Here is a 115,343-nt window from a genome sequence, read left to right as displayed (position 1 = left end):
TTCAATATTTAGTTTCTGAAGGATGTAAAACCGCTTTTGGTAAAGATCATGATTTTGTGTCTATCAATTCTTATGAAGATTTTAAAAAACGTGTTCCTGTTAATGATTATGAAGGATTACGTTCTTATGTAGATCGTATTGTTGAAGGAGAAGAAAATGTGTTGTGGAAAGGAAAACCAATTTACTTCGCTAAAACCTCGGGAACTACATCAGGAGCTAAATACATACCCATTACAAAAGAATCGATGCCTACACACATTAAATCGGCTCGAAATGCTTTATTGTTTTATATTAACGAGACAAAAGATGCTTCTTTTGTAAATGGAAAAATGATTTTCCTACAAGGTAGTCCAGTTTTAAATGATAAAAACGGAATTAAATTAGGACGATTAAGTGGTATTGTTGCGCATTATGTTCCGAATTATTTATTAAAAAACAGATTGCCAAGCTGGGAAACCAACTGTATTGAAGATTGGGATACAAAAGTTGATAAAATTGTAGAGGAAACCTTACCAGAAAACATGACTGTGATTAGCGGGATTCCCTCTTGGGTTCAAATGTATTTTGAAAAACTGATTGAGAAGACTGGCAAAACTGTTTCAGAACTGTTTCCTAACTTTAACTTCTTTATTTATGGTGGCGTTAATTTTGAGCCATACAAAAACAAGTTCGAAGCTTTAATTGGTAAAAAAATAGATTACATCGAATTGTATCCTGCATCTGAAGGATTTATTGCTTTTCAAGATTCACAACAAGAAAAAGGAATGCTACTACAATTAGATTCTGGAATCTTTTACGAGTTTATTCCTGCTACAGAATTCTTTGATGAAAATCCAACACGTATTTCTTTAAAAGATGTTAAACTTGGTGTAAATTATGTAATCATTTTAAATACTACTGCCGGACTTTGGGGTTATAATATTGGTGATACCGTTGAATTTACTTCTTTACAACCATATCGTATAAAAGTTACCGGAAGAATTAAGCATTTTATTTCTGCTTTTGGAGAACATGTAATTGGTAAAGAAGTAGAAAAAGCATTAAATGACGCCATTGTTGGAACTGATGTAAATGTGAGTGAATTTACAGTAGCACCACAAGTAAATCCAGAAAGTGGATTACCTTATCACGAATGGTTTATTGAGTTTGAAAACGAACCAGAAAACCTAGAAGAAATGGCAGCAAAAATGGATGCTTCTATGCAAGCTCAAAACATTTACTATCAAGATTTAATTGAAGGAAAAGTGTTGCGCCCATTAGTTATTCGAAAGGTGAAAAAAGGTGGCTTTCATGAGTATATGAAATCGATTGGTAAGTTTGGTGGACAAAATAAAATTCCGCAATTATCCGATAATCGTAAAATTGCTGATGTGTTGGAAGGGTTTTTACTACATTAACTAAATCAAACGATATACAGCCTCAATAAGTATTACGGTTTGCTAAAACAGATTGTTTATTATTACATACTATCTATATTTTAGCTGGAAAATCATGTTGAAAAAAATATCTTTCTATTGTGCTTAATAAAAATTAATACTATGAAATATAAAATTTTAACTTTTTTATTCTTTACTACTTTATCTGTAATTAGCCAGAAGAAAACTATTAACAAATCAGACATATACGGCTGCTGGACAGACTCTTTTGAAGAATATAGTAATGAATCTAATTTTAAAGTATTTAGACCTTGCAATTATGACAAAATTCCACCTGCACGATTTCGCTATAGATTTGAAATAAAGAAAAATGGTGAATTTCAATGGCTAGAAATGGCCGAAAACGACGGGCATTATATGAGAAAAGGTACTTGGACATATGATTCAAAATCAAAAACTCTTTCGGTTTTTAATAAAAAGAAAAATAAAGTCAAAGATTTGGTTATTATTAATATGATCAAAGGGATGTTGACTTTAGAAAAAAACTAGGTACAAATACATTTTAAGTATTAAATATTAGAAAGACTAAATTTCTTCCTCTCCAAATACTCTTTTTCTAATTGATTGGTTACTTTTTCTAAAGCTACATCTATAAATTCAATAGCTTTATTAGTATCGCCTATTTGATGATAATAATCTGATTTTGCCGCGTAGTATAAATAAGCTCTTTGCTCTAACTCATGCGGATTAACTTTATCAAAATAGAAACTAGCCTTTACATAATTATACATTTGCAAACAAACTACTGCCATAGTCAACAAATGAGATGGCATTGGTTGTAATTCGTATAGCGACTCGTACCAATACAAAATCTGTTCCCAATTAGTATCGTCAAATGTTGCTGCTTTTAAATGCTCTGCTATAATAGCTGCTTCGTAATGATAGCTAGAAAATTCATTGTTTTCAACAGCTTTATTCATCATAGTATTTCCTAGTTGAATCAACGGGAAATACCATTTAGAACGATCTTGACTTTTTAAATCTAACACTTCATTTTCGGTAGTTACTTTAGTATCTAATCTAGCTGAATGAAAACACATTAACGCAAACAACGCATAAGTTGCTGAAATCGATGTATGTTTATTTTTAATAACCAACTTACATAATCGCATTGCTTCTCCACAAAGCTCTTTTCTTATGAGTTGCTCTTTGTTATTAGAATGAAATCCTTCATTAAAAATGAGATATAAAACCTCTAATACACTTTCTATTCTTTTAGGTAATTCTAATCCTTGTGGAATGGAAAAAGAAATGTTTGATTGTTGAATTACTTTCCTTGCTCTTACTAATCGTTTTTTTACGGTTTCTTCTTTTAGCAGAAGTGCTGAAGCAATTTCTTTTCCACTAAAACCCGACACCGTTTTTAAGGCAAAAGCAATTCTATCTTTAGGATCTAATTTAGGATGACAAGCAGTAAAAATCATTCGTAATTGCGCGTCTTCTATTTCCGCATCTAAAAAGAGTTCATTAATAGCTACTGCGTCAATTCCTTTAGAAAATTCAGGTACATTTTTCTTTTCAGATTGCAACTTTCTGAAAATATCTAACACTCGATTTTTAGAGGCCTTAATGAGCCAAGCTTCAGGATTATCGGGAAGTTGATTTCGCCAACTTAATGTAGCTTTTATAAAGGTATCTTGAACAGCATCTTCAATAATTTCAAGATTTGAAAGTCCGAAAATTCGTGTTAAAACAGCAACCATCTTTCCACTATGATGGCGAAAAAGATGGTCAATAAGTTGAGTTTCCATTATTCATCGAAAACCATTATCTCTCTAATTTCTACAGTACTTCCTAAATCATAATCAGGAAAATCTTGTGCGATTTCTTCCACAGCATCAAAATCTTTCGCCGTAATAATGTAATAACCTCCAACAATTTCTTTAACTTCAGCAGAATTGACATCAGAAACCGTTCGATCTTTACCAACAATTCTTCTAATGTCGGCAGTTAAAGCATTTCCGCCTCTAACAATACCTTGCGCTTCCATTTTTTGACTCCAAGCAAACCATTTGCCCATTCTTCCTTGAATTTCTTCTGGAGATAGTCCTAAATCGCCGTAATCGGCACCGATAAAAATCATCATAAATTCTTTCATAATGTATAAGATTTAAAGTTATTTATCTGTAAGACGTTTTAGAAGCTACACATGGGGACAAATTTTTTAAAAAAATTAAAAAATTATTCCTTTTCTAATTCTAATACTTTTAAAATCATTTTATCATCTAGATGATTCATTCGATACAATCCTTGATCATTAAATAATTCTCTTGCAATTGTAGCTTTTAGAAACTTGCGTAATTTTTCTTGGGTTAATGCCGAAGGCTTTAAGTCTTTAATTTTATCAAAAAACATATTTGACACTTCATTATCTGCATCAAAACTTTTGATATACTCATCTATTTTTAAATCAGATAATTTTGTGCGGTTATTATCTACATACTTAAATGCAAAGTCATTCAAGTACGCATAATAGTAAGGAGAAATATATGCGGAAGTATCTATAGGAACAAAAACGTCAGGTATAATTCCTCCGCCTCCATAAACTACTTTTCCTTTTGGTGTAGTATACTTTAAACTATCAACTATTTTGATGCTATCTCTATTTAATAATTCTCCGTTTCTATACCTGCTTTCAACTTCATCTCCATAACTTAATTCAACTGAGTTTGGGTTATCAGGCGATTCGCTTTCTTCTCCATTTGGATTTCTCTTGTATGGCTTTTGAATAGATCTACCTGTTGGAGTATAATAACGAGCAGTAGTTAAACGTACAGCAGAACCATCTCCTAACTCCATTTCTTCTTGTACCAATCCTTTTCCAAAAGAACGTCTACCTACTATAATTCCTTTGTCATTATCTTGTAAGGCACCAGCCACAATTTCTGAAGCTGAAGCTGAATTTTCATCAATAAGAACATACAATCCACCTTGCTCAAAATCTCCTTGATCTGTTGCATAAGATTCGGAGATTTCACCTCCATTATTTTTGGTGAAAACAATAAGTTTGTCTTCCTCTAAAAATTCATCTACAATACTATTCGCTATATCAATAAATCCACCACCATTTCCTCTTAAGTCTAAAATCAAATCTTTCATTCCTAAACCTTTAAGAATAGTTAACGACTCTTTAAACTCTTTGTACGTATTTCTAGCAAAACGATCTAGTTTTATGTAGCCAATACTATCATTCAGCATATAAGCAATATCAACACTTTTAATATTTACCTTTCCTCTTTTTACCGTTACATTAAATGTGCTGTCATTAGATTTTCTGTATACTTGAAGTTCTACCTCTGTATTCGGAGCTCCCTTTAGTTTTTCTAAAACCTGTTCATTTTGAATTCCTTTTCCATATAAAGTATCAGCATCAGCAATCAAAATTCGATCTCCTGCTTTAATACCTTTTTTAATACTTGGACCTCCTGTCATTGGATGTACTACAGTAATACTGTCTTCAATTATTCTAAACTGAACACCAATTCCTACAAAATTACCCTGCATATTTTCAGTTACTGCTTGTAAGTTTTCTTTTGGAATATATACTGAATGAGGATCTAATTTTGTTAACATTTGAGCAATGGCTCCATCTAATAATTCATCCGTATCTACATCATCAACATAATCTTGTTGAATAAAATTGATTAGTCGTTTTATTTTTTGCTCTTTCAACGAAGTTTTACTTAAAGAAGTTGACTGCCCTGTAAAAAAAGCGCCAATTAAAACTCCAAACGCCATAGCAATGGCAAAAAATATAGGTAAATTATTCTTGTTCATCGGGTAAATAAATCAGTTCAACTCCTGCCTTTTCTAAAAACTCAAGACCACTTTTATCTTTATACTCGTTTGAATACACAACTCTTGTTATCCCTGACTGATGAATAAGTTTACTACATTGCTGACAAGGAGATAATGTAATATACAATGTTGCTCCCATACAAGATTGGGTAGATGCTGCTACTTTTAAAATTGCATTAGCCTCTGCATGCAACACATACCATTTTGTATCACCTTCTTTATCTTCGCAGATATTTTCAAAACCAGTTGGAGTTCCATTATAACCGTCAGAAATAATCATTCTGCCTTTTACAATTAAGGCTCCTACTTGTTTGCGCTTACAATATGATAGTTTCGCCCATTCTTTTGCCATTTTTAAATAAGCACGAGCGTAAGTTAATTCTTTTGTTGTTAAAGACATAGAATAGCTAAAATAACTAGAAATTAATGTTAAAGAAGTTAATTTTTACCAAAAAACACGATTTATCATCATTTGAACAGCAAATCCTATAACAATTGATGATGCTACCAAAATCCAATCACGTCTATTAACTCCAAATACAGATTGTACTAATCCTCCTATTAATAAGATTAATCCCACAATAATTATTTGAGCTACTTCAACACCTAAAGCAAATTCTATAAGCGGGAACAACTTGTCTTCCGATCTACCAATCATAGCTTTAAAGTAGTTAGAAAAACCTAATCCGTGAATCAATCCAAAAAACAAGGCAAAAAATAAATTCTGATTTTCTTTACCTACTGATGCCTTTCTTGCTGTTAACACATTCATTAATCCTGTGATGAAAATTGTCAACGGAATTAAAAACTCAACTAAATCTGCTCTAACTTTTAAAATATTATAAGCAGATAACGCTAATGTAATCGAATGTCCAATAGTAAATAACGTAATCAACCAAACAACTTTTTTCCATTGTTTAAATTGATATACAACAGCTAAAACAATTAAAAATAAAATATGGTCATAGGCTTTAATATCCAATACATGAAATAAGCCCATTTTAAAATACAATATAAAATCGTTCATAAGAGGTTTAAATTTTTATCTGTCTGTCTATTTGTTGATCCAAAGATATGAATGTTTCTGTTCTTGAAACTCCTTTTATACTCTGGATATCTTTATTTAACAAATGCATTAAGTCCTCGTTGTTTTTACACATAATTTTAATGAAAATTGCATAGTTTCCAGTAGTATAATGACTTTCAACTACTTCTGGTATATCTTTTAATCTTTTAATGGCTGAAGAATACAAGCTAGCAGAATCTAAAAACACCCCAACAAAGGCTGTAGTAGTGTATCCTAGGGCTTTGGGGTTTAACACCATTTTATAACCTTCAATAAGGCTCGATTCGTCTAATTTTCGTAATCGTTGGTGTATTGCAGCACCTGAAATTCCAACTTCTCTAGCGATACTTAAAATGGGGGTACGCGCATCATTTACCAATCGTTTGATGATAATCTTATCAATTCCATCAATTTTTAATTTTTTTGACATAGGGATTAAGGTAAGTATTGGGTTGTCTCTCTTACGGTAGCACAATATAATCAAAAAATAAAAGAGATTAAGTAACTTTACAGCCATGTATGCTTTAGTAGATTGTAATAACTTTTATGCCTCTTGCGAACGGGTTTTTAATCCGAATTTGCGCAATAAACCTGTTGCTATTCTTAGTAATAATGATGGCTGTGTTATTTCTAGAAGTGATGAAGCTAAAAACATAGGATTGCCAATGGGAGCTCCTATATTTAAATGGGACAACTATTGCAAACAGCACAACATTAAGGTTATTTCTTCAAATTATCCATTGTACGGAGATATGAGTGATCGGGTAATGAAAATTTTATCTCAATTTACTCCTGATATTGAAATTTACTCAATAGACGAGGCTTTTCTCCAGTTTAAAGGTTTTGAAAATTACGAACTCAATTCTTATGGTAAGGATATTAAAAATCGTATTTTACAGTGGACAGGTATTCCTACTTGTGTAGGCATAGCACCTACTAAGGCGTTGAGTAAAGTAGCTAATAAAATTGCCAGGAAATTTTTAGACGAAACTAATGGCGTATATGTTATCGATTCTGAAGAGAAAAGAATTAAAGCGCTTAAGTGGATGCCTCTTGATAACGTGTGGGGAATTGGTCGTGGACTTCACAAAAAACTAACTGCAGAAGGTTGTGTTAAAGCCTATGATTTTACGCAATTAAACAGTGAAATGGTTCGTAAAAAATATTCGATTACAGCATGGAGACTTCAACAAGATTTATTGGGGAAACCTACTATGGAACTCGATGAAGAAAAAGATAAAAAAGCCATTGCTACTACGCGTAGTTTTGAATATACCTATTCGGATATTGAAAACATTAAGGAACGAATCTCAACATTTGCGACAAACTGTGCTGAAAAACTAAGAAAACAAAAAAGTAGTTGCCACATGATTATTGTACTCCTTAGGAGCGATCGACATAAAAAAGATCTTGAGCAACATCGAGTGAGTAAAACAGTAATTCTTCCTTATCCAACTAACTCGTCTTTAGTAATTAGCAAATGTGCCGTTGAAGCAGTAAAAACGATTTTTAAACCTGGAATACGTTATAAAAAAGCCGGCGTTATAGTAACTGGATTGGTTCCTGAAAATAATTTTCAACTAGATCTATTTTCTAAGGAAAACCCAAAGCACAAACCTTTAATGTTGGCTATCGATCAAATTAATAAAAAATATAGATCAAATAGTATTAAATTAGCTAATCAAGATTTAGAACGAACTTGGAAAATGCGTCAAGAACGTTTAACCCCGAAATACACGACAAACATTAATGATATTATTGTTGTAAAATGAGTTTGAAGTTAACATTTTTTAGTCCGAAAAATACAAATAGTGAAGGCGCTATTTTTATCGATACAGGTATTTCTGCTGGATTTCCTTCTCCTGCTGATGATTTTAAAGAATCAAGAATTTCATTAGATGAAGAGTTAATCAAAAATAAAGAAGCAACTTTTTTTGCTCGTGTAAGCGGGCAGTCGATGATTGGTGCTGGTTTGGATGATAATGATTTATTAGTGATTGATAGAAGTATCGCTCCAACAAACAATAAAATTGCGGTGTGTTTTTTAGACGGCGAATTTACCGTAAAACGACTTCGTGTAGATGGCAACGATGTGTGGTTGCAACCTGAAAACCCTGATTATCCTATTATTAGGATTACTGAAGAAAATGATTTTGTTATTTGGGGAATTGTAACAAATGTTATTAAACGTTTGTAATGAGTTTTCCAGATAAATTACATCAAAAATTACTCCTTAGAAAAGAATCGAATGCTTTACGAAGTTTAAATTCTCAGACGAATTTAATCGATTTTTATTCGAATGACTATCTTGGTTTTGCACAATCTGAAGTTGTTTTTAATCAAGCTCATCAACTTCTTGTTGATAAAAACCTCAAAATGAATGGTGCTACGGGTTCTCGATTAATTTCTGGAAATCACCAATTATATCAAGAAACTGAAGATGTTATAGCTGTATTTCACAACTCAGAAAAAGCATTACTTTTTAACTCTGGTTATGATGCAAATGTTGGTTTTTTCTCTTCAATTCCTCAACGAGGAGATGTTATTGTGTATGATGAATTGATTCACGCATCTATTCGCGATGGAATTCAACTTTCAAATGCTAAAGCCTACAAGTTTAAGCACAACGATTTAGAAAACCTTAACGAGATACTACAACGAATTCAGCATGACACTATTTATGTAGTTACCGAATCTGTATTTTCTATGGACGGTGATTCACCAAACTTAAAAAATCTTGTTGCTGTTTGTAAACAAAACAACGCCTATTTAATTGTTGACGAAGCGCATGCATTAGGTGTTTTTGGTGAAAATGGTGCCGGAATGGTTCAACAATTAGGAGTAGAGAAAGATGTTTTTGCTAGGATTATGACTTATGGAAAAGGATTGGGTTGTCACGGAGCAGCGATCTTAGGAAGTGAAAATCTTTATAAGTATCTCGTTAATTTCTCAAGAAGTTTTATTTATACTACAGGATTACCTCCTCATGCTATTGCAACCATCAATGTAGCCTATCAACATTTAAACTCAACAACAATAACTGTTCTCTCTGAAAGAATACAACATTTTAAATCTGAACTTGTACGATTAGACCTTACTGCTAAATTTATCAAAAGTGATTCTGCAATTCATTGTTGCGTAATTTCAGGAACAGAAAAAACAAAAGAAACAGCTAAACAATTACAACAAAAAGGATTTAATATAAAACCAATCCTCTCTCCTACTGTTCCTATCGGACAGGAACGTTTACGTATTTGTTTGCACAGCTTTAATTCTAACGAAGAAATTACTGCTATTTTAGAGCATCTCACTACCTTTGTTTAAAAAATTTAAATGAGGGACGATTATACAATTTTAGCAGTTTTTGAATATTCAACTGAAGCTTTGGTGTTTAAATCTAAATTAGACGCAGAAGACATTAAAACTATGTTGATGGATGAAAAAACAATCGATACTGACCCTATGATAAGTCAGGCAATTGGAGGTGTAAAACTACTAGTTCATAATGAAGATTTAGAGAAAGCATCAGCAATATATAACGAAATAAGAACCTACGAAAAAGATCGTGACGGGAATGATATTAGCTGTCCACAATGCAGTTCTAATCGTATTTTAGTAGCAGATGCCCAACGAAAAAACTTCTTTTTCATGCTTTTTCCCTTTTTTGAATCAAGAAAATTAATTTGTAACGATTGCAAAACAATCTTTAAATGAAAAAATATTTTATCACAGGAATCTCAACTGAAGTAGGTAAAACAGTTGCTTCAGCAATTATTACCGAAGCTTTAGAGGCAGATTATTGGAAACCTATTCAATCTGGTGATTTAGAATACTCTGATACCCATAAAGTAAAAAACTTGATTAGTAATAAAAAGTCTGTTTTTCACGAAAATAGCTATGCTTTACAAACACCAATGAGTCCACATGCTTCTGCTACTATCGACGGAATTACCATTGATATTAATAAAGTAATAGAACCTGCTACCAAAAACAATTTAGTGATTGAAGGTGCTGGTGGATTATTAGTTCCACTAAATGATAAACACACTATTTTAGATCTTATAAAGCCCGATTATAAAGTAATTGTTGTTTCTCGTCATTACTTAGGAAGTATTAACCATACTTTATTGACTATAAACTTTTTAAAAGAAAAAGGATTTGATGTTTCGTTAGTCTATAGTGGAAACGAACACAAAACTACTGAGGAAATTATTGAAAAAATGAGTGGTGTAAATGTAATTGGAAGAATTGAAGAGGAGCCTTATTTTGATCAAAATGTGATTAAAGAGTATGCCGAGAAATTCAGAGATAAATTATAAGCATGACACTACAAGAACGCGATAAGAAACACATTTGGCATCCGTTAAAGCAACATCAAACACATCCAAATAGTTTAGGAATTGTAAAAGCTAAAGGATGTATTCTTACCGATGAACATGGCTACGAATATATCGATGCTATTTCTTCTTGGTACACTTGCATGTTTGGTCACTGTAATGATTATATCAATAATCGAGTTTATGAACAAATGCAACAGTTAGATCAAATAATGTTTAGTGATTTTACACATCCTGCTGCTGTGGAATTATCTGAAAAGTTGATTGCTATTTTACCTGAAAATCAGGCTAAAATATTTTTTAATGATAATGGTTCAACTGCGGTTGAGTCTGCCATAAAAATGGCGCTGCAATATTATTTTAATAAAGAAGATCAACGAACCACTTTAATCGCTTTTGAAAATGGTTTTCATGGAGACACGTTCGGTGCAATGTCTGCTTCAGGATTATCTGTTTACAACGGGCCATTTGAAGATTTTTTGATTAATATTCATAGAATTCCGGTTCCAGACGGAACTAATCATTCAGCAATTCTAGCACAATTAGAAACTATTATTTCTAATCATAAAGTGGCTGCATTTGTGTACGAACCTATTGTTCAAGGAGCCGCTGGAATGAAAATTCATGACATGAATGGATTAAACGAAATCATCGGATTTTGTAAATCTAAAAATGTGTTGACTATTGCAGATGAAGTAATGACTGGCTTTGGTAAAACTGGAAAAAACTTTGCTTCAGATCATATACAAAATAAACCAGATATTATTTGTTTGAGTAAAGCTTTAACAGGTGGTTTAGTTCCCATGGCTATTACCTCTTGTACACAAGAAATTTACGATGCTTTTTTAAGTAATGATATTACCAAAGGATATTTCCACTGTCATACCTACTCTGCTAATCCAATTGGTTGTGCGGCTGCCATTGCAAGTATTGATTTACTAACATCAGATAAAATTCAGGGGAGTATTCAAAAAATAGCGAAACGTCACGAACAGTTTTCAGAAAAAATCAAGAAACATCCGAAAGTGAAATCTACACGAAACATCGGAGTTATCTTTGCTTTAGATCTAGATACAAATATGGAACGATACGGTACTTTAAGAGATTTATTATTATCTTCTTTTATGAAAGAAGGTGTATTTTTAAGACCTCTTGGAAACACCATTTACATACAAGTTCCTTATGTAATTACTGATACGCAACTAGAAAAAATATATACTACTATTGAAAAGGTTTTAGATACTCTCTAAGACCTTTTCTTTTTCTAATAAATTGATTCGTTCGTTAGTTTCTTTAATGGTAACATATAAATCCTCATAAATCCACTTTTTATCTTTTCGGATTCCCTTAACAACTAATAATCCTTCTCCTTTATCTCCTTTAATTGGAATGGTAAAATCAACTTCTCCATCAGCATCTGAAATAGAAATAGTACCGTTAGGAAAACCATCAGATTCAATATCTTCACCTAAAAGTTGAACTACACGCTCGTTCTTTTCTGCTCTCTCAATAGCTTCCTCAATTGGCGACAATCCCCCTAAACTATCTACTACACTTAAAACAGTAGCGCCAAAACCAACAATTAAAATGATGATGAAAATAAGGCAACCTGAACAACAACCAACTGGTAATGCCCAAGGCCAATTTCTTCCTAGCCAACTTTTTTGATTTTCAATATTCATTTGGTTCAAAAATTTAATACTATTTGTGCCTCTTACAAATATATGAAGCATTAACCGCTATACTGTTTCAATCAAGAAAAAAAATTATAATTCTTTAGCTTCCCAATACTTATTTAGTTTAAAGATTTAGCCTTAATTTTGCTGAAATTTTTCTGTTTTGAAACCAATATCAATATCAGCCTTTGCATCAATATCTCCATTAGGAAAAACTTCTGAAGAAGTTTGGAATAGCTATTTAGATAATGAGCATAGAATTACAAAAAGAGACTTTAAAAATTTTTCTGAATGGACTGCTAATATTTCTGATGAAGATAAAAAACATATTGAGGACATTCGAAATTCAGACAATAAATACAAGAATTTAGACGACACTGTATTGTTTGCTATTTACGCTTCTAGAAAAGCTATGTTAGATGCTAACTGGAAAGAAGGTGATGATTTTGGAATCAACATTGGTTCATCGAGAGGAGCTACAGCTCTTTTTGAAAAATATCATCAAGAATTTTTACAAACAGGAATCTCTTCTACCTTAAGTTCTCCAACAACAACTTTAGGAAATATTTCTTCTTGGATTGCGCATGATTTAAAAAGTTCTGGACCCGAAATTTCTCATTCTATAACCTGTTCTACAGCATTACACTCGTTATTAAATGGTGTTGCATGGATTCAAGCTGGAATGTGTGATAAGTTTTTAGTTGGAGGAAGTGAAGCACCTCTTACTGATTTTACAATAGCTCAAATGAAAGCCTTAAAAGTGTACTCAAAAGAAACAGAAGGTAATCCATGTAAAGCTTTTGATTTAGAAAAAACTAAAAACACCATGGTTTTAGGTGAAGGAGCTGCCGTTGTTTGCTTAGAAAAAGATATTTCTGAAAGAACCATAGCAAAAGTGGAAGGTATTGGGTATGCTACAGAAGTTTTAAAACATAATACATCGGTTACAGCAGATGCTGAATGCTTTCAAAAGTCAATGAAGATGGCCTGTAAGCATATCAATCTAGAAGATGTTGATGCTGTTGTAATGCATGCTCCCGGAACTATAAAAGGTGATTCATCAGAAGTAAACGCTATAAAAAAAGTCTTTGGTGAAAAAACTCCATTTTTGACTACCAATAAATGGAAAATAGGACACACTTTTGGTGCTTCTGGATTGCTAAATTTAGAACTTGGTCTGTTAATGTTACAACATCAAAAAGCCATTGAAGTTCCTTTTGCAGAGAAACAAAATCAACCGAAACAACTTAATAAAATACTTGTAAATGCTGTAGGATTTGGAGGAAACGCCGTATCAGTTTTAATTTCAAAATAATATAATAATACAATTACTTTTCCTACTTTTGGTAATGCAAACAATGACGACTATATGAGTGAGACTAGACACAATTGGAGTAAAGAAGAAATTTTAGAGATTTATAATAAGCCGATGATGGAACTGTTATATGATGCAGCTACAATTCATCGTAAACACCATGATCCAAATACGGTTCAAGTATCAACCTTATTATCTATAAAAACCGGAGGATGTCCAGAAGACTGTGGATATTGTCCGCAAGCGGCAAGATATCACACCAATGTTGAAGGAAATGATTTAATGACAGTAAATCAGGTGAAAGCTCAAGCTTTACGTGCAAAAGCTTCGGGAAGCTCAAGAGTTTGTATGGGAGCTGCATGGAGAAATGTAAAAGACGGACCTGAGTTTGATCAAGTTTTAGAGATGGTGCGTACTATTAATAAACTTGACATGGAAGTTTGCTGTACATTAGGTATGATTACCGAAAATCAAGCTCATCGTTTAGCAGAAGCAGGTTTATATGCGTACAATCATAATTTAGATTCTTCAGAAGAATATTACAAAGAAGTAATTTCTACAAGAGGATTTGAAGACCGTTTAGAAACAATCGATAATGTTCGTAAAACAAACGTTACAGTTTGTTCTGGAGGAATTATTGGTATGGGAGAAGCAATTGAAGATAGAGCAGGAATGTTAGTAGCTTTATCTACACTAAACCCACAACCAGAATCGGTACCAATTAATGCTTTGGTAGCTGTTGATGGAACTCCATTAGAAGACCAACAACCAGTTTCTATATGGGAAATGGTGAGAATGGTAGCTACAACAAGAATTGTAATGCCTGAAACGCAAGTTCGTTTATCGGCAGGTAGAACTCAAATGACTCAAGAGGGACAAGCAATGTGTTTCTTTGCTGGTGCAAATTCAATTTTTGCTGGAGATAAGTTATTAACAACTCCAAATCCAGATGTAAATGAAGATATGAAGTTGTTTGAATTATTAGGTTTAAATCCGCAAAAGCCATTTATAAAGAAAATGCAACCTAAAACTGTAGAAGCAGAAGATTCTCAATATCAAGATTTAGGAGAAAAACCAAAGTGGAGCAGACCTAGTCATAAAATCGAAAGAAACGAGGAAAAAAAGCAAGAAGCAAAGGAGTTGAAAGCCTAAATAGATTGTATTAATAGATTAATTTATTTTTTCAATTTCATTAAAAAAAGATTTTGTAACGTTTTCTTAACTTTGCGTTTATCAAATTTTTATTCATGGGGTTACAGTTGGAACAAATAGATAGAGTCGAAACCATTACGAAAGAAGACTTTATCAAGAATTATTTTAAACCACAAAAGCCAGTGGTAATTGAGAAATTCATAGAAGATTGGCCTGCTTACAACAAGTGGTCATTAGAATATATGAAGGAAGTTGCTGGAGATAAAATAGTTCCTCTTTATGATGATAGACCTGTAGATTATAAAGACGGTTTTAATGAGCCACATGCTAAAATGAAAATGAGCGAGTATGTTGATTTATTAAAAAGAGAACCTACAAAGTTTAGAATATTTTTATGGAACATCTTAAAAGAAGTTCCTATGCTTCAAAAAGATTTCTCTTATCCAGACTTTGGTTTGAGTTTAATGAAAGGATTACCAATGCTTTTCTTTGGCGGTAGAGATTCTTACACTTTTATGCACTATGATATTGATTTAGCCAATATTTTTCATTTCCATTTTGAAGGAAAAAAGAAATGTATTTTGTTTGACCAAAAACAGAATAAATACTTATATAAAATACCTCATTCTTTAATTACGAGAGAGGATATCGATTTTAATGATCCTGATTTTGAAAAATGGCCAGCACTTAAAAACGCTAAAGGTCATATAGCTGAATTAGAACACGGAAATGTTTTATACATGCCAGAAGGTTATTGGCATTATATGCGCTATGTAACTCCAGGTTTTTCTATGAGTTTACGCGCTATTGCTAGAAATCCTAAGAACTTAGGAAAAGCTATTTATAATGTTTTTATTATGCGTTCTATTGATAATTTAATGCGAAGAATAAAAGGTCAAAAATGGATTGACTGGAAAAACGAGCAAGCTATTGTTCGAACTAATAAAACTAATCGTGTTTCTTAACGAAAAAATAAAATAAAGGGGAATTTTCCCCTTATTTTTTTTACATAAAGTACGTTTTTAATCTTTACTTTTAATACTCTAACCAAAGAAGAAAGAAAAGAAAGATGAAAACATGTCCACACTGTGGCTCTTCTAATAGAGTACGCAGAAAAAGAAGGGGATTTGTAAAGTTTATTAACTTTATTAAATTTTACAATTGTCTCGATTGCCGACAACATTATTATTGGGTAAGTTTATTTAACTTCCCTTTAAAAGTAAAAGCTACTTCTTAAAAAAGAAGTAGCTTTTACTTTATTACTTATATTGTTTATTTCAGTACTTATTTAAAGCCTTCTTATTAAGCATAAAATCAATACTAAAATGCTTAATGGCAAGAATATATTCCAATTAATAAATATTAATACACCACCTATCTCAAAGATTAAATCTTCTATAACATCTATAAAATTATTAGACTTTTTGTATTGACTAATCTCCCATATCAACCATAAAGCCCCAATACTAATAGGAGCATATAAATCTCCAATTAGCAAGCTTAAATACAAAGTTAATACAAAACTTAAGGATAAATGACCAACCTGATTAGTCAACCATCCGTAAGGATTATCTTTAAAATCATTAGGCTCAGAAAGCAGGTTAAATATTTTGGTAATTAAATTCATTCTAAATAAGGTTAGATTCTCCTTATCATCTAAATCTACAATAAGGCACTTCCAAAATAATGAATTTTTTCTTTACATAATAGACCAATATCAATAATGAATCCTAAGAGTTAGAATTACTTGCAAATACAGTTTTTATCCTCTATCCTCTTACAAGCTTATTTAAATAGCTTCACTACATCATTACCGTTGGCGAATATTAATAATGCTAATAACAATACAAATCCAACTACCTGTGCATATTCTAAGAATTTATCACTTGGCTTCTTACCTGTAATCATTTCCCATAAAGTAAACACAACATGTCCTCCATCTAAAGCTGGAATTGGTAACAAGTTCATAAAACCTAGCATAATTGATAAAAACGCTGTGATACTCCAGAAACTATATGCACTCCATTCTGAAGGGAAAATACTTCCGATAGAAATAAATCCTCCTAATCCTTTATAAGCACCAGTACTCGGATTAAATATCTTTTTTAATTGCTTTACGTAATTGGTTAAGGTTGTCCAAGATTTATTAAGACCCGCAGGAATTGATTCCATAAAGGTATATTTCTTATCCGCCAAGGTATAATATCCTAACTTTTCTAAATCAAGTAAGTTTAAAAAAGCAGGTTGAACCATTAATTTTCCTTCTTCATTTACTTTCACATTAATTCCTTTAGTTTCGTCGCCTCTTTTTACGACTAGTTCTGTGCTTTTATTTTTTAATGTTTCTAAAATCGAAGCTACTTCATCAAAATATTTTACTTCTTTTCCAGCAACACTCATTACAATATCTTTAGATTGTAAACCTGAAGCTAAATTTATAGATGTCTCTGGAACTTTTCCAACCACAAAAGGATAACGATATTGAATAAAATTTCCTGCATCCTTATCTCTATCAACTAATTTTGAAATAAAATCAACTGGAATTTCTTTTGCTATTTGCTCTCCATTTCTTTCAATTACAAAATTATTACCATTGATAAACTCTACAGGAATCTCATTAAATTTTTCAATAACTTTACCATCCACAGAAATAATCTTATCTCCAGTTTCTAACCCTAAAGTTTGTGCCAATTCATCTTGAGCCCAAATACCATCTTTTACATTCTCATTTGGCAAATATTTCTCACCATATCCCCACATTAAAGCAATGTAAATTAGAATACCTAAAACAAAGTTTACAATTACTCCTCCTAACATGATTATTAAACGTTGCCATGCTGGTTTAGAACGAAACTCCCATGGTTTTGGTTCTTCTTTCATCTGTTCAGTATCCATACTTTCATCAATCATTCCGGCAATTTTTACATAGCCTCCTAACGGTATCCAACCAATTCCATATACCGTTTCTCCAATCTTCTTTTTAAATAATGAGAACTTATAATCGAAGAATAAGTAGAATTTTTCAACCTTAGTTTTAAATAATTTAGCAGGTATAAAATGTCCTAATTCGTGTAAAACAATTAGTAACGATAAACTTAAAATGAATTGTGATGCCTTTATTAAAATTTCCATAAATGGTATTTAGTGTCTTTTTTGAATTCAGCAAATGTACGTTTTTATAAAGAGTTGTAAAAACGCAGTCTTAACACTTATTTCTGTTTTAACAAAGATTTTAGGAAACTGCCTTTTTAAGCTGTATTTTTGCATTAGAATCTTGCTAAAAATGAACGTACAGTTTTTCAAAAAATCGAAGTATACTTTTCTTTTTTTAATCTTATTTACTCTTATTGCGTTACCTGCATACTATTTTTTAGTGAAAGTAGATCAAAAGCTACCTATTTATAATCCTGCAGATGTAAATCCGAAATTAGTAGACCGTTCGATAAGAATGTTTACTAAAAACCATACTATTGCCGATTTTGAATTGATTAATCAAGATGGAAAAAAGATTACACAAAAAGATTATGAAGGGAAAATTTATGTGGCAGATTTCTTTTTTGTTACCTGTAAAGGAATTTGCGTTCCTATGTCTAACAACATGCTTGAATTACAAGAACGTTTTAAAGATGATAATGATGTTATGTTCTTATCACATTCTGTAACTCCAGAGTTAGACAGCGTACCTGTTTTAAAAGCTTATGCTGAAAGAAAAGGAATTATTAATGGAAAATGGAATGTTACTACTGGAGATAAAAAACATATTTACGAATTAGCTCGTAAGAGTTATTTTGCCGTTTTAGATGAAGGAGATGGTGGTGCGCAAGATTTTATTCATACCGAAAACTTTATCCTAATTGATAAAGACAAACGAATTCGTGGAATGTACGACGGTACAAAGTTTGAAAATATGCAGAAAATAATTGATGATATTTTACTACTAAAAGAAGAGTATAAATAAGCTATTTCTTCAGTTTATTTCCTTCCTTATCAAAGTGTTTATTCAATTCTTGTTCTGTTTTAACAACACACACACCAAGCGTTAATACCATAATTGCAATCGGTTGCCAAGAAGTGTCTTTAGCAATAAAAGCAAACACTAATGCAGCTGCTAAAGCTATTGCAGAATACTGAAGTAAAAACTTATTAAAAAGCGAATTTGCTACCTCCCAAACGTTTTGATTCGCCATAGATCTTGGGGTTCTATACCCATAAAAATTATTAACTTTTTTAGGCGGATAGAAATAAAAAACAAGGCTTAGTAAAAAAACCAATCCGTTAACAGAAAGTACGTAATAAAATGGACTCATAATTCTTTATTTTGATGAAGGTCTCATTAATCCTTCTTGGGCTACTGAAGCTACTAATTTACCATCTCTTGTATAAATGTTTCCGCAAGCAAAACCTCTTGCTCCAAATGTATTTGGACTTTCAATTGAAAACAGCATCCAATCTGAAAAGTCAAAATCTCTGTAAAACCACATCGAATGATCTAAACTTGCCATTTGTGTGTTTCCAAAATGTGCTTTACTTGCATTTGGATATAAACACGCTGTTAAAATATTATAATCAGAAATGTAGGTTAAAATTTGCTGCTTCATTTGCAAGTTTACATCGGTACTATCTCCTTTTAATTTAAACCAAACATCAACAATTGGCGGTAAATTTTTTTGTTCAAATGGATTTATAACTTGTACTGGTTTAAAACTGATAGGACGTTCAATACTTAAAAATTCTTTCATTTTTTTAGGCAGAAAATCCCCGAACTGATCAAGAACATCATTCCAACTTAACAAATCCTCTGGTGGAGTTAAGTCTTTTTTCATTGGCATTTGATGTTCATATCCTTCTTCTTCTTTATGAAAAGAACACGCCAAAATAAAAATAGTTTTATCGTTTTGATGAGCTGTTACTCTCCTTGTAGAAAAACTACCTCCATCTCTAATTGTTTGTACATTATAAATTATTGGCAACTCTAAATCTCCAGCTTCTAAAAAATAAGAATGTAGTGAATGTAAAATTCTTTTGTTGCTTATTGTCTTGTAAGCCGCGTGTAATGCCTGGGCTAATACTTGTCCGCCAAAAACATTTGGGCTTCCTATATCTCTGCTAATTCCGCTAAAATTGTTATTTCCTTCGTCGGTGAGACTAAGAATATTTAGCAAGTCATTAGTATCTTTCATTTGGTTAAAATTTACAAAATAAAAGTACTCTTTTTAGTTTTGAGCAACAAGTGTTTTAACTTTAAAAGGGAATTTTTGACTGAAAGGCGTAGGCTGAATTTTATTAATAAAGAACCTTAAAATCTTATTTGGTATATGATTTTTATGCCTAAAATAAATTGTTAAGTTTTGTGGCTCTGCTCCTACTGAACTTTTAATTTCACTTGCAGTTCTTCCAAAATTAATTTGCTTTAATTTGTTTTCAATGGCAATCTGAATATAATCGTATAACATTCGTTGATATACAGCATACTCTCTATTATATTCATAATCAATACCCACAAAATGAGCATCTAAATTAGCTTCGTTTATCATTGCTGATAAAAACCCGACTAATCTACCATTTAAAACATATCCTTTTATAAGGTAGTTTTCTCCTAAATTTTTCTTTAAATCTCCGTAAGATTCTAAATTAAAAGAACCTAAATTAAATTCAGCTTTAGAAGAAACACTTTTATAAAGCACTTCCATTTCTGGTAAATACTTTTGCAGATTACTTTCATCTATCTCTACTATGTCAAGAGGAAAACTTAGTTCCATAGCTTTTTTAGCTTTTACACGAAACTTAGTTTTCATAGCCCCTAAATAATCGGAAAAATTATGCCAATCTTTGTCGATTTGCATTAGCATATTAGGCTCTACATTAAACGAATGATAATTGTATTCTAGCAATTCGTCAGATACAAAAAGTGATTCATGTATAAAATCTTTTAACATGAAACCACTTATTTTATAACTAAACTGTTTTTCGTCATTAACTAACTGAACAACAGATTTTGCTAACTCTTTAATTACCTGCTGTTTGTTTTGATTACTTTTAATAAAGATTCCATGTTCACCACTTACAAAAGTATTACCACAAGTAAGAATCTTAAAAGGTTTTCTGTTTGTAATTAACCCTAAACGTCTTCCAATTTTTTGAATTTTTTCAGCAATACCCTTTAAATCATTCTGCACATTCTCAAGAAAAAAATCGACTATCTGAATAGTAGCAAAAGCAATTGGACTATCATGTACATCGTACAAAATTACATACCAAAAATCTATGTTTGGGTGATTCTCAGCTAGCGATATTAGATACTTTGGATTAAAATACAGGTTATCAGTACAGTGTAATTCTTGGAAAATTTTGGCAGGAATAGCTTCTACAGCTCTAAAAAACTGAGCTTTATAATCTGAATTTTTAACCTTACACTGATGAAGTATCATTTTCCAAAATAATAAATTAAACTAAAAGAGACAATTAAACCACGCCGTGGTTCCAAACTGGTACTTTAAAAAACTGACTAACCTTCATCATATCACTTAACATATACTCCTTATCACCATGATTTAACAAATTTATTCTATCTCCAGAATTTGTCACTAAATTTAACTCATAACATACATATCCACCACTATTATTACTAGAAACATACTTTTGTAATAATTGTAACGCGTATATATTTTGAAAAGGAATTAAAGTTCCGTTAATAATAACACTTCGTTTATATTTGTGCAATTGTGTGGTAGAAGAAAACACAAAAGTCAAGATTATTCCTACTAACATAAATACACCTCCTGAAGTAAAAAATAAATTACCCGCTTTCATAAATGTAAGTGGAATATTTGATAATTGAAAGTACTCAATAAAACTCCAGACAACATAATTAAGTCCTATAAAAAAGAAAGCTAACGGTACTGCTTTTAGCGTTGTAGTATTACTAATTTTATATCCAAAATTTGTTTTTTTTAATTGTTGACTATAAAAATTACTTCCTGAATTTTTAGTAGCTTCCCAAGAAACAGATTGTCCAATTGCATCTTGAGCAGGGTCTTCAAAGACAAAATCAATACGCTTATTAGTAGGCGCGTTTTTTTTCTTACTTGCTAAATAACTAGAACCAAAAATAGCCACAAATAATACTGCTAGCATAAACAACATTCCTCCTGTTTTGTAATAGGTATATTGTTCCTTCAAAATAACTTTCTCTGTTATTGGAACAGTTATTTCTAAAGTCTTTAATCGATGATTTGCCTTTGCTGAAGGTTGGTTTATATTACGTAAAGAATCTAATTCTATTTTTTCTTTCTCATATTTTTGAACTCTATTCTCGTAAAGACCATACGATTTTTTGAGTTGTGGATATCCAACAAAAATAAACATGCATAGCGGAACAAGCCAAAATAACCAAACATGGTTAATAGATATCTTTTTCATAGAGCTATTTAATAGATGCTATTTGATTTGTAATAGAAATGGGGAAAATGTTACAAAAAAAATATTCAACCACTTCTATTATTTATACTTTAACTTCATTAGTATAAGTGAAAATGCACTAACTCCTGTAATGGTATTTGCTAAAATTATAGGCAAACTATTTAAGAAGATACCGTAAATCAACCAACAAACAATTCCTAAAAAAAATACGGTGTACATGGTTAATGATAATCCTTCCGTAGACTTTGTTTTCCAAGATTTATATACTTGTGGTAAAAAGGAAGCCGTTGTTAAAAAGGCTGCTAAATATCCTAAAACTTCTTGAAATTCCATCTTTAAATCTTATTTAATTCTTATTGTCATTCCGTCCCGATGCTTTGAAACAGATTAACGTCGTTAAAATTTTTATCTGAAATAAATTCAGGTTGAAAAATAAAAAAAGGTTGCTTTGATTAGTAGTATCAAAACAACCTTATCTACTATAATTTTATCGTTATCCTACGATGTTAATAATCTTACCTGGCACAATAATTACTTTCTTTGGTGAACGACCTTGTAATTGTTCTTGTGTTTTCTCATGCGCCATTACCACCTTTTCAATCTCATCTTTGTTCATATCTAAAGGCAAGTTTAATTTGAAACGCATTTTACCGTTAAAAGAAACTGGATATTCTTTCTCTGATTCTACTAAATACTTCTCCTCAAATTTAGGGAAAGGTGCAGTTGAGATAGAATCTGAATTTCCTAATTTACTCCACAACTCTTCTGTGATATGCGGCGCATAGGGAGAAATTAAGATTAATAACTGCTCTAAAACTGATTTGTTATTACATTTCTGAGTGGTTAACTCATTTACAGCAATCATAAAGGTAGAAACCGACGTGTTGAACGAGAAATTCTCGATATCTTCTTCTACTTTTTTGATGGTTTTATGCAATGTTTTTAAACTGTCTTTACTTGGTTCTCCTTCAGAAACTTCAAAATTTTCTCCGTTATAGAATAACTTCCATAATTTTTTTAAGAAAGAATATACACCAGAAATACCAGAAGTTTTCCAAGGTTTAAATTGCTCTAACGGACCTAAGAACATTTCGAATAAACGTAAACTATCTGCTCCATATTCTGCACAAATATCATCAGGATTAACAACGTTAAACCAACGCTTAGACATTTTTTCTACTTCACGACCAACGATATACTTTCCATTCTCTAATTCAAACTCTGCGTCTGTAAATTGTGGTTGCCAATTTTTTAAACTTTCAATATCTAATTCATCCGAAGAATTAATCAACTTAACATCTACACGTAATTCTTCTGTTTCATATTGATCTTTTAAACCTAGAGAGACATATTTATTCGTTCCAGAAACTCTGTAAACAATTGCAGAAGTACCTAAAATCATTCCTTGGTTGATTAACTTCTTAACAAATTCATCTACAGGTAAATATCCTCTATCAAATAAGAATTTTTGCCAAAAACGTGCATATAGTAAGTGTCCTGTTGCATGCTCAGAACCACCAATATATAAATCAACTTCTTTCCAATACTCAACCGCTTCTTTACTTACAAACTCACCTTCGTTATCTGCATCCATGTAACGGTTAAAATACCAAGAACTTCCTGCCCAACCTGGCATTGTGTTTAGTTCTAATGGGAAAACACTAGTGTGATTTATTTTTTCATTACTAACCACTGAATTTGTTTCAGTACACCACGCCCAAACATCAGCATTTCCTAACGGAGGTTTTCCATCTTCTGTTGGTAAATACTTTTCTACTTCTGGTAACACAATTGGTAAATGTTCTGAAGCAATCATTTGCGGCATTCCGTCTTTGTAATATACTGGGAATGGTTCTCCCCAATAACGTTGACGACTAAATACAGCATCACGTAAACGATAATTGATTTTTCCGTAACCGAAACCACGTTGCTCCATTTCATAAATAACCGTTTTCATCGCTTTTTTATACGATAAACCGTTTAAGAAATCAGAATTTGCGATTACTGTTTTTTCTTTATCAGCAAACGCCTCCTCAGAAATATCTACACCTTCAAAAATATTTGGAATTTCTAATCCGAAATGCTTAGCGAAATCATAATCACGTTGATCTCCACAAGGAACTGCCATAACAGCTCCCGTTCCATAGCTCGCTAACACATAATCTCCAATCCAAATTGGAACTTGTTTTCCTGAGAATGGGTGAATTGCATAGGCTCCTGTAAACACACCCGAAATTGTTTTTACATCGGCCATTCTATCGCGCTCAGAGCGTTTTGCTGTGGCTTCAACATAAGCTTCTACTGCTTCCTTTTGATCAGCAGTTGTAATTTTTGCTACTAATTCATGTTCCGGAGCTAATGTCATAAAACTTACTCCGTAAATAGTATCAGGACGTGTTGTGAATACATCAATCTTTGCATCATGTCCATCAACATTAAAAGAAACCATTGCTCCCTGAGATCTTCCAATCCAGTTCGTTTGAATATCTTTTAACGGTTGTGGCCAGTCAATTCCATTTAAACCATCTAACAAACGTTGCGCGTAGGCAGAAATTCGCATAGACCATTGTGTCATTTTTTTACGAACAACAGTATGTCCACCTCGTTCTGAAACTCCGTTTACAATTTCATCATTTGCTAAAACTGTTCCTAAAGCTGGACACCAGTTTACTTCTGTATCTGATAAAAAAGTTAAACGATATTGTAATAATATTTCTTGTTGTTTTGTTGATGAAAATCCTTTCCACTCATCCGCAGTAAATGTTACGATATCTTCATCACAAACTGCATTTACAGTTGTGTTTCCTTCCGCTTCAAATTTTGCAACTAACGTGCTAACATCTTCTGCTTTATCGGTATCTTTATTATACCAAGAATTGAACAATTGAATAAAAATCCACTGTGTCCATTTATAATACTCGGGATTCGAAGTACGAACTTCACGAGACCAATCAAATGAAAACCCGATTTTATCTAACTGTTTACGATATGTTTGAATATTCGTTTCGGTTGTAATAGCTGGATGCTGACCAGTTTGAATTGCATATTGCTCTGCTGGTAATCCAAAACTATCATATCCTTGAGGATGCAATACATTAAATCCTTTGTGACGCTTGTAACGAGCATAAATATCACTAGCAATATAACCTAACGGATGTCCAACATGTAATCCTGCTCCAGATGGATAAGGAAACATATCTAACACATAATACTTAGGTTTATCTGAACTCCCTTCGACTCCGCTCAGGACAGGATTATCTGCTTTAAAAGTTTGGTTTTTTGCCCAATACTCTTGCCACTTCTTCTCTATTTCTTGGTGATTGTATTGCATCTTTTATAATTGTTCGGTCGTTACGATAACTAAAATTACATGTGAATCTTTTAAAAAGGTTCCTGTTGTTCGTAACGGCGTGATTTTAAAGCTGCAAATTTACAGTTATTTCAGGATTAAAAAAGTCAAACACCATAATTGATTGTATAAATAAAAAGGATGATACCGAGCAAAGTATCATCCTTTAGAGCAAAAATTGTTTACTTGGTTCAATTTAAACAATCCTTATAATTAGAATCTTTTCTGTATAAAGTACTAATTAGGTTGTCATCTTCATACATTTCTATAATATTTTTATTACAAGTTACTTTTAACTCGTATGATTTTGTATTTCCATGGTTGAAATCAATCATTAGTTTTGAATCAATAATTTTATAGCTATGTTTTCCTGGAATTGGTTCTGTAAATTTACCTTCTGTTCCGTAATATGTTGATCGTTCTCCGTTTTTAAAGGTGTACATAACCGCATCTTCAAAATCTTTTAACAACCACTCTCCATTTTCTAGAATTGCTACTTTATCTTCTATGGTTAACTCTTGTGGTAATTCATCCTCAGATTTGGCGCAACTAACAACAAAAGTTAGTGTTAAAATTGCTAATCCTCTTAAAATTTGATTTTTTAAATTTTTCATAATTGTTAGGTATTTTTGATTTCTGTACAAACATCCTTATAACCTTTAGATTTTATACTAATAAACTAAGCGAAACAGTTAAAAAAAGGGTTAAAAAGGAAAAAAACCACTTGAAGTTTTAACGCTGTCTTGCATAACTGGCAGCTCTTGCGCAATCTATCAAGATGGTATAACTTAATTTTGCTAATGCTTTTAACCGGTATAATAGTCTCTTTGTCATTGTTTTCAAGTTTTGTGTTATAGTAATTATTGTTATTACAGCAAATAACTATAACACAACTAGTTTATCAATCATAAACCTTTATGAAACATTCAAAAAAGTGGTTAAAAAGGAAAAAATGATGTTTAAAAAAAGACCGTTTTAATTTTTAAGCTTTTACATATTTAGCCATTGCTTAAATTCTGCAGCTTTGTTTTTACTAATAATTATTTCTTCGTTTACCTTAGAGTTTAAAACAATTTTAAGCTGACTTTTACCATACTTTATAATTTTATCTATGGCTGAAATACTGATAATATATTGTCTGTTCGCTCTAAAGAACAACGTAGGATCAAAATTAGAATACATATCATCTAAGCTAGCATTTGAAGTAGATTTTTTACCATCAAAACTCATAACATAGGTAATTGTGTTTTCTGTATAAATATAAGCAATATCACTAATTAATACAGGAACCAATTCATTACGCATGTATGTTAATATTCTTTTTCTGTTAAACTCATTCGTTTCTGTAATTATTTCAATTTCTTCTTCTTTAGGTAACGCTTCTATTGGTTCCTCATTTTTTTGAAGTTCTTCTACTGCTTTCTTTCTAAGTTCAATCAACTCTTTTTCTTTTCTCTCTTTATAATTCACCAAATCGGTATTTAATTTTGATAAATTAATCACTTCAGATTCTAAGGAAGTATACTTCAGTTCAAGATGTTTTTCATAGTTACTTCCAATAATTCTAACAGCTAAAGAAGAAAGTATGATTACTAAAATTCCCATGATTAGAAAAATCATGTAGAAATTTCTTTTTAGTTGTTGAAGTTGCTTATCAATGCTACTTATATTAACATTTGCTGCTACCAATAAATCTGTACTCTTAACTGGCGCTGTATGAATTACCTCAACATTCTCACCTTTCGAAGACTTATTTGCCACTAAAAGATCATATAAATCTTCAGAATTATTCTTTTCTTTTAATGATTCTAACAGTGCTGCATTTGAACTTTCAATTTCACCCAACTTAGTTTTATCAGGATAGCAAACTTTCTTTCCCGACCAATCTAAAACAGAAATAAACCAAGCATTTGTATTGGTTCCTAAAATAGTTTCCTGAAGATTCTTTAGCACTTCTTCTTTATCTGAATCTTTTGAAAGTTGAAAATTTATGATACTTGCTATTTCATTAGCTTCTCTTTTACTAGTTTCAACCTGAACCTCTATTAATTGATTAGCACTTGCTTTGATAAAATAATTTGCACTAAATAATGAAATTACTAAGAAAACTAGTGTTATTGACAACACTGTAAATAAGTATAAAGCATCTTTTCTCATTGGATAAAACTACAAATAATTAAACCAGGTTTTTTTCCTTTTTATTCTTTTATTTTCCTTTTCAGCATAAATTGTACTTCGATTATAAAAATAAATAGTTTACTTTGAATCATTGTAAATATACCACTATGATAAAAAAACATTCTTTTTTTAAGGGATGTATGTTGGTTTTTTCTATAGTTTGTATCAACTATTTTATAGTTGCCTGTTCCAACCAAAATAACATCAAAGAAACAGTACCAAAATACATTGTTTCCGCTGATACTATTTTACTTGAATTTACAACAAATGAAGAAACAGCCAATACAAAATATATTCATAAGGTAATTGAAGTGGTTGGCAAAATCAAAGAAGTAACCTCTTTAAACAATAGAAAAACTATTATTTTACAAACAAATACCAATTCAGGAATTATTTGTGATGTAAACGATAGTGATCTAAAACTGGTAAATGATTTAAAGAAAAATCAACTTATACATATAAAAGGAATTTGTAAAGGATATTTAAAAGATGTAATTCTTTTGAACTGTTTTATAGATATAACGAATCAACATGAATAAACTACGACTTTTACTACTCTTATTGTTTTTAAAACTCGGAACTGTATTTGGACAGCAATTTATTGCGAGACAAGGACAAGTTACTTTTTTCTCATATGCAACGGTAGAAGATATTGAAGCAAAAAATAATCAAGTATTGAGTATTCTTGATTTTGATAAAAAGGAAATTGCAGCAAGTATGCTAATGCGTGCTTTTGTTTTTAAAAAGAATTTAATGCACGAGCACTTTAATGAAAGCTATATTGAGTCGGATTTATACCCAAAAGCCACATTTGAAGGTTTTTTGTTAGAAGGTTTAGAAAATGCTGGTCCACAAGTTCAATTCATTAAAGGGAAAGTAACCATTCATGGAATTACGAAAGAAATAGAAATAAAAACAACCATTCAAAAAACTAATGATAGGTATACAATGTCTGGAGAATTTAATTTAACTGTAAAAGATTTTAACATTAAAATACCTCCAATACTCTCAAACAACATTGCAAAAGTTGTACTTGTAAAATTTAATTTCCAATATGAGCCTTATGAAAATGAATAAAATAGTATACATATTAGCAGCTATCGCTTTTTTCCCTTTTACAAGTAAAGGACAAAATTTGTTGGATAAATTAAATAATGAGTTTCCAGATAAACCTATTTATGAAATGGCGACTTTTAAAACTACACGACTTGGTTTGGGACATTCTGTTGAAACTAGAAAAAAAGGTGCTTTAGAAATTTCATGGTACAACAGGTATTGGAATAGACCATATGGTGAGACACAGTTTTTTTTAGCAGACGAAGTAAATATGCGTTTTGGATTAGATTATGCGCTTTCTAATAATTTCGCAATTGGTGTTGGTTATAGTACTTGGGATGAAGTTACTGATGGATATCTTAAATATAAATTTCTAAAACAGACAAAAAACAAAAAAGGAAATATAGTTAGCATGGTAGCTTTACAAACTTTATCTATGACTAAAAATGATATTTCAACTGGATTGTACGGCGGAAATCCTGATGTTACTAATTATAGTTTTACCACACAACTTTTAATTGCTAGAAAATTTAATCCAAAATTTTCTGCGCAAATAAGTCCATTTTTTATTTCTAGGAGTAACGGCTCAATGAATGTTGAAGATCCAAAAAATCAATATGGTTTAGGGTTTGGTGCACGATATAAAGTAGGTGGACACGTTTCTATTGTTTCTGAATATTTTTCTGTTTTCAACCCGTTGAAATCAGTTAAAACCTATAATCCGTTTATGATAGGGGTAAATTGGGAATTAAGTCATTTAATGCTTCAATTCCAAATGACAAATGCTAGAACTTTTGCTGAGGATTCATTTATTACACAAACTGCCAATAATTTTAATTTCCATGATGGAAATTTCCATTTCGGATTTAATGCAACGTTTGTACTTCATACTAATAAAAACAAACTGTAAAATAGAATTATATCACAATAAAAAAAGCCTGAGCAAATAAAATACTCAGGCTTTTTTTATGTTTAATAGTTTTTTATCCTTTTACAGGAAGAGAAACTACTACATCTCCCCATCCCATGTACATTGTTGCTTCATTATCTTTTCCTTCAAAAACGATTGAAAAAGCTTCTACAGAATTTTTCCCTTTTGAAACTTTCGCAGTAGCTCTAGCCACATCTTCGCTTTCGTTGTAAAAATAAGCTCCCCAAACATTTTTAGCAGTACTTAAAATTACAGTCCACTCTTTATCTCCAGGAATTGTAAATAAGGTATATGTACCTGCTTTTACAGCTTTGTCACCAAAAGTAACGTCTTTATAGAAAGTAATTTCAGCTGCTTCGTTAGCACCAGTTCTCCATACTTTTCCATTTGGAGCTAATTTATCTAAACCTCTTCCTTTTAACTGAGGACGGCTATAAATAACTTTTACTAACTTATCCGAAACTCTATAACTTGCAGGATATGCAGCGGCATCCATAGGGCTTTTGTCTAAGTCAGAAAATTTCTGTGCAAAAGCATTATCAGAAAATACTAATGCAACTACAAAAACTACTATGGATAAAATTGATTTTTTCATGATTGATTGTTTTAAATTATGATATTAAGGAATTAGTCTATAAAATTAACTAACCTTACTATCAATTACTATTAAATTTTTGTGAAAAAAATAAACAGCTCGCATTTAACGAGCTGCTTAAGTATTTTTAAAACTTATACTGTAAAAAGAATGTAAAATTCCTACCAGGTTCTGTAATTGGTGCCATAGAAAAACCAGCCTGATTTCTATATGAAAAATTTAAGTGATTGGTATATGCTTTATTAAATACATTTAAACATGCCGCTCCAAAGGTTAAATTATCTAAAAACTTGAAACCTCCTTTTATATCTATGGTTTGATAACCTAGAGTTGTTGTTTCTCCAAAAGATTGCGCAATATTATTCTGTGTAGAAACAATATTATACTGTGTGTTAACCCAATATTTGTTTTTTTCTATACCAGCAGATATTCTTACAGTCAAAGGCGGATTTAAAGGTAATGACTCATTAAAGTCTTTATTGTTGGTTTTTACATAAGCCATTTCTCCTTTTATAAAATAGTTTTGTAGCATAGTAAGTCTAGCAGCAACTTCAAATCCAGTTTTTGATGCATCTTCTATATTTGTAAATACTTTTGTGAACTGAGGCATTGCCATAGGCATAAATTTTCTAGGAATTGTTGGATCTACCACAGCAGAAATATAATTTTCAAAAATTGAATGATATACAGATGTTTCGTATACTAATGACAAGTTATTATTGACATCGAAACTCCCTTTGAAACCAATTTCAAACTGATTATTTACTTCAGGATTCAATAACGGATTTCCTAAGTATTCGTATGAATCTTGTCCTACCGTAAAATGATTAATAAAACGCTCAGCCATATTAGCAGTTCTAACACCTCTTCCAAAAGCTACCTCAAGAATTGCCTTTCTTGAGAACTTATGTTTTAATGAAATTGTTCCACTTACATTAACTTCACTTGTTTTAGTAATAGGATATCTTGATGCAAAATCTGTTTCTAAATCCTTTGCATCAGCATCTATGAAATCCACACGAACTCCAGTTGTTAAGAATGTTTGTTTTCCAAAACTATAAATTGATTCCGTGAATACTCCAAAATCATTTATATAAGCATCTTGCCAAATTTTGTCTACAAAAACCATAGGCATTGGTAACATAGTTCCATTCATCATTTTTACAGTTCGTGTTCTATTTCCTTCTCTTGCAATATGCATTGCATCTGTACCGATAAAAAGATTAAGTGACTTATCTAACTGTAGATTCAATTCTAATTTACCACCAATAGTTGTTGAATTTACTGGTGAAGAAGCAAACATCATTGGGAAATTTGGGCGATTAGCATTTGTCATCAAATGATCAACGTAACTGTAATATCCTTTTGCTGTGACAGATGTTAAAATGTTTCCAATATTTTGAATATTATAATCTAACGATAAAATCGAACTGTTATCAAATTCGGTATCCATTGGTAATGCAGCATGTTTTACATCTCTACCAAAAGACTGACGCCAATGTGCTTGCAAACGTTGACTATCTGTTATGTTGTAACCAACTTTTACACCATAATCAGTACTTTTAAATGCTGATGGAATTTCGTTTCCATTTCCATCTTCATAATCATTAAAATTGCGATAGCCAACATTCCCAATAATATCATATGTATCTGTAACTTCTTTTAGTTGAAGCATGGTTACATAAGAATTTCCATTTGTTTCATAAGCACTAGAAAGCTTTCCATGAAAGCCTTTTTCTAAATTTTGATAATCTTCGGTTACCATATTAACAATTCCTCCGAATGTTGCTCCATAACGAACTGTATAGGGACCTTTTATTACTTCAATTTTCGAAACTTCTTCTGGAATTACATGTGTTGTAATTGGATCCATTCGGTTTGGACATGCATGCATAGCTTTTGTAGCTCCATCGTACATTACATTTAATTGCTCATATAAAGAGGCTCTAAAAGTTGGATCGATAGCGTAATTTCCTCTTTTTACTAGTGAAAAACCATTTATTTCTGAAAATAAATCGGCAACATTTTTAGGTTGAATTACCTTTTTTTGATACTGGTTATTTACTAAAGTGTGCACATAGTTATTCTTAGGATTACTATGAATTAGAACTTCATTAAGCTTAACTCTTTTAACTGTTGTAGTATCTTTTTGTGTTTGTGCTTGCACATTTACAAATACAATGCTAATTAGCATCATACATATTTTTTTCATCTTTTTTAGATTTGAAATTTTACATAGGTGTTGCTATAAAAGCTATTTTATATGAAAACAGCTTTAGCTTTTAAAAAAATTGATATGTAAAATTTATACTGAAGGTGGATGAAAAACGCTTTGATAAAATAGATAGCTGTAATCTACTTTGTAATGAAATTTGTTTTTTTGAATTGAAGTGGTTACAGGTTCATTTTCCAGTTTTAAAACTCGTACAAATCCTATAGGATATTCCTCCATATGAATTCGTAACGAATTGAAATCGTCTTCTTCTTGTTGTTTAAGTTTTTCCATTAATTGACATTTTCCATTACAATTCAGTTCTGGATTGTCTTTATTAATACACAAAACTTTAGCAATATAATCGTAATTAATAGCATATTCTACAAAAGGGGCTATTGGTCGCAACATTGCAATTATATACAAGAAAACAAATAGATATGAAGTAAGTTTTATTTTCAAAAAACGAAGCTACATTTACAGTTTGCAAAGATAGATTTCTTTTAACTTAATTAACTCAGAAATTGTAGATTTTATAGTGCTTGTTCAGGTAAAAAAAAGTGTTTCCTTAATTTTTTTGTTTGAAAACTTTAACAAATTGATTTCATTTTATATTAAACTTAGAACAACGCTAAAAAGTAAGATTATAGGAAGTGAAATCAGCTGTGCTTTCGTTGATTTAAATACATCTAAAATTAAATTCCAACAATATATATAGATTAAGAAAGGAATACCAAATCATAACAAAGGAAAATCATTTTCAATTGTTATTTCTACTCCTGCTAAATACCAAAATAATCTTAATAGAAACATTAAAGTCCCAAAAAGAATCCAAATAGAATTAAATTGTGCTTTTCTAATCTTTAATTTTCTTCTCTTATCTTTTACATATACTTTACTCATCCATAAATTGGTAGTAAAACAAAAAGCAAAACAAACAGAACTAAAAGCTATCAATAAGTAATAGAAAGGATTAATCTCATAATTTAAACTCCAATCATCAATATACATTCCTAAATTACATAGTCTAAGAGTAAGCCTAAAGAGATAGTTTAATGTAAAAGCATAACCTAAACCAATTAATATTCCACTATAAAACTGAAATTTTCCAATTTCACTAACTCCAAAAGTTTGTTTATACTTATTCAATTCCTTATTTAAATTTCTAACTAAAATCAGGACTATAAACTTCGTGAATAAACCCAAAGTTCTCCTCAAGAAAGGTAATTACCTTCTTGGCTAAAACCTCATCATTTAATGAAATAAGCAATTCTTTATGAGTGTGTTTATCATTTAATAAAGTGACATCATTCTTGTGATAAGACAATGATTGGTCTGGACTAGCTACAGAAAACCAAGCCATTTTTTGACGCTTACTCAGCTTTAAAACTGCTACTTTGGATTTTTGTGTTATAATAATTTTCTTTTTGAAAATCAACTTCCCAAAAATATAAGTACCTAAATATAAGTCGCTATTAACTTTTAGTACTCCAGATTTCAAAAACAGTGAAAAGACTCCCAATAGTAGTATACTAAAAAGAAAAAGAAGCTTAGGAGTAACTAATGACCACTGTTTCATTCCGTAAATTGAAAGGTGATCGTTTAGGACTGTAACGCCACGATAATAACTGGCAACCCAATTACCATAGCAACATGTGTTTTTTGATGTGCTGTTAATTTACTTTCTAATATGATTTCGTTTTGCATAGTTAATTTTTATGATTATTGGTGAACAAAATTCTGAATTAGTTACAATTACAAATTTTATTTTTATTTATTCTAAATAAATATTTATATTTGTGCAGAATTTTATACTAGATGATTGTATTTTATACCCCTAAAAAAGAAACAATTACAAAATTACACAGCTTAAACACTTGTGATAGCGCTTGTGCTGCTTCTTGTTTAAAACCGAAAAGCAAGTGTTGTAATAAGTATAAGAAAAAAGGCATCAACTGTAAGCGATGCCCTTTAACTATTGATGTAAAAATTGCTTCCTAATTTATTCTACTTTTAGTAAAAAGTAATTCTTTTTCCCTCTTTGTAGTAACACATACTTGTTAGCAATTAAATCTGAAGATGTAATGGTATAATCTTCATTTATCTTTTCTTTATTAACAGAAATAGAGTTTTCTTTTAAAGCTCTTCTTGCATCTCCGTTCGATTTTAAAAATTGTGTTTTTGCCGATAAGGCAGCAATCATATCTAAGCCAGCTTCAAATTCGGCTTTATCAACAACAGCTTTAGGAACACCTTCAAAAACGTCTAAAAAAGTTATTTCATCTAAACTCTTTAAGTCATCAGCGGTTGATTTTCCAAATAAAATATTAGAGGCAGTAATCGCTTTATCTAACTCCTCTTTAGAATGCACAAATGTTGTAACCTCTTCTGCTAACTTTTTCTGTAACAAACGAGCATGTGGTGCTTCTCTATGCTCTTCAATTAAAGTGTCTATCGTTTCTTTATCTAAAAATGTAAAAATCTTAATGTATTTTTCAGCATCTTCATCTGAAGAATTTAACCAAAACTGGTAAAATTTATATACCGAAGTTTTATCTGCATCTAACCATACATTTCCTCCTTCTGATTTTCCAAATTTAGATCCATCTGCTTTAGTTATTAAAGGACAGGTCATAGCAAATGCTTTTGCATCTACTCCAGGATTCATTCTTCTTACAAGCTCTGTACCCGTGGTAATATTTCCCCATTGATCAGAACCTCCCATTTGCAACATACAATTATGGGTTTTATGTAAATGGTAAAAATCGTACCCTTGAATTAATTGGTACGTAAATTCTGTAAACGACATTCCACTCCCAGACTCTCCAGAAATTCTCTTCTTTACAGAATCTTTTGCCATCATATAATTTACGGTAATACGCTTACCTACATCTCTAGCAAATTCAATGAAAGAAAAATCCTTCATCCAATCGTAATTATTCACTAAAATTGGGGCATTGGCTTGTTTACTATCAAAATTTAAAAAACGAGCTAATGTTCTTTTGATACCATCAACATTTTTAGCTAACGTTTCTTCATTCAATAAATTTCTCTCATCAGATTTACCTGATGGATCTCCAATCATACCCGTAGCTCCACCAACTAAAGCGATTGGCTTATGACCAGCTTTTTCTAAGTGAACCAATAAAATAATCGGAACTAAACTACCTATATGTAACGAATCCGAAGTAGGATCAAAACCAATATAAGCGCTTGTCATTTCTTTTTCTAATTGTTCTTCGGTTCCTGGCATTATATCATGAACCATTCCTCGCCATCTAAGTTCTTCTACTAAATTTTTAGCCATTTTAAATTTACTTATAGTGAATGAATCGCAAATATACTATTTAGATACTTTTTACATTCTTCTTCATTTATTAATTTTTAATGAATTACAATACGAAAACAAAAAATCTAGCTAATTAGTGACTTTAACTGAATAAGTAGTGTCTTAAATACTAAGAATGTAAAAACTTAGAAAAATGAAAAATTATTTAAAATTTCCGATCGTATTAGCGTTAATAACTAACTTATTTGTGTTAACAAGCTGTAGCGATGATGATGAAATTCCTGGGGACATAACTGATCCGGTAGCGGTTACTACATATTCAGCAAAATTATTAGCAGCTCCTTTAGCTGATGAAAGTTCGTCTACTTTTATGACTTTTTACAACAATACAATTCATAAAATTAGTGATGCATCTAATACAGGAAGTTCTTGGGATTTTGGATACTATTACGGAGCTACCAACAAAGCTTCTTTTGCTTCTGTAAAAAATTATCCGTCAGATGTTTTTAATTTAACGGCTATTTCTGATGCTAACAAAAATGAATGTTTCTTTAAAAAATCTACAAACTACTCTGTAACTGATTTTAATGCAATTACGCTAGAATCAGAATTAAACAGTATTTCAAAGCCTACATCTCAAATAGTTACTCAAATAGCTGTAAATGATATTATTGAATTTCAAGATGAATTAGGAAATAAAGGATTAATTAAAGTTACTAATATTGTTGAAGGTGATGGACAAAGTGGTCAAATTGAATTTGATGTTAAGATTCAAATTAACAATGTACCTGTAATTCAGTAATAAATAAAGATTATAAAAAAAACAAAGGTTGCTTTAAAGCAACCTTTTTTTATGACTATTTTTGAAGTATGATTTTAGTAACTGGAGGAACAGGATTAGTTGGAGCGCATTTATTATATCGCTTAAGCATTGAAAATGATGCTGTAATTGCAATTTTTAGAACCGAGGAAAAAATAGAAATAGTAAAAAAAGTGTTTTCTTACTATACAGAAGATTATGCTAATCTATTTTCTAAAATTAACTGGATTAAAGCCGACATAACTGATATTCCTTCTTTAAAAAAAGTTTTTGAAAATACTATTTCTAAAGTTTATCACTGTGCTGCCTTAGTTTCTTTTGATCCTAAAGATTACTATAAAATGCGAAAGACAAACATAGAAGGTACGGCTAATATGGTGAACTTTTCAATAGACTATAAGGTTGAAAAATTTTGTTTTGTTAGTTCCATAGCAGCAATTGGTGATGCTGTAAATGGCGAGTTTGTTAATGAAGAAAATGATTGGAATGATAATGGTAATAAACACGGGTATGCTATCACAAAATATGGTGCAGAAATGGAAGTTTGGAGAGGAAGTCAAGAAGGTTTAAATATTGTTATTGTAAATCCGGGTGTGATTTTAGGAAGCGGCTTTTTTAATGAAGGGTCAGGAAAAATGTTTAGTCAAGTTTACAACGGATTTAAATTTTATACAGAAGGTATTACTGGCTTTGTTTCTGTAAAAGACGTTGTAAAAGCAATGGTTCAATTAACAAATTCATCTATTTCTAATGAACGATTTATTTTAGTTTCTGAAAACAACTCTTTTAAAGAAGTATTATCAAATATAGCAGAATGCTTCTCTGTTACAAAACCTTCGATTAAAGCCACTCCATTGATGACTTCTATATTCTGGAGGTTAGATTGGTTTCTTACTAAGCTTACTGGTAAAAAGCCGCTAATGACAAAGAATTCTGCAAAATCTTCGCATAACAAAGAGTACTACGAAACTGATAAAATTGAAAATGCAATAGACTTTAAATTTGAACCTATTGACTCTGTAATTAGTGAAGTTTGCAATGACTTTTTAAAATAATTTATTCCTCTTCTTTAGTAGTCTGTTGAAGCTTCTTTGTACGTTTCTTTTCTACATCAGTAATTAAGGAGTCAATCTCGAGTTTAACTTCTTTTTTCTTGTCTTTGGTAATAGAATCTGAAGCATTGATCTCCTTTTGAATATCAACTCCTTTTTGTTGTAAGTGCTCTTTTACCTCATTTAAAAGTTTATCATAATTATCTATCATCGAAGTATAGTAGGTATTGCTATTCTCAAATCGGGTGCTATCAATTTTATACTTCTCATATATCAAATACATATAATTAACATCTTTACCATTAAACTTATTTTTTGTTTGTCTGGCTGCCGCCGCTATATGCATATCAGTCAATAATAAAACCATAGAGTCTCTAGGAATAAGATCTTTTGGTTTCTTATAAATAGTATTTCCTGTACAGGAAACAAACAGAATAAGTGATGCTATGATAAACTGTAACCTTTTCATTTTAGCAATTATTATCTATCAAACAATAAACGCTTTCCTTTTACTTCTTCGTTAAAAGTACCATTATCGTACATTAAAACACCATTTACAAAAGTGTGTGTAATTTTAGAAGAAAAAGTTTCTCCTTCAAAAGGAGACCAACCGCATTTGTATAAAATGTTGTCTTTAGAAACTTCCCAATTAGATTCTGAATCTACAAGAACAACGTCTGCATAATATCCTTCCTTTATAAAACCTCTTTTTGAAACTTGGAAAAGTTTTGCTGGATTATGAGCCATTTTTTCAACTACCTTTTCTACAGAAATTACTCCTTCTTTTACTTTTTCAAAAAGTGCAATTACTGCATGTTGAACTAACGGCCCTCCACTTGGAGCATTTGTATACACATTAGCTTTTTCTTCTATAGTATGTGGTGCATGGTCTGTTGCAATTACATCAATTCGATCATCTAATAAAGCTTCCCATAGTGCAGCACGATCGTTAGCCGTTTTCACCGCCGGATTCCATTTAATATGCGTACCTTTTTTATCATAATCAGCATCAGAAAACCATAAATGGTGAATACAAACCTCAGCAGTTATTTGTTTTTCTTCCAATGGAATGTCATTTCTAAACAACTCCATTTCTTTAGCAGTTGATAAATGGAAAACATGCAATCTAGCTCCAGTTTTCTTAGCTAATTCAATTGCTTTAGATGAAGATAAATAACAAGCTTCTTCACTTCTTATAATTGGGTGATATTTGATAGGGATATCTTCTCCGTACTCTTCTTTAAACTTAGCTGTATTTTCACGAATAGTTTGCTCATCTTCACAATGCACAGAAATAATCATTTTAGTCGACGAAAATATCTTCTCTAAAACCTCTTCATTATCAACTAACATATTTCCTGTTGAAGAGCCTAAAAACAATTTAATTCCAGCTACATTCTTAGGATTTGTTTTTAAAAGTTCTTCTAAATTATCATTAGTTCCTCCAAACATGAAAGAATAGTTAGCATAGGAAGTTTTACTTGCTATTTCAAATTTATCTTCTAACAATTCTTGAGTGGTAGCTTGAGGAACTGTATTTGGCATTTCTATAAAGGTAGTAATTCCTCCTGCGATAGCAGCTTTACTCTCGGTAGCAATATTTGCTTTGTGAGTTAAGCCAGGTTCTCTAAAATGAACCTGATCATCTATCATTCCTGGAATTAAATACTTTCCTTTAGCATCAATAACAACATCTTCAGGAGAAGGAGTAATCTCTGCCGCTATTTTTGCTATAAATTCATCTTTAATTAAAACATCTCCGTTAAAAACGGTATTCTCATTTACAATTTGTGCGTTTTTTATTAAATACGATGTGCTCATTTTATTTTGGTAAACCTTTTAATCTCATTTTTATAACTCCGAACAATGCTTCATAAACTATTCCTCCACTCATTTTAGACTCTCCCAAAGTTCTATCAGTAAAAATCACAGATACTTCTTTGATAGAGAAACCATGCTTCCATGCTTTGTATTTCATTTCAATTTGAAATGCATACCCAACAAATCGAATTTTATCAAGTTTAATAGTTTCTAATACTTCTCTACTCCAACAAACAAATCCTGCAGTAGTATCATTTACTGGTATTCCTGTTATAAATCGAACATACTTTGAAGCAAAATAGGAAAGTAGAACTCGATGCATAGGCCAGTTAACCACATTTACTCCCACAGAATAACGTGATCCAACAGAAACATCAGCACCTTCATTGGCACAAGCATTATACAATCGTATCAAATCATTTGGGTTATGAGAGAAATCTGCATCCATCTCAATTATGTACTCGTATTCTCTGTCAAGCCCCCATTTAAAACCATGTATATACGCGGTTCCTAATCCGTTCTTACCAGTTCTCTTCTCTAAATGTAATTGGTTGGGGAACTCTAATTGTAATTTTTCAACAATATTTGCAGTACCATCTGGAGAATTATCATCAACAATTAAAATATCAAAAGCCTTTTCTTGATCGAACGTTGCTCGAATAATGGCTTCAATATTTTCTTTTTCGTTATAGGTAGGGATAATGACTAAAGTATCAGACATTAATTTGATTTTCGTTAAAAATTAGCGCAAAGATAAACTAATTTATTCCTAATTTTGCGTTAATTGAATTATTCTCTGACTAGCAAAACCCTTCATGGAAGTAATTAGCCGTAATTTAGCTTCAAACGATTGGATTACCTTAGTTTTTGTCATCGCCTTAGTTTTAATAGCATTGATGAAACTTTATAAACCACAACTATTACTAGGGTATACTATTGCTATGTTTTCTCAGGGATTCATTGAAAATAGAGCAGAAAAAAATCCTTCTATTTTCTCTACCTTTCATGTATTGATATTTACTTTTTCAACACTTATTTTTTCTCTAGCAATTTATTTTTTTGTTGAAAGTTGGTTGTCAATTGAAAGGTTTAATTACATTGATATATTGATAAGCTTATTAGGTTTTCTAATTATAAAATTTTTATTTGTACGATTGATTGTAAACACGCTTGATCTTAAAGAGCAAACAAGATATCTTATTTTTTTACAATCGGGATATATGTATTCTATCAGTTTATGGCTTTTTCCGATATTAATTTTGTTCAATTACTGCTACACTAATAGTGTTTTTTTGCTTTTTTTTATTTGTATACTGTTGGTTTTTAGAGGTTTTTTAATTTTAAGGAATAACAAAAAGCTGATTTTTAATAACTTCTTTTATTTTATTTTGTACTTTTGCAGCCTCGAATTAGCTCCTTTGCTAATCATATATAAAACAACAACGTCGTAAAGAGAAAGTTTTATGAAAGTGAAAACCATTTTAGTGTCTCAACCAGCACCAAAAACAGAAACTTCACCTTACTTTGATTTAGCTGAAAAGCAAAAAGTAAAAGTTGATTTTAGGTCTTTTATTCATGTCGAAGGAATTCCAACAAAAGAAGTTAGAGCGCAAAAGATTGACCTAAATAATTTCTCAGCAATTATTTTAACAAGTAGAAATGCTGTAGATCATTTTTTTAGAATAGCTCAAGAAATGCGTTTTACAGTTCCAGATGACATGAAATATTTCTGTCAGTCTGAAGCTGTTGCTTATTACTTGCAAAAGTACGTAGTGTATAGAAAACGTAAAATTTATGTAGGTACTCGTACTTTTCCAGAGTTAACAAAATTGATTAAGAAACATAAAGACGAGAAGTTTTTATTGCCTTCTTCTGATAAATTAAAACCATTAATTCCTGAAGAATTAGATAAGTTAGGTGTAAATTGGAAAAGAGCCGATTTATACAGAACTGTGGTAAGTGATTTATCTGATTTAGAAAATGTTTTTTATGATGTTTTAGTTTTCTTCAGTCCTTCTGGTATTGATAGTTTATTTGAAAACTTCCCCGATTTCAAACAAAATAACACTAGAATAGCAGTATTTGGAAACTCAACAATTAAAGCTGTTGAAGAAAGAGGATTACGTGTAGATATTGCTGCACCTACTCCTGAAACTCCATCTATGACTATGGCTTTAGAAAAATACATTAAAGAAGTTAACAAGAAATAATATTTCTTATCATAAAACAAAAACCTCGCTATTTGCGAGGTTTTTGTTTTTTATAGTTTTTATCTAAATTAGCTTACCAACTTAATAGACACTAATTTCGCTTCATTTAGTATGACTGCAGAGGAAAACATCGACGAGAAAAAAGGGCAAAAAGTTTTAAAGTTTTTAGCGGCTTACCTAGTTGCAGCTTGGACTTTTTTACAATTTATAGATTGGGCATTGGTGCGTTATAACATTTCTCCTTACTGGGTAGATATGCTCCTGTGGATTTTTATAGGTATACTTCCTTCTCTTTCAATTTATTTGTACAATAAAGATAGAATCAACAAAAAGATTCTAAAACTTAGAGAGAAAATTATTTTCCCTTTAAACGGATTAATTATCGCTTTAGTTTTATTTTTTGGCTTTGGAAACAGTGATTTAGGTTCAACCACTAAAGAAATAAGCTATAAAAATGACCTTGGGGAGTTACTAACCGAGACTATTACTAAAGAAGAATTTAGAATTGGTGCTCCTGTATTTAATTTTCAACAAAAAAATAAAGACTCCATTAACTCTTGGTTAGGAAACACCATTAACAAACTTTTAGAATTAGATTTAAAACAAGATAAAAACATTTCCACTGAGGCATGTTATGCTGAAAATACCATTGATAAAATTAAATCTAGTGCTGTGTTTAACAAGTATTATGTTGACGGTTTTTATGAAGTAAATAATGGTGTATATGCTATTACTCCTATTGTGCATAATAGTAAAAATGGAAAAGAAATTTCTAAAAAAACATTTACTGGCTCAGATTTTTTTGAACTTATTGATGAAATAAGTATTTACATAAAAGATAATCTTGGTATTGTAGAAGAAATGCGAGACCGATATATAGATTTGAGCATTCGCGAAATGACTACAGAATCTATGGAAGCATTAAAAGCTTGGTCTAATAAAGATTACGATGAAGCTGTTAAAATAGACAGTGCTTTTACCTTGGCTTACTTTTATAATGCTATCCGCAGGAATAGATTTAGTCATGGCGAATTAGAAGAGAAATACCTCATCGATAAGGCATACGATTTAAAAAACAACTTACCAATTCAAAGTCAGTTTGAAATTTTAATGTACAAACATATTATTTACAATAGATGGGCTGATGCAGAAAAGCTGTTAAAATATCAATTAGAAATTGAACCTAACAACGAAGACTATAACAGACTGTTAGAAATGGTATTTAGTGAAACCCAAAATATTGAAGGGTATTACAAGCATGCTCTAAAAAGGTTTAATAAAGCTCAAAATGAAGACAATGCTCGTAGGTATTACATGTCTTTAATTTTGAATGGTAACTACGACGAAGCTATCAACTTAATAAAAGCTTACGAATTACTATCTCCAAACACAGAAGAAGTTCAAAGAATCAAAGCCTATTCATATCTAGCGGCAGGAAAACTTGATGAAGCTAAAAAAATCTATTCAAAAATCAAGTTAACTTGGCCAGAGGAATCCATCTATCAAAACATTATAGACGCTTATATACAGAAGAAAGAAAAGGAAACAGTCACCTTTGATTTTACATCTTATGCTGGAATTTATAGATCAATTGCTTCTGAGCAACAAATCAACTACTTTGAAAAGAACAAAGCATATTTTGTCCATTACAAAAACCAATTATTAAATAAAGGAATTCCTAGTGATAACAATATACTTTTATCTTTTGATGCAGGCTGGGTTTCAGGCACAAAACATGTTTTCGAAAAAGACAGCTTAAGTACTGCATCAAGAGTTGAAGTTGATCAATTTAATCGAAATAAATTATCAAAATTTTATTACTACAGAGAAACGGATGAAATAAGAGCTGCTTATAATTTATTCAAGAGTCACGAGTTTGAAAACTTAGACAAGACTTTCGAAAAGTTAATTGCTAAACATCCAGATCACTGGTTTTTAAAAGATGCTTTATCACATGTTTTATATAGGAAAAAGCAAAGTAATCAAGCTTTAATTGATCAATACAAAAAAATTACTGGTACCTATGGCAATCGAAAGTTTTGGGTAAAAGACAACCGTTTGTTTTATAAAAGAGATAATTTACCTAAAGTGGAAATTTTTCCTATATCAGAAAACAGATTTATTAGTTTATCTAATTACAGTACTCATTATGGTTTTGAGCAAACCGAAAATAATGTCATGGCTTCTTTTTCGTGGTCTTTAGATATGGAGAATAAAGAATGGATTAAGGCAGAAAACAATACGAACTATCTTTTAAAAAACTAACCTCGTTTAACTGTTGTTTTTAACAAAAGACCAGTTTGGTATTGTTTAAAGTAAAGTTCAGATTTTACAATAAGATTTAAACTCCTGAAAAACAGTTTTTTAAATATTTTTTTGAAAAAATTCCTATATTTAGAATGTTAACCTTATTAAAATAATAATCATGTTAAAAAACATTTCAAACTTAGGAACAACTCTAAGTAAAAACGAACAAAAAAACATTAATGGAGGATGGACTTACATTATGTGTAGTGAAATTCATTGCTATGAACCATTACCTCGTGGTTATATCTGCATGAATGAAATACCGTGTGGTATTCCTTATTAAAAACAAAGAAATCATTTTAAAATGAATAACTATTTTACTTTTGTATGCAATAACTGCATCGAAGTAAAATAGTTTTTTTTTATGCAAATAATGTAGCAAATGCCTCCTCAATCTTTCCTACTAAAATTAGTTTGATCGAATGTTTTTTTGAAGTAATCTTATTGTACTTTGAAGTAACAAAAGTTTTATACCCTAGTTTTTCAGCCTCTACTATTCGTTGGTCAATTTTTGGTACTGGACGGATTTCACCAGCTAAACCTACTTCTGCTGCAAAACAAACATCTGGATTAATTGCAATATCTTGATTAGAAGATAAAATAGCTGCTACCACAGCCAAATCAATTGCAGGATCGTCTATATAAATACCTCCTGTGACATTTAAAAATACATCTTTAGCTCCTAATTTAAAACCTGCTCGTTTTTCTAAAACAGCTAAAATCATGTGCAAACGTTTAAGGTTATACCCCGTTGTAGAACGCTGTGGTGTACCATACACCGCAGTACTAACTAAAGCCTGAATTTCTATCATTAACGGGCGAACACCTTCTAAAGTTGAGGCAATGGCTGTTCCACTTAAATCGGTGTCTTTCTTTGAGATTAAAATTTCTGACGGATTCGTAACTTCTCGTAAACCATCCGATAGCATTTCGTAAATTCCTAGTTCTGCTGTAGAACCAAATCTATTTTTTTGAGAACGTAATATTCTATACGTATGATTTCTATCTCCTTCAAACTGAAGCACAACATCTACCATGTGCTCTAAAATTTTCGGTCCAGCAATATTTCCTTCTTTATTGATGTGTCCAATTAATAAAACTGGTGTGTTAGTTTCTTTGGCAAATTTTATCAATTCAGCAGAAGTTTCTTTTATCTGAGAGATACTTCCAGGTGAAGCTTCTATGTTATTCGTATATAATGTTTGAATAGAATCAATCACTAAAACTTCCGGTTCAACTTCTTCAACATTTCTAAATATTTGCTGTGTATTGGTTTCTGTTAAAACCAAACAATTGGAGTTTATATTAGCTAAACGTTCTGCACGCATTTTAATTTGCGATTGACTTTCTTCTCCAGAAACATACAATACTTTCTCTGTTATTTGAAGTGCTATTTGAAGTAATAATGTTGATTTTCCAATTCCAGGTTCTCCTCCTAATAAAACAACAGAACCTTTTACCAAACCACCACCTAAAACAGTATCTAACTCGTTGTTTTTTGTTATAATTCTCTCTTCAGTGTTTAATTCAATTTCTTGAATTTTTAATGGTTTCGCTACAATTTTCTGAGCGTTAGAGGGTGATTTCCAATTTCGTTTTTCTTCTTTTTGAACAACCTCTTCCACAACGGTATTCCATTCTTTACAATTAGAACATTGACCAACCCATTTTGCATGTTGAGTTCCACAATTCTGACAGAAATACGTTGTTTTAGTTTTTGACATGAAGTACTGTTTTAGCTATCCACAAAGAAAAGAAATTTATAACTATTGACCATTTAAATCTAAGTTTCAAACTTAGTAAAATTGATTAGTCAAAAAACTCTTTCAATAAATTCGATTCCAAGGAAATACTATCTTTAATGATTTGATTTGGTGTTTTTTGCATTAACAACTTAGTGCTTTTATAAACTCCAACATATGTTTTATACGATTCTCCTTTTAATACGTTTTTCACACAAAAATCAAGTTCTTTATAAAACTCGTTTTTTTGATTTACTGTATAATCATTATAATCTCCAGCTTCAATAAGAAGTAGAATTTTGTCGTTATTGAAATGCGTGATATAACTCAAACTATACTCTTCTATAAAAGGTAATTTAGGTTCTAAACAGCTTTTTAAGTTATATGACACAGGATCTTTTACAATACTTGGTTCAGTTAGTGAAGAAAACATTATTTCTCTTAAATCTTTTTTCCACTCTGGAAAAGCTTTTACCTTTTCTCTATATACTTTTTCCTCGTCTTTATAAATTTCAATCGTCTCTGTTTTAGTAGTATCTACTTCTTTTTCATAATGAGAAGTTCTAAAAAGATTTCCAACGAAAGCAAAAAAAGCAAGAATTAGTGTTAATGCTACTAAAGTTAAAATTGTAAAACAACCCAATGAATGCCACTTAGGTGATTTCATTGTTTTTGCTCGTAGAATGGCATCAACAGTCGGTTTTAAATTGTTTGGTATTTCTTTTTCATTATACGTCTTTTTACAATGTAAACAGGTTACCTCGATAGTCCTTCCAAAAGACATTATAGGAATCCAAAAAACATGAAAATAAGAACCGAAAACACTTATCCGCAAATTGTTCTCAACATTACAGTAATTACAAGAAACATTTTCTTTAAGTAAGGCAGATCCTATAAAAGGTGACCTGATTCCGAAGAATATTAGCATAACATATTTTTAAAATCAAATATACTTATTTATTTGATTTTAAAAATTGTTTACGCTTTTAGTCACCGCTTATTAAATTATGATTTACTTCTATTGTAGATTGGTAAAAATAGAAATGACAATCCTCCAAAAATAATAATCATCGCAGTTTGAGCGGTCCACATAATCCAACCAAAAGCATTAGCTGGCTCTTCAGGAATTGAAAACAATGCAAAAGCTCCTGCGACAGCAACTGGATACAATCCGATACCTCCATTGGTAGCAGCAATACTAAATCCACCTGCAATAAAACCAACTAAAACAGCTCCAAAAGGAACATTAAAATTTTCAATTGCTGGAACCGTAGCCCAGAACATAGCAACATACATCACCCAAATAAAAACAGTATGAAATATGAATGCCCATTTATTTTTCATCTTGAAAATACTCATGGCACCTTCCACAAGACCTGTAATGAAGTTCTTTATTTTCAAGCCAAATCCGTTTGTTGCTTTTTTAACAAACCGTATAAAAATTAAAAATCCTAACCCTAAACCTACTATTAAAATTAAAATCTTGCTAGGAGAAAAGTTTTTGGTTACTAACTCATATATGAAATCAAACTGAACAAACAATGTGATAAAAATGATTAACAACATCATTATTAAATCAGCAATTCGTTCTGCTACAATAGTACCAAAACCCTTTTCAAAAGGAATATCTTCATAGCTTGTCATTACAGTAGCTCTAAAAACTTCACCAGCTCTAGGTATTGTTAAGTTCACTAAATAAGCTACTAAAACAGCCATTGTACTGTTACCGAAATCTGGTTTATAGCCTAAAGGTTCTAACAAGAATTTCCATCGATAGGCACGTGATAAATGGCTTAGAACTCCGAAAAATAATCCTAAAGCAATCCACCAATAATTGGCATTTTTAAAATATTGCAATAATGTATCTAAAGATACTTTTGATAAAGAATACCAAACTAAAAAACCTCCCAAAGCGAGAGGTAATGTTATTTTTATAATTTTCTTTAAAGACAAAATGAGTGATTTATTCTAATAAATTAGTTTCTTCATTTGGAAATACCAACTGAGGCTTAAATTTTCTTGCTTCTTCAATATCCAAAAATCCATAAACGATTAAAATCAATACATCTCCTTTTTGAACTCTTCTTGCCGCTGCTCCATTCAAGGTAATCTCCCCACTTTTTCTAGGGCCTGGAATTGCATACGTTTCTAAACGTTCTCCATTGTTGTTATTTACAATTTGAACTCGCTCTCCTTCAATAATCCCGGCTGCATCCATTAAATCTTCATCAATGGTAATACTTCCTATATAATTTAAATCTGCACCTGTAACCTTTACTCGGTGAATTTTTGATTTTACTACTTGTACTAACATTCTGCAAAAATACTGTTTTTAAAGAATCTATCTTTTATAATTTGTTAATTGTTTTAGAAACGGACATTGTCAATTAAACGAATTTCACCGGCAAATACAGCAATAAATGCTCTGTATCTTTTATATTCCTCGAACTTATCTACTGAAATTAAGGTTTTTTCTTCAGCAATTGTAAAATATTCAAGTTCTAAAAGAGGGTGGTTTTCAAATTGATTTTTTACCCATTCCGTAATCTCCTTAGCATTTTTTGTGCCAGTTTTTTTACGTGCCTTTTTTAGTATTCTATGAATAAAAGGTGCAGCTTCCCTATGTTCTTTAGTTAGTCTTGTATTACGTGAACTCATGGCCAATCCATCTTTCTCTCTAAAGATGGGCATTCCTTTAATTTTTACTGGAATATTATGCTTCTCTACTAACTTTTTTATAATTTGTAATTGCTGAAAATCCTTTTTTCCGAAATAAGCTACATCTGGCTCAACAATTTCAAACAAGGCTTTTACTATAGTTCCAACACCATCAAAATGACCATCTCTAAACTTTCCTTCCATCTGGTGTTCTAGCCCATCAAAATCGAATCTTTCAGCAACAACATTTTCATCATAAATTTCTTCAACGGAAGGAGCAAATAAAACATCACAATCAACACTTTCGAGTAATTTTATATCATTCTCTAGTGTTTTTGGATATTTATCTAAGTCTTCTTTATTATCAAACTGTGTAGGATTTACAAATATGCTAACTACTGTAATGTTTGTTTTACTTAACGCTTTTTCCACTAAAGAAAGATGTCCTTTGTGCAAAGCTCCCATGGTAGGTACAAATCCGATACTATTTCCCTTCTTTTTTTCAGCTGCCAAATAGTTTTTTAAATCAGATTTTAATGTGAATATTTTCATTAAATATATGTTACGATGTAGGCAAAATTAGCAATTTAACAGGATTTTAGCATAAAATTTCGTAGTTTTGCACTCTTTAAAAGAGTTAGATTTAATGAAGGATAAGAGAATATTGTATGTTTCATCGGAAGTAATTCCATACTTACCAGAAACAGAATTATCATCTACCGCATTTAATGTTGCTAAATTTGCACATTCAAAGGGAGTTCAAACCAGAATCTTTATGCCTCGATTTGGTGTAATTAATGAAAGAAGACATCAATTACACGAAGTTATTCGTTTGTCTGGTATGAACTTAATTATCGATGATATGGACATGCCGTTGATTATAAAAGTTGCTTCTATTCCAAAAGAGAGAATGCAAGTTTATTTTATCGATAATGATGAATACTTCAAAAGGAAAGCAATTTATACTGATGAAGATGATCAGCTTTTCCCTGACAACGACGAAAGAATGATTTTCTTTGCAAAAGGAGTTGTTGAAACAGTGAAAAAATTAAATTGGGCTCCTGATATTATTCATGTTCATGGTTGGATGGCTTCTTTATTGCCTATTTACCTTAAAGAATACTATAAAGAAGAACCTATTTTTGCTGATAGCAAAGTAGTCACTTCATTATACAACAATGAATTTGAAGGTGAATTAAACAAAGGACTTATTAACAAAGTTAAATTTGACAAAATAGATAACGATAGTGTTCCTATTTTAGAAAATCCTACTCAAGAGAATATCTTGAAAAATGCTATTTTAAATTCTGATGCAATAATTAAAGGAAGTGATAGTTATTCTGAAGATTTAGAACAATTCATAAAGGATAATAACGTTACAGTTTTAGATTACCAATCTGAGGAGTATTTAACAGAAGCATATCTAGATTTCTATAAAGAGAATGTACTAGAGCTTCAAGATTCTTAATTTTTCAAACAAATATGACTAAAAAAATTGTTTATTTAAGTGTAGCTGTTGTCTCACTTTTATTTGTGATTTCATGTGAAAAAGACTTCCGTGAAATAGAAGGAAATGTTATTAGTAATAACGTGTTCAATACAAAGCAACTTACACTAGAAGTTATTGTTAAAGATAGTATAGTAGATGCAGTAAGAGCAGACAATATTGCTATTGGAAGTTTAGGAGAATATTTACTAGGTGTTTACAACAACTCAGATTATGAAAGAATAGAGGCTTCTATTATTAGTCAACTAGGTCTTTCTATAAATCCTCAAACAGAGCAAAATACTACTAAAGCAGAAAGTGGAAAGGATGAAGATTTAGATTCTATTTACGTTTTTAATGAAGCTGTTTTAGAGATTCCTTATACTTCAACTAAACTTGATAATGAAGCAGATGGAAAGCCAAAATTTAGATTGGATTCTTTATTAGGCAACTCTTCTATACCTATGGCTTTAAAAATATATAGAAACGGTACATTTTTAAATACGTTAGACCCTGGAAATCCAACTCAACGTTTCAGTTACATGTCGGATCATGAATATGTTGAATCTGAACTGTTAAATGACGATCCTAGTTTTACGTATACACCAGACCCAACCGATACGTTATTTGTTTTTGAAAGAGAGCTAAGTACTGGTGCAAAATATAATGATACTACCAAACTTGCTAATAGTATTCCTTTTTTAACTGTTCCACTTAACAAAGCTAGAATGAAAGAGTTATTTTGGGATAAATTTGGAGATGCAGAATTTACTACTCAAAATGATTTCAATAATTATTTCAGAGGTCTAATTCTTAAAGCTGAGGGTACAGATGGATCAATGGTTCCTTTGTCTTTAGGAACTAACGCTCCGCGTGTAAAATTTTACTATACAATAACCACACTTGATGAAGGTGTTGTAAAAGACACTATTGTTGGTAATTATACTTTTAGTTTTACTGGGGTAACCAATAGTAAATACAAAATGACTGCTCCTCAAAATCCAGCACCTTCTAATAGTGTAGCTATTCAAGGAACTGCTGGTAGTATGGCTACTGTTAAAATTTTAAATGGAACTGAATTACAAGATTTGAGATCTCAAAATATCTTAATAAACGATGCATCTTTAGTTTTTAATATCGATACCTCACGTGATACTACAAAAGTTCCGTTAAGACTTTTATTGTTTAAAGATACTGGAAATGGAGACGGCGAACATATTAAGGACAGCTATGAACTACCACAATTTTTTGGCGGGTTCCTAGGTGATGATGACCAAGGAAAACCAAAAGACTACAATATAAGAATTACTGATCATGTAGCTGAATTAGTTTCAGGAGAATCAGATGAAAATGTGCCTTTAGTGCTAAAAGTATACAACCAAGGTACCGATGTTTCTGTAATAAACAATCTTGTTATACCTGTTACAAATTATAACTGGAATCCGAGGGGAGTTACGCTACTCAATCATTCATCAACGAATGGGGAACTTAGAGCAAAATTGATTATTTCCTATTCAGAAGAAAAAGATAACTAACTAAAAAACTTTTAAAAAATTATTATGTGTGGAATTACAGGCTATATTGGTGATAGAGATGCATATCCAATCGTAATCAACGGTCTTAAAAGACTTGAATATAGAGGTTACGACAGTGCTGGTATTATGATGTACGATGGAGATAAGATGAATCTTTCAAAAACCAAAGGTAAAGTTTCAGATTTAGAGGTTATTACTAACAATGAAGAAAACAGAAAGGTAGGTAAAATTGGTATTGGGCATACTAGATGGGCTACACATGGAGTTCCAAATAATGTAAATTCACATCCTCATTTTTCAGAATCAGGAGAACTAGTAATTGTACACAATGGAATTATTGAAAACTATGATACTATTAAAAAAGAATTAATAGGTCGCGGATATACTTTTCAAAGTGATACAGATACTGAAGTTCTAGTAAATCTTATAGAAGAAGTAAAAAAGCGTGAGAATTGTAAGCTAGGAAAGGCTGTTCAATTAGCTTTAACAAATGTAATCGGAGCTTATGCAATAGCTGTTTTTGATAAAACCAAACCTAATGAATTAGTAGTAGCTCGTTTAGGTAGTCCTATTGCTATTGGCGTTGGAAAAAATAATGAAGAGTTTTTTGTAGCTTCTGATGCCTCACCTTTTATAGAATATACAAAAGATGCTTTATATCTTGAAGATGGTGAATTAGCAATTATCAAAAAAGATAGAGGTATTAAAGTTAGAAAAATTGATAGTGACAAACCTGTTGACCCTCAAATACAAGAATTAAAGTTAAGTTTAGATCAAATAGAAAAAGGTGGTTACGATCACTTTATGCTAAAAGAGATTTACGAACAACCAAAAGCAATTATTGATACTTACAGAGGAAGAATGTTAGCTGATGAAGGTATTATAAGAATGGCTGGTGTTGATGATAACATGAGTAAATTCTTAAATGCTGATAGAATTATCGTAATAGCTTGTGGAACTTCATGGCATGCAGGATTAGTTGGAGAATATCTTATCGAAGATATGGCTAGAATTCCTGTAGAGGTAGAATATGCTTCTGAGTTCAGGTATAGAAACCCAATTATTACTCCAAAAGATGTTGTAATTGCTATTTCTCAATCAGGAGAAACTGCGGATACCTTAGCAGCTATTAAATTAGCTAAATCTAAAGGAGCATTCGTGTTTGGTATTTGTAATGTAGTAGGGTCTTCTATTGCAAGAGAAACTCATGCAGGAGCTTATACTCATGCTGGACCAGAAATTGGTGTTGCTTCAACTAAAGCTTTCACTACGCAAATAACAATTTTAACATTATTATCTTTAAAACTAGCTCAAGCTAAAGGAACATTATCTAAAACAGCTGTAAATAAGTATTTACAAACAATGCAGCAAATTCCTGCGCAAGTGGAACAGTTACTAAAAATTGATCCAATTGTTAAGGATATTGCGGATCATTACAAGGAAGCAACAAACTGTTTGTATTTAGGTAGAGGATTTAACTTTCCAGTAGCTTTAGAAGGAGCTTTAAAGTTAAAAGAGATTTCTTATATACATGCAGAAGGATATCCTGCAGCTGAAATGAAACATGGTCCTATTGCACTTATTGACGAGAACATGCCTGTTTTTGTAATTGCAACCAGAAAAGGACATTATGAAAAAGTTGTTAGTAACATTCAAGAAATTAAATCTAGAAGTGGAAAGATCATAGCGATTGTTACTGAAGGAGATGAAACTGTAAAAGAAATTGCGGACCACGTAATTGAAATCCCTGAAACTGAAGAGGCTTTAACTCCATTGTTGACTACTATTCCATTACAACTACTTTCTTATCATATTGCTGTTATGTTAGGGAAAAATGTAGATCAACCAAGAAACTTGGCAAAGTCTGTTACTGTAGAATAATCAAGTAAAAAATAGATGATATTAAAAAACCAGCTTTTAAAGCTGGTTTTTATTTTTTTACAAAAGAAACATACACAGGAAAATGATCCGAAAAACCTCCTTTATACCAAGGTCCAATATACGTTCTGAACGGACTCCCTTTATGCTTCCCTTTATGTGTTTTTAACCATTTTTTATTAAAAATGTTGGCTGACATAAATTGATGGTTAGTTTCTATATCTTTAAAATTATTAGACAAAATAATTTGATCAAATAAATGCCACTCTTTTTGAAATGTTGAGGTTCCTAGACCTTTTTGATATAATGGTAGCATAGGATTAAAAAAATCATGACTTACTAAATGGTTTTTTACACTCTCTGAAGTAGGATTATCATTAAAATCACCCATAATGATAATTTTAGCATTAGGGTCTTTACTCGTTATTTTATCGATGGCCTCTTTAACTACATCTGCAGCCTTTATCCGTTTTGATTTTGACTCCTCTTCTCCTTCTCTTCTTGACGGCCAATGATTCACTATAACATGAATTAATTCATCATTCATAAAACCTGAAACAAGTAATACATCTCTCGTATGATCAAAATTTCCTTCTTCATCTAAAAAACTAAACTGCATTCTTTCCGAAGAAACAGGGCTAAAATGCCTATCACGATATAACAAAGCAGTATCTATTCCTCTTTCATCATTAGATTCATAGTGAACATACCTGTAACCACATTTATGCAAACTCTTCTGATTTACTAAATCATCTAATACTTTAGTGTTTTCTACTTCAGCTAACCCAACTAAAATAGGTGTTTCAGAGGAACTTGTTTTTCCTATTTGAGAAATAACATAACTTATTCTATTAAGCTTTCTGTAATAGCGTTTATATGTCCAGTTTCTTTCACCTGTAGGTGTGTACTTATCATCATTAGTAGTTGGATCATCTATAGTGTCAAACAAATTTTCAACATTATAAAATGCTACAGTTAGAATTTCATCTCTGCTATAATTCATAAGGCTTAAATATAGGAACTAAAAACGCAACCAATGGTTGCGTTTATTTTTATATAGTTTCTCCAAGTTCCTTTAACTTTGAAGTGTTTTCTGCTAACATTAATTCATCAATAATTTTCTGAATATCACCATTCACAATATTTTGCAAATCGTATAACGTTAAACCAATTCTATGATCTGTAACACGTCCTTGTGGATAGTTATACGTTCTAATTTTTGCAGAACGATCTCCAGATGTTACCATAGAACCTCTTTTAGCTGCATCTTCAGCTTGCTTTTTAGCCAATTCTAAATCATATAATCTAGAACGTAATACTCTGAAGGCTTTTTCTTTGTTCTTGTGCTGTGATTTTTGATCTTGACACTGTGCTACTAATCCAGTTGGAATGTGAGTTAGACGTACCGCAGAATAGGTTGTGTTTACAGACTGTCCCCCTGGTCCAGACGAACAGAAATAATCAATTCTAACATCTTTTGGGTTTATTTCAACATCAAACTCTTCTGCTTCTGGAAACACCATACAAGTTGCTGCCGAAGTATGCACACGACCCTGAGTTTCTGTTTGCGGAACACGTTGAACACGATGTACTCCCGCTTCAAACTTTAGCGTACCATAAACATCTTCTCCAGTTACTTCAAATTGTATTTCTTTGAAACCTCCGTTTGTTCCTTCACTGTAATCTACAATAGAAACATTCCATCCTTTACTTTCACAATACTTAGAATACATTCTAAATAAATCTCCAGCAAAAATACTTGCTTCATCTCCTCCAGTACCCGCACGCAATTCAACAACGGCATTTTTGCCATCTTCAGGGTCTTTAGGAATCAATAAATACTTAATTTCTTCTTCTAAGGTAGGAATACGTTCTTTGGCTTCATCCATCTCCATTTTTGCCATATCAACCATTTCGGCATCACTACCATCAGCAATAATCTCTTTCGCTTCTTCTATATTATTTAATAACGTTTCGTATTCGTTCGCTTTTTTTACAACTTTACCTAAGTCTTTATACTCTTTATTAAGTTGCACGTAACGCTTTTGATCCGAAATAACATCCGGTTGAATGATTAAATCAGAAACCTCATCAAAACGTTGTTTTACTATCTGTAATTTATCTAGCATTGTTTTCTTCGTTGGTGTGCGAATTTACGACTTTTCTTTAAATTTGTTGAATTGAAAATCAGTCATTGACCTAAAATCCTTATATATGCGTTACCTTTTTCTTATTTTTTTTGCTTCTATCTGTTTCTCTTGTAATAAACAACCCAAAAACCCTGATTTCATGATTGGGAAGTGGAAACGAATTAATGAAGATTCTACGAAAACTACTTATGAAATTTGGAACGCTAATTTTTCTGGAATTGGTTACACGCTACAAAATAAAGACACGGTTTTTAAAGAGATATTGAACATAATTTCTTCGGAAGGAAAGCAATATTTTCAAGTTACTGGCGTAAATCAAGAGCCAACTTTATTTGAAATAACTAAACTAACCAAGGATATGTTAGTTTGTGAAAACAAAAAAAATGAATTTCCTAAAGAAATATCTTACTGGCTTGAAAAAGACAACTTAAAAGCTAAAGTTGCTAACGATGATTTTTCTATAGATTTTGTATTTGAGAGAATTGAATAAAAACCATAATAAATTGCTATGGTAATCAAGAGTTTTAAAATAATTTGACACTTCTTTTAAATTGATTTGACATTTTTAACCAATCACTGGAATAGTTTTACTCTGAATTCTAAAAAATATATTCATGAGAAAAATTATTACTCTTATTCTTACTGCATCTTCAATTTTAATTAGCAACTCACAAGAAAAGCTTCCTATAAATGTTGAGAAAAGTACCATTAAATGGATTGGTGAATTGACTTTTCATTTTGGAGGTCATGATGGCTTTATACAATTTAAAGAAGGTCACCTTGTAAAAACGGATGATAAAATTACAGGTGGTGAATTTACCATTGATATGAATTCTATGACCAATACAGATATTAAACAAGAGGAAGGAAAGAAGAATCTAATTGATCATTTAAAAGATCATGATTTTTTTGATGTTAAAAAGCATCCTCTAACAAAACTGGTTATAACAAAAGTTACATATTCGGACGAAACACATGCAAGAATCGAAGCCAATTTAACTCTTAAAGGAATTACCAAACCAATAAATTTTAATGCAGAATTTAACTATCAAGACAAAACAATGTTAACTCGTTTTAAAATAGATAGAAGAAAGTGGAATGTATATTATACAAGTAAAGTTAAAGACTATGCAATTTCTGATGCATTAGGTTTTGAAGTAACAGTTAAATTATAATGATGAAGCAAATTTTAGCAATAGTATTTATGCTCTTATTAACTTTAACTGCCTTTACTCAAGAAGACAAGGAGTTATCAATCTTTGAAAACTCAAAAAACTGGAAAAGAGAAGTGATAAAGTTTCCTGTTAATTGGGCACCAAAACTTGACATTAATGGTTTTGAAGAACTTCTTTTTACTCCAAAATGGTCAGATTCGAAAAGCAACGAATTTTGGTCGTTAGTTATTGGATGGAAAATAGAAACTTCAAAAACTTTAGACTTAAAAAAAATTGAAGCTAATTTCAAAGCTTATTTTGATGGACTCATGATACCCAATCATTGGGCAAAAAAATTCCCTAAACCTGTTGTTGATTTTAAAAAAGCTGAAAATGGATTTGTTGGAATAATGACATTCTTTGATGGATTTCATACAGGAAAAGTAATTACAGTACATGTTAAAGGACAACAACATTTTTCTCAAAAGGATAATAACTCAATAATTACATTTCGAATATCTCCAAGAGATTTTAGTGATAACATATGGAATAGTTTGAATGAAGTACAACTAAGACAGGAAAATCAAACTATAATTAATTTAGATATATCTTGGACAAATGAGACTTTTGAATTTCCTATCAGTTTCGCTCCAGAAATTAATTATCAAGGTATTGCCGAAGTACGATTCCCTAAAGGTTGGATAAATCCAGAGCATCCTAATTTTTGGTCTTACACCTATGCTTGGAAAATTAATATAGAAAAAGAAATTAATGCTGTAGAACTGGCAAATAACTTAGAACTATATTTTGATGGTTTAAACAAAATCAATCAAAATAAAGAGTTACAGCAGCACAAAGCAGTAGCAAGCATTATTAAAATTAAGTCACTAAAAAACAACACATTATTTATTGGAAATATTAAAACCTATGATCGCTTCGCTACAAATAAAAAATTGATATTAAATGTTTTAATAGATGTGTGTTATAATTCTAAAGAAAAACAAAGCATCATCCATTTTAAATTTTCACCAAAAAAATTTGGACATAAAACGTGGGAAATGTTAGCTGAAATTGAACTTACTAAAAAACAATAACAAAAAAGTCTCGAAAATTCGAGACTTTTTTGCTTGTATAATCACTATGTCTTAATATTCAAAAACTCCGTACTCGCTCTTTATGGTAAGTTTTTTATCTGCGCTCTCTTCAACTCTACCAACAATTTGAGCATCAACATTAAACGACTTTGAAATTGCAATAATATCTTCTGCAACTTCAGGAGAAACATATAATTCCATTCTATGTCCACAGTTAAACACTTGGTACATCTCTTTCCAATCTGTTTTAGATTGCTCTTGTATCAATTTAAAAAGAGGTGGAATTTCAAACATGTTATCTTTAATCACATGAACATTATCCACAAAGTGTAAAATTTTTGTTTGCGCACCACCAGAACAATGAACCATTCCGTGAATATTATCAGAAGTATATTTAGATAAAATAGCTTTTATTATTGGCGCATAAGTTCTTGTTGGAGATAACACTAACTTCCCAGCATCGATTGGAGAGTTTTCAACTTCATCTGTTAACTTTACATTTCCAGAATACACTAAGTCAGAAGGCACAGCTGCATCAAAACTTTCAGGATATTTTTCAGCTAAATATTTATTGAATACATCATGGCGTGCTGAAGTTAAACCATTACTTCCCATACCTCCATTATATTCCTTTTCATAAGAAGCTTGACCAAATGAAGCTAAACCTACAATTACATTACCTGGTTTAATATTAGCATTATCAATAACATCAGCTCGCTTCATTCTAGCTGTTACTGTAGAATCAACGATAATAGTTTTGACTAAATCGCCAACATCAGCTGTTTCTCCTCCAGTAGAATGAATAGTTACTCCAAAATCTTTTAATTCAGAAATCAATTCTTCTGTACCGTTAATTATTGCTGAAATAACTTCACCAGGAATTAAATTTTTATTTCTACCTATTGTAGAAGATAGCATAATATTATCGGTAGCTCCAACACATAATAAATCATCAATATTCATGATTAATGCATCTTGTGCAATACCTTTCCACACAGAAACATCTCCAGTTTCTTTCCAATACATGTATGCTAAAGATGATTTTGTGCCAGCTCCATCAGCATGCATTATTAAACAATGCTCTTCGCTGTTAGTTAAATAATCTGGAACTATTTTACAAAAGGCTTTTGGAAACAAACCTTTGTCAATATTTTTAATTGCATTATGCACGTCTTCTTTAGAAGCTGAAACTCCTCGTTGTGCATATCTTTTAGATACTTCTTGACTCATTGTGTTGTGTTGTTGTTGGTCACAAAATTACTTTAAAACGTAAGACTACCAAAGTAATTTTCTGTTATTTACTTCTTCGTTCGTATATTATTGTATCTCTCCAAATCCCATTTAACTCGGCAATTCTTTCTCTATAACCAACTTTTCTAAATCCGAACTTCTCATGAAGTCGAACACTTCCAATATTTTCCGGAAACATACTCGAATAAAGAGTCCAAATTCCGTTTTCCTCAGAAGACTGAATTAAACTTTTCATCAGTAAAGAACCTATACCATTTCCTATTGCAGATAATTTAATATAAACACTTACCTCAGCTACACCTCTATATTCAAACCTAGAAGAAACGGGTGCTAGTGCGCACCAACCTAAAACTTCTTCTTCACTATTAACTATCACAAATCTACTGTGTTTATGACAATTGGAATTCCATGTTTCCCAATCAGGAACCTGAGTTCTAAAAGTAGCATTACCCGTTTTTATACCTTCTTCGTAAATTTTAGCTACTTGTAACCAATGTATTTCTGTTAAAGGTAAGATTTTCAAAGACATATTATCTAGTAAATAACAATTCTCGGTACTTTGTTAAAGGCCATAAATTATCATCAACCAACAACTCAAGTTTATCTACGTGATATCTAATTTCCTCTAAAAAAGGTTTTACTACGTTACAATACATTTCTGCATTTTTTTGCCCTTTGAATTTATTGGCTTCCTTACGTTTTTCTGTCATTTGCTCAATTTTGGAATTAATTTCTGCAATATGATTAGAAATACGTTTGATTAAATCGATTTGTTCAGATGCGTATTGTTCAAAATCTTTTCCGAAAATTTCTTTTAATCCTTTTACATTTTCTATTAATGTATTTTGATATTGAATAACAATCGGAATTACATGATTTCTTGAGATATCACCTAAAACACGACTTTCTATTTGGATACGTTTTGCATACTCTTCTAATTCAATTTCATGACGTGCTTCAACTTCAATTTTATTCATCACTCCCATTTCTTCGAAAAGAATAATGTTCTTTTTAGAAATCTTAGCCTTTAATGCCTCTGGCGTAGTTTTGTGGTTACTTAAACCTCGTTTTTTTGCTTCCTTTTCCCAAGCTTCTCCGTAACCGTCTCCTTCAAATCGTATTTTCTTAGATGCTTTTATGTATTCTCTTAATACATTAAAAACAGCCTCATCTTTTTTAAGTCCTTTAGTGTCAATCAAAACATCGACTTCCTTCTTAAAGTCTTTTAATTGTTTCGCAATAATGGTATTTAAAACAGTCATCGGCCCCGCACAATTAGACCAAGAACCTACTGCTCTTAATTCGAATTTATTTCCTGTGAAAGCAAAAGGAGATGTTCTATTTCTATCTGTATTGTCTAATAGAATTTCGGGAATCTTACCAACTATATTTAATTTTAAATCTGTTTTTTCTTGAGGTGATAATTTTCCCTTCGTTACATTCTCTAACTCATCCAATACCTCAGATAATTGTGAACCTATAAAAACCGAAATAATTGCAGGCGGAGCTTCATTTGCTCCTAAACGATGATCGTTACTAGCACTAGCAATCGATGCTCTAATTAACTCTTCATAGTCGTGAACAGCCTTAATTGTGTTTACAAAAAAGGTTAGGAACTGAAGATTCTTCATTGGAGTTTTTCCCGGACTTAATAAGTTAACACCTGTATTTGTGCTTAAACTCCAATTGTTATGTTTTCCAGATCCATTAATACCTTTGAAAGGCTTCTCATGAAACAAAACTTTAAAATTATGACGTTGAGAAACTTTTTCCATCACATCCATTAATAAGGAATTATGATCTACCGCTAAATTTGCTTCTTCAAAAATTGGTGCAACTTCAAACTGATTCGGTGCAACTTCATTGTGCCTTGTTTTTACAGGAATTCCTAACAACATACACTCTTGCTCTAAATCACGCATAAAATTCATAACTCTAGTCGGAATCGAACCAAAATAATGATCTTCTAACTGTTGTCCTTTTGCTGAAGAATGACCCAATAGAGTTCTACCAGTCATCATAATATCTGGTCTCGATGCTGCCAATGCTTTGTCTATCAAAAAATATTCTTGCTCCCAACCTAGAGTAGCCGTAACCTTCGTTACATTTTTATCAAAATATTTACAAACAGCAGTAGCCGATTCGTCTATAGCTTGTAATGCTCTTAAAAGAGGCGCTTTATTATCTAAAGCTTCACCAGTATACGCAACAAAAACAGTTGGAATACACAAGGTAGTCCCATAAATAAAAGCTGCTGATGTAGGATCCCAAGCGGTATATCCACGAGCCTCAAAAGTATTTCGAATCCCTCCATTAGGAAAAGAAGAAGCATCAGGTTCTTGTTGTACTAATTTACCACCATCAAAAAGTTCCATTGCATTACCGTCTGCTAAGGTTTCAAAAAAAGCATCGTGCTTTTCTGCGGTAGCTCCAGTTAGTGGTTGAAACCAATGGGTATAATGAGTTGCTCCTTTAGACAAGGCCCAATTTTTCATACTCACCGCTATCTGATCTGCTATACTTCTATCTATTTTATGACCAAACTCTGCTGCGTCCTTTACACTCTTGTAAGCTTCTTTAGTCATATACTGTAACATTGCTTTATCGCTAAAAACATGTTGAGCAAACAATTCAGAACGCTTTTTATATTCCTCTATTTGAATAGGTTTTCTATTTAATGTTTCCTGAAGTGCATTAAATCTTAATGTAGCCATTTTCGAAATTTTAAACAAAAATAATATTAATCCCCTAAAAAAATAGGGTTGAAAATAATTTTATATTAAAATTTATACTTTTACCCCTAAAAATTTGGGGGTAATTAAAAAAATATTCATTTTTGCATCATTAAACTAATTAACGATAAAAAAATCATGGCTAAGTCAAAATTAGAATACATTTGGTTAGATGGATATTATCCAACACAAAACATGCGTAGTAAAACTAAAGTTATAGATGACTTTAGTGGGAAATTAGAAGACTGTCCAATTTGGTCTTTTGATGGATCTTCAACAAAACAAGCTGAAGGAGGAGATTCTGATTGTTTGTTAAAACCTGTTGCTATTTATCCAGATCCTGCACGTGAGAATGGATTTTTAGTTATGACAGAGGTTTTAAATGCTGATGGTACTCCACACGAATCAAATGGAAGAGCTGGTATTGATGATGATGATAATGATTTTTGGTTTGGATTTGAGCAAGAGTATTTTATTATGGACACACATACACAATTACCTCTAGGATTCCCTATTGGTGGTTATCCTGGCCCACAAGGTATGTACTACTGTTCTGTAGGTGGTAAAAACACTCACGGTCGTGATTTCGTTGAAGAACACGCAGACTTATGTATTGCTGCTGGATTAAATTTTGAAGGAATTAACCAAGAGGTTGCTTCTGGACAATGGGAATTCCAATTATTTGCAAAAGGTGCTAAAAAAGCTGGTGATGAAATTTGGGTTGCTCGTTATTTATTAGATAGATTAACTGAAAAGTATGGTTACTACATTGAATATCACCCAAAACCAATTAAAGGAGATTGGAACGGATCTGGAATGCATGCAAACTTCTCTAACACTTTATTAAGAACTTGCGGAAGCAAAGAGGTTTATGAAAAAGTATGTGAGGCGTTTAGACCTGTAACTAAAGAACATATAGCAGTTTACGGAGAATATAACGATCAACGTTTAACTGGAAAGCACGAAACTGCTTCTATTAACGATTTCAGCTACGGAGTTTCAGACAGAGGTGCTTCAATAAGAATTCCAATTATTACTGTAGAAAAAGGTTGGAAAGGATGGTTAGAAGATCGTCGTCCAGCTTCAAATGCAGACCCATATAAAGTTGCTGGAAGAATTGTTCAAACAGTAAAAAATGCAAAAATTTAAATCTTAAGATTTAATGAATTTTATTAAGCTCACTTTAAAGTGAGCTTTTTTATTTTATAAAAATGACACTATGTAAATAAAAACAGCGTACCCTAAAAACAATAATATGCCCTTAAACCTTCCTAAAACAAAATTTTTAGGAACAAGCACCAGTGGCAAAATTATAAATGCAAAAGCTAACATCCAGAAAATATCTCTAGACAATATTTGTGGTTCTGTTACAGGAATGTCTTTTATTAGTGCAGTTAACCCTAAAACTGAAGCAATATTAAAAATATTAGATCCAATTAAGTTCCCCAATGAAATTGCTTTCTCTCCTTTTAAAGCTGCAATAACTGAGGCAGCTAACTCAGGAACACTAGTTCCAATAGCAATCATAGTAATAGAAATTACTCCTTCACTAACTCCTACACTTTTAGCTAATGTTTTTGCACCATCCACTAAAAATTCGGAACCAAAATACAGTGCTAAACCTCCAATTAGTAACCATCCAGTAATTTTAGGGTAACCTACAGTTGCTAATTTATCATCAACTTCATCACTATCTTCTTCTTCTTTTGTTGATTTAATAAGCACAACAAGGAAAATGATTAATCCTAGAAATAAAGACAACCCTTCTATTCTATTTAACAATTCATCGTTTTTCAAAAAGTAATAAAGCACCAATGAAAAAACCATCATTACAGGCCAATTTAGCTTATAAAAATCTTTACTTACTGTAATAGGACCAATAATGGCAGTTATACCTAGTACCAAGCCTATATTCGCAATATTAGAACCGATAACATTGTTGAGCGCAATGGCAGGTGATCCATCCATAGCTGCTTGCAAACTAACTAACAGTTCAGGAGCAGATGTTGCAAATGAAACTACCGTCATTCCTATAACCATTTTAGAAATATTTAGTTTAAAAGAAAGACCTACTGAGGCTCTAACCAAAAACTCTCCCCCAAATACCAACAACACTAATCCTAAAAGAATATAGACAATACTCATAAATAAAATTTTTTACGAATATAGGAATATTTAATACTGTGACAACTGACGAACTTTAAAGAAAAAGGCAATAAAAATGACGTGATTTTAGCAGTCTATAAATTCTTGTTTTTTATTACTCCAAAAAATCAAACCATCAAAAACACCCTAAACTGAAAACTACTTTTCCTTTGCTTTTTAAAAAACTCTAAAAAACACCCTTTGTTTTATTACACTATTAATATTAAACAACATTTTATAACTACATATTAAAACACGAAACAAGATTAAAAGGTTATATATTAAAACAATTTTAACTTTTTTAGCTTCATATGTAAATTCAGTTTGATTAATTCGTTCCAAAAAGTTTGGAGCAAGGATTTCTTTCCTCATATATTCGAAAAACAATTTCGAAATTGAACTATTTACTAACATCAAAAACGACTATAAAAAATGATTGTATTTCTATTAAAACTAACTGTTGCTTTAACTGAATTAATATCCAGTTTAATTCAAACAATATTTTAATATCAACTTTTAATAACTATATATATGCTAACATTTTTTGGAATTTTATTAATCCTATTAGGATTTGCATCAATCATTAGCAAACCTTTTCTAGCGAAAACAAAAAACCTAGATTGGTTAACAACTCAAAAGAGTGTAACTGCAATTATTGTTGGTGTTTTAATGAGTATTGCCTCGGGAGTGTTTTTTTATGCAGAACCCGGTACCGCTTATGCAGTTCAATATCCGTGGGGTGGACAAAAAGCAGTTTTTCAACAAGGTTTAAAAACTAAAATGTGGGGACGATTAATCCCAATTCAGTTTGAGATTCCTGTAAAATATGTAATTCCAAACCAAAAAGGACAATTAGGAGATCAAAGTCAGTATGCCTATGTAGATAAATCTAGACAGTGGGAATTTAACGATGCTGTAAAAGGAAAGATTGCAACGTCTATTGTAATTAGTATTGATATATCGGATGAAAAGCAATTCTTATCGGTTGCAGACAGGAATAAAACAGAAAAGAATTTAATCAGATCGAGAATTATTCCAAACATTGATCAATCTATAAAAAACACTTGTAAGTTAATGGCTGCTCAAGATTACATCTCGGGTCAAGCTGCAGATTTTGACAGGTATTTTCAAGATCAGTTAGAAAACGGAATGTATGTACTAGAAGAGTATGTAGAAAATCAAAAACCAGAAATTATTGGAGACAGTACCGTAACCAGAACTATTCCAAACAAAGAATCACGTCAAAAAAGATTTAGAATAAAAATGGAAAACGGAGAACCAGTAAGAGTAAAAGGGAACTCACTTAAATCATATGGTTTAACAGTAGTACAAGCTGTTGTTACAGAAATTGACTGGGAAGAAACTTTTGATAACCGTTTACAATTGCAAAAAGAAGAAGTTGCTCAAACGCAATTAGAAAAACAACAAGCTGAAAGAGAATTTTACCGTGCACAAAAAGAAAAAGCAAAAGGAGAAGCAGAAAAAGCAAAAGAAAGAGCTAGGTTAGAAAAAGCCCAAATACAACAAACCATTGCTGCCGAAACAGAAGCAAAAGTTGCTGAGTTCAATTTAATCAAGGAAAAGAAACAATATGAGGTTGAGCAATTTAAAGCAAAGAGTAAAAAATTAGCTGCGGACGCGCAAGCTTATGAAAATCAGAAATTAGTAAGTGCTGGACTTACACCTCAAGAAAAAGCAGAATGGGAATTTAAAACCGCAGTGGGAGTTGCTAAAGAATTGAAAGAGTTAAAACTTCCGACAACCTATATTGAAGGAAGTACAGGAAACAAAGACAGTGGGAATTTGCTACAATCGTTAATTGGCGCTGAGTTAGCCAAAAAAATGATTGAAAAGAAACAGTAGAAAAAGAAACACAAAGTGGTGGGTTGCTATCTCACCACTTTTACTCAATTTTCATTATATTTGAGTATATCAACAATAATGAAAAAACTAATTTTTAAGGCATTAGCCAAGATCAATAAAACTGTTTTACCATCTTTTACAAAAAAACAGTTAGATATCTCTAAAGCCTCCAAATTCCAATTAGCCATAATTGGCTGGAGAGCTTTTGTAACAATGAATTCTTTAGATTAATTAAAATGTACTATGTTATGAGTAATCATATTAAATTATATTCAGGAACTTCTATTTTAGTGAATAGATTAGCTTATATGTTAGACGAAATTGGAGTTTCATCTATCATAAAAGATAACAAAGAGTCAGGTAGATTAGCTGGTTTTGGAACCTTAGGACAATCGGTTGATTTATTAATTAATGAAGAAGATTATGAAAAGGCAAAAGACTCATTAGATATTTTTCAGAAAGAAATTTCTAAATAGTTTTACAGTTAAGAAAAATCACTTATATTTGCATCCGCAAAAACGGCCTCGTAGCATAACTGAATAGTGCACTTGATTACGGCTCAAGAGGTTGCAGGTTTGAATCCTGCCGAGGTCACAAAAGTCTTTATCATTATATGATAGAGACTTTTTTAATTATAAATAACTCGAAACATTACGTTTGGTGTAAAACCGAGAGAAACGGTATCTGTAGTTCCTATAATGATATTAGAGTCTTGATCTCTGGTCAAGAAAAAGTTTCTTTGTAAAGTATTACTTCTATCGGTAATGTTTAAAAAAGAAACACCTAGTTTCGCTTTCCATTTTTTATCTCTAGAAATATTAAATTTATACGTAGAAGAAAAATCCAGTCGTTGATAACTATCTAAACGCCTTGCATTCACATCGCCAAAAGAAAACTGTTGTGTTCCATTGTTATTGGTTTCTACAACTTCTGTAAAAGGTATTCCTGTTCGATATACCCAACCTAGAGAAAAATCAAAATTTCCTATTTTATAACTATTTGACCATCTAAAACGATGCGTTATGTCGTTACTTCCAGAAAAAGGTTTTCCGTCATTTGTTTGTGGGAACTCAAATGTTGTATCACCAAAACTATAGCTAATCCATGAAGTATAATTGGTAAATTGTTTTTTAAGCAACACATTAATTCCTTTTGACACACTACTTCCGTTTGCCGTAATATTAGCATTTGTAGCAATACCTTTTCCAAGCGAAGTCAAACCATCTATCGTTTTATAAAAGGTGTTTACATCCAACATCCAGCTATTTTTTTTGAAGACAAACCCACCCGAAACTTGATCTGAATTTAAAATTGGAATTTCATTTTTATTAGATAAACTCCAAACATAATTTTCTAACCCAAAATCATTGGTTGAAAACTCAATTAACTGACTGATATTTTGCTGTTTTTTTTCATACGAAAAATTAACCCATAAAGAAGGAAATAACTTTACCTGTGTATATAATCTTGGTTCCACAAAAAATGTGTTTTCTAATGAAAAATACGTGTTTCTAAGTCCAATATTAATATTTACTTTATCCTCCTTTTCGTAGTTATAATTTCCATAAAGCGCATAAATTGTACTAGAGCTAGCTTCTTCAATTTCATAATCACTATCAGGTGAAAAAGAATAAGTTCTCCCTAAATTATAGCTAACATCATTATTTATTAGCTCAAAACCAAATCCTAACTGATTATACTTATTAAGATTAGTGTTTATACCTGTTTTAAAATTAAACTCTTTTATAGAATTTTTTTTGATAGAAGATTGCGTAAACACAGGATCTACAGTTTGCTCTCCAATAAAATTATAGTCTAGCTCATAATCAGAGAAGTACAGGCTTGTTTCTTGAGATACATTCGCATTCCATTTTCTTGTCCAATTCGCACCTAGTCCAAAATTTTCAACATTTAATTTGTCGTTCTGTAAAAATGTTCCGTCGCTTAATCCAAATCGATAATCTAGCTTATTACTAACGAAAAGCTGATGCATCATCAACTGATCTTTTTCACTAACATCAACTATAAGTTTTGTATTGAAATCTAGAAAATAGAAATTATTGTTCTTATCAAAAACCTGATTTACATCGTTTTTCTCGTTTTGATCTATTATGGTGTTTTGAAATACTTTTTTTGCTAAACTTTGAAAAGTAGAGGTTTCAAAAATATCAGATAATGATCGTCTTCCAGAAATTAGTATTGATGCTTTTTTACCTAAAGGCATTTCTAAAAAAGCATCTGCGTGCGTTAAATTTGATCCAACACTGGCAGAGGTTTTATCAGCAACTTTAGATTTGGTTCTAATATCTATAACTCCAGAAACGTGATTTCCATATTGAGCTCCAACACCTTCACTTAACACATTTACTTCTTCAATTATGTAAGGATTAAAAGCGGATATCATTCCAAAAAAATGCGCTGGATTGTACACTCTAATTCCGTCAAACAACACTAAATTTTGATCGGGAGTTCCTCCTCTAATATGTAATCCTGAAGACGTTTCATTTGGACTTAAGACTCCCGGAAGCAATTGAATACTTTGTAATACGTCTGGTTCTGTTAATCCGGGTAATATTTCTCTTTGTTGCGGTTTTATAGCAATAGAACCATCTTTGTTTTTTGTTATACCATTTACTAAATAACTTGTAATAAGCACTTCATCTAACTTAGATGAATGCTCTTCTATTTCATAGGTTTTACATGGAATTGATAAAGAATCTACAACCTCTCGAATAGTTGTATATCCTGAATATGTTATTGATAATACATCGTTCTTTTTAGCTCCTCTTAATTCGAAATAACCCTCCTTATCGGTAATAGTTCCAATACTTTTTTCTTTGATATAAACACTTGCCCCTTCAATTCTCTGTTTAGAATATTTATCGGTCACAAAACCACACACGTACTTATTAGACGTAGTGTTTTTTTCAAGAATTAAGATATAACGATTGGTAGTTTGCTTAAACAACAAATTAGTTTGTTGCGCTAAAACTTTCAGTAGTTCTTCTAATGGTAGTTCTAGAGAAATTTCATCAACTTTCTTTTCATGAATTACCTCATCAGAGTAAGAAAACTTAACCTGATGAATCTCTTCGATTTTTACTAAAAGCTGTTTTAATAAAACTGTATCTTGATTTGTTTGAGAATAAAGATTACAAATTGACGACAGGATGAAGAGAAAAATAACTATTGAAAGTTGCTTACATCTCATTTATTCTTTCGTCAATGTAATATTGTTTTTATCTAAAACGTTAGCATTAATTTGTAGTGGCCTAAAAACTGTTTCTAAAGCAATGTTTAAATTCTCGTGTGTAAATGCACCTGTAAATTTATTGTAAACATCAATATTAGTTGCATTAATTTGAACATTATATTGATTTTCAATTGCTTTTATAACATATTTTAAAGGGATACTTGTAAAAGAACTCTCTCCATTTTTCCAGCTTGGTTCTTGATTTTTAAATTCCCATTCCTCAGAAACACCTTTTAGATTTCTAAAAGCTTTTCCTTGTGTTAAAAATACTTCTTTATCATCAGAAGAAACCTTTACCTTTCCTTCATAACAACTAACTTCTATTAAATCGTTGTGAGTTGTTACATTGAATTGAGTACCTAAAACTGATACCTCTCCTCTATCTGAGTTAACAATAAATTTACTTCCTTTATTAACTTTAAAATAAGCTTCTCCTTTTAATTTAACAACTCTATTTTGAGCCCAATTTTTCTCATTGAAAACAATTTCTGACTTAGAGTTTAACATCACTTCAGATCCATCCGGAAGATGAACCGCCATTTGCTCTCCAAAATCAGTACTGTAAGTTGTTGATGAATTATAAAACTGTATAAGCCCGAAAATAATTACAATTGAAGCAGCCACTACTACAGAAACAGTAGCGTAAATAGATCTTAACTTACCTCTTTTCGGCACGTTAATTTTATCTTGAACTTTAGAAAATAAAGCACTCTTATTGTATTCAGGAGTTCTTAACTCCAAAGATTTAGAGGCTATTTTTTCATATAACGAAAAGTCTGGATGCCTTTTAAATTCATCAAGTTCAGAGTTGCTCAGTTGGTTATTCAACCATCGAGCTAAAAAAGTATCATCGTGTGCTTCCTTCATGATTGTGAATTCTACTTTTACTTAAAAAACAGTTAACTACCAAATTACCCTACTTTTAAAGTAATTCTATTTTCTCTCTAAGGCTTTTTAGAGCTAACGACATTCTCTTTTCTACAGCTTTTACAGATATACCAACAATTTCGGATATTTCTGTATATGTTTTTTTGTCAATTCTATTCAACAAAAATACCTCTCGTTGCTTTTCAGATAAATCGGCAATAGCATTTTGCAATTTATCCATAAACTCTTTCTCTTCTAAAATAAATTCTGGCGTTTCTTTTGTGTACTGCTTTGGTGTTTGTTTTTGATGATTTAACACAACTTTTTTATGTGCTACCACATTCAAAAATAAATTACTAGCTACAGTAAACAAAAAAGATTTTGCTTTTGCAACTGTAACTTTAGCACAACTATTCCAAAGCTTCACAAAACTTTCTTGTACTAAATCTTCTGCTAAATGCATATCTCCAGATTTATAATACAAGTAATTTCTAAGCCCCTCAGAATGATTATCAAAAATGTCTTCAAACACTTTAGGTTTGCATATTGATTCTTCATGCTTCATAGAAAGCAAACTTAATTTTTTTTTATTAAAAAGTAGGGTATTTTTTTGGAAGTCTGTTTCATAGCCATATAAAGCGAAGTAATTACCCTCATACATGGAATAGTTAAAATACTTCAACAGTGCATTAATGACATGAATCAATTCGCTCTTATATAAATAATCCTAACCTAAGGAGCTGCCACTCTACGTTAATAACTCCAGCTTCTTAGGTTTCTCAAAAAATACACTTAAAATGAAGGCCTCCAATTTCATCTTTTTTTGTTTCGTGTTACTTATAGGTTGTCAGAGCAACTTAAAAGTAATTAGTGCTAAGAGAAAAATCATGTATTCTAATGTTACCATGGAAAAACCTCATGTGAAATTTATAGTTACAATGGAAGCAAATGAAACAATTTCAATAGATAGCGCTCAAATAATTGATAATAACACGTGTTATAAAATAAATCCAGTAAGTACTATTTCTGAAAAAACAGCACTACAAAAAAGATATACTGTTGAATTACTATTTAAAGGAAACGAAGACACAGTAATCAATTGTAATTCAACAAAAAACGGAAAATTATCTTTATTTTATTCTACATCAAATGCTCAAAAAGTAATTGAAATTTCATCTTTTATGAACCTTAGTGAAGGTGATAAATAAATTAACTTCATTAGTTTTATTACTAAATATCTAAAATCTACAACTACTTAACTATAATAATTTACACATCATTAAGTTATTAATAAAAATAGCTTGATTTGTATATTCTTTTAAGTTTTTGTTAACTATTACAATAATATGCTATCTTTGGAAACCAATTTTGTTGAATTAATTCAACAAATTGTAACTTAGCCAGCTAAGTTTTCCCCTACACTAATAAGAAATTATTAGGTAAATACATATAAAGTTAAACCCCATATTAGCAATATAATGAGCTCAAAAATTACCATTAAACCTAGCGGTTTTAAATATTTGATTGCAGCATTAGTCATATTATTAATTGTTTACTCTTTTAAATTAAATAACGATTATAAAAAGTTAGAAGACGCTTTTTCTGACCAAAAAATTGAACTTCAAGCTGAACTTGATGAAATAATCGAAGACTACAAAAATGTTAATGTTAAAAATAAAGATCTTTCGCAAAGACTAGTCAAAGAAATTAACAAGATTATTTTACTTCGTGATTCTATTAAGAACTTAGAAAAAGCTAATTATAACTTAATTGTAAAATATTCTAGAAAAATTGTAAAGCTTGAAAGAGAAAATAGACGATTATTTATTCAAGTTGATTCTTTGAACAAACAAAATTATGAATTACTACAAGAAAACATCGTTGTAAAACAACAACTTGATGAAAATGTAGAATCACAAAGAAATCTTCAACAACAGAATATTTCGCTTCAAAAAAGACAAGCTCAACTGAAAGCTAAAGTTGATATTGCTGGAGTAATAAAAGTAAGTAATATTGTTGCTGAAGCAATGAAAGAAAGAAGTAGTGGGAAATTAACCAATACTTCAAGATCTAGAAGAACAGATGCTTTTAGAGTTAAATTTGATTTACTTGCAAACCCTGTTACAACTCCAGGGAAAAAAGAAATATTAATTCAAATTTTAGACGAGGAGAAAAAAGTTGTTGCTTCAAAGGGAAGTGAAAAATTAAAAGATGGCTCTGAAGTCTTTTTTAGTGATAGCATGCTAGCAAATTATGACAACAACAGATTAGGTGTAGTTTCTTTAATACTTGTTAACAGAGATGACATAAAAAAAGGAACCTACACAGTAAGTGCCTATGTTGATGGAGTGTTTTCTGCTAAAACAGAAGTGACTCTTAGATAAAATTCACAAAAAACAACCTAAAAAAAAGTGAAGAATGTAATTTCTTCACTTTTTTGTTTTTAGACTATTATTAATTCAAACCATATTATATTTTTGCAGTATTATGGCAAAACAAGAAGATCAATTTAAAAAGGTTATTTCACACGCTAAAGAGTACGGTTATATTTTTCAATCATCTGAAATTTATGATGGTCTTAGCGCTGTTTATGATTATGCTCAAAATGGAGTTGAGCTAAAAAAGAATATTAGAGAATACTGGTGGAAAGCAATGGTGCAAATGAACGAGAATATCGTAGGAATTGATGCTGCCATTTTAATGCACCCAACTACTTGGAAAGCTTCTGGGCATGTTGATGCATTTAATGATCCATTGATTGATAATAAAGATTCTAAAAAAAGATATAGAGCTGATGTTTTAGTAGAAGATTATTGCGCTAAAATAGAAGCTAAAATCGATAAAGAAGTTACCAAAGCAGCTAAACGATTTGGTGAATCTTTTGATAAAGATCAGTTTTTGTCTACAAACCCAAGAGTTTTAGGATATCAAGAAAAGATAAATACTATTTTGTCTCGTCTTGCAAGGTCTTTAGAAAATGAAGATTTAGCAGATGTAAAAGCCTTAATTGAAGAGTTAGAAATTGCTGATCCATTAACCGGATCTAAAAACTGGACAGATGTTAAACAGTTTAACTTAATGTTCGGAACTCAATTAGGTGCTTCTGCTGATAGCTCAATGAAGGTGTATTTAAGACCAGAAACCGCTCAAGGTATTTTTGTAAACTTCTTGAATGTTCAGAAAACTGGTAGAATGAAAATTCCTTTTGGAATTGCACAAACTGGAAAAGCATTTAGAAACGAAATTGTAGCACGACAATTTATTTTTAGAATGCGTGAATTCGAACAAATGGAAATGCAATTTTTCATTAAACCAGGTACTCAAAAAGAATGGTACCAACACTGGAAAGAAACACGTTTAAAGTGGCATTTATCTCTAGGAATGGGAGAAGATAATTATCGTTTCCATGACCATGAGAAATTAGCGCATTATGCTGATGCAGCTGCTGATATTGAGTTTAAGTTTCCTTTTGGATTTAAAGAACTAGAAGGAATACATTCTCGTACTGATTTCGACTTAAAGGCTCATGAAGAGTATTCAGGAAAGAAATTACAATATTTCGATTCTGATGAAAATAAAAGTTATGTTCCTTATGTATTAGAAACTTCTATTGGTTTAGATAGAATGTTTTTAGCTGTTTTCTCTAACTCATTACAAGAAGAGGAATTAGAGAACGGAACTTCTAGAACGGTTTTAAAATTACCTGCCGTATTAGCGCCAACTAAAGTAGCAGTTTTCCCATTGGTAAATAATTCTGGTTTACCTGAATTAGCTCGTGAAATTGTTGATGATTTAAAATGGGATTTTACAGTAATGTATGAAGATAAAGATTCTGTTGGAAAAAGATACCGTAGACAAGATGCTGCTGGTACACCTTTCTGTGTTACTGTAGATCATGATTCATTAGAAGACAATACTGTTACAATCCGTCACAGAGATACTATGGAACAAAAACGAGTAAAAATAGCCGATTTAAGAGCAATTATCAAAGAAGAAGTTGATATGCGTGCTTGGTTGATGAAAATGTAAGAAACAACCCTAAATAAACTTTTAAATCCTGTTAGTAACCTATTAACAGGATTTTTATTTTTGTATTAAATACCTAATTGATGAAAACACTTCTTAAAATATTATTTATCCTCTTTTTAGTTTGGATGGCTACCGGTATATATCTACTGAATATTGAACACGAAAAAGCTCAAATTGTAATGGGGCTTGGAGTAATGTATATGTCATTTATATTGATGCCCATTTTTATATACTACAGGTATAAAGATGGAAAGTATAAAAAGTATATCATTGAGAATAAAGACAAAAAATAAAAAGGTTGGGAAATTCCCAACCTTTTTACATTATGATAGTATAAACTATTTACCACAACATTGGTGAATAGTTTGTAGGTAAATCATTCGGATTAGCTAAACCGTCTGTAGCTAAAGTGAAGTTACTTCCATAAGTAACATCAGTAGCCTTTAAAAACTCATTAGCCATTAACCCATAACCTCTAGCAGTTAAGTGAACTCCATCTAAACTTACTAAACCTCCAGTAACTAAGTTAGTAGTCATTGTAAAATCTCCAAAGTTTAATCCACTTGTTGCAGCTTCTTGTAATATAGCGTTAAAGTCTACAAACCCTAAACCATTAGCATCTGCAGCAGCTTTAATTGTAACGTTATAAGCGTCTGTAGCTACTTTAATATTGTTTTGCTCTTGAGGAGTTAACACCCACTTATCAGCTAATGGTAAAGTAATACCCTGTGCAGAAAATTGACCTGCTAAAGTAGCTGGTAATAAACCTCCACTTTGAGCTACTAAATTAGCAGCCGCTGTGGTATCAACAGTACCAATAATTGAACTACTTGTTAACACAAATAAATCATTCTCAGTAGCCGATCTTGCCTTACCATATTGTTGTCCTAATAATTGAGCCACTAACGGTGCAGCAGCAGCCGGTAAACCTAACGATTGTACAAAAGGTACAAATGTTGGGCTAGCTCCTAACGTAGCGGTAATAGCAGCAGATAAATCTGTAGCATCCTCATCATAAATAACCATCGCGTTTGGTCCATCAGCTGAAAAAACAATAGATCTTTCAGGTTGTCCAGCTCCAGCATAAATTTGATTAATTGCTCCATACACGCTATTTAATAACGGAATTTGTCCAGCTAAATCAGAATTAGTTGTTGGGTCCAATGGATTATAAGGCACAGTTGTAAAATGAGCTAATGATGTGATGTAAGGAATGTTTCCAACAACACCTTTTGCTCCGTTTGACGTTAAAGTAGCAACCATTGTATCAAAGATTTGCTTGAAAAGACCTGGGTCAGTAATATCCGCAGAACCATAAGAGTTTGCGTTTGGATTACCTGTCTGGTCTACTCCAGCTCCTCCTCCTAAAGCATAACCTAATACATCGTTACCTCCTATTTCAGAAAGTGTAAAGAATGTTGGTTGGTTAGCCATTGCATCTCCTAAAATAGATGCAGTTTCACTAGAAGAAAATCTAGCAAAATACGGGTTTGCTTGACCTAACGGTACAGCATTAACACTACCGTAACCGCCAAATACAAAATGGTAACTTTTAGCCCCAGGAACACCATAGTTATTATTAGTGCTTGGTAATTTTGTAGTAACCTCTGTAGTAGGTACAGCTCCTAATGTTGATAACGAAGCTGGTCCACTACCATTAAAAAATAATCTTGGTCCTTGGATCATGTTTCCTCCAAATAAAAGACCTCCAATGTTATCATTCATTAATGGTTGAACAAAGTCACCTCCACCAGCTAATTGAAACTTTTTGCTAATGATATTTGGAAACGAATTTTCCTGTGCTGCAATAAACAATGCATTATCCGTAAATCCAGCACTAAATGACGCTCCAACAGCAACATAGTTAGACAAATCTAATCCAGTAGCATCAACCTGTACAACAGGTGTTTCAACTTCAGGAATTGCTTCTAGTTCATTATTTATATCACATGCTGTTAAACTCAATAATGCAATTGGCAACCAGCTATATTTAAATTTCATTTTTTTCATCTTTTAGTTATTAATTGTCCAAGAAATGTAGTATTGAGAACCAATAGCACCAACTCCAGGCGCACTTAAATATTCTTGACCTGTTAAGTTAGCTCCTCCAACTTTAAATACAGATTTAATAGATGGTATTTTATAATTGATTTGAGCATCTAAAACTGTTCTTGCATCAATTACAGCGTCATGGAATGTTGATTCCCATAAGTACTCATCTTGCCATCTTACGTTTACGTTGAAACCAAAGTTTTCAAAAAGATCTGTATGACCAAACTGGAACTTAACTTTATGTTCTGGTGTGTTGAATCCTGCCTCAAAATCAGGGTCAGAAGCTTGATCAAAATCAAATTTAGACCATGTATAGTTTAACCCAACATTGAAACCATTAAATACTTTTGTGTTTAATCCTATAGTTGCACCATAAGAACTGATATCAGCACTTGAATTTGTGTACGTATTAAATGTCTTGAAATCTCCATTTCCTAATGCAGCTAATGCCACTGGTACTTGAGAACCTCCTGGCCCAATTGGTGCTGTATCAGATAAATCTGCTTGTCCATATAAAGGAGCAACAACAATCTCGTTCGCTATAAAATCTTCATAATCGTTATAATAAACACTTAAGTCTACACTTAATTTATTTTCTCCTGTTGGTATAGCACCACGATATCCTACTTCATAAGCTGTAACTTTTTCAGGTTTTACAAAACCAACATCAGCCTTTACTGGAGCAGCTATATTTCCTGCTATAAAATTTTGAACAGAACTTGAAGAGAAAGCGTTCTCATATGCTGACCTACCAGATAAAGATACCGAAGGAGCTCCTGCTAATGCAGCTCCATTACCACTTAACGTAATACTTGGTGTATTATATCTATCTAAGTTATCTGGAGCAGAACCTACTAAGAAAGCTCTACCTACATCTAAACCAATGTATTGATCTTGAGTAGTTGGGTTTCTAAATCCAGTTTGGAAAGAAGCTCTGAAGTTATGGTTTTTATCTTCTCCAGCAGCATATGCTAACGATACTCTTGGTGAGAAGTTACCATCAAAGTTTTGAGCTTTATCATAACGAACAGATCCTGTAAACTTTAATCTATCATCTAAAAACTTCTTTTGCATTTGGGTATATAAACCATATTCGTCATAATCGATTGGTCCATCGTAATCAGTATAGATAGTTCCTCTAGAACGTAATGAGTACTCTCTGTAAGATCCTCCAACTTGGAATTCAGCAAAATCAATGTAAGGACTTAAATTTAAGTTTGCATCAACGTGACGAATTTGAGACTGATCTTGGAACTTAGAACCAGTACTTAAATCTGGGTCATTAGTTACTTGATTAAATGCTTCTTGGAAAGCTGCAGTACCAGGAACTAAAGCTCCTTGTTGTGCAGCATTACGACCAGCATCGTGAGCAGCGTCATTTGTAGCACCTCCTAATACAGCTCCTAAATATCCACCAACATACTGTCCAAACCATGTATTATCGTCTTTCCAGCTTCTGTTAATGTTGATCGCTGTAAATCTACTATCGTAAGAATCTCCAGCATCTTCTGCTGTCATATATCCTCTAACGAAGAAATATTTACCTCTAAACTCTAACTTATGTTGCTCCATAAAGAAATTCTTAATGTAGTAACGGTTAGCTCCTTGATAGATAGTGTTTCCTCTACCGAATTTAGAATTCCAAATAATTTCTAAACGATCATTACCCCATGGACGATAGTGCATAGAAGCTCCAAATTTCATACTTCTTGCATCGTAATCCATTAAATCTCTTTCATTATATCCATTTCTACTTACATTAACGCTTGGCACTAAAGATGATGCTCCTGCAGGAATTAATCCTCTGCTCTCTAAAATTTGAGCTACACCTCTAATATTGGTAGAAACCTCATCTCCATAAACGTTTAATCCATCGTAGTTAATATCTGAATCTCTATCTCCAGCTATATAATCACCATTAGAAGTGTTTCTGTAGTCTGTAGCAAACCATTCAGTTCCTTTTAAATAAGATAACGTTGCTTTTGCAGCAAAATAATCGTCAAAAGTATGAGCCAAACGAATACTAGTATCATAAAACTCATTGCTTCCTGCAGCTTCTTGGTTTGTTAACCCTGTCTTAAAAACAAAGCTAACACCTTGATCGTTAAAAGGATTTTTACTTCTCATGAACATGATTCCGTTGAAAGCATTAGCTCCATATAATGCAGATGAAGCACCAGGTAATAATTCAACACTCTTAACATCAAGTTCAGACAAACCTAATAAGTTTCCTAAAGCAAAGTTTAACGCTGGTGAAGAGTTATCCATACCATCAACTAACTGCATGAAACGCGTGTTAGCAAATGTTGCAAAACCTCTTGTGTTTACAGATTTAAATGTTAAACTGTTTGTGTTAATATCTACCCCTTTTAAGTTTTCTAATCCATCATAGAAAGAAGGTGCAGATGTATTTTTAATAGCTCTCGAATCAAACCTTTCAATAGTTACAGGAGATTCCATAACTCGTTCAGGTGTTCTAGAAGCTGAAATTACCACTTCATCTAACGCAGTAGCATTTTCTTTTAAAGAAACCTCTACAACTTGGTTGTTTTGGGTAATTTCCACAGTAACTGTTTGATACCCTAACGAAGAAATTTCAATAGTAAAAGGTGGTGTATCAGTAACAGTTAAAGTAAATTTTCCATCAAAGTCAGTGTTTGTACCAACGGACTTTCTAGAAACTTTAATGTCGGCCCCAGGTAGAGGACCTCCGAGTGTCGCATCGTTTACTGTTCCAGTAACAGTAGTTTGCCCCATCATTAATGAGCTACAAAACAATGTAAACGCAGCCAATAATAACTTTTTTATCATAATGTAAATAATTTGTTAACTATATCGCAAAATACAATTTTTTTTCATTCATAAAATATTTTGTCAGTTTTTATTACTATTCACACATTAAAGCACCCTTTTTTTTATCATTATCATATTTTATTATCGAAAATATCGTTTTGATAATTTAACTTGTAAATTTGCCTAAAAATTAAGTTAACTTGGAGACAGTCCATTCTATTTTTGATTTTACACCAACACATGAAACCTATGTTACTATTGGAACTTTTGATGGAGTTCACATAGGACATCAAAAAATAGTTCATGACTTAGTAAAACAAGCTCACGACAACAACAAAAAATCTGCTTTACTTACTTTTTTTCCTCATCCTCGTATGGTTCTTCAAAAAGACGCATCTATAGAGCTTATAAATACCATAGATGAACGAATTGATTTGCTGGAAAAAACTGGGCTAGATTATTTAATTATCCATCCATTTAGCAGAGAGTTCTCGAGACTATCTGCCAGAGATTTTGTTAGAGATCTTCTTGTAAATCAATTAAAGGTTTCAAAGTTAATTATTGGTTATGACCATCATTTTGGAAAAAACAGAGAAGGAAACATCGAACAACTTACCGAATATTCTCACATATATAATTTTAAAGTACAGGAAATTCCTGCTCAGGACATCGATTCTGTTGCTGTTAGTTCTACCAAAATAAGAAGAGCTTTAAAAGAAGGTGCTCTAAAAACTGCCAATAAATATTTAGGTTATAATTATACGTTAAAAGGAAAGGTAGTAGACGGGAAAAAAGTTGGTAATACAATAGGGTTTCCTACTGCTAACATAGAAATTGAAGAGGATTACAAATTAATTCCTAAAGCTGGTGTGTATGTTGTACAATCTACCATACAAAACAGACTTTTCTATGGTATGATGAACATTGGTAATCGACCTACATTAAATGGTAACAACCAAACCATTGAGGTGAATTTTTTCGATTTTTCAGAAAATCTTTACGGAGAGACACTAAAAATTGAATTGCTTTTTTTCCTAAGAGAAGAAGTAAAATTTGATTCAATAGAAGCTCTTACGGACCAATTAAAACAAGATAAATTAGCTTCTTTGACTTTCATTAATAATAATATGTAACTTCACGTTGTTTAAATGTAGCGCTTCTTTTATCTTTGTCGCTTAAATTTTAAAAACATGTTACAAGTTCAATTTATTCGAGAAAACAAACAGTCTGTTTTGGAAGGATTGGCAAAAAGAAATTTTGCGAATGCTGAGGAAATTCTTGACCAAGTATTAGAAGCCGATGAAACTAGAAGAGCTACTCAAGTTTCATTAGACGAAACACTTGCAGAATCGAATAAATTATCCAAGGAAATAGGCGCGTTTTTTAAATCGGGTGAAGTTCAAAAAGCAAATCTTCTTAAAGAAAAAACTGCTCAATTAAAAGAACAGTCTAAAACTTTAACTGATGATTTAAATGTCGTTACTGATAAGTTACAAGAACTTTTATATCAACTTCCTAATGTTCCTCATACATCAGTTCCTGCTGGATCTAACGAAGAAGATAATGAAGAGGTTTTTAGAGAGGGTACTATTCCAGATTTAGGTGAAAATGCCTTACCTCACTGGGAATTAGTTAAAAAATATGATATTATAGATTTTGATTTAGGTGCTAAAATTACAGGTGCTGGTTTTCCTGTATATAAAGGTAAAGGTGCTCGTTTACAACGTGCTTTAATCAATTATTTTTTAGATAAAAACACCTCTGCCGGATATAATGAGGTTCAAGTTCCTCATTTAGTTAATGAAGCTTCTGGTTTTGGAACAGGACAATTACCTGATAAAGAAGGTCAAATGTACCATGTTACTGGAGACGATTTATATTTAATTCCTACAGCTGAAGTTCCTGTTACGAATTTATTTCGTGGTGACTTGTTAAAAGAAGATGAATTACCAATTGCTTTAACAGGATATACTCCATGTTTTAGAAGAGAGGCTGGTAGTTATGGTGCACATGTACGCGGATTGAATCGTTTGCATCAATTTGACAAAGTGGAAATTGTTCGAATAGAGCGACCAGAAAATTCATATGAAGCATTAAACGGGATGGTTGAGCATATCAAAGGAATTTTACGCGAATTAAAATTACCTTATCGTATTTTACGTTTATGTGGTGGTGATATTGGATTTACTTCTGCCTTAACTTTTGATTTTGAATTATATTCAACTGCTCAACAAAGATGGCTAGAGATAAGTTCAGCATCTAACTTTGAAACATTTCAAGCAAATCGTTTAAAGTTACGTTACAAGAATAGTGAAGGTAAAAATCAATTAGTACATACATTAAACGGTAGTTCATTAGCATTACCTCGTGTACTAGCTGGTATTATTGAAAATTATCAAACAGACGAAGGAATTAAAATACCTGAAGTATTGGTTCCTTATTGTGGGTTTGATATTATAAATTAAAAAAAGTTTTAGAAGTCAGTAATCAGTGCGCGCCGCTGGTTACTGGATTTCTTCAAACAATGTATATATTAATTCGCTGCAATAGCTACCATTAATCTTTTATATTTATTCATTTCAAGCAAAGCTTCAAAATATTGAGATATTTGACCGTTTTTCATAAACTCCTTTGCTTTTCTACTAGATAGTTCGTATTGTTTCGTTACGTTTTTCATAATAAATTTGTATTAGTTTCTATCAATAAGACAAATTCCGTGCCAAAACATTACACCTACTTCAAAAAAAAGCCACACATTTAATTAAATTTTAACATTTATCTTCCTTATTTTTGATTGATGAGATTTCGAATAATTTTCTTAACCCTACTGGTTTTCAGTATTTTTTCCCAAGCACAATCGAGTACTTTTGCTTTAGCTGAAAATTATTTTAGAAATAGTGAATATGAAAAAGCTGCTCAACTTTACAAAGACTTAGTAAATAGAAGCCCATACAACACCACTTATTTACAACGTTTAATTAGCTGTTATCAAGAAACCAATCAGTTTGAAAATTCAAAAACATTACTTGAACAAAAAATAAAATCAAGACCAAAACTTACTCTCTTGAATGTAATGTTAGGTTATAACTACGAAAGGGAACAAAAAAGTAAAGAAGCTGAAAAATATTACCAAAGAGCTCTGACCTCTATTAAAGATGAACCAGGTTATGGAGGTACTATTGCCAATCTATTTAAAGATTACAATAAGCTAGACTTAGCAATAAAAGCTTACAAAGAAACCTCTTTACATAATCCAAATGCTCACTATGGATTTCAAATTGCTCAAATTTATGGTGAAAAAGGAGACTTCGAATTTATGTTTAATGAATATGTTGAATATCTCGATAAAAACGATAATTATATAAATATCGTTAAGCGCTATTGTGCTAGATATATCACTGATGATTCTGAAGATTCGAATAATATTTTATTTAAAAAAGCGCTATTACGTAAATCTGCCAGTAATCCTAAAGATGTTTGGAATGATTTATTACGTTGGCTATTTATCAAACAAAAAGATTACGGAAAGGCACTTGTTCAAAACAAAGCTTTGTATGCAAGAAACAATGATCGTTTAGTTAGTATCTATCAATTAGGTGAAATAGCTTTTGATAACAAAGATTACGAAACGGCTAAAAAATGTTTTGATTTTACTATTGAAAACACAAGCTATCTTAGAGATAAGTTTAATGCAATTCAAATGAATCTTCAAATTGCAGTAAAAACCAATGATCCAGAAGTAGAACAAAAGTTCAAAGCTGTTTTTCAAGAGTTTGGCATCAATAAAAGTACTTTTTCCATTCAAGTTACTTATGCAGATTATGTAACGTTTACGAAAAATCAACCTGAAGAAGCTAAAAAAATACTAGAAACTGCCCTTCCTTTTTCTGAAAATAAATTTCAAAAGGCAAGAGTTAAATTAAAACTAGCAGATGTTCATGTGTATCAAAGTTTGTTTAATAAAGCTTTAATTTATTATTCTCAAGTACAAACACAATTTGAAAATCATGAGTTAGGACAATTAGCTCGATATAAAGTTGCACAAACATCATACTTTAAAAACGATTTTAAATGGGCTAAGGCACAATTAAAAGTTCTAAAAGGATCTGCCACACAACTAATTGCTAATGATGCTGCCGATTTATTTTTAATTATTTCAGATAATCAACCTAAAGATAGTGTTCCTTCTGGGTTAAAAGAATATGCAAAAGCAGACTTACTTGCATTTCAAAACAAAGACCAAGAAGCTTTATCTATTTTAAACAATATTCTAGCCGATTACAAAGGTCAGCCAATTGAAGATGAAGCTTTATTTAAACAAGCTCATTTATTTGTTAAAACAAAACAAGTGCCTAAAGCAATTGAAAATTACAATGCTATTATCAACATCAATAAAGAAGGTATTTTAGCTGATGATGCTTTTTATTTAATGGCTGAATTGTATGAAAACGAACTAAAAGACATTGAAAAAGCGAAAGAATATTATCAAAAAATTATTTTTGACTATCCGTCTAGTATTTACTTGGTTGATGCTAGAAAAAAGTTTAGAAGATTAAGAGGGGATTCTATATAAAATTGAATAAAACAAAAGAATGTATATATACAACGTAACAATTAATATTGACGAGAGTGTAGAAAGAGAATGGTTAACATGGATGCAATCTCATATTCCAGAAGTATTGGCTACTGGAAGATTTGTAAGTGCTAAAATGACTCAAGTTTTGGTAGAAGAAGAAATGGGTGGAGTTACTTATTCTATTCAATACACTGCAAAAACTAGAGAAGATTTAGATAATTATTATAAGTACGACGCAGAAAAACTTCGTTCAGATGGTATGAAACGCTTTGCTGATAAAATGGTTGCTTTTAGAACTGAGCTAAAAGTCGTTGAAGAGTTTTTTCCTATAGTTGCGAGTAACTAGAATGTATACAAATCGATTTCTTTATTTATTATTTTTCATTAACTGCTTAGTATTATTTTCTCAACATAAAGAAATGTATTCTATATCTGGTTATGCTAAAATTATTGTTGCTGATGATACATTACCTAGTAAAGATTTAATTCTAGAACTAAAACCTGGTTATCATATTATTGAAACAGACAGTTTAGGTTTTTTTGAATTTAAAGATTTAAAAAAAGGCATCTATATATTAAAGTATATTTATGATGGTAGTAAAAACAATGAGTTTAATATTAATATTGAAAACAAATCTGTTAAAAATTTCAGTATAATCTACAATTCTAATTGTCAGTTTAATAGAAAAAAAGCATTAGAAGACATAAAAAACAATAATATAAGATTAATTGTTATTAGTGGAATTGCTCTTTATTATCATAATGATGATAAGGTTGATGAAAAGAAATTTAACTTCAAGTATCACTTTTTGGGTTGTATAATCGAAGATTTTGAATGTATGAAACAATACAATCAAACTATTTTTAACTTCTTTGATAAAAAATATGGTGATAAATGGAGAAATGACATACGTGAAGACGTCTACTTTTTAAATGGCTCTAAATATGGAGAGTAAAAAAATATTGTTCTTTGTTGTACTTGTTTCTTTATTAAATAGTTGTAGATTTAAAGTAAAAGATTATAAATCCGACACTATTAATATTACTCAGGTTTCTACTCATGTTTGGCAACACACTTCCTTTTTACAAACAGAAACTTTTGGGAATGTACCATGTAATGGAGCAATTATTGTAAATGATGGAAAAGCCATTGTTTTTGACACTCCGACTAATGATAAAGCTTCAAAACAGCTAATTGAATGGATTCAATCTGAGTTAAAGTCTGAAATTATAGCCATTGTTCCTACGCATTTTCACGAAGATTGTTTAGGAGGTTTACATCAATTCCATACTGCTAATGTCGAATCTTATGCTTTAGATGTAACGATGGAACTTGCAAAAAGTCAAAATATAAAAACCTTACCTAAAAACGAATTTTCATCTTCTAAAGAATTTCAATTAGGAAATAAAAAAGTAATTGTTTCTTTTTTGGGTGAAGGACATACAAAAGATAATATTGTTGCATATTTTCCTGAAGATAAAGCACTTTTTGGTGGCTGTTTGTTAAAAAGTTTGAAAGCTTCAAAAGGATATCTTGGAGATGCTAATGTGAAAGAATGGTCTAATACCATTCAAAAAATAAAAAACACATATCCTCAAATAGAAATCGTAATTCCTGGGCATGGAAAATCAGGAGATTCTGAATTATTAGAATATACACAACAACTATTTCAAGAAAGCTCTTTATAACTTGCTATCTTTGCACTATGAGTGTACGAGCAAAAAAACATTTAGGTCAGCATTTTTTAACCGATGAAAATATTGCAAAAAAAATAGCAGATACCTTAACCGAAAACAATTACAATAATGTATTAGAAATCGGTCCAGGTATGGGGGTGCTTACCAAATATTTATTAGAGAAGAAGCCTAAAGTTACTGTGCTCGAACTCGATTCAGAGTCTGTAACCTACCTAAAAGAAACATTTCCTCTTGAGCATTTTAAACTGGATACTTCTACTGATAAATTTCAGATTATAGAAGGTGATTTTCTAAAACAAAATTTGCCACAACTTTTTAATGGGGAACCGATAGCTATCATTGGTAATTTTCCCTATAATATTTCAAGTCAAATTGTATTTAAAGCTATTGAAAATAGAGATATGGTTCCTGAATTTTCGGGAATGTTTCAAAAAGAAGTAGCACAACGAATTGCTGAAAAAAAAGGAAGTAAAACCTATGGAATTTTATCTGTAATAGCACAAGCTTTTTATGAGGTAGAATATTTATTTACTGTTCCTCCTTCGGTATTTAATCCTCCTCCTAAAGTTGATTCGGGTGTAATGCGAATGATCCGAAAAGAAAATTACACATTACCTGTCGATGAAAAATTATTTTTTACTGTGGTAAAAACAGCTTTTAATCAACGCAGAAAAATGTTGCGAAGCAGTTTAAAATCTATGAATCTTTCGGAAACCTTAAAAGAAGACCCTATATTTGCGATGCGTCCCGAACAATTATCGGTACAGGAATTTATAGAACTCACAGATAAAATTGCAAGTCATGGCGATAGAAATCACAACAGAACTTCTTGAAAACGTTTCTAATTTAATAGCAGATCAAAAGGATAATGACCTTTCTGAACTGTTTCATGATGTGCATCATGCTGATATCGCTGAAGTTTTAGATGAACTTTCTTTTGATGATGCTGTTTATATTATCCGTTTACTAAATAGTGAGACTACTTCTGGAGTATTAATGGATGTTGATACTGATGTTCGTGAAAAAATTCTAGAACAACTTTCTGCTAAAGAAATCGCAGAGGAAATAGAAGAATTAGATACTGATGATGCTGCTGACGTTATTGCTGAACTTCCTGAAGAAAGGAAGGAAGAAGTAATGCAACAAATAGTGGATGAGGAGCATGCTAAAGAAATTGTTGAACTACTTCGTTTCGATGAAAATTCTGCTGGAGGTTTAATGGCCAAAGAATTAGTAAAAGTTAACGAAAACTGGTCGGTTTTAGGCTGTGTAACTAGGATGCGAGAACAAGCTGCAGAAGTTACCAGAGTACATTCTATTTATGTGGTTGACGATAGTGGTAGATTAACAGGTAGATTGTCTTTAAAAGACTTGCTAATGGCCTCTACAAAATCTAAAGTTGCCGATGTTTATATTCCTAGAGTTGATTCTGTAAACGTTCATGATAGTGCAGAAGATGTTGCTAATAAAATGCGTAAATACGACTTAGAAGCTATTCCTGTAGTTGATGAATTAGGAATTTTAGTGGGACGTATTACTATTGATGATATTGTTGATGTAATTAAAGAAGAAGCTGATAAAGATTACCAGTTAGCAGCGGGTATTACCCAAGATGTAGAAGCAGATGATACGATTTTGGAACTTACACGTGCTCGTTTACCTTGGTTATTTTTAGGGTTAATCGGAGGAATTGGAGCTTTTTTAATTATGGGTGGTTTTGAAGACTCATTCAAAGAAAATGCTGTATTATTCTTTTTTACACCATTAATTGCCGCAATGGCGGGAAATGTTGGAGTTCAATCTTCTGCAATTATTGTACAAGGTTTAGCTAATGACGATGTAAAAGGAAGTATTAATAAACGTCTAGTTAAAGAAATGCTATTAGCCGCATTAAACGGTCTAGCATTGGCCATCGTTCTATTTATTTTCATATGGTTTTACAATAAAGATATACAGACCTCTTTTGCTGTTTCTGTATCGTTAGTTGTAGTTATTATTGTAGCAGGTTTAATTGGCACTTTTATCCCTTTATTTTTAGATAAAAGAGGCATCGATCCGGCGATAGCTACAGGGCCTTTTATTACCACAAGTAATGATATTTTTGGTATTCTAATTTATTTTACCATTGCTAAATTAATTCTAGGGGTTTAGTTACTTTTTTTAGATTAAAATTTAGTCTTTATATAATAAAATTCAGGTAAAACACTTAAACCATCGTATCTCATCTTTTTAATTAAATTTACCGTTTAAAAAATCGTAATCAGTTTTTAAAAATATGATTACAAATACATATAACAAATCTCCTGAAATGTCTGAAACATATCATCAAGAAATCAAGTCGTATTATCATGAATCCTTAAGAGATTACGAAATTGTTTGGCAGCTTAAGCAATCTATGGCATTACACTACGGGTATTGGGATGATCAAGTAAATACACATAGACAAGCACTTTGGACTATGAATTACCAAATTGCAAAAAATGCTCAAATAAAAGAAACTGATTATGTGTTAGACGCTGGTTGTGGAGTTGGTGGAACTTCTTTTTTCCTCGCCAATAATATAGGCTGTAAAGTAGAAGGTATTTCTCTCTCAGCAGCTCATATTGAAAGAGCGTTAGAATACAAAAAAGAAAATGACGCTAACGACTTAGTGAATTTTTCTTGCCAAAACTTTTGCCATACTTCATTTCCTGATAATAGTTTCGATGTAATTTTTGGAATTGAAAGCGTTGTGCATGCCGAAAATAAAGTTGATTTCTTGAAAGAAGCATTTAGACTTTTAAAACCAGGAGGATGGCTTTTAATCTCTGACTATTTCTTAAGAGAGCCTAAAAATAATGAAGAAAAAACAGTTTTAAGAAAGTGGGCAGATTCTTGGGCTATTGATGACTTTATCTATGAAGATAGCTTTTTAAAAGATGTTAAAAATGTTGGTTTTAACACTGTGCTATTAAAAGATATTTCAGATAATGTATATCCTTCTATAAAATTGATGCATCGTTCTTATTATCCAGGTGTTTTTATAAGTCGAATTTCGAATTTCTTTGGAAGAAGAACTAAAAAGCAACTCGAAAATAGTAAGTCGGGAAAATATCAGTATCAAGCGTATAATAGTGGTGTTTGGAAATACAAACATTTCTTAGCTTTCAAAGATGCTGCTAAAAACTTTGATAGCGTTGAGGATTTTGCCAAAACCACTCCTCCATGTGAGTTATATATAGATAATGAGCCTTTGAATAAGCGCTTTCCTATACTTTCTAAAAAAGGTTTTTCTGGGAGAAATATTTTAAAAAGAATCATGCATACTTATCTTGAAAAGGGAATTAAAAATCCGAACAAGAAATTTTAAGTTAACACAACAGTACTATAATACTTAAAGTTTTCCCAAACTATTAGTAGCTTTCCGAAAGTTTACTTGATAATCTATACATTTAGTTTCAGATAATAAGGAAACTAACTGAATATACATCTACTTTATTATGAAAACTTTACTGAGCTCTTTAATGTTTTTGCTAACTTTTAATATAGTTTCTGCTCAAACATCTCAAAATTCTATCAAACAAATAGCAACCAAATATATTGAAGCATACGGAGATTGGGATTTTGATGCAATGAAAGACTTCTATGATGACGAAGTTTTTTTCAGTGATCCCACAGCCAGCAGTGCCTTTAAAACTGAGTTTAGTGCAAAGGGAAAAGAAAAGGTTTATAACTTCTTCAAAAACATCTTTAAAGGTCAGTTTGAAAATGACAAGCCGCCTTATGTAAAGTTTAAGGTGGAAAAAAGTTTTCAGTCAAACAATTTTGTAATTTTCAATACTACTTTTGAATGTATTTTACCTATTTCTTGGTTTAAAAAAGATAGTAGTGAAAAACTATTTGTGTCGATGCCTTTTGTAACTATCCTAGAATTTCAGGGTAATAAAATTATAAAGCATACAGATTATGGTGATTATTCAGCGTATCAAGAACAAATTAATGCCCAATTAAATCCAAAATGACCTAAGAAATAACAGTGTTTACAGTGCTTATTTTTTTCGATTCATTTCTACTTTGTCCATAAATTCATCAATCTTTTCTTTTGGAACAAAGCCTTTCAACATCATTAAAGCTCCAAAGGCAATTAATAACACACCCATTCCTCGTTTTACACGATAAATTACTAATGGCGTTAATTTATTTCTAAGTTGTTTAGCTAATAGGATTTTTATGATGTCTAAAATAAAGTATCCCATAATAACCTTCACGAAGTACCAAAAAATTAAATCGGGATCCATTCCTAACATAGGACCAACCACAACCATAATACCTAGCCATCCCGCTAAAACCCCAATATTGATAAAGTTTAAAAAGAAACCATGAAAAAAGAGTTTGAAGTAGTTATTACTTTTTGGAATGTCTATAGTAGATTCATCTATTTCTTTTTTATTGGTTTTGTCTAAATACGTGATTAGTCCATATACTATTAGAATTAATCCTCCTATAAAAAACAATCTAGGATCGTCTTTTATTTTTTCTAATAAACTTCTACTTCCGTAGTAAGCAATAGAAATAAAAACAATATCACCCAAAATAACACCAACATCAAAAGCAATTGCAGCTCTAAATCCTTTTAAGGCACTAGTTTTTAACAACATAAAAAACACAGGCCCTATCATTAAAGCCATAAAAGCTCCAACTGCATAAGCGTTACTATAATCTAATGAACCTAAAATGTTATTACTGTTATACATCATCAAAATCTACTGTGATTTTAGAAGTTGTTGGATGTGCTTGACACGTTAAAATAAACCCTTCTTCTAATTCTGCATCCGTTAAAATTTGATTTTTTACCATTACGGCTTTACCTTCTGTAATTTTTGCAATACAACTACTACAAACACCGCCTTGACAAGAATATGGTGCATCTACATTATTTCGTAAGCTCTCCGATAATATGTCTTTATCTTGAGACATAGTAAAAGAAATAGTTTCACCATCCAACATTACATCTACTTGCGTTTGCCCATCTTTTACTTGGCTAGCTGCTGCTTCATCAATTGAAGCCGTAAACAATTCGAATAAAATTGCGTCCTTAGCAAACCCATTTTCAGTTAAGGTTTCCGAAACCGTAGTTATCATCTCTTCTGGTCCACACAAGAAAGCTTTATCAAAGTTAATTTCTTTATAAATATTCTTCAAAAAGTAATTAACATGCGCTTTATCTATTCTTCCAAATACACTACCCTCTTTGCTTTCTCTACTAAAAACAAAATTTAAATTAAATTTAGGAGCATACTTATCTTTCAAGCTATTTAGTTCCTCGTAAAAAATAGTATCATTTACCGATTTGTTCCCATAAACTAACGTGAAACTAGCACTTGGTTCTGTTTCTAATACCGACTTAATCATCGATAAAACCGGTGTAATTCCGCTTCCAGCAGCAAAACCTATATAATTTTTGTTAGCTTCAGGTTGTAACACAAATTTTCCTTCTGGTTTAGAAACTTCTAATTCATCTCCTGCTCGTAACGTCTCATTAGCAAACACCGAAAATGTTCCATTTTCAACAGCTTTAACTGTTACTTTTACTTCAGTACTATTTGGTGAAGAACACAAAGAATAAGCACGTCTTACTTCTTCTCCATTAATCGTAGTTTTTAAAGTAATGTACTGTCCTGCAACAAAAGTAAATTCAGACTTTAAATTTGCTGGTATATCAAAAACTAAAGAAACTGCTGCTACAGTTTCTCTAATAACTTCTTTTATTTTTAGTGTGTAAAATTGACTCATTCGTAAAAATTTGGACACAAAAATAAGGAAACTAAAGAAGAATTTAGTTGAATATAGAATGTTAAAAATACATAAGATTTTTATGTATAAGAAATTTATGTATATTTGCTATACCTAAAAAACTTAGGTATAAAGAATTTTTGCATGGGAAATCAAAAATTATACAAGGGTTCGTTACAAACTATCATTTTAAAGCTATTAGCTGAAAATGATAAAATGTATGGTTATGAAATCACTCAAAAAGTAAAAGAATTAACAAAAGGAGAATTGCAAATTACGGAAGGTGCTTTGTATCCTGCGCTACATAAATTAGAGGCTGATGGATTATTAGATGTAGAAGTTGCTAAGATTGGGAACCGGCTAAGAAAGTATTATAAACTTACAGAAGTAGGAACTAAAGAAACTGTAAACCGGTTAGCACAAATGCAAGAGTTTTTAAGCACTATGCAACATTTAGTAAACCCAAAATTTAGTTTAGAATAAAATTATGGAAAAGAAAATAACAGAAAAGCAACTAAAATTTTTGTCAGAATTTTTAAATCGCAAAGGATATGAAAATGATGAAACAAAATTAGAGTTAATGGATCATTTAATTTGTGAATTCGAAGAGAAAGGTAATGGAAATTTATCTGAATTCCTATCGCATAAGTTAGAATTTATCCGTAGCTATAAACAAAAACATCAAAATATAATATCTCTAGTTTACAAGAGAGAACTTATTGGTGAGTTTAAAAAGTATTTTTTGAATTTGGACAAAATACCTATTACACTTATTAGCCTATTAGTAATGTATTTTGTTACTACAAACTTTAACTCTAAGGTTACTTTAATAATTACAATAATTAGTTTTGCATGCGTACTAGCATATATCTATTCGATTGTTTTTTTCACGAAGAAGTTTATTCGCAAAACCACATCAATGGTTGCCTTAACTTCTATCATTTGGTTACCATCATCATTTATATATCTCCCTAAAGAGTTTTACAATTTCTTACTAACTCATAAAACATTGTATATTCTATTTTGGTTTGTAGCTTTTATAATCAACTTATCGGCCGCTTCATATATAAAGAGGAAGAAAGAAGTAATTAAAACTAAGTATCAGCATTTACTTTAATTACTATGGAATTGACAAAAGAACAAATAACATATATCGACGATTTATTATACGAAAGCGGTATTAAATTCTGGGATATACGAATCGAAATGTTAGATCATGTGGTCTCTGAACTTGAACAGCAACCAAATTCAAACTTAAACTTTAAAACATCGGTATTTGAAGTCTTCAAAAAAATGGGTTGGAAAGAAAATTTTAACGGTAGTAATTTTGAAGAACTACTTAAACAACAACATGATCTTGTTTCAAGAAAAATGAGGACAAACTTCAATACCTATAACAAAAAAGCTTTAACTAATCCTGTAATTATTGGTGCTTTTATCCTATGTTTTTATCTAATTTATCAGCTCGCTCATTATAAAATACCTTTTAAATATATTTTTACTGGATTGTATATAGCTTATATAACTCCAATAGTGTATTTACTAACTAGAAAAAAATATTACAAATTATTACAATTGACTCATGCCTCTACTTGGGCGTTTTTGGGATTAAGTTTATTAAATATGTTCATTTATATCCCAAAAGTATTTCTTTCTGTTAATATTTTCGATTTTCCATTAACAATATCACTGGTTATGAGTATAACAATAGTATACTCATATCTCGGATTTAAATTCTTTTATAAAGAATTTAAAAAGGCAAATGATGTTTATAAAAAATTAATGACGCTATGAAATTAACTGATAAAAATATAGAAGAGCTTTACATATTTACACGTCAACATTATGTTGAACATTATGATGTACAAACCGAATTGGTCGATCATTTAGCAAATGATATTGAAGCTATTTGTGATAAAAATCCTAATCTGAGTTTTGAACAAGCTAGGGATATTTCTTTCAAGAAATTTGGTGTTTTTGGGTTTATGGATGTTGTTGAACAAAAAAGTAAACAAGTTGGAAAAAGATATAGAAAGGTTTTATGGGATATATTTAAAGAATGGTTTCAGCTACCTAAACTTGCTACTACTCTTTCTTTAATTTTCCTTTTTTACACTCTATTAAGATTGCCAAGCATTGGAGTTTATTTTTATTACACTATTATAGGAATTTACCTTATTTACTTTTTTACCAGATGTAGAATACTTATTGTAAAACATAAAAGAAAGGTAAAAGAAACAGGGAAAAATTGGTTGTTGGAAGACATTATTTTTAAACTAGCTTCTTCAAATTTTTTAATCCTGTTTAGTAACATGTTTAATATTTTCCGATTAAGTGAATTACTTCAAAAAATGCAGTATGCTTTTTTAGTTGCCGTTTTTTTAGTGCTGCTATTACTCGTAGGCTATATTACTTTGGTTGTAATTCCTAACAAATCTGAAAAACTATTAGAAGAACAATATCCTGAATACAAATTAGTTTAATTTTTTCCTTCAACTATAATAACAATTTCACCTTTAGCAGGTTTTTCAGTATAATATGATAACACTCCTTTTACACTTCCTCGTTTGGTTTCTTCAAACATTTTGGTAAGTTCACGAGAAACAGAAATTTGTCGGTCTTCACCAAAGTATTCAACAAAATTTGCGAGTGTTTTTAATAACTTATGTGGACTTTCATAAAAAATCATGGTTCGGCTTTCTTCTGCTAAAAGTTTTAAACGAGTTTGTCGTCCTTTCTTAACAGGTAAAAATCCTTCAAATACAAACTTATCATTTGGTAAACCCGAATTAACCAAAGCAGGAACAAAGGCTGTAGCTCCTGGCAAGCACTCAACTTCTACTCCATTTTGAATACAAGCTCGCGTGAGTAAAAATCCAGGATCAGAAATTGCAGGAGTACCTGCATCAGAAATTAAAGCAAATGTTTCTCCGGCCTGAATTCGTTTTACAATATTTTCAACTGTTTTATGCTCGTTATGCATATGATGCGATTGCATTGGTGTACTAATATCAAAGTGTTTTAGAAGTTTTCCACTTGTTCTAGTATCTTCTGCTAAAATATAATCAACTTCTTTTAAAACCTTTATTGCTCTAAAAGTAATGTCTTCTAAATTTCCAATAGGTGTCGGTACCAAATACAGTTTACTCATAATGCAAAGTTAGCAAAACTGTATGTTCGAAGTCTGAAGTTTGTAGTAAATAGTTATTATCACAGTTTGTTTTGTTAAATAAAAGCAAACTTCCAACTACACACTTCTAACTTATTATTACATTTGTCTCATGTCTAAAAAGTTGTTAGAACATATTAATTTTCCTGATGATATAAGGAGTTTACAGACTGAGCAATTACCACAATTAGCCCAAGAATTACGTCGTTTTATTATTGATATTGTAGCAACAAAAGAAGGACATTTAGGTGCTAGTTTGGGTGTTGTAGAACTTACCATTGCATTGCATTATGTATTTAACACACCTAAAGATTTACTTGTTTGGGATGTTGGTCATCAGGCGTACGGACATAAAATTTTAACTGGTAGAAAGGATATATTTCATACCAATCGTCAATTAAACGGAATTTCTGGTTTTCCGAAGCGAAGTGAAAGCGAATATGATACTTTTGGAGTAGGACACTCGTCTACTTCTATTTCTGCTGCATTAGGAATGGCTATTGCTTCTAAAATCAACAACGAAAACAAACATCATATTGCTGTTATTGGCGATGCTTCTATTGCAAGCGGAATGGCTTTTGAAGCTTTAAATCATGCTGGAGTTACTGATGCGAATTTATTAGTTATTTTAAATGATAATGCTATTGGAATTGATCCTTCAGTTGGTGCTTTGAAAGAGTATTTAACACGAATGAAATCCAAACGAAGTGATATTGAACAACACAATATTATAGAAGCTTTAAATTTTGACTATTCTGGTCCTATAGACGGCCATAATTTAGAGGAATTAATTTCAGAGTTACAACGTCTCAAAGAAATTGATGGGCCTAAATTCTTGCATGTTACTACAACCAAAGGAAAAGGATTAAAACAGGCTGAAGAAGATCAAGTAAAATACCACGCTCCAGGAAAATTCGATAAAGTTTCTGGTGATTTATTACCAAATCCTAGTGTTTCGCAACCACCAAAATATCAAGATGTTTTTGGAAAAACCATAGTTGAGTTAGCAAAACATAACGAGAAGATTGTTGGAATTACTCCTGCTATGTTAACTGGGAGTTCTTTAAAGTTTATGTTGGATGCATTTCCTGACAGAACTTTTGATGTTGGAATTGCCGAACAACATGCTGTTACCTTGGCAGCTGGTATGGCAACTCAAGGAATTATTCCATTTTGTAATATTTACTCAACATTCTTACAGCGTGCATACGATCAAGTTATTCATGATGTAGCCACTCAAAACCTTCCAGTTATTTTTTGTTTAGACAGAGCTGGTTTGGTTGGTGAAGATGGGGCGACGCATCACGGAGTTTTTGATTTAGCCTATTTACGCTGTATTCCGAATATGATCATATTCGCTCCACGAAATGAAGTTGAGTTACGAAATATCATGTACACCGCTCAACTTGGATTAGATCATCCTATTGCAATTCGTTATCCTAGAGGAAGAGGAATTACGTTAAATTGGCAACAACCTTTTGAAGCAATAGAAATAGGTAAAGGACAATGCTTACAAGAAGGAAAAGATGTGGCTGTATTATCAATAGGAACTATTGCAAAAAATGTTACCAATGCAATAAATTCAGTTGATAGTAATTTTTCAATTGCACACTTCGATTTGCGTTTTGTGAAACCTTTAGATGAGAAATTATTGCACTCCGTTTTTCAAAAATTTGATAAAATCATTACCATTGAAGATGGAACTGTTAAAGGTGGTTTCGGATCTGCGGTTTTAGAGTTTGCCTCAGCGAACAACTACACTAACACTATTAAAATTTTAGGGATTCCAGACACTTTTATACATCATGGTTCTGTGGAAGAACTTCAGCAATTATGCAAGATAGATACAACTTCCATTCTTAATGAAATTAAGACATTCTTAGGGTAAGAGCCTAGAAAATTATCAAGCTAACTTTCGATTTTAACATGACGTGAAACTAGCATTGGTTATATTTACAGGAACTTATCTTTTAAAAATGAGAACAAAACTTACCAAATTATCACTTTTACTATTGTTGGTAGTTTCTTTTAGTTGTAAAACAACACCCAAAAAAGAAGCTGAACCTGTAAATTATGTGAAAGAAAACTACACTAAAAAAGAAGTACAAATTACCATGCGAGATGGTATTAAATTACACACAACCATCTATAGTCCAAAAGATACTTCTAAAACATATCCTATTTTATTACAGCGAACTCCGTATAGCTGCCAACCTTATGGTGAAGATGAAATGCGATCTAAAATTGGTCCTAATGAAATCTTAATGAAAGAAGGAAATATTATAGTTTACCAAGATGTTAGAGGTCGTTGGATGAGTGAGGGCGTTTATGACAATATGCGTGCTTATATTCCGAATAAAACAGCAAAACAAGCTGATGAAACTTCAGATACCTATGATACTATAGACTGGTTAGTTAAAAACATAGCTCAAAACAATGGAAAAGTGGGTACATGGGGAATATCATATCCTGGACATTACGCAACTGTTTCAACTATTGATGCACATCCTGCTTTAAAAGCTGCTTCACCACAAGCTTGTATCGGAGATTTTTTCTTTGACGATTTTCATCATAATGGCGCTTTCTTATTGAGTTACTTTAGAGCAATTTCTCTATTTGGAACTTATAAAGATCAACCAACTGATAGCGCTTGGTATTCTTTTCCAAAAATGAATACAGAAGATCAGTATCAATTCTTTTTAGATAAAGGCCCGTTGAAGAATTTAAACGAATATTTCCAATATGATAAACCTGATTCTAAGAACATTGCTTCTAAGAATGTTATTGATGATTTCTTCTGGAAGGAAATTGTTGAGCATCCAAATTATGACTCTATTTGGCAAAGCAAAGGTATTATTCAACATTTAAATAAAGTTCCTTCAACAGTAGCAACAATGATTGTTGGTGGATGGTTTGATGCAGAAGACTTATACGGTCCATTAGAGACTTATAAAGCAATAGAAAAACATCAGCCAAATAATTATAATACACTTGTTTTTGGTCCTTGGGATCATGGTGGATGGTCTAGAAATAAAGTAAAAAATACGGTTGGTAATTATTATTTCGGAGATTCTATTTCGTTGAATTTTCAAAAAAATATCGAAGCGAAGTTCTTTAATCACTTCTTAAAAGGAAACGGATCAAAAGACACTGGATTACCAGAAGCTTATGTTTTTGATACTGGTAAAAAAGAATGGAAGTCATATAATGTTTGGCCTCCTAAAAATGCTCAGAAGCAATCATTGTTTTTATCCGAGAATCAAACATTATCAAAGGAAAAGTCAAGTCCTGCTAAAATTTCGTTTGTAAGCGATATTAAACGTCCTGTTCCTTATTCTGAAGATATTAAAACGGTATTCACTCCAAGAAAATACATGACGGATGATCAACGTTTTGCTGCAAGAAGACCAGATGTGTTAGTGTTTGAAACGGAAGTAATGCAAGAGGACATGACTTTAACTGGAGATATTTTAGCTAAGTTGAATGTGGCAACAACAGGTACTGCGGCAGATTGGATTGTTAAGGTAATAGATGTTCATCCAAGCGATCTTAAAAACGACAATGAAGATATGCAATCTCACATGAAGCTAAGTAATTATCATATGATGGTGCGTAGTGAGGTTATGAGAGGACGTTTTAGGAATAGTTTTTCAAACCCTGAGCCATTTACTCCAAATAAGAAAACAAGCGTTCATATAAAGCTACAAGACGTTTTTCACACAATTAAGAAAGGACATAAACTTCAAATTCAAATTCAGAGTACTTGGTTCCCTTTAATTGATTTGAATCCGCAAACGTATGTAGATAATATTTACAAAGCAGAAGAAAAAGATTTTAAAACACAAACTCACTCTGTCTTTACTGATTCAAGTATTGAGTTTACTATTCTTGAATAATAATCTTACGATAGCAATAAAATAAAAAAACGAATCCTAATGGATTCGTTTTTTTATTTTAATCTACATTAAACGTTATAGGTAATGTATATCCAACTCTAACAGGAACACCATCTTGTTTTCCAGGCTCCATTTTTGGTAATAGTTTTGCTATTCTAATTCCTTCTTCCTTTAATTTAGGATGTGGGGCTCTTACTTTTATATCAATAATTTCTCCTGTATAATTTATTTTGAATTGTATGTAGATTCTTTTTTTTCCTTTTGCCATTCCTATACATACTTCCTCATCTTTTTTCTTTTTATAGTTATATAAAACTCGCTTTTCAATACAATTTGCTAATTCAGCATTAAAATACTTTTGAACGTGTTTCCTCATAGAAATATGCAAACACTTTCTTCTTTCTGATTCTGTATTAAAATTTTTACAATCAGGATGGATAGGAGCAATCTCTATTACTTTAAAAGAAACTTGTTTGGTTTTATCTATATTATCAATAGTTTCTATCTCCTTTAATTGATTCTCTTTAGTGTTTTCATTTTCCTGAGAATATATTGATATAGTAAAAAGAAGGATTATAAGTATATATAATTTTTTCATAGGTTTTAATTTCAATTTTTAGATTAAAAAAGCGAATCTTAATTATAAGATTCGCTTTAAATATATTGATAATTAAATATCTTCTAGTTATTCAATGCTTCTGCACCACCAACAATTTCTAAGATTTCGTTAGTAATTGCAGCTTGACGAGCTTTGTTATATGTTAATAATAACTCATCTCTTAATTCCGTAGCATTATCTGTAGCTTTGTGCATCGCAGTCATACGCGCTCCGTGTTCGGCAGCAAATGAATCACGTATTGCTTTGTATAACTGAGTTTTTAATGACTTAGGAATTAACTCTAAAATGATTTCTTCTTTAGATGGCTCGAAAATATAATCTAAGCTAACATTAGAATCGCTCTCTACTGGCTTAATTGGTAAAAATTGTTCTACCATTGCAACTTGAGTAGCAGCATTTTTGAAACGGTTGTAGATAAGTTCAATTTTATCGTAAGAACCCGCTACGAAAACATCCATTAAATGTTGAGCAATAGCAGCAGTATTATCAAAAGTTAAATCATCAAAAATAGCATTGTTATTTTCAACAACATTGTATTCTTTTGATAAGATGTCGTTTCCTTTCTTACCGATTGTAAACACATCAACATCTGCTCCATTGTACTTTTCGTTTATAGTACTAACTGTCTTTTTAATGATAGAAGAGTTAAATCCTCCACATAAACCTCTGTTAGAAGTAACAGCAACTAGTAAAACCTTATTTACCTCTCTTTGCTCAGAATAAGCTCCTCCAACGTTTCCGTCTAGAGTAGCACTAATACTTTGCAAAAGCTCTGTTAATTTAGATGCATATGGACGCATTGCTGTAATAGCATCTTGAGCTTTTTTTAACTTAGCAGCAGATACCATTTTCATGGCAGATGTAATCTGCATTGTTGATTTAATAGAAGTAATTCTGTTACGTATTTCTTTTAAGTTTGCCATTTATATGAACTTAAAATTAGTTGAATTTCCTCACCTGTTAAGATGAGGAAATGTTGTTTTATAATTATGCTGAATACTTAGCTGAAATCTCTTTAGCTACTTCAGTTAAGATATCTGTAACTTCGTCAGTTAATTTTCCTGCTTTTAACGTATCTAAAGCATCTCTGTGCTTAGCGTTTAAGTACTCGATATAATCTGCTTCGAATTCTTTTACTTTATTAACAGGAACTTCCCTTAATAAGTTCTTAGAACCTGCGTAGATAATTGCAATCTGATCTTCAACAGTAAAAGGATCTCCTTGGTTTTGCTTTAAGATTTCAACGTTACGTTTACCTTTCGAAATCACATTCATAGTAGCAGCATCTAAATCAGAACCAAACTTAGCGAATGCTTCTAATTCACGGTACTGAGCTTGATCTAACTTTAATGTACCTGATACTTTCTTCATTGATTTAATCTGAGCAGAACCTCCTACACGAGATACAGAAATACCTACGTTAATTGCTGGACGAACTCCTGAGTTGAATAAATCAGACTCTAAGAAAATCTGTCCATCAGTAATCGAAATTACGTTTGTTGGAATATATGCAGAAACGTCACCAGCTTGTGTTTCAATAATTGGTAAAGCTGTTAAAGATCCTCCACCTTTTACTTTACCTTTTAAAGAATCTGGTAAATCATTCATCTCACTTGCAATTTTATCATCATTGATAACTTTTGCAGCTCTTTCTAATAATCTTGAGTGTAAGTAGAATACATCACCAGGATATGCCTCACGTCCTGGAGGACGACGTAATAATAAAGAAATCTCACGGTAAGCAACCGCCTGCTTAGATAAATCATCATAAACAATTAAAGCTGGTCTACCTGTATCTCTAAAATATTCTCCAATTGAAGCTCCAGCGAATGGTGCATATACTTGCATTGCTGCAGGATCTGAAGCGTTAGCAGCTACGATAGTTGTATACGCTAAAGCTCCTTTTTCTTCTAACATATTTGCGATAGCAGCTACTGTAGAACCTTTTTGACCTACTGCAACGTAGATACAATATACTGGCTCACCTGCATCGTAAAATTCTTTTTGATTTAAGATAGTATCAATAGCAACTGTTGACTTACCAGTTTGACGGTCTCCAATGATTAACTCACGTTGACCTCTACCGATTGGAATCATTGCATCAACAGACTTAATACCTGTTTGTAATGGCTCAGTTACTGGTTGACGATAAATAACTCCTGGTGCTTTACGCTCTAAAGGCATTTCGAAAGTTTCTCCTTCGATTGGTCCTTTACCATCTATTGGGTTACCTAAAGTGTCTACTACACGACCAACAATTCCTTCTCCAACTTTTAAAGAAGCAATTCTTTCAGTACGTTTTACAGTAGAACCTTCACTGATTCCTTTAGATGGGCCTAATAATACAACCCCAACGTTATCTTCCTCTAAGTTTAATACGATTCCTTCTAATCCGTTTCCGAAATCTACTAATTCTCCATATTGTACGTTAGATAAACCGTAAACACGTGCGATACCATCACCAACTTGTAATACAGTTCCTACTTCGTTTAACGTAGCTTTTGACTCGAAATTTGTTAATTGTTCCTTTAAAATTGCTGATACTTCAGCTGGTTTAATTGCTGCCATCTTAAATCTTTTGATGTATAATTAAATTTTTGGAATGTAATGACTATTGTCAAATTCTCTTCTTAATTCGTTAAATTGGTTTGAGATGCTTGCATCATACTGCACGTCACCTACGCGTAAAATAAATCCACCTATAATCTCTGGATTTACAATATTATTGATTGTTGCGCTATTACCTGTAATCTCAATTACCTTCTGTTGAATTTTAGCTTCTAACTCACTAGATAATTCAACAGCGGTAGTTACAGTTGCAACTTGCATATTTTTATAATAATCGTAAATAATAGAATATTGCTTAGCTACTTGATTTAGCATTAACATTCTTTTATTCTCCGCTAAAAGATTAAATAATCCTTTAGCAATATTATTTACTTTATTTCCAAATAGAGCGTCTAATACTTTCTTTTTATCAGAAGCTTTAATTACAGGACTTTTAAGCATTACTTCTAAATCGTCACTCCCAGCAATTGTATCAATAATAAGCTTCATGTCATTATTAACTGCCTCATCAACACCTTGCTCTTTTGCTAGGTTTAAAATTGCTTTTGCGTAACGTAATGCTGGTCTTGATTCTTTCATGTGTACTTAATTAGTTTAAAGTAACGTCTTGTAACATTCCTTCAACAAGCTTTAATTGATCTTCTTGTGAAGCTAATTCTTTTTTAACTACAGTTTGAGCGATACCGATTGACAATTCAGCAACGTTCTTTTTTAATTCTGCAATTGCAGCTTGTTGCTCTTGTTTGATTGTTGCTTTAGCGTTTTCAATCATTTTAGAAGCTTCTTGACTTGCTTCTTCTTTAGCATCAGCAATAATCTTATCTTTAATCTCACGAGCTTCTTTCATCATTGCGTCTCTTTCAGCTCTAGCTTCTTTTAATAATCTATCGTTATCAGCTTGTAAATTTTGCATTTCTTTACGAGCTCTCTCAGCCTCATCTAAAGCATTTTGGATTCCTTCTTCTCTTTCATCTAAAGAGCTTAAAATTGGTTTCCAAGCAAACTTTGCTAATAATACTATTAATACGATAAGGATTATCATTTGCATGAAAAACAACCCTGGAGAAAAATCATTTAATAACTGATCCATTATATATCTAATTTATTCTTTTTAAAATTCTTTTGTTTAATTTGAAAACATTTCCTGCAACCAACCGTTACAGGAAAATGTTTTATTTCTTGTTTTTTTCGGAAATTATTTCCCTAAGATTAAAGCACCAAATGCTAATCCTTCTAATAATGCTCCGATGATGATCATCGCTGTTTGGATTTTACCAGCAGCCTCAGGTTGACGAGCAATTCCTTCCATTGCTTTTCCACCAATTTGACCTAATCCGATTCCTCCACCGATTACGATTAATCCTGCTCCAATTAAATTGTACATACTAATTGATTTATATTAAATTAAACAAATTCTTATTCTTAAATAAACGTGGTATCTTCATACCCTGTACCATCTTCATTATGTGCATGATCGTGGTCATGCTCTTCTACTGCCATACCAATAAATAACGCTGATAACATAGTGAAGATAAATGCTTGTAAAAAGGCAACTAAAATTTCAATTACCATAATGAATGTTGCTAACACAACCGACATTCCGGTTGATGCTACTGCACCAAAATCTTTCTTTAACACAATCATTAATGCAATTAAGCTCATTACAACAAAGTGACCTGCCGTAATGTTTGCAAACAAACGCACCAATAAAGAGAAAGGTTTAATAAGTACAAAACCTACTAATTCGATAACTGCTAATACTGGTCTTAATATTACAGGAACTCCTGGCATCCATAAAGTGTGCGCCCAGAAATCTTTCGATCCGTTAGTTAAATAAATAACTGCTGTAAATAACGCTAAACACATTGTTACTGCAATTTGACCTGTTACGTTGAAACCTATAGGAGTTAATCCTAACAAGTTTAATATCCATATAAAGAAGAATACAGTTAATAAATATGGCATAAACTTCTTGTACTTCTTCTCTCCAATATTTGGTCTTGCGATCTCATCTCTAACATACAAAACTAAAGGCTCTAAAACACGACCTACTCCTGTTGGAATTGCTCCCTTTTTGTACCCTTTAGCTAATGAAGTAAATCCTAAGAATAATAATAACCCAGCTATTAACATTCCGAACACACTTTTAGTAATAGAAAAATCCATTACTCTGTGTGCATTTGTAGCATGATGAGTTTCATCAAAAGAAACGTGCTCAGCATCTGCATCTAACTCGTATATTTTGCTGTGAATTTTAGCTAACTTAACGCCATCTGCATCAACAACTACATGACCATCATCATTATGATGAAATTTAGAAGACATAAAAGTCTTTAAACCTTTGCTTGTCCAAACTATTACTGGTAATGGAAAACCAACATGTTTTCTTTCACCTGCATCGTTTGTATACGAATACAACGTAAAATCGTGAGAATCTGCTAAGTGATGTTTGATATATCCTTTGATATCTTCAGGAGTATTGATTTGCCCTCCTTTTTCAGAAGTTCCTCCGCCTCCAGCGAAAACGTTAAATGAAGAAAATACTATTGCTAGTACTGCTAAACATTTGATAGATTTTTTTGCTATCATCATACCTTTACTAAATATAGAATTTATGGTCTCTAAATTTCCGTGCAAAGGTACACATTTAATTAAAACTACAAACTCTTTTTTAGTTATAGTTTGACGCCTGATAAAATTAAAACAAAAATAAAGCGAACTACTTACTATTTAGGAGTTTAGAAACTACTACTGCTTCTGTTATTAAAAACAGAAACAAAGGGGCTACTAAAGAAATTCTTTCTGGTTTGGTTAAGTTTGGATTTGCAAAAACTGTAGTGTTAAAAATAAGTACAAAAAAACCTATTTTTATAAATATTGATGCTAGGTAAGCGTATCCTGCTTGGTTTGGCATTTTATCTGCCACAAACTCAACAACAGCATACACTATTAGTGCTGCGATAGTGTGAAATAAATATACGCTTAGTAACGAAAACGAAAAGTTCTCTTCTATAACTAAATAACTATTTAGGAAATAGCTTACAATAAAAAGTAAAACTAAAGCCAGTAAAAAAAGTAAAATTCTCTTAATCATTATTTGAAAGATTTGTTACTTGCCTTATTACTGAATACATCGCAATAAACACAGCGGCTAAAGTACAAATTTTCACATACATTTGATTTGGGTTTGGGTATTTTCCGTCTAACCATTCACCCAAGATACTACCTAAGTAAATAGTGCCTCCCATTTGAATGGCAATACCACTAAACCGAACATATTTATTAAGCTGAGGCTTGTTTTCCTTTTTTGTCATCTGAACTACCTTTAGCTAATTCTTTGATAGCTCCTTTCATGTTACAAGTTGCATTAAATGAAGCTCCAGGTTCTGTAGCTAATTGACCTACAATTACATTTCCAGTAATGTAACAAGATGATTTTGCAGTTAAGGTATCAGAAACATTAAACTCTCCAGAGAATTTACCTTCTACATCTGCATTGGTACATTGAACAGTTCCGTTAATAAAACCATCTTTACCAATAATTACTCTTCCTTTAGTATTTAATGTACCTTCAAATTCACCATCAATCCTAAAGTCTCCTTCTGAAATTAAATCTCCAGTAATTTTAGTTCCTTTACCAATTACGTTTCTATTGCTTGAATTTCTATCTACAATAGATTCTTTTTTGTTTTTTTTACTTAACATGAGGATTATTTTAAAAGTTTAATTATTTCGGCTGCTTTTTTACCTTCGATTCTGTTGCCATAAGTTAACGCAACAAATTCAAGTTCCTTTTTGTATTCTTCTTTACTCTTGTACTTTCCTATGGCTAAGGCTCGAAGTAACACAAATTTAGCAATTAATTCTGAATTTCTCTCTGCATCGCTTAATTTATCTACTTGGTCTACAACATCTTCAAATTGATTAAACTTATATAAACTATAAACCAATCGATATTTTTTGTCGATTTCATCAACTTTTACTTCTTCGGTAATCTTACTATCTGGCTTTCTAATAATCTCTGCGAATTTAGAATCTGAATATTTTTCAAGGATAATTCCTTTCTTTTCTTCAGCCTTTTCGCTTTCTCCTATTTCAGTATATAATTGGTACAAATGATAGTTAATTGGTAGAATTAACGCTGGATTTTGATTGATTGTATATAATTTTTCAAAATTATCAATTGCTAACTTCGAATTCTTAAACTGTTCTTTATAGATAAGTCCCAACTGATACAATGCTTCGTTTCTTTCTTTTTTCATGGTATCAATAACCAATGGGTCTGATGGTATTTTTTTAAGATACGAAGCTACCTCATACCTACTATCTGTTGTTTCTGTTTTGGTTACTTCTTCTGTTGCTGTTTCTTGAACTATTTCATTTTTATCGGACCATCTCCAATTATCCTCTAATTGACGACTTCCCCATGTTTTTCGGAAAGCTACTTTACCAAAACCTACTGATTGCGTATTGTAAAAATACCATTTACCTTGATTATTACTTCCACCAAAACTAGAAGCTCCTCCAAATTGACTTCCGAAGTCTTGTGCATTTAATAAGCGTTGACGTTTCTTCTCGTCTTCTTCTTTAATTTTTTCAATGTAACTTTCAAAAAAAGCAGTACGTTCTTCAGCAGTCATAGCAACTAACTTAAGAATACTATCGTTGTTTTTAACGGTTTCTTCGTAAGATCTTAATTTAGTTAATCCTTTATTTTTACGCTTAATTCTACGTATTCTCTTTTCCGTTTCAAATTCTTCAGTAGTAACACTTAAAACACTATCATAAAAAGTACCTGCCAATAAATATTCTTGTTTTTCAAAGTATATATTTCCTAGCCTTTCGTAAGTATATGTTTTTTGATAGACATCTGTACTTGGGACTTCTAAAGATTTTAAATAATACTCAATTGCTTTTTCAGTATTTCCTCTGTCTTCCTGTAATACTCCTGCCTGATAATACAATTCATTTAAGTATTTTCTATTATCGGTATTTCTAATAAGTTTTCTTATTCGATCAACTAATAAAACATTTGATGAATCTTTCGCTTCAATGTTCTTTACCATTTCAATACTAGCATGGATACGGTACTTTTCTGGCACCCATCTTTCATTAGCTAGCTTTCGAAAAACCATTCTAGCTGAGTCTTTACGATTTAATTCGCTATAAATCTGACCAAGCACAAATGCATTTCTTGCCGATTGATGATTTTTAAGGAAAGACGTAGAAATAGCAAGATTGTCTATTACTTTTTGAATGGTATCTGTTTTTTCATACGCCATTGCCATAGCAGTATAAGCTTGTTGTCTTTGCAATGGTGTTAAGTTTTTCTCGTTTCTATCTAACTCAATCAACAATTTTAAAGATTCTATTGCTAGTTTTTCGTTTTCTAATCGAATGTTAGATTTAGCCCGCCATACTTTAGTGTCGTAAATTAAACTAGCTTTTGGATAATTGGCAATTATATAGTTGAAAGCTTCTATTGCTGGAATAAAACGTTGTGTGTAATAACGTGATTTTCCTAACAAAAGATACGCATCATCAATTTGTCTATTCTTTTCATATCCATTAATATTCATGGAATGTTTTTGAATAGCTTTAGCCGCTTTTTCTTCGGCTCTGTCAAAAGGTGTTGCTGGAGCAGTTTTTTCTCCTTTATCATCAAAACCAGCACCAGGCGAACTGAATTTAATAACTACCGCACTTTTTTCATCAAACTTTATAGGTTCAATCGGTAATCGTTTCCAAAAGTTATCGGTATAATTATTTTCAATATCCTTCAAACCTTTCTCAAAGGCTTGTTCACCATTAAATAGCACATTGTATTTTGTAGTTAAAGAGTGAAAGTTTCTGTTTATCACAGAATCTTTCTTAGTACTACAAGACATTATAATACCAACTACAACTATATATACGAGTAAGTTATAAGATTTTTTCATGAAAAAACGCTCTACAAGTACAACAGATAAAAACACCATCTATTGTACTGGTGAGCGTAAAAATAGAAATAAAAAGCTAATATTCTAACTACGAAGCAAAATAGCTTTCTAATTCTTGTAATGTAACTGGAGCAGTCTGAATATCCTTTACCACGTTTCCTTTTTCAAGCACTACAATTCGTTCACAAACTTCTGTTACGTGACTTAAATCGTGACTAGAAACTAAGACTGTAGTTTCCTTTTCTTGTGTTAATTTCTTGATAATATTCTTTAATCGAATTTGTGTTGTTGGATCTAGATTAGCAAATGGCTCGTCTAAAATTACAACTTTTGGATTTCCCATTAAAGCAGCAACAATTCCAACTTTCTTCTGATTTCCTTTACTTAAATCTCTCAAAAACTTCTTCTTACCAAGGATTTCTCCATTAAAGAACTCTTCAAACTGACTTAAAAAGTTTTTGATATCTGCAGGATTCATTCCTCTTATTTCACCAATAAAATCAAAATATTCATTAGGCGTTAAGTAACCTATCAAGAAACTTTCATCAATAAAAGAGCCTGTAAAAGTTTTCCATTCTTCACTTCTATTTACAGTAATATTATTATTCTCTATTGAACCTGTTGTAGGTCTTATTAAATCTAAAAGGATGTTAAACAACGTTGTTTTACCTGCACCATTATTTCCAACTAATCCAAATGATTCTCCTGTTGGGATATCTAAAGATGGAATGTTTAAAACTTCTGTTGATCCGTATTTTTTTGAAATATTTTTTACTTGTATCATTTTCTATTTTTTTGTTGTTACTTCTTTTGATTAAAAGCGTGAATTGTAGCGTACTTGTCTTTGATATACTTCTTCTCTATTAAATTCATTAAGTAATCTTTTAAAATCAGTCCTAGAACACCAACAGCAGCTATTGCGATAATTCCAGCGTTGAATCCGATGAATTTATTAAACACCCAAAAAAGCAACATTGGCAATCCCATTAATGGTAAAATAATTAAAAACTGAGTTGCACTTGTTCCTTGTGTATTGCCAAAACCACTCGCTTGAAGATCTATTCTCTTTCTGTTAAAAGAACCAGCAAAAAGCAAGAACAATGTATTAAAACCTATGTTAAAAATAGCCCCAGCGGTAATCATTAAAAACTTATCGATTCCATAATAGATATATGGTATACTAAGCACATATAACACAAAAGTCATAACACACATTAATAACCATTTGCTTTCTAAAAACTTTCGGTAACGAATATTTTGACTCATAATCATCTTATAATATTCGCTATCCCAAGCAGGAATAAACTGTCCGAAATTAATAGCGAAACCTCCTGTAACAAATAATGAAGCAAAAATTAGAAATGCAGGCATTTTCTCTTCATACGTTTTGTTTCCAAAAAATATGATAGCATAAAACAACATTAAAAACGACATTAAAAATACTGTTTTAGTTCTCTTATTTCTCCAGATTAAACGCATATCGTTTTTTATGAACGGAGCTAAATCTCCTAATTTATCAACAAATGATAAATCTGCTGTAGTTGCTTCTTTAGTTTTAACCTGAACCGCATCATCTAAATACAATTGTGTTTGTAACGTTTTGTAATTTAAGTAATAAGAAACTACTAATACTACAGCAGGAACTAAAACAAATAACCAATTGTTATAAAAGCTAGTAAAAATAGCAACACTATCTTGTCTAAAATTATAAATATCAAACTGTTGTAAAGCTATTATACTTCCTAAGATTACCAAAAGAACTCCGAAAGCAATATTACTTTTATTGGTTAAGAAGTTTAAAAAATTAGCTGTTACTATAATTAGCAACATTGCTGTTAACCAACTTAATACATTTGAAGCAGGATATCCTTCCTTAATTAAAATCAATGAAAAAGGAATGTAGAAAAATAACCCAACAACATTAAAAAATGAAAATATAGATTTGCTTAATACATAGTTAACTAACTTGCTTTTTCTAATATTTAAAACCAAAAGTGGTTTTACATTCATTACAGGTAGTTTTTGCATTATATACCTAAAGATTAAATCTCCAATTACATAAAACAATAAAATTCCGTTTACAATTTTAAGTGGATCTTGGTTAGGTAATTCTTTCTTTAGTATGTAAAAGGATTGAAAACCTAAAAAAGAAAAAACAATAACAAAATACAACGCAAAAACCCCCATGAGTATGTTTACAGCAATACTTTTTTGCCAAAACATAGAACGAAAGAATTGTTTCCACTCTAAACTTAAAAAGCGTGATATCATATAGTTTGAATTAATAGTTGTTTAATTAGTAAGCAAAACACATAATTTGTTACATAAAAAAAGCACCATAGATTTGGTGCTTAGTATCTTTTTACTCTTTTAAAATTATAACCACTGGCAAATAACACCTCCCATAATTGCTAATGTTACTATCCAATAACCTGCATTTATAGCTATATATTTAAAACTTTTCCTTTCGAACATCGCTTGAATGGCTAATATAGGCATTGCTATAAAGAACCCTGTTAATGCGCCATGTAACGCACCGTGTTTAAACGTTCTAAAACGATCACCATATGTTTCCATTAGCGATCTAAATGTGCTAAATGCTTCCCCTGTTTGTTCATTAAATCCAGGTTCTCCAGCTAAGGTTGAAAATATACCCATTTGATGAACAACAACCGGCATTAATCCAGCCGATATCACAAGACCTAAAACATAGCTTAATCCGAATATAAGAGCCATATTACCTCCTTTTAAACTTTCTTCAGTAAAATTCATCTCCTTCATCCATGCTTTTTGAAATAAAGGTCCGTACCAAACAAATCCAGTAATTAAAGGAATTAATGCTGAAGCAAATAAAATTAAAAAATTGAAATCCATGATGTTGTAAAGTTAAATGTTGATTCTATCAAATATAAAAAAAAAGCAGTAAATAAATTTTACCGCTTTAACTATCAATGTATTGTACTACTTTGTTTATTCTTTGATTTTTATGGATTTTCCTATAGCTTCAAGCTCAAAAACTAAATCTCTCTTATTAATTGCTGGTGCATAAGTAAACCCTTCAAAAACAATTAACCTATTGTTCGTTTTATCTACTATAGTATAATTTAAAAAAGGCCCTGCCATAAAATCGTTTTTTACTTCCCATTTCCCTCTAGTTTCGTAGGCTTTTTTATTGTCTATTTGAGTTTCATACGTAAATGGTGTGTATGCTTTCTCAGTAATCATATACATTCCTTCTCGACTACCTGGAATAAATTTCTCTCCGATACTATCTCTAACATTAGTGATGTTATCTACAATCGTGGTTTCATCTTCTAATGGTAAACTATAAATTAAAATATTATTAGTTCCATCTCCTCTAGCTATACCGTTTTGTAAATGCTGACGCATCCATAAAAAATTGTTCAATGTATCTTGTACTAGACGATATTTGTTAGGAATGGTGATATCTATTCCTAAATTTTTGATTGTTGGAAATTGATTATGATCTAATTTTTCTCTGTTAAAAATATTCTGAACAAACTCAACATCTGCCTCTTTAAAAATTTCAATGATTTCTTTTCCTCTTGTTTGGATTAGATTGATCATTTCTTCTTTATTCTTAGCAGTAGCAACAACTATAACCTGAGGTGCAGCATATTTATTTTTTACAATAGAAATATTAGCCGAATCTGCTTTTTGAAATAGCAATACTGCTTTATTTTGTCTGATAAATGAACTAAATCCTGATGGATCAATTTGAGAAACTGATAATAATGTTTCTGGTTGTGGTAACCCAACTTGATGTTCCCCAAACACCTTTCGAATTTCATCTCCAGGTTTTCCAGACCAATCTAGCGCTTTCATTACTACAAGTACTCTATTTATATTACCTGTTGAAGAAGGAAGAATAACTTCTCCTTTTCCATTCTTACAATTAACTAGTAAAAAACTTACTGTTAAAATTGCTATTATTTTTCTCATGGTAGTATTTTGTTTGATTTTTTTAAGTGTGGCAAAAATTATTCCATTTACATTCTACGAGGATAAATATATAAGCCTTGTCCAATTTTTAGATTAGTTCCACGCATGTTATTCCAGCGTTTGATGTCTTTAATTTTGACTCCAAATTTTCTAGCAATTTTACCTAAATAATCTCCAGACTTTACTTTGTAACGGATTCTTTTATCCATCTCAAAATACTTTGGTAATGGTTTCTCTCTTAAAGAATCTTCTACCGCAGCCAGTTCATAGATTTCACGCTCTTTATCTAGAAAATCAATGATTTTATTTTTTGGCAATCGAACACTAAAATTTTTCTTCTTTACATAGGGAATTACATCAATCTTATATTTCGGATTTAAGAATGAAAGTGTTTCTCCATCAACTCCTATTTTCTCAGTAATTTGATCGAAAGTAATCGTTCTTTTAACCTGAACAGTATCTGTTTGAAAGTTATATATACTTGGCGTATCAGGATAAATTCCTAATTCATCATTATACTTAAAAATATACATTGTAGCATAAAATGCAGGAACATAACCCGCTGTTTCCATAGGTAAAAACGGACGAATATTCCAGTAATTACGATAGCCGCCTGAGCGTTTGATTGCTTTTAATACGTTTCCAGGACCCGAATTATAAGCAGCAAGCGCCAGATCCCAATCATTAAAAAGATTGTTTAAAAAAGATAAATATTTACACGCTGCTATCGTTGATTTTACCGGATCTTGTCTTTCATCAACATAAGAATTTACAGCTAGTTTATATTGCTTTCCTGTTCCGTACATAAATTGCCATAACCCAGTTGCTCCCACTCTTGATTTTGCTCTAGGATATAGTGAAGATTCAACTATAGCTAGGTATTTCATTTCAAGAGGAATGTCATATTGATCTAAATATTGCTCAAATAAAGGAAAGTAATACTTAGCACGCGCCATTAAGGCTGGGTAGTATTTTTTTCTGTGTTTTAAATAACTATTTATTACTTTTTCTAAAGCAGGATTAAAAGCTAAGTTAAACGGTGTAGTTGAGTTAATTTCTGCTAATCTAGACTTTAATAATTCTGGACTAACAAACTGTGTGGTTGTTGTAGTGATATCTTTATCATCCAATACATATTCAAAGCTATCAAATAATGGTGAATCAAATTTTGCTTCGACTAGTAAACTGTCTATTCTTTTTAAATCATCATCTGAATATTTAACCGTTTTTAGTTCAGCTACAGGAACAGAATTGATTCCTATTTTAGGTATTGAATCTAAAGTTACTATAATATCTTTTTGAGCCAAAGAATTTATACTCAAAAAAACAATCACAACAAATAAAAAAGCCTTCTGCATATACTCAACTAATTTCAATTTCTAAAAACTAAATTCTACTGCAACAGGACAATGATCAGAATGTTTCGCTTCAGGTAGAATATAAGCTCTAGAAATATTATCTTTTAATGGCTCCGTAACCATACAATAATCTAAACGCCAACCTTTATTGTTTGCCCTAGCATTTGCTCGGTAACTCCACCATGAATACTCTTGTCTATCCGGATTTTTAAAACGAAAACTATCTATAAAACCACTATCTATAAACTTACCTAACCATTCTCTTTCTTCAGGAAGAAATCCTGAAACACCTTTCATTTTTGGATTGTGAATATCTATTTCTTCATGACAAATGTTATAATCTCCACAGATAACAAGATTTGGTATTGTTTTTCGTAACTCTTTAGCGTACTCTAGGATTTCATCCATATAGTTGAATTTAAACCCTAGTCGATCATCATTAGTTCCTGAAGGCAAATACATACTCATAATAGAAACATCATCATAATCTACACGAATATTTCTTCCTTCATTATCCATTGATTCAATACCCGTTCCGAACTCAACATGGTTTGGTTCTTTTTTACAGAATACTGCAACACCAGAATATCCTTTTTTTTCAGCAGAAAACCAATATTGATAAGGATATCCTGCTAATTCAAAATCCATTGCGTTTAACTGTTCTTGTTGCGCTTTGGTTTCTTGAATACAAATTACATCTGGACTAGCAGCTTGCAACCACTCAAGAAATCCTTTTTTTAAAGCAGCTCGTATTCCGTTTACGTTATATGAGATTACTTTCATTATAAACTCATTTCTGGTATTTCACCATTTATTACTAAAGTTCCTTCTGTAGCCGTTTTAATTTCTTCTACAGAAACTCCTGGTGCTCTTTCTAATAAGTGAAATTTATTGTCTTTAATTTCTAATACTGCAAGATTGGTAACTATTTTAGTTACACAACCAACTCCAGTTAGTGGTAAAGTACATCGTTGTAACAATTTAGATTCTCCAATTTTATTGGTATGCATCATTGCTACAATAATATTTTCAGCAGAAGCAACTAAATCCATAGCTCCTCCCATTCCCTTAACCATTTTTCCTGGGATTTTCCAATTCGCAATGTCACCGTTCTCGGCAACCTCCATAGCTCCTAAAATGGTTAAATCAACATGCTTTCCACGAATCATAGAAAAACTAGTTGCAGAATCAAAAAAACTAGCCCCTGGTAAAGTAGTTATGGTTTGTTTTCCTGCATTAATAATATCTGCATCTTCTTCTCCTTCGAAAGGGAAAGGCCCCATTCCTAATACGCCATTTTCACTTTGAAATTCAACTTCTATATCATCTCTTACAAAGTTAGCAACCAATGTTGGTATACCAATTCCTAAGTTTACGTAGTATCCGTCTTTTACTTCTTTTGCAATACGTTTTGCGATTCCGTTTTTATCCAGCATAATTTTCTGATGTGTTAATTTGAAAATTTGAAAATTACTTTCGTTTAGATGTAGCTATTATTTTATTAATAATCTTCATTATTGAATTCAAATCTTCTTTAAGTTCTATATTTGGTTTAGGATAAACTTCAGACCTGTCACACAATTCTAACCAGTATGACAATTCATCTGCTTCTTTTGCTGAAATCTTGAATTTATGTATAAAATCTGCTTTACTTTCAGCATTTTGTGCTTCACGGATATTTGCTCCAATAGATGTTCCGCTTCTGAAAATTTGTGAAGCCATTTCAAATCTATTTAAACTTCTAATTTCCTCTGAGAATTTAATAATCTTTAAAGAAAACTCTAAAGTTAATTTCAAAATTATGTTTTCTTTATCATTTCTCATTGAAGCATTATCAAATCTACAAATTAGTTAATTTTTGAACGAACTGTACGTTGCTCAATTCTTTTCTCATATTTTTCACCTTGAAAAATACGTTGTACAAAAATCCCAGGGATGTGAATTTGATTTGGATCTAATTCACCAACTGGCACTAATTCTTCAACTTCTGCAACGGTAATTTTAGCTGCACCACACATATTTGGGTTGAAGTTTCTAGACGTTCCTTTAAAAATTAAATTTCCTGCAGCATCTCCTTTCCAAGCTTTAACAAACCCAAAATCTGCTTTAAAGGCTGGCTCTAACACATACATTTTTCCGTCAAACTCTCTTGTTTCTTTACCTTCTGCTACTTCTGTACCGTATCCTGCTGGAGTATAAAATGCAGGAAAACCAGCTTGAGCAGCTCTACATTTTTCTGCTAAAGTACCTTGAGGAGTTAATTCAACTTCTAATTCACCCGATAACATTTGGCGTTCGAACTCATCATTTTCTCCAACATAAGAAGAAATCATTTTTTTAATTTGACGATTTTGTAATAATAAACCTAACCCAAAATCATCAACACCCGCATTGTTTGAAATACATGTAAGGTTATTAACTCCTAATTTTACAAGTTCGGCAATAGCATTCTCAGGAATACCGCACAATCCGAAACCTCCAAGCATTAAGGTCATTCCACTCGAAACACCTTCTAATGCTTCTTGTACATTATTTACTTTTTTATTAATCATTATTTAGTTGTTTGCTAAGTTTTATTCCAAAGGTTTAATTAAAAATCATCTTCTTTTTTTTGCTCTTCTTTCTGCTCTCCTTCTTTAACTTGTTTTTTATCATCTTCATACTTATCGCAATCGGTATTAATTGATAAATCAGAAGGTTTATCAAAAGCCTCTTTACTAATATCTAATGTTTTATCTTCATAACACTTTCTCATATAAATTGCCCAAGTTGGTAAAGACATCGCTGCACCCTGACCTTTATCTATTCCTGCAAAGTGAATAGAACGATCTTCACCACCAGTCCATACTCCTGTCATTAAATTTGGTACCATCCCCATAAACCAACCATCTGTATGATTTTGTGTAGTTCCTGTTTTTCCTGCTATTGGATTGCTAAATCCATAAGGATAGCCCGTGATATACTTAGGTCGATTATAGGTAGTTCTTAAACGTACACCAGATCCAGCTTGCGTAACACCTTCCATTAAATTTAAGATTACATAAGCCGATTCTTCACTAAGTACCTCTTTAGTTTCTGGAACAA

Annotated in this window: 118 protein-coding genes and 1 tRNA gene (2 of these 119 cut by a window edge); 52 read left to right on the top strand and 67 right to left on the bottom strand. The window is 31.5% G+C overall.

Features of this window, described 5'->3' with window-relative positions:
* Both EV195_RS12375 and EV195_RS12370 read left to right on the top strand, forming a co-directional pair.
* Positions 1-1,397 carry the 3' portion of a GH3 auxin-responsive promoter family protein gene (locus EV195_RS12375; RefSeq protein WP_132795272.1) on the top strand. Its footprint begins 100 nt before the window's first position, so only the last 1,397 of its 1,497 coding nucleotides appear in the window; its start codon lies beyond the left edge, outside the window; the stop codon is at positions 1,395-1,397.
* Between the two features lie 141 nt (positions 1,398-1,538).
* Positions 1,539-1,925: a hypothetical protein gene (locus EV195_RS12370; RefSeq protein ID WP_132795271.1), complete on the top strand. Its 387-nt coding sequence runs from the start codon at positions 1,539-1,541 to the stop codon at positions 1,923-1,925.
* Positions 1,926-1,945: 20 nt separating this feature from the next.
* Here the strand turns inward: EV195_RS12370 and EV195_RS12365 are convergent, their stop codons facing one another.
* From EV195_RS12365 to EV195_RS12340, 6 genes are all read right to left on the bottom strand, one after another.
* The gene (locus EV195_RS12365; protein ID WP_132795270.1) at positions 1,946-3,187 is read right to left on the bottom strand and encodes an RNA polymerase sigma factor; all 1,242 of its coding nucleotides are present in this window, start codon (positions 3,185-3,187) and stop codon (positions 1,946-1,948) included.
* The gene (locus tag EV195_RS12360) at positions 3,187-3,534 is read right to left on the bottom strand and encodes a YciI family protein (protein ID WP_132795269.1); all 348 of its coding nucleotides are present in this window, start codon (positions 3,532-3,534) and stop codon (positions 3,187-3,189) included. Before EV195_RS12360 ends, EV195_RS12365 begins: the two co-directional genes overlap by 1 nt.
* Positions 3,535-3,617: 83 nt before the next feature.
* Entirely contained in the window at positions 3,618-5,213 is a 1,596-nt protein-coding gene (locus tag EV195_RS12355) for a S41 family peptidase (protein WP_132795268.1), read from the bottom strand.
* Positions 5,200-5,634: a deoxycytidylate deaminase gene (locus EV195_RS12350; protein WP_132795267.1), complete on the bottom strand. Its 435-nt coding sequence runs from the start codon at positions 5,632-5,634 to the stop codon at positions 5,200-5,202. The genes EV195_RS12355 and EV195_RS12350 overlap by 14 nt, the downstream gene beginning before the upstream one ends.
* A gap of 45 nt (positions 5,635-5,679) precedes the next feature.
* A complete protein-coding gene (locus EV195_RS12345; protein ID WP_132795266.1) occupies positions 5,680-6,261 on the bottom strand; it encodes a HupE/UreJ family protein in 582 nt (193 codons plus the stop codon).
* Positions 6,262-6,268: 7 nt separating this feature from the next.
* Complete coding sequence (locus EV195_RS12340; protein ID WP_132795265.1) at positions 6,269-6,730, bottom strand: Lrp/AsnC ligand binding domain-containing protein; 462 nt, start codon at positions 6,728-6,730, stop codon at positions 6,269-6,271.
* 85 nt (positions 6,731-6,815) lie between these two features.
* On the opposite strand from EV195_RS12340, the gene EV195_RS12335 reads away from it, so the two are divergent.
* From EV195_RS12335 to bioA, 6 genes are read left to right on the top strand one after another with little or no spacing between them, the layout of a single operon-like run.
* A complete protein-coding gene (locus EV195_RS12335) occupies positions 6,816-8,072 on the top strand; it encodes a Y-family DNA polymerase (RefSeq protein WP_132795264.1) in 1,257 nt (418 codons plus the stop codon).
* Complete coding sequence (locus EV195_RS12330) at positions 8,069-8,497, top strand: LexA family protein (RefSeq protein ID WP_132795263.1); 429 nt, start codon at positions 8,069-8,071, stop codon at positions 8,495-8,497. The genes EV195_RS12335 and EV195_RS12330 overlap by 4 nt, the downstream gene beginning before the upstream one ends.
* Positions 8,497-9,624 (top strand): aminotransferase class I/II-fold pyridoxal phosphate-dependent enzyme, encoded by a 1,128-nt coding sequence (locus tag EV195_RS12325; protein ID WP_132795262.1) that lies wholly within the window; start codon positions 8,497-8,499, stop codon positions 9,622-9,624. Before EV195_RS12330 ends, EV195_RS12325 begins: the two co-directional genes overlap by 1 nt.
* A gap of 9 nt (positions 9,625-9,633) precedes the next feature.
* A complete protein-coding gene (locus tag EV195_RS12320; protein ID WP_132795261.1) occupies positions 9,634-10,014 on the top strand; it encodes a putative signal transducing protein in 381 nt (126 codons plus the stop codon).
* A complete protein-coding gene (gene bioD / locus EV195_RS12315) occupies positions 10,011-10,619 on the top strand; it encodes a dethiobiotin synthase (RefSeq protein WP_132795260.1) in 609 nt (202 codons plus the stop codon). The genes EV195_RS12320 and bioD overlap by 4 nt, the downstream gene beginning before the upstream one ends.
* Before the next feature lie 2 nt (positions 10,620-10,621).
* Positions 10,622-11,887: an adenosylmethionine--8-amino-7-oxononanoate transaminase gene (gene bioA / locus EV195_RS12310; protein WP_132795259.1), complete on the top strand. Its 1,266-nt coding sequence runs from the start codon at positions 10,622-10,624 to the stop codon at positions 11,885-11,887.
* On the opposite strand, the gene EV195_RS12305 is transcribed toward bioA, so the two are convergent.
* Positions 11,873-12,319 carry a cytochrome c oxidase assembly factor Coa1 family protein gene (locus EV195_RS12305; RefSeq protein ID WP_165915733.1) on the bottom strand — a complete coding sequence of 149 codons (447 nt, stop codon included), beginning with the start codon at positions 12,317-12,319 and terminating at the stop codon, positions 11,873-11,875. The two genes, bioA and EV195_RS12305, sit on opposite strands and share 15 nt — an antisense overlap.
* 157 nt (positions 12,320-12,476) lie before the next feature.
* Between EV195_RS12305 and EV195_RS12300 the strand changes: the two genes are divergently transcribed.
* The 3 genes from EV195_RS12300 (at position 12,477) to EV195_RS12290 (ending at position 15,745) form a co-directional block, all read left to right on the top strand.
* The gene (locus EV195_RS12300) at positions 12,477-13,628 is read left to right on the top strand and encodes a beta-ketoacyl synthase N-terminal-like domain-containing protein (RefSeq protein WP_132795257.1); all 1,152 of its coding nucleotides are present in this window, start codon (positions 12,477-12,479) and stop codon (positions 13,626-13,628) included.
* A gap of 54 nt (positions 13,629-13,682) precedes the next feature.
* Positions 13,683-14,780 carry a biotin synthase BioB gene (bioB, locus tag EV195_RS12295; RefSeq protein ID WP_132795256.1) on the top strand — a complete coding sequence of 366 codons (1,098 nt, stop codon included), beginning with the start codon at positions 13,683-13,685 and terminating at the stop codon, positions 14,778-14,780.
* 95 nt (positions 14,781-14,875) lie between these two features.
* The gene (locus EV195_RS12290; protein ID WP_132795255.1) at positions 14,876-15,745 is read left to right on the top strand and encodes a cupin-like domain-containing protein; all 870 of its coding nucleotides are present in this window, start codon (positions 14,876-14,878) and stop codon (positions 15,743-15,745) included.
* 323 nt (positions 15,746-16,068) lie between these two features.
* Here the strand turns inward: EV195_RS12290 and EV195_RS12285 are convergent, their stop codons facing one another.
* Together EV195_RS12285 and rseP are read right to left on the bottom strand one after the other, a co-directional pair.
* On the bottom strand, positions 16,069-16,407 hold the full coding sequence (locus EV195_RS12285; protein ID WP_132795254.1) for a hypothetical protein: 339 nt from the start codon (positions 16,405-16,407) through the stop codon (positions 16,069-16,071).
* A 158-nt stretch (positions 16,408-16,565) separates the two neighbouring features.
* Positions 16,566-17,912 carry an RIP metalloprotease RseP gene (gene rseP / locus EV195_RS12280; protein ID WP_132795253.1) on the bottom strand — a complete coding sequence of 449 codons (1,347 nt, stop codon included), beginning with the start codon at positions 17,910-17,912 and terminating at the stop codon, positions 16,566-16,568.
* 151 nt (positions 17,913-18,063) lie between these two features.
* Between rseP and EV195_RS12275 the strand changes: the two genes are divergently transcribed.
* On the top strand, positions 18,064-18,738 hold the full coding sequence (locus tag EV195_RS12275; protein ID WP_132795252.1) for an SCO family protein: 675 nt from the start codon (positions 18,064-18,066) through the stop codon (positions 18,736-18,738).
* Position 18,739: 1 nt separating this feature from the next.
* Here the strand turns inward: EV195_RS12275 and EV195_RS12270 are convergent, their stop codons facing one another.
* The 8 genes from EV195_RS12270 to EV195_RS12235 all read right to left on the bottom strand — a co-directional run bounded on the left by EV195_RS12270 (position 18,740) and on the right by EV195_RS12235 (position 27,705).
* Entirely contained in the window at positions 18,740-19,087 is a 348-nt protein-coding gene (locus tag EV195_RS12270; RefSeq protein WP_132795251.1) for an SdpI family protein, read from the bottom strand.
* 6 nt (positions 19,088-19,093) lie between these two features.
* Positions 19,094-19,960 carry an acyl-CoA thioesterase gene (locus EV195_RS12265; RefSeq protein ID WP_132795250.1) on the bottom strand — a complete coding sequence of 289 codons (867 nt, stop codon included), beginning with the start codon at positions 19,958-19,960 and terminating at the stop codon, positions 19,094-19,096.
* A 33-nt stretch (positions 19,961-19,993) separates the two neighbouring features.
* Positions 19,994-21,208 carry a GNAT family N-acetyltransferase gene (locus EV195_RS12260; RefSeq protein ID WP_132795249.1) on the bottom strand — a complete coding sequence of 405 codons (1,215 nt, stop codon included), beginning with the start codon at positions 21,206-21,208 and terminating at the stop codon, positions 19,994-19,996.
* Positions 21,209-21,242: 34 nt separating this feature from the next.
* Entirely contained in the window at positions 21,243-22,199 is a 957-nt protein-coding gene (locus EV195_RS12255; RefSeq protein ID WP_132795248.1) for a hypothetical protein, read from the bottom strand.
* A gap of 78 nt (positions 22,200-22,277) precedes the next feature.
* The gene (locus EV195_RS12250; protein WP_132795247.1) at positions 22,278-22,532 is read right to left on the bottom strand and encodes a SemiSWEET family sugar transporter; all 255 of its coding nucleotides are present in this window, start codon (positions 22,530-22,532) and stop codon (positions 22,278-22,280) included.
* Between the two features lie 160 nt (positions 22,533-22,692).
* Positions 22,693-25,530: a leucine--tRNA ligase gene (leuS, locus tag EV195_RS12245; RefSeq protein ID WP_132795246.1), complete on the bottom strand. Its 2,838-nt coding sequence runs from the start codon at positions 25,528-25,530 to the stop codon at positions 22,693-22,695.
* Between the two features lie 209 nt (positions 25,531-25,739).
* Positions 25,740-26,162, bottom strand: coding sequence for a hypothetical protein (locus EV195_RS12240; RefSeq protein ID WP_132795245.1), 423 nt, complete (start codon positions 26,160-26,162; stop codon positions 25,740-25,742).
* Positions 26,163-26,538: 376 nt separating this feature from the next.
* Entirely contained in the window at positions 26,539-27,705 is a 1,167-nt protein-coding gene (locus EV195_RS12235; RefSeq protein ID WP_132795244.1) for a LytR/AlgR family response regulator transcription factor, read from the bottom strand.
* Between the two features lie 128 nt (positions 27,706-27,833).
* On the opposite strand from EV195_RS12235, the gene EV195_RS12230 reads away from it, so the two are divergent.
* The 3 genes from EV195_RS12230 to EV195_RS12220 are packed head-to-tail and all read left to right on the top strand — an operon-like array spanning position 27,834 to position 29,692.
* Positions 27,834-28,265 carry an OB-fold protein gene (locus tag EV195_RS12230; protein WP_132795243.1) on the top strand — a complete coding sequence of 144 codons (432 nt, stop codon included), beginning with the start codon at positions 27,834-27,836 and terminating at the stop codon, positions 28,263-28,265.
* Positions 28,258-28,803, top strand: a complete 546-nt coding sequence (locus tag EV195_RS12225) for a YceI family protein (protein WP_132795242.1) — start codon at positions 28,258-28,260, stop codon at positions 28,801-28,803. Before EV195_RS12230 ends, EV195_RS12225 begins: the two co-directional genes overlap by 8 nt.
* Positions 28,796-29,692: a DUF5777 family beta-barrel protein gene (locus tag EV195_RS12220; protein ID WP_243693115.1), complete on the top strand. Its 897-nt coding sequence runs from the start codon at positions 28,796-28,798 to the stop codon at positions 29,690-29,692. Before EV195_RS12225 ends, EV195_RS12220 begins: the two co-directional genes overlap by 8 nt.
* A gap of 73 nt (positions 29,693-29,765) precedes the next feature.
* On the opposite strand, the gene EV195_RS12215 is transcribed toward EV195_RS12220, so the two are convergent.
* The 6 genes from EV195_RS12215 to tyrS all read right to left on the bottom strand — a co-directional run bounded on the left by EV195_RS12215 (position 29,766) and on the right by tyrS (position 35,827).
* Complete coding sequence (locus EV195_RS12215) at positions 29,766-30,308, bottom strand: DUF2911 domain-containing protein (RefSeq protein WP_132795240.1); 543 nt, start codon at positions 30,306-30,308, stop codon at positions 29,766-29,768.
* 127 nt (positions 30,309-30,435) lie between these two features.
* A complete protein-coding gene (locus EV195_RS12210) occupies positions 30,436-32,520 on the bottom strand; it encodes a TonB-dependent receptor domain-containing protein (RefSeq protein ID WP_243693114.1) in 2,085 nt (694 codons plus the stop codon).
* A gap of 93 nt (positions 32,521-32,613) precedes the next feature.
* Positions 32,614-32,982, bottom strand: coding sequence for a hypothetical protein (locus EV195_RS12205; RefSeq protein ID WP_132795239.1), 369 nt, complete (start codon positions 32,980-32,982; stop codon positions 32,614-32,616).
* Between the two features lie 276 nt (positions 32,983-33,258).
* Complete coding sequence (locus EV195_RS12200) at positions 33,259-33,669, bottom strand: hypothetical protein (RefSeq protein ID WP_132795238.1); 411 nt, start codon at positions 33,667-33,669, stop codon at positions 33,259-33,261.
* Between the two features lie 16 nt (positions 33,670-33,685).
* Positions 33,686-34,099, bottom strand: a complete 414-nt coding sequence (locus tag EV195_RS12195) for a hypothetical protein (RefSeq protein WP_132795237.1) — start codon at positions 34,097-34,099, stop codon at positions 33,686-33,688.
* A 423-nt stretch (positions 34,100-34,522) separates the two neighbouring features.
* Positions 34,523-35,827: a tyrosine--tRNA ligase gene (gene tyrS, locus EV195_RS12190; RefSeq protein ID WP_132795236.1), complete on the bottom strand. Its 1,305-nt coding sequence runs from the start codon at positions 35,825-35,827 to the stop codon at positions 34,523-34,525.
* Positions 35,828-36,002: 175 nt separating this feature from the next.
* On the opposite strand from tyrS, the gene EV195_RS12185 reads away from it, so the two are divergent.
* Positions 36,003-36,611, top strand: a complete 609-nt coding sequence (locus tag EV195_RS12185) for a hypothetical protein (protein ID WP_132795235.1) — start codon at positions 36,003-36,005, stop codon at positions 36,609-36,611.
* Between the two features lie 68 nt (positions 36,612-36,679).
* Positions 36,680-37,684: an SDR family oxidoreductase gene (locus EV195_RS12180; RefSeq protein WP_132795234.1), complete on the top strand. Its 1,005-nt coding sequence runs from the start codon at positions 36,680-36,682 to the stop codon at positions 37,682-37,684.
* A gap of 1 nt (position 37,685) precedes the next feature.
* Here EV195_RS12180 and EV195_RS12175 read toward each other — a convergent pair whose 3' ends face one another.
* From EV195_RS12175 to EV195_RS12165, 3 genes are read right to left on the bottom strand one after another with little or no spacing between them, the layout of a single operon-like run.
* Positions 37,686-38,150, bottom strand: coding sequence for a DUF4296 domain-containing protein (locus tag EV195_RS12175; RefSeq protein ID WP_132795233.1), 465 nt, complete (start codon positions 38,148-38,150; stop codon positions 37,686-37,688).
* An 11-nt stretch (positions 38,151-38,161) separates the two neighbouring features.
* Complete coding sequence (locus EV195_RS12170; protein WP_132795232.1) at positions 38,162-39,502, bottom strand: dihydroorotase; 1,341 nt, start codon at positions 39,500-39,502, stop codon at positions 38,162-38,164.
* 1 nt (position 39,503) lies between these two features.
* The gene (locus tag EV195_RS12165; RefSeq protein ID WP_132795231.1) at positions 39,504-40,223 is read right to left on the bottom strand and encodes a polyprenol monophosphomannose synthase; all 720 of its coding nucleotides are present in this window, start codon (positions 40,221-40,223) and stop codon (positions 39,504-39,506) included.
* 94 nt (positions 40,224-40,317) lie between these two features.
* Here EV195_RS12165 and EV195_RS16945 point away from each other — a divergent pair, with 94 nt between their 5' ends.
* The 4 genes from EV195_RS16945 (at position 40,318) to EV195_RS16725 (ending at position 44,302) form a co-directional block, all read left to right on the top strand.
* Positions 40,318-40,953 carry a DUF4271 domain-containing protein gene (locus EV195_RS16945; protein WP_132795230.1) on the top strand — a complete coding sequence of 212 codons (636 nt, stop codon included), beginning with the start codon at positions 40,318-40,320 and terminating at the stop codon, positions 40,951-40,953.
* A 12-nt stretch (positions 40,954-40,965) separates the two neighbouring features.
* Complete coding sequence (locus EV195_RS12155; protein WP_132795229.1) at positions 40,966-41,712, top strand: uroporphyrinogen-III synthase; 747 nt, start codon at positions 40,966-40,968, stop codon at positions 41,710-41,712.
* A 111-nt stretch (positions 41,713-41,823) separates the two neighbouring features.
* Positions 41,824-43,977: a tetratricopeptide repeat protein gene (locus EV195_RS12150; RefSeq protein WP_132795228.1), complete on the top strand. Its 2,154-nt coding sequence runs from the start codon at positions 41,824-41,826 to the stop codon at positions 43,975-43,977.
* Between the two features lie 160 nt (positions 43,978-44,137).
* Complete coding sequence (locus EV195_RS16725) at positions 44,138-44,302, top strand: hypothetical protein (RefSeq protein ID WP_165915732.1); 165 nt, start codon at positions 44,138-44,140, stop codon at positions 44,300-44,302.
* A gap of 79 nt (positions 44,303-44,381) precedes the next feature.
* Here the strand turns inward: EV195_RS16725 and radA are convergent, their stop codons facing one another.
* The 5 genes from radA to panC all read right to left on the bottom strand — a co-directional run bounded on the left by radA (position 44,382) and on the right by panC (position 48,971).
* Positions 44,382-45,743 (bottom strand): DNA repair protein RadA, encoded by a 1,362-nt coding sequence (gene radA / locus EV195_RS12145; RefSeq protein ID WP_132795227.1) that lies wholly within the window; start codon positions 45,741-45,743, stop codon positions 44,382-44,384.
* A gap of 85 nt (positions 45,744-45,828) precedes the next feature.
* Complete coding sequence (locus EV195_RS12140; protein WP_132795226.1) at positions 45,829-46,689, bottom strand: hypothetical protein; 861 nt, start codon at positions 46,687-46,689, stop codon at positions 45,829-45,831.
* A gap of 77 nt (positions 46,690-46,766) precedes the next feature.
* Positions 46,767-47,714, bottom strand: coding sequence for a lysylphosphatidylglycerol synthase transmembrane domain-containing protein (locus tag EV195_RS12135; RefSeq protein WP_132795225.1), 948 nt, complete (start codon positions 47,712-47,714; stop codon positions 46,767-46,769).
* A gap of 10 nt (positions 47,715-47,724) precedes the next feature.
* Entirely contained in the window at positions 47,725-48,075 is a 351-nt protein-coding gene (gene panD / locus EV195_RS12130; protein WP_132795224.1) for an aspartate 1-decarboxylase, read from the bottom strand.
* 53 nt (positions 48,076-48,128) lie between these two features.
* Complete coding sequence (gene panC / locus EV195_RS12125) at positions 48,129-48,971, bottom strand: pantoate--beta-alanine ligase (protein ID WP_132795223.1); 843 nt, start codon at positions 48,969-48,971, stop codon at positions 48,129-48,131.
* Positions 48,972-49,065: 94 nt separating this feature from the next.
* On the opposite strand from panC, the gene EV195_RS12120 reads away from it, so the two are divergent.
* From EV195_RS12120 to glmS, 3 genes are read left to right on the top strand one after another with little or no spacing between them, the layout of a single operon-like run.
* On the top strand, positions 49,066-49,887 hold the full coding sequence (locus tag EV195_RS12120) for a glycogen/starch synthase (RefSeq protein ID WP_132795343.1): 822 nt from the start codon (positions 49,066-49,068) through the stop codon (positions 49,885-49,887).
* 14 nt (positions 49,888-49,901) lie between these two features.
* Entirely contained in the window at positions 49,902-51,440 is a 1,539-nt protein-coding gene (locus tag EV195_RS12115; RefSeq protein WP_132795222.1) for a DUF4270 family protein, read from the top strand.
* A gap of 24 nt (positions 51,441-51,464) precedes the next feature.
* Positions 51,465-53,321: a glutamine--fructose-6-phosphate transaminase (isomerizing) gene (gene glmS / locus EV195_RS12110; RefSeq protein WP_132795221.1), complete on the top strand. Its 1,857-nt coding sequence runs from the start codon at positions 51,465-51,467 to the stop codon at positions 53,319-53,321.
* Between the two features lie 49 nt (positions 53,322-53,370).
* Here glmS and EV195_RS12105 read toward each other — a convergent pair whose 3' ends face one another.
* Positions 53,371-54,321 carry an endonuclease/exonuclease/phosphatase family protein gene (locus tag EV195_RS12105; protein ID WP_132795220.1) on the bottom strand — a complete coding sequence of 317 codons (951 nt, stop codon included), beginning with the start codon at positions 54,319-54,321 and terminating at the stop codon, positions 53,371-53,373.
* Positions 54,322-54,370: 49 nt separating this feature from the next.
* Entirely contained in the window at positions 54,371-55,447 is a 1,077-nt protein-coding gene (prfA, locus tag EV195_RS12100; RefSeq protein WP_132795219.1) for a peptide chain release factor 1, read from the bottom strand.
* A 160-nt stretch (positions 55,448-55,607) separates the two neighbouring features.
* Here prfA and EV195_RS12095 point away from each other — a divergent pair, with 160 nt between their 5' ends.
* The 3 genes from EV195_RS12095 (at position 55,608) to EV195_RS12085 (ending at position 57,716) form a co-directional block, all read left to right on the top strand.
* Positions 55,608-55,958 carry a DUF6265 family protein gene (locus EV195_RS12095; RefSeq protein WP_132795218.1) on the top strand — a complete coding sequence of 117 codons (351 nt, stop codon included), beginning with the start codon at positions 55,608-55,610 and terminating at the stop codon, positions 55,956-55,958.
* A gap of 124 nt (positions 55,959-56,082) precedes the next feature.
* The gene (locus EV195_RS12090) at positions 56,083-56,643 is read left to right on the top strand and encodes a YceI family protein (RefSeq protein WP_132795217.1); all 561 of its coding nucleotides are present in this window, start codon (positions 56,083-56,085) and stop codon (positions 56,641-56,643) included.
* Positions 56,643-57,716: a hypothetical protein gene (locus EV195_RS12085; RefSeq protein WP_132795216.1), complete on the top strand. Its 1,074-nt coding sequence runs from the start codon at positions 56,643-56,645 to the stop codon at positions 57,714-57,716. The genes EV195_RS12090 and EV195_RS12085 overlap by 1 nt, the downstream gene beginning before the upstream one ends.
* A gap of 51 nt (positions 57,717-57,767) precedes the next feature.
* Here the strand turns inward: EV195_RS12085 and EV195_RS12080 are convergent, their stop codons facing one another.
* The 3 genes from EV195_RS12080 to EV195_RS12070 all read right to left on the bottom strand — a co-directional run bounded on the left by EV195_RS12080 (position 57,768) and on the right by EV195_RS12070 (position 61,681).
* Entirely contained in the window at positions 57,768-58,946 is a 1,179-nt protein-coding gene (locus tag EV195_RS12080; RefSeq protein WP_132795215.1) for an AIR synthase related protein, read from the bottom strand.
* 64 nt (positions 58,947-59,010) lie between these two features.
* Positions 59,011-59,496, bottom strand: coding sequence for a GNAT family N-acetyltransferase (locus tag EV195_RS12075; RefSeq protein WP_132795214.1), 486 nt, complete (start codon positions 59,494-59,496; stop codon positions 59,011-59,013).
* 1 nt (position 59,497) lies between these two features.
* The gene (locus EV195_RS12070) at positions 59,498-61,681 is read right to left on the bottom strand and encodes a glutamine synthetase III family protein (RefSeq protein WP_132795213.1); all 2,184 of its coding nucleotides are present in this window, start codon (positions 61,679-61,681) and stop codon (positions 59,498-59,500) included.
* Between the two features lie 156 nt (positions 61,682-61,837).
* On the opposite strand from EV195_RS12070, the gene EV195_RS12065 reads away from it, so the two are divergent.
* A complete protein-coding gene (locus tag EV195_RS12065) occupies positions 61,838-62,848 on the top strand; it encodes a glutamine synthetase beta-grasp domain-containing protein (protein WP_132795212.1) in 1,011 nt (336 codons plus the stop codon).
* A gap of 54 nt (positions 62,849-62,902) precedes the next feature.
* Here the strand turns inward: EV195_RS12065 and EV195_RS12060 are convergent, their stop codons facing one another.
* Positions 62,903-63,844 (bottom strand): calcium/sodium antiporter, encoded by a 942-nt coding sequence (locus tag EV195_RS12060; RefSeq protein WP_132795211.1) that lies wholly within the window; start codon positions 63,842-63,844, stop codon positions 62,903-62,905.
* A 531-nt stretch (positions 63,845-64,375) separates the two neighbouring features.
* Here EV195_RS12060 and EV195_RS12055 point away from each other — a divergent pair.
* The 4 genes from EV195_RS12055 (at position 64,376) to EV195_RS12040 (ending at position 66,301) form a co-directional block, all read left to right on the top strand.
* Positions 64,376-65,707, top strand: a complete 1,332-nt coding sequence (locus tag EV195_RS12055) for an SPFH domain-containing protein (protein ID WP_132795210.1) — start codon at positions 64,376-64,378, stop codon at positions 65,705-65,707.
* Positions 65,708-65,785: 78 nt separating this feature from the next.
* Entirely contained in the window at positions 65,786-65,938 is a 153-nt protein-coding gene (locus EV195_RS12050) for an SsrA-binding protein (RefSeq protein ID WP_132795209.1), read from the top strand.
* Between the two features lie 17 nt (positions 65,939-65,955).
* Complete coding sequence (locus EV195_RS12045; protein WP_165915731.1) at positions 65,956-66,183, top strand: putative signal transducing protein; 228 nt, start codon at positions 65,956-65,958, stop codon at positions 66,181-66,183.
* 44 nt (positions 66,184-66,227) lie between these two features.
* Positions 66,228-66,301 (top strand) — tRNA-Arg (locus tag EV195_RS12040).
* A gap of 34 nt (positions 66,302-66,335) precedes the next feature.
* Here the strand turns inward: EV195_RS12040 and EV195_RS12035 are convergent.
* The 3 genes from EV195_RS12035 to EV195_RS12025 are packed head-to-tail and all read right to left on the bottom strand — an operon-like array spanning position 66,336 to position 70,392.
* Positions 66,336-68,918, bottom strand: coding sequence for a TonB-dependent receptor (locus tag EV195_RS12035; RefSeq protein WP_132795207.1), 2,583 nt, complete (start codon positions 68,916-68,918; stop codon positions 66,336-66,338).
* Positions 68,919-69,827 (bottom strand): FecR family protein, encoded by a 909-nt coding sequence (locus EV195_RS12030; protein ID WP_132795206.1) that lies wholly within the window; start codon positions 69,825-69,827, stop codon positions 68,919-68,921.
* Between the two features lie 55 nt (positions 69,828-69,882).
* Positions 69,883-70,392, bottom strand: coding sequence for an RNA polymerase sigma factor (locus EV195_RS12025; RefSeq protein WP_132795205.1), 510 nt, complete (start codon positions 70,390-70,392; stop codon positions 69,883-69,885).
* A gap of 322 nt (positions 70,393-70,714) precedes the next feature.
* Here EV195_RS12025 and EV195_RS12020 point away from each other — a divergent pair, with 322 nt between their 5' ends.
* The 4 genes from EV195_RS12020 to EV195_RS12005 all read left to right on the top strand — a co-directional run bounded on the left by EV195_RS12020 (position 70,715) and on the right by EV195_RS12005 (position 74,149).
* A complete protein-coding gene (locus tag EV195_RS12020; RefSeq protein WP_132795204.1) occupies positions 70,715-71,035 on the top strand; it encodes a hypothetical protein in 321 nt (106 codons plus the stop codon).
* Between the two features lie 270 nt (positions 71,036-71,305).
* Positions 71,306-72,211 (top strand): hypothetical protein, encoded by a 906-nt coding sequence (locus tag EV195_RS12015; protein WP_132795203.1) that lies wholly within the window; start codon positions 71,306-71,308, stop codon positions 72,209-72,211.
* Positions 72,212-72,314: 103 nt separating this feature from the next.
* Entirely contained in the window at positions 72,315-73,856 is a 1,542-nt protein-coding gene (locus EV195_RS12010) for a glycine--tRNA ligase (RefSeq protein ID WP_132795202.1), read from the top strand.
* A gap of 80 nt (positions 73,857-73,936) precedes the next feature.
* Entirely contained in the window at positions 73,937-74,149 is a 213-nt protein-coding gene (locus EV195_RS12005; protein ID WP_132795201.1) for a hypothetical protein, read from the top strand.
* Positions 74,150-74,198: 49 nt separating this feature from the next.
* On the opposite strand, the gene EV195_RS12000 is transcribed toward EV195_RS12005, so the two are convergent.
* Entirely contained in the window at positions 74,199-75,857 is a 1,659-nt protein-coding gene (locus tag EV195_RS12000) for an SGNH/GDSL hydrolase family protein (RefSeq protein WP_132795200.1), read from the bottom strand.
* 12 nt (positions 75,858-75,869) lie between these two features.
* Positions 75,870-78,719: a TonB-dependent receptor gene (locus EV195_RS11995; RefSeq protein ID WP_132795199.1), complete on the bottom strand. Its 2,850-nt coding sequence runs from the start codon at positions 78,717-78,719 to the stop codon at positions 75,870-75,872.
* Between the two features lie 182 nt (positions 78,720-78,901).
* Here EV195_RS11995 and EV195_RS11990 point away from each other — a divergent pair, with 182 nt between their 5' ends.
* Positions 78,902-79,834: a bifunctional riboflavin kinase/FAD synthetase gene (locus EV195_RS11990; RefSeq protein WP_132795198.1), complete on the top strand. Its 933-nt coding sequence runs from the start codon at positions 78,902-78,904 to the stop codon at positions 79,832-79,834.
* A 57-nt stretch (positions 79,835-79,891) separates the two neighbouring features.
* Entirely contained in the window at positions 79,892-81,166 is a 1,275-nt protein-coding gene (serS, locus tag EV195_RS11985; RefSeq protein ID WP_132795197.1) for a serine--tRNA ligase, read from the top strand.
* 68 nt (positions 81,167-81,234) lie between these two features.
* On the opposite strand, the gene EV195_RS16720 is transcribed toward serS, so the two are convergent.
* Positions 81,235-81,378 (bottom strand): hypothetical protein, encoded by a 144-nt coding sequence (locus tag EV195_RS16720; protein WP_165915730.1) that lies wholly within the window; start codon positions 81,376-81,378, stop codon positions 81,235-81,237.
* 120 nt (positions 81,379-81,498) lie between these two features.
* On the opposite strand from EV195_RS16720, the gene EV195_RS11980 reads away from it, so the two are divergent.
* From EV195_RS11980 to EV195_RS11945, 8 genes are all read left to right on the top strand, one after another.
* Positions 81,499-83,274 (top strand): tetratricopeptide repeat protein, encoded by a 1,776-nt coding sequence (locus EV195_RS11980; RefSeq protein ID WP_132795196.1) that lies wholly within the window; start codon positions 81,499-81,501, stop codon positions 83,272-83,274.
* Positions 83,275-83,293: 19 nt separating this feature from the next.
* Positions 83,294-83,623 carry a DUF4286 family protein gene (locus EV195_RS11975; RefSeq protein WP_132795195.1) on the top strand — a complete coding sequence of 110 codons (330 nt, stop codon included), beginning with the start codon at positions 83,294-83,296 and terminating at the stop codon, positions 83,621-83,623.
* A gap of 73 nt (positions 83,624-83,696) precedes the next feature.
* Positions 83,697-84,233, top strand: a complete 537-nt coding sequence (locus EV195_RS11970) for an FEKKY domain-containing protein (RefSeq protein ID WP_132795194.1) — start codon at positions 83,697-83,699, stop codon at positions 84,231-84,233.
* Positions 84,211-84,966, top strand: coding sequence for a subclass B1 metallo-beta-lactamase (gene bla, locus EV195_RS11965; protein WP_317128225.1), 756 nt, complete (start codon positions 84,211-84,213; stop codon positions 84,964-84,966). Before EV195_RS11970 ends, bla begins: the two co-directional genes overlap by 23 nt.
* Before the next feature lie 17 nt (positions 84,967-84,983).
* Positions 84,984-85,808 (top strand): 16S rRNA (adenine(1518)-N(6)/adenine(1519)-N(6))-dimethyltransferase RsmA, encoded by an 825-nt coding sequence (gene rsmA / locus EV195_RS11960; protein WP_132795192.1) that lies wholly within the window; start codon positions 84,984-84,986, stop codon positions 85,806-85,808.
* Positions 85,777-87,126: a magnesium transporter gene (gene mgtE / locus EV195_RS11955; protein WP_132795191.1), complete on the top strand. Its 1,350-nt coding sequence runs from the start codon at positions 85,777-85,779 to the stop codon at positions 87,124-87,126. Before rsmA ends, mgtE begins: the two co-directional genes overlap by 32 nt.
* A gap of 124 nt (positions 87,127-87,250) precedes the next feature.
* Positions 87,251-88,324 carry an SAM-dependent methyltransferase gene (locus EV195_RS11950; RefSeq protein WP_132795190.1) on the top strand — a complete coding sequence of 358 codons (1,074 nt, stop codon included), beginning with the start codon at positions 87,251-87,253 and terminating at the stop codon, positions 88,322-88,324.
* Positions 88,325-88,454: 130 nt separating this feature from the next.
* Positions 88,455-88,976, top strand: coding sequence for a nuclear transport factor 2 family protein (locus EV195_RS11945; RefSeq protein WP_132795189.1), 522 nt, complete (start codon positions 88,455-88,457; stop codon positions 88,974-88,976).
* A 27-nt stretch (positions 88,977-89,003) separates the two neighbouring features.
* On the opposite strand, the gene EV195_RS11940 is transcribed toward EV195_RS11945, so the two are convergent.
* On the bottom strand, positions 89,004-89,711 hold the full coding sequence (locus EV195_RS11940) for a LysE family translocator (protein WP_243693113.1): 708 nt from the start codon (positions 89,709-89,711) through the stop codon (positions 89,004-89,006).
* Complete coding sequence (locus tag EV195_RS11935) at positions 89,701-90,747, bottom strand: ferredoxin--NADP reductase (RefSeq protein ID WP_132795188.1); 1,047 nt, start codon at positions 90,745-90,747, stop codon at positions 89,701-89,703. Before EV195_RS11935 ends, EV195_RS11940 begins: the two co-directional genes overlap by 11 nt.
* Positions 90,748-90,891: 144 nt before the next feature.
* Between EV195_RS11935 and EV195_RS11930 the strand changes: the two genes are divergently transcribed.
* Genes EV195_RS11930 through EV195_RS11915 form a run of 4 tightly spaced genes read left to right on the top strand, consistent with a single transcriptional unit; the run spans position 90,892 to position 93,230 of the window.
* The gene (locus EV195_RS11930; protein ID WP_132795187.1) at positions 90,892-91,230 is read left to right on the top strand and encodes a PadR family transcriptional regulator; all 339 of its coding nucleotides are present in this window, start codon (positions 90,892-90,894) and stop codon (positions 91,228-91,230) included.
* Positions 91,231-91,234: 4 nt separating this feature from the next.
* Positions 91,235-91,864: a hypothetical protein gene (locus EV195_RS11925; RefSeq protein ID WP_132795186.1), complete on the top strand. Its 630-nt coding sequence runs from the start codon at positions 91,235-91,237 to the stop codon at positions 91,862-91,864.
* 5 nt (positions 91,865-91,869) lie between these two features.
* Positions 91,870-92,541, top strand: coding sequence for a hypothetical protein (locus tag EV195_RS11920; RefSeq protein WP_132795185.1), 672 nt, complete (start codon positions 91,870-91,872; stop codon positions 92,539-92,541).
* A complete protein-coding gene (locus tag EV195_RS11915; protein ID WP_132795184.1) occupies positions 92,538-93,230 on the top strand; it encodes a hypothetical protein in 693 nt (230 codons plus the stop codon). The genes EV195_RS11920 and EV195_RS11915 overlap by 4 nt, the downstream gene beginning before the upstream one ends.
* On the opposite strand, the gene rsmI is transcribed toward EV195_RS11915, so the two are convergent.
* On the bottom strand, positions 93,227-93,898 hold the full coding sequence (gene rsmI, locus EV195_RS11910; RefSeq protein ID WP_132795183.1) for a 16S rRNA (cytidine(1402)-2'-O)-methyltransferase: 672 nt from the start codon (positions 93,896-93,898) through the stop codon (positions 93,227-93,229). The two genes, EV195_RS11915 and rsmI, sit on opposite strands and share 4 nt — an antisense overlap.
* Before the next feature lie 130 nt (positions 93,899-94,028).
* On the opposite strand from rsmI, the gene dxs reads away from it, so the two are divergent.
* On the top strand, positions 94,029-95,804 hold the full coding sequence (gene dxs / locus EV195_RS11905) for a 1-deoxy-D-xylulose-5-phosphate synthase (protein ID WP_132795182.1): 1,776 nt from the start codon (positions 94,029-94,031) through the stop codon (positions 95,802-95,804).
* An 88-nt stretch (positions 95,805-95,892) separates the two neighbouring features.
* Positions 95,893-97,812 (top strand): CocE/NonD family hydrolase, encoded by a 1,920-nt coding sequence (locus tag EV195_RS11900; protein ID WP_132795181.1) that lies wholly within the window; start codon positions 95,893-95,895, stop codon positions 97,810-97,812.
* A gap of 58 nt (positions 97,813-97,870) precedes the next feature.
* Here the strand turns inward: EV195_RS11900 and EV195_RS11895 are convergent, their stop codons facing one another.
* The 21 genes from EV195_RS11895 to EV195_RS11795 all read right to left on the bottom strand — a co-directional run.
* Positions 97,871-98,410, bottom strand: coding sequence for an energy transducer TonB (locus EV195_RS11895; RefSeq protein ID WP_132795180.1), 540 nt, complete (start codon positions 98,408-98,410; stop codon positions 97,871-97,873).
* An 83-nt stretch (positions 98,411-98,493) separates the two neighbouring features.
* Entirely contained in the window at positions 98,494-99,354 is an 861-nt protein-coding gene (atpG, locus tag EV195_RS11890) for an ATP synthase F1 subunit gamma (RefSeq protein ID WP_132795179.1), read from the bottom strand.
* Positions 99,355-99,418: 64 nt separating this feature from the next.
* Positions 99,419-100,999 carry a F0F1 ATP synthase subunit alpha gene (atpA, locus tag EV195_RS11885; RefSeq protein WP_132795178.1) on the bottom strand — a complete coding sequence of 527 codons (1,581 nt, stop codon included), beginning with the start codon at positions 100,997-100,999 and terminating at the stop codon, positions 99,419-99,421.
* 21 nt (positions 101,000-101,020) lie between these two features.
* Positions 101,021-101,578, bottom strand: a complete 558-nt coding sequence (atpH, locus tag EV195_RS11880; protein WP_132795177.1) for an ATP synthase F1 subunit delta — start codon at positions 101,576-101,578, stop codon at positions 101,021-101,023.
* A gap of 10 nt (positions 101,579-101,588) precedes the next feature.
* Complete coding sequence (locus EV195_RS11875) at positions 101,589-102,089, bottom strand: F0F1 ATP synthase subunit B (protein WP_132795176.1); 501 nt, start codon at positions 102,087-102,089, stop codon at positions 101,589-101,591.
* A 105-nt stretch (positions 102,090-102,194) separates the two neighbouring features.
* Positions 102,195-102,383, bottom strand: a complete 189-nt coding sequence (atpE, locus tag EV195_RS11870; RefSeq protein WP_004569351.1) for an ATP synthase F0 subunit C — start codon at positions 102,381-102,383, stop codon at positions 102,195-102,197.
* 38 nt (positions 102,384-102,421) lie between these two features.
* A complete protein-coding gene (atpB, locus tag EV195_RS11865; protein ID WP_132795175.1) occupies positions 102,422-103,591 on the bottom strand; it encodes a F0F1 ATP synthase subunit A in 1,170 nt (389 codons plus the stop codon).
* Between the two features lie 127 nt (positions 103,592-103,718).
* Complete coding sequence (locus EV195_RS11860) at positions 103,719-104,093, bottom strand: DUF6168 family protein (RefSeq protein WP_132795174.1); 375 nt, start codon at positions 104,091-104,093, stop codon at positions 103,719-103,721.
* Positions 104,086-104,313 carry an AtpZ/AtpI family protein gene (locus EV195_RS11855; protein WP_132795173.1) on the bottom strand — a complete coding sequence of 76 codons (228 nt, stop codon included), beginning with the start codon at positions 104,311-104,313 and terminating at the stop codon, positions 104,086-104,088. Before EV195_RS11855 ends, EV195_RS11860 begins: the two co-directional genes overlap by 8 nt.
* A complete protein-coding gene (locus tag EV195_RS11850) occupies positions 104,282-104,704 on the bottom strand; it encodes a bactofilin family protein (RefSeq protein WP_132795172.1) in 423 nt (140 codons plus the stop codon). The genes EV195_RS11855 and EV195_RS11850 overlap by 32 nt, the downstream gene beginning before the upstream one ends.
* Before the next feature lie 5 nt (positions 104,705-104,709).
* The gene (porW, locus tag EV195_RS11845) at positions 104,710-106,938 is read right to left on the bottom strand and encodes a type IX secretion system periplasmic lipoprotein PorW/SprE (RefSeq protein ID WP_132795171.1); all 2,229 of its coding nucleotides are present in this window, start codon (positions 106,936-106,938) and stop codon (positions 104,710-104,712) included.
* Positions 106,939-107,026: 88 nt separating this feature from the next.
* Positions 107,027-107,722 carry an ABC transporter ATP-binding protein gene (locus EV195_RS11840; protein ID WP_132795170.1) on the bottom strand — a complete coding sequence of 232 codons (696 nt, stop codon included), beginning with the start codon at positions 107,720-107,722 and terminating at the stop codon, positions 107,027-107,029.
* Positions 107,723-107,739: 17 nt separating this feature from the next.
* On the bottom strand, positions 107,740-109,209 hold the full coding sequence (locus tag EV195_RS11835; RefSeq protein ID WP_132795169.1) for a DUF5687 family protein: 1,470 nt from the start codon (positions 109,207-109,209) through the stop codon (positions 107,740-107,742).
* Between the two features lie 105 nt (positions 109,210-109,314).
* Positions 109,315-109,812: a DUF1761 domain-containing protein gene (locus tag EV195_RS11830; RefSeq protein WP_132795168.1), complete on the bottom strand. Its 498-nt coding sequence runs from the start codon at positions 109,810-109,812 to the stop codon at positions 109,315-109,317.
* A gap of 96 nt (positions 109,813-109,908) precedes the next feature.
* Entirely contained in the window at positions 109,909-110,901 is a 993-nt protein-coding gene (locus EV195_RS11825; RefSeq protein WP_132795167.1) for a DUF4837 family protein, read from the bottom strand.
* A 47-nt stretch (positions 110,902-110,948) separates the two neighbouring features.
* On the bottom strand, positions 110,949-112,259 hold the full coding sequence (locus EV195_RS11820; protein WP_132795166.1) for a lytic transglycosylase domain-containing protein: 1,311 nt from the start codon (positions 112,257-112,259) through the stop codon (positions 110,949-110,951).
* Between the two features lie 21 nt (positions 112,260-112,280).
* Complete coding sequence (locus EV195_RS11815; protein WP_132795165.1) at positions 112,281-113,042, bottom strand: exodeoxyribonuclease III; 762 nt, start codon at positions 113,040-113,042, stop codon at positions 112,281-112,283.
* Positions 113,042-113,695: a 3-oxoacid CoA-transferase subunit B gene (locus tag EV195_RS11810; protein WP_132795164.1), complete on the bottom strand. Its 654-nt coding sequence runs from the start codon at positions 113,693-113,695 to the stop codon at positions 113,042-113,044. The genes EV195_RS11815 and EV195_RS11810 overlap by 1 nt, the downstream gene beginning before the upstream one ends.
* Positions 113,696-113,729: 34 nt before the next feature.
* Entirely contained in the window at positions 113,730-114,083 is a 354-nt protein-coding gene (locus tag EV195_RS11805) for a four helix bundle protein (RefSeq protein WP_132795163.1), read from the bottom strand.
* 23 nt (positions 114,084-114,106) lie between these two features.
* Positions 114,107-114,811, bottom strand: coding sequence for a CoA transferase subunit A (locus EV195_RS11800; protein ID WP_132795162.1), 705 nt, complete (start codon positions 114,809-114,811; stop codon positions 114,107-114,109).
* Between the two features lie 38 nt (positions 114,812-114,849).
* Positions 114,850-115,343, bottom strand: partial view of a penicillin-binding protein 1A gene (locus tag EV195_RS11795; RefSeq protein ID WP_132795161.1) — the 3' portion only. It continues 1,807 nt past the right edge of the window; 494 of the gene's 2,301 nt are visible here — the last part of the coding sequence; its start codon lies beyond the right edge, outside the window; its stop codon occupies positions 114,850-114,852.

Source organism: Tenacibaculum skagerrakense (assembly GCF_004345825.1).
Lineage (GTDB): Bacteria > Bacteroidota > Bacteroidia > Flavobacteriales > Flavobacteriaceae > Polaribacter > Polaribacter skagerrakensis.
This window is presented reverse-complemented; position numbering and strand designations above follow the sequence as displayed.

What these genes read in the sequence shown, in the direction of transcription:
- EV195_RS12370 (WP_132795271.1), top strand. Translation starts at nt 1,539, where the DNA reads ATGAAATATAAAATTTTAACTTTTTTATTCTTTACTACTTTATCTGTA.
- EV195_RS12365 (WP_132795270.1), bottom strand. Translation starts at nt 3,187, where the DNA reads ATGGAAACTCAACTTATTGACCATCTTTTTCGCCATCATAGTGGAAAG.
- EV195_RS12360 (WP_132795269.1), bottom strand. Translation starts at nt 3,534, where the DNA reads ATGAAAGAATTTATGATGATTTTTATCGGTGCCGATTACGGCGATTTA.
- EV195_RS12355 (WP_132795268.1), bottom strand. Translation starts at nt 5,213, where the DNA reads ATGAACAAGAATAATTTACCTATATTTTTTGCCATTGCTATGGCGTTT.
- EV195_RS12350 (WP_132795267.1), bottom strand. Translation starts at nt 5,634, where the DNA reads ATGTCTTTAACAACAAAAGAATTAACTTACGCTCGTGCTTATTTAAAA.
- EV195_RS12345 (WP_132795266.1), bottom strand. Translation starts at nt 6,261, where the DNA reads ATGAACGATTTTATATTGTATTTTAAAATGGGCTTATTTCATGTATTG.
- EV195_RS12340 (WP_132795265.1), bottom strand. Translation starts at nt 6,730, where the DNA reads ATGTCAAAAAAATTAAAAATTGATGGAATTGATAAGATTATCATCAAA.
- EV195_RS12335 (WP_132795264.1), top strand. Translation starts at nt 6,816, where the DNA reads ATGTATGCTTTAGTAGATTGTAATAACTTTTATGCCTCTTGCGAACGG.
- EV195_RS12330 (WP_132795263.1), top strand. Translation starts at nt 8,069, where the DNA reads ATGAGTTTGAAGTTAACATTTTTTAGTCCGAAAAATACAAATAGTGAA.
- EV195_RS12325 (WP_132795262.1), top strand. Translation starts at nt 8,497, where the DNA reads ATGAGTTTTCCAGATAAATTACATCAAAAATTACTCCTTAGAAAAGAA.
- EV195_RS12320 (WP_132795261.1), top strand. Translation starts at nt 9,634, where the DNA reads ATGAGGGACGATTATACAATTTTAGCAGTTTTTGAATATTCAACTGAA.
- bioD (WP_132795260.1), top strand. Translation starts at nt 10,011, where the DNA reads ATGAAAAAATATTTTATCACAGGAATCTCAACTGAAGTAGGTAAAACA.
- bioA (WP_132795259.1), top strand. Translation starts at nt 10,622, where the DNA reads ATGACACTACAAGAACGCGATAAGAAACACATTTGGCATCCGTTAAAG.
- EV195_RS12305 (WP_165915733.1), bottom strand. Translation starts at nt 12,319, where the DNA reads ATGAATATTGAAAATCAAAAAAGTTGGCTAGGAAGAAATTGGCCTTGG.
- bioB (WP_132795256.1), top strand. Translation starts at nt 13,683, where the DNA reads ATGAGTGAGACTAGACACAATTGGAGTAAAGAAGAAATTTTAGAGATT.
- EV195_RS12290 (WP_132795255.1), top strand. Translation starts at nt 14,876, where the DNA reads ATGGGGTTACAGTTGGAACAAATAGATAGAGTCGAAACCATTACGAAA.
- EV195_RS12285 (WP_132795254.1), bottom strand. Translation starts at nt 16,407, where the DNA reads ATGAATTTAATTACCAAAATATTTAACCTGCTTTCTGAGCCTAATGAT.
- rseP (WP_132795253.1), bottom strand. Translation starts at nt 17,912, where the DNA reads ATGGAAATTTTAATAAAGGCATCACAATTCATTTTAAGTTTATCGTTA.
- EV195_RS12275 (WP_132795252.1), top strand. Translation starts at nt 18,064, where the DNA reads ATGAACGTACAGTTTTTCAAAAAATCGAAGTATACTTTTCTTTTTTTA.
- EV195_RS12270 (WP_132795251.1), bottom strand. Translation starts at nt 19,087, where the DNA reads ATGAGTCCATTTTATTACGTACTTTCTGTTAACGGATTGGTTTTTTTA.
- EV195_RS12265 (WP_132795250.1), bottom strand. Translation starts at nt 19,960, where the DNA reads ATGAAAGATACTAATGACTTGCTAAATATTCTTAGTCTCACCGACGAA.
- EV195_RS12260 (WP_132795249.1), bottom strand. Translation starts at nt 21,208, where the DNA reads ATGATACTTCATCAGTGTAAGGTTAAAAATTCAGATTATAAAGCTCAG.
- EV195_RS12255 (WP_132795248.1), bottom strand. Translation starts at nt 22,199, where the DNA reads ATGAAAAAGATATCTATTAACCATGTTTGGTTATTTTGGCTTGTTCCG.
- EV195_RS12250 (WP_132795247.1), bottom strand. Translation starts at nt 22,532, where the DNA reads ATGGAATTTCAAGAAGTTTTAGGATATTTAGCAGCCTTTTTAACAACG.
- leuS (WP_132795246.1), bottom strand. Translation starts at nt 25,530, where the DNA reads ATGCAATACAATCACCAAGAAATAGAGAAGAAGTGGCAAGAGTATTGG.
- EV195_RS12240 (WP_132795245.1), bottom strand. Translation starts at nt 26,162, where the DNA reads ATGAAAAATTTAAAAAATCAAATTTTAAGAGGATTAGCAATTTTAACA.
- EV195_RS12235 (WP_132795244.1), bottom strand. Translation starts at nt 27,705, where the DNA reads ATGAGAAAAGATGCTTTATACTTATTTACAGTGTTGTCAATAACACTA.
- EV195_RS12230 (WP_132795243.1), top strand. Translation starts at nt 27,834, where the DNA reads ATGATAAAAAAACATTCTTTTTTTAAGGGATGTATGTTGGTTTTTTCT.
- EV195_RS12225 (WP_132795242.1), top strand. Translation starts at nt 28,258, where the DNA reads ATGAATAAACTACGACTTTTACTACTCTTATTGTTTTTAAAACTCGGA.
- EV195_RS12220 (WP_243693115.1), top strand. Translation starts at nt 28,796, where the DNA reads ATGAATAAAATAGTATACATATTAGCAGCTATCGCTTTTTTCCCTTTT.
- EV195_RS12215 (WP_132795240.1), bottom strand. Translation starts at nt 30,308, where the DNA reads ATGAAAAAATCAATTTTATCCATAGTAGTTTTTGTAGTTGCATTAGTA.
- EV195_RS12210 (WP_243693114.1), bottom strand. Translation starts at nt 32,520, where the DNA reads ATGAAAAAAATATGTATGATGCTAATTAGCATTGTATTTGTAAATGTG.
- EV195_RS12195 (WP_132795237.1), bottom strand. Translation starts at nt 34,099, where the DNA reads ATGAAACAGTGGTCATTAGTTACTCCTAAGCTTCTTTTTCTTTTTAGT.
- tyrS (WP_132795236.1), bottom strand. Translation starts at nt 35,827, where the DNA reads ATGGCTAAAAATTTAGTAGAAGAACTTAGATGGCGAGGAATGGTTCAT.
- EV195_RS12185 (WP_132795235.1), top strand. Translation starts at nt 36,003, where the DNA reads ATGAAAAATTATTTAAAATTTCCGATCGTATTAGCGTTAATAACTAAC.
- EV195_RS12180 (WP_132795234.1), top strand. Translation starts at nt 36,680, where the DNA reads ATGATTTTAGTAACTGGAGGAACAGGATTAGTTGGAGCGCATTTATTA.
- EV195_RS12175 (WP_132795233.1), bottom strand. Translation starts at nt 38,150, where the DNA reads ATGAAAAGGTTACAGTTTATCATAGCATCACTTATTCTGTTTGTTTCC.
- EV195_RS12170 (WP_132795232.1), bottom strand. Translation starts at nt 39,502, where the DNA reads ATGAGCACATCGTATTTAATAAAAAACGCACAAATTGTAAATGAGAAT.
- EV195_RS12165 (WP_132795231.1), bottom strand. Translation starts at nt 40,223, where the DNA reads ATGTCTGATACTTTAGTCATTATCCCTACCTATAACGAAAAAGAAAAT.
- EV195_RS16945 (WP_132795230.1), top strand. Translation starts at nt 40,318, where the DNA reads ATGGAAGTAATTAGCCGTAATTTAGCTTCAAACGATTGGATTACCTTA.
- EV195_RS12155 (WP_132795229.1), top strand. Translation starts at nt 40,966, where the DNA reads ATGAAAGTGAAAACCATTTTAGTGTCTCAACCAGCACCAAAAACAGAA.
- EV195_RS12150 (WP_132795228.1), top strand. Translation starts at nt 41,824, where the DNA reads ATGACTGCAGAGGAAAACATCGACGAGAAAAAAGGGCAAAAAGTTTTA.
- EV195_RS16725 (WP_165915732.1), top strand. Translation starts at nt 44,138, where the DNA reads ATGTTAAAAAACATTTCAAACTTAGGAACAACTCTAAGTAAAAACGAA.
- radA (WP_132795227.1), bottom strand. Translation starts at nt 45,743, where the DNA reads ATGTCAAAAACTAAAACAACGTATTTCTGTCAGAATTGTGGAACTCAA.
- EV195_RS12140 (WP_132795226.1), bottom strand. Translation starts at nt 46,689, where the DNA reads ATGCTAATATTCTTCGGAATCAGGTCACCTTTTATAGGATCTGCCTTA.
- panD (WP_132795224.1), bottom strand. Translation starts at nt 48,075, where the DNA reads ATGTTAGTACAAGTAGTAAAATCAAAAATTCACCGAGTAAAGGTTACA.
- panC (WP_132795223.1), bottom strand. Translation starts at nt 48,971, where the DNA reads ATGAAAATATTCACATTAAAATCTGATTTAAAAAACTATTTGGCAGCT.
- EV195_RS12120 (WP_132795343.1), top strand. Translation starts at nt 49,066, where the DNA reads ATGAAGGATAAGAGAATATTGTATGTTTCATCGGAAGTAATTCCATAC.
- EV195_RS12115 (WP_132795222.1), top strand. Translation starts at nt 49,902, where the DNA reads ATGACTAAAAAAATTGTTTATTTAAGTGTAGCTGTTGTCTCACTTTTA.
- glmS (WP_132795221.1), top strand. Translation starts at nt 51,465, where the DNA reads ATGTGTGGAATTACAGGCTATATTGGTGATAGAGATGCATATCCAATC.
- EV195_RS12105 (WP_132795220.1), bottom strand. Translation starts at nt 54,321, where the DNA reads ATGAATTATAGCAGAGATGAAATTCTAACTGTAGCATTTTATAATGTT.
- prfA (WP_132795219.1), bottom strand. Translation starts at nt 55,447, where the DNA reads ATGCTAGATAAATTACAGATAGTAAAACAACGTTTTGATGAGGTTTCT.
- EV195_RS12095 (WP_132795218.1), top strand. Translation starts at nt 55,608, where the DNA reads ATGATTGGGAAGTGGAAACGAATTAATGAAGATTCTACGAAAACTACT.
- EV195_RS12090 (WP_132795217.1), top strand. Translation starts at nt 56,083, where the DNA reads ATGAGAAAAATTATTACTCTTATTCTTACTGCATCTTCAATTTTAATT.
- EV195_RS12085 (WP_132795216.1), top strand. Translation starts at nt 56,643, where the DNA reads ATGATGAAGCAAATTTTAGCAATAGTATTTATGCTCTTATTAACTTTA.
- EV195_RS12080 (WP_132795215.1), bottom strand. Translation starts at nt 58,946, where the DNA reads ATGAGTCAAGAAGTATCTAAAAGATATGCACAACGAGGAGTTTCAGCT.
- EV195_RS12075 (WP_132795214.1), bottom strand. Translation starts at nt 59,496, where the DNA reads ATGTCTTTGAAAATCTTACCTTTAACAGAAATACATTGGTTACAAGTA.
- EV195_RS12070 (WP_132795213.1), bottom strand. Translation starts at nt 61,681, where the DNA reads ATGGCTACATTAAGATTTAATGCACTTCAGGAAACATTAAATAGAAAA.
- EV195_RS12065 (WP_132795212.1), top strand. Translation starts at nt 61,838, where the DNA reads ATGGCTAAGTCAAAATTAGAATACATTTGGTTAGATGGATATTATCCA.
- EV195_RS12060 (WP_132795211.1), bottom strand. Translation starts at nt 63,844, where the DNA reads ATGAGTATTGTCTATATTCTTTTAGGATTAGTGTTGTTGGTATTTGGG.
- EV195_RS12055 (WP_132795210.1), top strand. Translation starts at nt 64,376, where the DNA reads ATGCTAACATTTTTTGGAATTTTATTAATCCTATTAGGATTTGCATCA.
- EV195_RS12050 (WP_132795209.1), top strand. Translation starts at nt 65,786, where the DNA reads ATGAAAAAACTAATTTTTAAGGCATTAGCCAAGATCAATAAAACTGTT.
- EV195_RS12045 (WP_165915731.1), top strand. Translation starts at nt 65,956, where the DNA reads ATGAGTAATCATATTAAATTATATTCAGGAACTTCTATTTTAGTGAAT.
- EV195_RS12035 (WP_132795207.1), bottom strand. Translation starts at nt 68,918, where the DNA reads ATGAGATGTAAGCAACTTTCAATAGTTATTTTTCTCTTCATCCTGTCG.
- EV195_RS12030 (WP_132795206.1), bottom strand. Translation starts at nt 69,827, where the DNA reads ATGAAGGAAGCACACGATGATACTTTTTTAGCTCGATGGTTGAATAAC.
- EV195_RS12025 (WP_132795205.1), bottom strand. Translation starts at nt 70,392, where the DNA reads ATGAAGCATGAAGAATCAATATGCAAACCTAAAGTGTTTGAAGACATT.
- EV195_RS12020 (WP_132795204.1), top strand. Translation starts at nt 70,715, where the DNA reads ATGTATTCTAATGTTACCATGGAAAAACCTCATGTGAAATTTATAGTT.
- EV195_RS12015 (WP_132795203.1), top strand. Translation starts at nt 71,306, where the DNA reads ATGAGCTCAAAAATTACCATTAAACCTAGCGGTTTTAAATATTTGATT.
- EV195_RS12010 (WP_132795202.1), top strand. Translation starts at nt 72,315, where the DNA reads ATGGCAAAACAAGAAGATCAATTTAAAAAGGTTATTTCACACGCTAAA.
- EV195_RS12005 (WP_132795201.1), top strand. Translation starts at nt 73,937, where the DNA reads ATGAAAACACTTCTTAAAATATTATTTATCCTCTTTTTAGTTTGGATG.
- EV195_RS12000 (WP_132795200.1), bottom strand. Translation starts at nt 75,857, where the DNA reads ATGAAATTTAAATATAGCTGGTTGCCAATTGCATTATTGAGTTTAACA.
- EV195_RS11995 (WP_132795199.1), bottom strand. Translation starts at nt 78,719, where the DNA reads ATGATAAAAAAGTTATTATTGGCTGCGTTTACATTGTTTTGTAGCTCA.
- serS (WP_132795197.1), top strand. Translation starts at nt 79,892, where the DNA reads ATGTTACAAGTTCAATTTATTCGAGAAAACAAACAGTCTGTTTTGGAA.
- EV195_RS16720 (WP_165915730.1), bottom strand. Translation starts at nt 81,378, where the DNA reads ATGAAAAACGTAACGAAACAATACGAACTATCTAGTAGAAAAGCAAAG.
- EV195_RS11980 (WP_132795196.1), top strand. Translation starts at nt 81,499, where the DNA reads ATGAGATTTCGAATAATTTTCTTAACCCTACTGGTTTTCAGTATTTTT.
- EV195_RS11975 (WP_132795195.1), top strand. Translation starts at nt 83,294, where the DNA reads ATGTATATATACAACGTAACAATTAATATTGACGAGAGTGTAGAAAGA.
- EV195_RS11970 (WP_132795194.1), top strand. Translation starts at nt 83,697, where the DNA reads ATGTATTCTATATCTGGTTATGCTAAAATTATTGTTGCTGATGATACA.
- bla (WP_317128225.1), top strand. Translation starts at nt 84,211, where the DNA reads ATGGCTCTAAATATGGAGAGTAAAAAAATATTGTTCTTTGTTGTACTT.
- rsmA (WP_132795192.1), top strand. Translation starts at nt 84,984, where the DNA reads ATGAGTGTACGAGCAAAAAAACATTTAGGTCAGCATTTTTTAACCGAT.
- mgtE (WP_132795191.1), top strand. Translation starts at nt 85,777, where the DNA reads ATGGCGATAGAAATCACAACAGAACTTCTTGAAAACGTTTCTAATTTA.
- EV195_RS11950 (WP_132795190.1), top strand. Translation starts at nt 87,251, where the DNA reads ATGATTACAAATACATATAACAAATCTCCTGAAATGTCTGAAACATAT.
- EV195_RS11945 (WP_132795189.1), top strand. Translation starts at nt 88,455, where the DNA reads ATGAAAACTTTACTGAGCTCTTTAATGTTTTTGCTAACTTTTAATATA.
- EV195_RS11940 (WP_243693113.1), bottom strand. Translation starts at nt 89,711, where the DNA reads ATGATGTATAACAGTAATAACATTTTAGGTTCATTAGATTATAGTAAC.
- EV195_RS11935 (WP_132795188.1), bottom strand. Translation starts at nt 90,747, where the DNA reads ATGAGTCAATTTTACACACTAAAAATAAAAGAAGTTATTAGAGAAACT.
- EV195_RS11930 (WP_132795187.1), top strand. Translation starts at nt 90,892, where the DNA reads ATGGGAAATCAAAAATTATACAAGGGTTCGTTACAAACTATCATTTTA.
- EV195_RS11925 (WP_132795186.1), top strand. Translation starts at nt 91,235, where the DNA reads ATGGAAAAGAAAATAACAGAAAAGCAACTAAAATTTTTGTCAGAATTT.
- EV195_RS11920 (WP_132795185.1), top strand. Translation starts at nt 91,870, where the DNA reads ATGGAATTGACAAAAGAACAAATAACATATATCGACGATTTATTATAC.
- EV195_RS11915 (WP_132795184.1), top strand. Translation starts at nt 92,538, where the DNA reads ATGAAATTAACTGATAAAAATATAGAAGAGCTTTACATATTTACACGT.
- rsmI (WP_132795183.1), bottom strand. Translation starts at nt 93,898, where the DNA reads ATGAGTAAACTGTATTTGGTACCGACACCTATTGGAAATTTAGAAGAC.
- dxs (WP_132795182.1), top strand. Translation starts at nt 94,029, where the DNA reads ATGTCTAAAAAGTTGTTAGAACATATTAATTTTCCTGATGATATAAGG.
- EV195_RS11900 (WP_132795181.1), top strand. Translation starts at nt 95,893, where the DNA reads ATGAGAACAAAACTTACCAAATTATCACTTTTACTATTGTTGGTAGTT.
- EV195_RS11895 (WP_132795180.1), bottom strand. Translation starts at nt 98,410, where the DNA reads ATGAAAAAATTATATATACTTATAATCCTTCTTTTTACTATATCAATA.
- atpG (WP_132795179.1), bottom strand. Translation starts at nt 99,354, where the DNA reads ATGGCAAACTTAAAAGAAATACGTAACAGAATTACTTCTATTAAATCA.
- atpA (WP_132795178.1), bottom strand. Translation starts at nt 100,999, where the DNA reads ATGGCAGCAATTAAACCAGCTGAAGTATCAGCAATTTTAAAGGAACAA.
- atpH (WP_132795177.1), bottom strand. Translation starts at nt 101,578, where the DNA reads ATGAAAGAATCAAGACCAGCATTACGTTACGCAAAAGCAATTTTAAAC.
- EV195_RS11875 (WP_132795176.1), bottom strand. Translation starts at nt 102,089, where the DNA reads ATGGATCAGTTATTAAATGATTTTTCTCCAGGGTTGTTTTTCATGCAA.
- atpE (WP_004569351.1), bottom strand. Translation starts at nt 102,383, where the DNA reads ATGTACAATTTAATTGGAGCAGGATTAATCGTAATCGGTGGAGGAATC.
- atpB (WP_132795175.1), bottom strand. Translation starts at nt 103,591, where the DNA reads ATGATGATAGCAAAAAAATCTATCAAATGTTTAGCAGTACTAGCAATA.
- EV195_RS11860 (WP_132795174.1), bottom strand. Translation starts at nt 104,093, where the DNA reads ATGATTAAGAGAATTTTACTTTTTTTACTGGCTTTAGTTTTACTTTTT.
- EV195_RS11855 (WP_132795173.1), bottom strand. Translation starts at nt 104,313, where the DNA reads ATGACAAAAAAGGAAAACAAGCCTCAGCTTAATAAATATGTTCGGTTT.
- EV195_RS11850 (WP_132795172.1), bottom strand. Translation starts at nt 104,704, where the DNA reads ATGTTAAGTAAAAAAAACAAAAAAGAATCTATTGTAGATAGAAATTCA.
- porW (WP_132795171.1), bottom strand. Translation starts at nt 106,938, where the DNA reads ATGAAAAAATCTTATAACTTACTCGTATATATAGTTGTAGTTGGTATT.
- EV195_RS11840 (WP_132795170.1), bottom strand. Translation starts at nt 107,722, where the DNA reads ATGATACAAGTAAAAAATATTTCAAAAAAATACGGATCAACAGAAGTT.
- EV195_RS11835 (WP_132795169.1), bottom strand. Translation starts at nt 109,209, where the DNA reads ATGATATCACGCTTTTTAAGTTTAGAGTGGAAACAATTCTTTCGTTCT.
- EV195_RS11830 (WP_132795168.1), bottom strand. Translation starts at nt 109,812, where the DNA reads ATGGATTTCAATTTTTTAATTTTATTTGCTTCAGCATTAATTCCTTTA.
- EV195_RS11825 (WP_132795167.1), bottom strand. Translation starts at nt 110,901, where the DNA reads ATGAGAAAAATAATAGCAATTTTAACAGTAAGTTTTTTACTAGTTAAT.
- EV195_RS11820 (WP_132795166.1), bottom strand. Translation starts at nt 112,259, where the DNA reads ATGCAGAAGGCTTTTTTATTTGTTGTGATTGTTTTTTTGAGTATAAAT.
- EV195_RS11815 (WP_132795165.1), bottom strand. Translation starts at nt 113,042, where the DNA reads ATGAAAGTAATCTCATATAACGTAAACGGAATACGAGCTGCTTTAAAA.
- EV195_RS11810 (WP_132795164.1), bottom strand. Translation starts at nt 113,695, where the DNA reads ATGCTGGATAAAAACGGAATCGCAAAACGTATTGCAAAAGAAGTAAAA.
- EV195_RS11805 (WP_132795163.1), bottom strand. Translation starts at nt 114,083, where the DNA reads ATGAGAAATGATAAAGAAAACATAATTTTGAAATTAACTTTAGAGTTT.
- EV195_RS11800 (WP_132795162.1), bottom strand. Translation starts at nt 114,811, where the DNA reads ATGATTAATAAAAAAGTAAATAATGTACAAGAAGCATTAGAAGGTGTT.